We start from the raw sequence: 115,343 nt of genomic DNA on the forward strand, positions 1-115,343 counted from the left end.
AACGCGGACTTCACCCAGCGGATCCAGACCCACTCCGGCCCGCCCACCCCGGACGACCTGGACGAGCTGCTGAGCCGCCGGCGGGACTCCGAGTTCTTCCTGGCCCACCCCCGCACCATCGCCGCCATCGGCCGCGAGCTCAACTCCCGTGGCCTCTACCCCGACCACGTCGACCTGGGCGGACAGAAGGTCCCGGCCTGGCGCGGGGTGCCGATCCTGCCCTGCAACAAGATCCCGATCACCAAGGAGCACACCAGCTCGATCCTGGTACTGCGCACCGGCGAGGACAACCAGGGCGTGATCGGCCTGCACCAGACCGGCATCCCGGACGAGTACCAGCCCAGCCTGTCGGTCCGCTTCATGGGCATCGACGAGAAGGCGATCATCTCCTACCTGGTCACCGCCTACTACTCCGCGGCGGTCCTGGTGCCGGACGCGCTCGGCGTCCTCGAGAACGTCGAGATCGCGCACGGCCGTAACTGATCGACATCACCACAGGTTGACACCGCGTCAGGCGGCTCGGGCCCGAGCCGCCTGACGCCGGTTGTGCTCTTCGATGTGCCCTGACGAACCGTTGCAGGAGAGGGGATGGCGTGCGAGCACCACTCGGCCCGACCGGCGCCGGGCACCGGTCCTACCCCGCGCGGGAGTTATCCCCGCGCCGTCCGTCCGCGTCCGGGCCCGCGGCCTTCGGGCCGGTGATGTCCGGGCCAGCGGAAGGCTCCCGGGCGGCCCGCCCAACTCCGGCCCCGACTCCGGCCCCGGCCTCCCCGGGCCACCGCGCCCGGCTGACCGGGGCCGCCGTCGGGGTGGCGGCCCTGTGCACGATCCTGGGCGGGGCCGGTACGGCGGTCGCCAAGGACCGGCCCGCACCGCACCCCGGCCGGCCGGGGCCGGCGGTCGAGGTGTGCGTCTCGGTCCAGGCCGGCGGCCACGGGGGCGGCCTCGAGGTCGACGTGGACGTGGACGTGGACATCGACCTCCGGTTCGGCCGGTCCGACGGCCACCACCCCGGCCACCACCCGGGCAGACCACCCCACCCGTGCCCCAGACCCACGCCCCAGCCCTGCCCGAAACCGACCCCGACCCCCACACCGACGCCGACCCCCACACCGACGCCGACGCCGACGCCGACGCCCAAGCCGACGCCCACCCCCACGCCGACGCCCGCACCACCGGCGGCCCCCACCCCGCCGGCCGCACCGCCACCGTCCCGTCGGCCCACGCCGCGCCCCCCGGCGCCCACGCCCAGCCGGCCGACGCCGGAGGCGGTCGCTCCCGTACCGGAGCCCAGCCCGCCCGCGCCCACGCCGCCACCGGCACCGGCGCCCGCGCCCAAGGCGGTCCGGCTGCCGCCGCCGGCCCCCGCGCCGGAGCCGAAGCGGCACCAGAGCACGCCGCCGACCACCACCATGCTGCTGGTCACCGTCCCGGCGGTGCTCGCCGCCGCGGCGCTCAAGCCCCGCTCACGGACCGCCCGCGGCGGCCGGAGCAGCCGGTCCTGAGACCGGCACGACCACCACGTTGACCGTCGATTTCCCGGACTGGAGTGTGCCATGTCGGAGTGGTTGGCCCTGGCGATCGCCATGCTGGCGGCGTGCGCCGTCGTCGTGGCGGTCGTCTTACTGAGACACCGTCGGGTCGCCGATGACGACGACCCGACGGAGACCCCCGACGTCATCGAGTACATGACGATGATGATCGGCGTGGTCTACGCGATCGTCCTGGGGCTCGCCATCGCGGGTGTGTGGGAGGCCCGCAGCGCGGCCCAGGACGACATCCTGCGGGAGGCCCAGTCGCTGCACGAGGTCAGCGAACGCGCCCAGGTCTACCCCGCGGACTTCCGCGACCAGCTGCGGTCCGACGTCGACGCGTACGTGTCCTTCGTCGTCGACACCGAGTGGACGCACATGAAGGAGCAGGGCGAGATCTCGCCGCGCGGCACCGAGCTGCTGGCCAAGCTGCGGGCGGACGCAGCCGGCCGGACCCCGCAGAACGACCTGGAGGCCCAGACCTACCAGCCGATCCTGGACCGGATCGCGATCGTCGACGAGACCCGCAACTCCCGCGGCCAGAGCACCGGCCCGACCATGCCGGGGGTGGTGTGGTTCGGCCTGATCGTCGGTGCGCTGGTCACCGTCGGCATGATCTTCACGCTGCAGATCCGCCGCTCCGGCCGGGAGCTGTTCCTGGCGGGCGTGTTCAGCGCGCTGATCGGGTTCCTGCTCTTCCTGATCTGGGACTTCGACGATCCGTTCGGCCGCGGCATCTCGGTGACCACCCAGCCGTTCCTGGACCTGTTCCCCCAGCTCGGCGGCTCCGGCTGACCATCCGGTGACGGCCGCCCCGGTGGGCGAAACGGATCTGCACCGACGCCCCTCGCCGCACCGCGGCGGGGGGCGCCGGTGGTCCGGGGGCCCGCGCGCCGGGGCTAGACTGGTGCCCAGTTGTGCAGGCACCTCGTTCGGTGAGGCGTCGCCACGGACACAGGCCACTGACCCCACGACGTCGAGAGACGCCCAGGTTCAGGACAGGTCTCCCCGGCCTAAGGGGTGACCCCAAGTGGCTGCACCCCAGGGGTGCTACGCCGTGGCGTGCCAAAGCTCTGACGAGTTCAGGGGTGCCACCCGGTCGGCGGGCGTACCCGTGCTGCCCGGGGGAATCTCCTGTGTGCGCGATCCGGTGCCCCTGCGGGCGCCCCGGCGGCGAGGAGGTGAGAGCGGTGGAGTGCAGTAGTCCGGGCCGAAGTCGGCCCCACCCCGGGATGACCCCGTTCACGTCCTGCGTCCCGTGCCCCGTCCGTCGCACGTCCCCCGCCCCCGGCTCCCCCCGGGGCTGACCGCCGCCGCGGTCCGCCCCCCGGGCTCCGCCGCCGGGCGGGCGTGCCCGGCCGACGGCCGGGCCGGCCCCTCTCCGCCTTCCTGCCCGTGGCCCGCCGCCCTTGCGCGGCAGCGCGCCGCCGGTCCGTGGCGGACCACGATCCGTGGAGGTTCCTGCCATGTCCGACTGGCGTGTGCGCGCGGTGCGCGCGAGCAAGCGTCCGTTCAGCCGTCCCGCCGGCCCGGCCCGCCCGGCGGCGGTGCTCGCTCCCGAACACTCGATGGACCCGAGGCCCGAGCAGCGGGGCGCCGCCACCACCCTGGAGCGGTCCGTGGTGGACGCCGCGGTCTACCGCGACGGCCGCCGGATCGAGGCGCCCAGCAGCCTGGCCGAGATCTACCAGCAGATCCCCGGCAAGCCCGGCACGATGGCCTGGATCGGCCTGCTGCGCCCGGCCGAGGCCCAGCTCACCGAGGCCGCCGAGCGGTTCGGACTGCACGAACTGGCCGTCGAGGACGCCATCGTCGCCCACCAGCGCCCCAAGCTGGAGCGGTACGGCGACACCCTCTTCGTGGTGCTGCGGGCCGCCCGCTACCTGGACGACGACGAGGCGGTCGACTTCGGCGAGATCCACCTGTTCGTCGGCCCGGACTTCGTGGTCACCGTCCGGCACTCGCAGTCCCCCGACCTGTCCGCGGTGCGCCGCCGGCTGGAGGGCGACCCCGAACTGCTCGCGCTCGGCCCCGAGGCCGTGCTGTACGCGGTCCTGGACGCGGTGGTCGACGGCTACGCACCGGTGATCGCCGGGCTGCAGCACGACATCGACGAGATCGAGACCGAGGTGTTCGGCGGCGACCCCGGCGTCTCCCGCCGGATCTACGAGCTCTCCCGCGAGGTGATCGAGTTCCAGCGGGCCACCCGTCCGCTGCTGGACATCATGGGCAGCCTGGAGGCCGGCTTCGAGAAGTACGGCACCGACGAGGAGCTGCGGCGCTACCTGCGGGACGTGGCCGACCACGCCACCACCGCGGCCGAGCGGGTCGACGGCTTCCGGCAGATGCTGCAGAACATCCTCACGGTCAACGCCACCCTGGTCTCGCAGGCCCAGAACGAGGAGATGAAGCAGCTCGCCGAAGCCGGGCACGCCCAGAACAACGAGATCAAGAAGATCTCCTCCTGGGCGGCCATCCTGTTCGCCCCGACCCTGATCGGCACCGTCTACGGGATGAACTTCACCGAGATGCCGGAGCTGAAGTGGGCGTTCGGCTACCCGTTCGCGATCGGCCTGATGGCGCTGGTCTGCGGCAGCCTCTACCTGGTCTTCAAGCGCCGCGACTGGCTGTAGCGGGCGGCGGCGCTGCCCGGTGGGTGGCGGCACGGCCCGGTGGGCGGCGGCGCAGCCGGGTCGGCGGCGGTCAGAGCCAGTCGTTGCGGCGGAACGCCCGGAAGGCGACCACGCAGACGGTCACGATCAGCGCCAGCACCGCCGGGTAGCCGTACGTCCACCGCAGCTCCGGCATCTGGTCGAAGTTCATGCCGTAGATGCCCACCACCATGGTCGGCACCGCGACCAGCGCGGCCCCGGCGCTGATCCTGCGCATGTCGGTGTTCTGCTGCAGGGAGAGCCGGGCCACGCTGGCGTCCAGGACGGAGGAGACCAGTTCGTCGAAGGCGGCGATCCGCTCCTTGGCCTGGGCGTGGTGGTCGGCGACGTCCCGCAGGTACGCGGTGAGGCCGGGCGGCAGGCCGGGCAGGGAGCCGTCGGTCAGCCGCTTCAGCGGCCCGCCGAGCGGCACCACGGCGCGTTTGAACTCCATCAGCTCGCGCTTGAGCTGGTAGATCCGGCCGGCGTCGTCGGTGCGTTCGGGCGAGAAGACGGCGGTCTCCAGCTCCTCGACGTCCCGTTCGAAGGCGTCGGCGACGTCCAGGTACCGGTCGACCACGTGGTCGGCGACCGCGTGCAGGACGGCCACCGGCCCGAGCGCCAGCAGCTCCGGCGTGGACTGCAGCTCCCGCCGCACCCCGGCCAGTCCCGGCGCGCTGCCGTGCCGCACCACGATGGCGAAGCCCGGCCCGGCGAACACCATGATCTCGCCGGTGTCGACGATCTCGGCGGTGGCGGTCACCCGGTCGTGGTCCACGTAGACGATCGTCTTGAGCACCAGGAACAGCGTGTCCCCGTAGCGTTCCAGCTTGGGCCGCTGGTGGGCGCGGACGGCGTCCTCGGCGGCCAGCGGGTGCAGCGCGAACGCGCCGGCCAGCTCGGCGAACTGCTCGGCGGTCGGCTCGTGGAGCCCGATCCAGACGAACCGGTCCGGCCGCCCGGCGAGCTGCCCGGCCACGGCCGCGAGGTCCACCTCGCCGGGCATCCTGTGCCCGTCCTCGTACAGCGCGCAGTCCACGACCGTCCGCGAGCCCATCACGCCACCACCCCATCGGCCCCGGCCCGGTGCCGCCCGCCCTCGGCCCGCCAACCTACCCGGCGCCGCCCTGCCGGCGAAGCGGGGACCAGCGGGAGCGCCGCTCAGCGGCCCCCGGCCAGCCCGACCGGCGGCCGCCGGTGCCAGCCGTCGGGGCCGAGGTGCCGGCGGCCGCGGCGGTGCAGCTCGGCCAGGTCCTGCTGGAGGGCGGGCCTCGGCACGGTCAGCACCGGGCACGTCGCCCTGCGGACGCAGTACGCCGTCACCGACGGGCGCAGGCCCCGGTGGAGCAGACCGCCGCCCGCGCCGACCACCAGCAGGTCGCCGGCCCGGTCCGCGGTCCGCACCAGCACCTCGCCGGTGTCGCCGCGGACCGCCTCGGCGGTCAGCCGGACCCCGGTCGGCAGCCCGCCGAACGCGTCGTCGAGCGCCCCCGCCAGCCGGTCGGCCGCGGCGTCGCGCCACAGCGACAGCAGCGGCGGGCAGGGCGCCAGCCGGTAGCCGTGCTCACCGCCCTGCGGTGCCCAGGCCAGCACCGCCAGCACCTCGGCGTCCGCGCGGGCCGCCTCGGCGACGGCCCGGTGCAGCGCCGCCAGGCTGCCCAGTGATCCGCTGACACCCACCACGATGCGACGCCCGTGCGCCACCGCTGCGCCGTCGATGCCCGGCTCCGCCATGTCCCGTTCCTTCCGTCCGTTCGAACGGGTCCAGCCAAGGCCCTCGGGCGGCCGCCCGGCCGGTCCCTGACACTTCCCTGACGGTGCGCGCCCCACTCCGAACGCCTCCCTGACGGCGCCCCCGGTCCGCCGACGCGCGACCGTCGGTGCCGGGTGCCAGGCTGGCTCCGACAGCGATCCGCGAACGGAGACACCATGATCACCACTGACTTTGCGGCGGGCTCCCCGGTCTGGCTCGACCTCGGGGCGCCCGACGTCGACGCGGCGGGTGCCTTCTACTCCGCCGTGTTCGGCTGGCAGACGCAGTCCTTCGGCGAGGACGCCGGCGGGTTCCTGGCCCTGCACCACGGCGGGAAGCTGGTCGGCGGCATCGGCCGGCTCACCGAGCAGGGGGCCCGCTCCGCCTGGATGATCTACTTCAAGACCGCCGACGTGGACGCCGCGGCCAAGACCGTCGAGCGCCTCGGCGGCACGGTCCGGGTCGCCCCGATGGACGCCGGCGAGGACGGGCGGATGGGCCAGTTCACCGACCCGCAGGGCGGCCAGTTCGCGCTGTGGCAGCAGGTCGGCGGCCGGTCCGGCCTGGAGGCCGTGAACGCCCCGGGCACGCTGAACTGGACCGAGCTGTACACCACCGACGCCGAGGCGGCGAAGAGCTTCTACGGCGAACTGCTCGGCTGGCGGACCTCGGCCATGCCGATGCCGGGCGACGAGGGCACGTACTGGATCATCACCCCGCAGGGGCTCGGCCAGGACCGGATGCAGGGCGGCCTGATGCAGCTGCCCGCCGAGTACCTGGCGCTCAACGGCGGCAAGCCGTACTGGCACCCGGTGTTCGCCGTCGAGGACTGCGACGCGGCCGTCGCCACGGTGACCGGCAACGGCGGCAGCGTGCAGATGGGACCCGAGGACGTCCCGGGCGTCGGCCGGCTGGCCGTCTGCCTCGACCCGGCGGGCGCGGACTTCGTCGTCCTGCGGCCCGCACCGCCCCAGGGCTGAGCCGCCGGACCGACCGGGCGGGGCCGCGGCCCCGCCCGCCGCAGGACGGGAGTGCCGTGCGCCGTCGTCACAGCTTCCACCTGGACCGGGCGGGCCACTCGGTCACGGTGAACATCCGCTCGGGCTGGATCACCGAGACCGAACTGCTGGTCGACGGGCGGGAGATCGCCTTCCACCGCGCCCACGGGCCGGGCGTGCTGCCGCGCACCCTCTGCGGGGTGCTGCCCGGCCGCCCCGGCGCCTTCCTGGTCCGGATCGACCGCCCGGCCCCGGGCGCGCCGGAGCTGAGCTGCGAACTGGAGCTGGACGGCGCCGTCCTGCCGATGACGGCGGGCACCGGCGGGCCGTGAGGCCGCCCGGGGGCGAGAATGGGCAGATGGACGCCGGGCAGCCCGGCCGGTACCCCGCCGAGGTGAGCAGCCCGGCCCGGGTCGCCGGGCCGGACGAGGCGATCGGCGCGGACGAGCTGGCGCTCGCCGCCCGCAACCACGCGCTGCCGCTGGAGGCCCTGCGCGCCGAGGTGACCCCGGCGGGCCTGCACTACGTCCTCACCCACTACGACATTCCCGCCGTCGCCGGCGCCGACGAGGCCGGGTGGCGGCTGACCGTCGCGGGCCGCTGCCGCACCCCGCTGCGGCTGGACCTCGCGGCCCTGCGGGCGCTGCCCGCCGTCACCGCCCGGGTGACGCTGGAGTGCGCCGGCAACGGCCGGGCGCTGCTGTCGCCGCGGCCGGTGAGCCAGCCCTGGCTGGACGGCGCGGTCGGCACGGCGGACTGGACGGGCGTGCCGCTGCGGGTGCTGCTGGCCGGGGCCGGGCCGGCGCCGGAGGCCGTCGAGGCGGTGTTCACCGGCGCCGACCACGGGATCGAGCGCGGGGTCGAGCAGGACTACCGGCGCAGCCTGCCGCTGCCGGTGGCGCTGGCCGAGGACCGGCCGGTGCTGGTCGCGTACGCGATGAACGGGCAGCCGCTGCCGCCGCAGCACGGCCACCCGCTGCGGCTGGTGGTCCCGGGCTGGTACGGGATGGCGAGCGTGAAGTGGCTGCGCGGGATCGAGCTGACCGACACCCCGTTCACCGGCTTCCAGCAGGCGGTCGCGTACCGCTACCGGCGCTCTGCCGACGATCCCGGCGAGCCGGTGACCCGGATCGCGCCGCGGGCCCTGCTGGTCCCGCCGGGCATGCCGGACTTCATGTCGCGTACCCGGGTGGTGCGGCCCGGCCGGGTCCTGCTGGAGGGCCGGGCCTGGTCCGGGCACGCCCCGGTGACCCGGGTGGAGGTCAGTACCGACTCCGGGCGCAGCTGGCACGAGGCCGACCTCGCCCCGGCCGACCCGCGCCACCCGTGGGCCTGGCGGCACTGGCACTACCTGTGGACCGCGACGCCCGGCCACCACCGGCTCGGCGCCCGCGCCCACGACGCCGCGCAGCACGGCCAGCCGGTCGAGGCGGAATGGAACCGCGGCGGCTTCGGCAACAACGCGGTCCAGCGGGTGCCCGTGGTCTGCCTGTGAGCCGGCCGGGCCCGGCGGGGCGGGGCGGGGCGAGGCGGTGGATTCGGGGCGGCCGGCCGCACCCGCCGAAACGGAACACAGGAATTCGGCGGGGTCCGGCACGATCCGGTGCCGCCGAGCGTTCCCGCCCCCATTCGGGGCCGGCCGAACGCATTCCCATTCCGCACCCGGCCGGGCCCCGGCGATTTTTTCCGGAAACCGGGCGCGCCGGGCCGCTCCGGCCCTCCGAGGCAGGGGAGACCGGCAAATGGGACCATGCGGGCCGGACCTTACCGGACAAAGAATTCCAAAGGGCCGGAGCTCCACCAAAACCCGGTGAACCGGTCAAATCATCCGATCTCATTTGACGGGTACACACCTAATTGCCTTGCACCCCCACCAGGGGCGGGTTACGATGGCGTACGATAAGTCGAACAATTATCGCCATTCTTAAATAAGCGCAATATCCAGCTAAAGAGACCGGAAAGCCAGCGGGGGCGGCCGTCCGTTGCACACCCATCGCACCCCGCCGCGTCGGCGCGGCGGTGCGGACGGGTGTCGGCGTCCCTGCGCGCACCCGCGCAGCACCTGCCACAGCAAAGGAACCAGCCGCATGACGCAAGCCAGGGTCCACCGGCCGCACGATCCCCGTCGGCGAGCACGCCAGGCCGTACGCCGGGGCGGCGCGGCCGAGCCGCGCACCGGCGGTGCACCGGCCGTCCGCCAGATCTGATGACGGGGCCACGGGGGATGCAGGATCCGGTCAGGCCGGCGGGGGCCCGGTCGTTCGGTGAGGAGCTGGAAGCACTCCTGATCGAGCGTCAGCTCTCCTGGCGCAAACTCTCCCAGCGGGTCGGATACACGGCCGGCTGGCTCAGCAAGATCAAGAACGGCCGTCAGCCGTCGGCCGACCTGGCCCGCCGGTGCGACGAGGTCCTCCAGGCCGGCGGCCGGCTGGTGGCCCTGGCCGCGGCGCACCCGGCCGCCCACCGGGCCCCGGCGCCGGTCGCCGCCCATCTCGTCCGGCCCGCCCAACTGCCTGGCGCCACAGCCGGGTTCGTCGGCCGGGAGACCGCCCTCGGACAGCTCGACGCGGCCCTCACCGGCGCGGTGCGCACCGGCGTCCCCCGGGTCGTCGCGATCGACGGGCCGCCCGGCGTCGGCAAGACCGCACTGGCACTGCGCTGGGCCCACGACGTGGCTCCGCAGTTCCCGGACGGACAGCTCTACATCGACCTGCACGGCTACTCCAGCAAGGCCGCGCACGTGCTGCCCGAGGACGTGCTGGAGAAGTTCCTGGTCGCGCTCGGCGTGCCGGTGGGCGAGATACCCGACGGGACCGACCAGCGGGCCGGGCTGTACCGCTCGATCCTGGCCGGCCGGCGGATCCTGGTGGTGCTCGACAACGCCGCGGACTTCGCGCAGGTCGAACCGCTGCTGCCCGGGTCGAGCGAGTGCGTGGTGGTGGTCACCAGCCGAAGCCGCCTGTTCGCGATGGCCGTGCGCACCCACGCCGGCCGGGTCACCCTCGAACCGCTGTCCGGTGAGGAGTCCTGCCAGCTGCTGCGCACCGTGATCAGCCCGCAGCGGGCGGACCGGGAGGCCAAGGCGCTGGGCGAGCTGGCCCGGCTGTGCGGCCACCTCCCGCTGGCGCTGAGGATCGTCGCCGAGCAGATCCTGATGAGTCCCACGCTCAGTCTCGGCCGCCTGCTGGAGGACCTGGTCGCCGAGGGGCAACTGCTCGAACTGCTCTCCCCGGACGACGCGATCGCCGTCCGGGCGGTCTTCTCCTGGTCGTACCGGCAGCTGGACGAGGAGTGCCGGCGCACCTTCCGCCTGCTGAGCCTGCACCCCGGGGTCCGGCTGAACCGCGAGTGCGCGGCCGCCCTGGTCGGCCGCCCGGTGCCGCAGACCGCGTCGCTGCTGGAGAAGCTGCACGGGATGCACCTGCTGGAACGCGACGACGACGGCTGGTACCGGCTGAACGAACTGCTGCGGCTGTACGCCGCCGAGCGCTCCCGGGCCGACGACACCGCACAGGACTGCCGCCGGGCGGTCCGGCGGATGACCGACTGGTACGTGGGCATGGTGACCGCCACCCACGTGCAGCTGGCGCCGTTCCGCTCCAGCCTGAACTGGCTCCGGCCGCGGACCGCGGACCCGCGGATCGACCCCGCGCCGTTCGCCGACGAGGTGGCCGCACTGCGCTGGTGCGACGCCGAGCTGCCGAACCTGGTGCCGGTGACCGAACTGGCGGCGGAACACGGGTTCCACGAGACCGTGGTGGTGCTCGCGCTGCGGCTGTTCGACTACCTGATCCTGCGCAAGCCCTGGTCGACCTGGGTCGCCACGCACGAGCTCGCCCAGCGGGCCGCGCAGGAGACCGGCTGGGCGCAGGCCCTCGGCTGGGTCAAGACCCACCTCGCCTACGCCTACTGGTGGCTGCGCGACAGCGCCAGGTGCGGGCGGCTCTGCGAGGAGGCGCTGGAGATCCTGCGGGAACTCGGCGACCGGTGCGGGGAGGGCTGGGCACTGGAGGGCTACGCGATCAACGTCCGGGACACCGGCGACCTGGCGGGCGCGTACGCCTGCGCCGCCGAGGCGCTGGAGATCTTCCGCGAGGTCGAGAACCACGAGGGCCAGGCCGCCGCGCTCGGCACCCTGTGCGACATCGACAACCGGACCGGCAGGTCCGACACCGCCCTCGCCGCCGCCCGGGACTCGCTGCAGATCAGCGAGGAGATCCGGGACTACCAGCGGCAGGGGCGCAGCCTGATCCGGATGGCCGCGATCTACCTGACCCGGGGGGACAGCGAACAGGCGCTGCGCTACGCCGAGCTGGCGGTCGACCTGCACCGCCGGATCAACGACGAGTGGGGCGCGGCGGAGGCGTTCGCCCGGCAGGGCGACATCCTGTTCGAACTCGGCCAGAAGGAGCGGGCGGTGGTGTCCTGGTCGGCCGCGCTGGAGACCTACGGCGAGCTGGACGACCCCCGGGTGGACGGGCTGCGCCAGGCACTGGAGCGGTCGGGCTGCTGCTGAGTGCGGAGGGCGGGCGTCCGCCGCGGGGGCCGCGGACGCCCGCCCGGCTCAGGTGACGACCTCCGTCCGGGGCGGGCGGGGCAGCGGCGCCGCCGCCGCCGGGAGCGCCAGCACGGACCGGGCGACGGCGTCGGAGTCGCACAGCGTCACCGAGTTGACGCCGGGCCGGATCCCGGCGGCGGTGGCCCAGCGGACCGATTCGGTGGGAACGCCGTAGGCGACCCGTCGCGGATGCGCCGACCCGGATGCGTCGAGCAGGCGGAAAGTGCCCTCCTCGATCGCCAGGCCGCCGGTCTCGTGGCCGCCGCCGCCGGCCGACGGGACCCGGTGGGTCACCGCCTGGCCGGTGCGCAGCAGGTGCAGCAGCAGCGGGTCGGCGGTGCGCCGCAGGTCCGGTTCGGGCAGCCGGGCCTCGACCAGCGCGGTGGCCGACACCGCGGGCCCCGGCACCACGGCGGAGGCCGCGGTGAACCGGCCGAGGCCGGTGTCGACCTCGATCCCCTCGACCGGGCCGAGCGGTTCCAGCACGCCCGCCGTGATCAGCGCGATCATCATCTCGATCCGGGCGGCGGGCGGTCCGATCGACAGGAACGCGTTGACCGGGTTGTACCAGCGTTCCAGGTCGTCCCGGTGCGAGTCGCCGTCCAGGCCGGCGTGGTCGACCGCGAGCCGGACCTCGTTGCGCAGGTCGCGCAGCACGTCCAGGGCGGCCTTCAGCGGGCTGTCGACGTTGCCCGCGCGGGCCTGCCGCAGGTCCTCGGCCAGGTGGTCCAGCAGCCAGGCGCGGTAGTCGTCGCGTCCGGCGAACTCGCGGCCGCGGTGCGGAGCGGTGACCCGGTCCCAGTCCCAGCGCTCGGCGGGGTCGATCCGGTAGCGGTCCAGCACCCCGGTGTGCGCGCCGTCCGGGCGCAGCGCCAGGAACTCGGCGGTGAACGCCTCGCGTTCGGCCGCCCGGCCGCGGGACGCCAGCAGCGTGCCGTAGTAGACCGCCTCCACCTCGGCGGCGATCAGCGGCCACAGGTCCTCGCGGAAGCGCAGCCCGCCGCCCCGGCGCAGTCCGGCCACCCGCTCGGGGGTCAGCAGGCGCGGCAGGTGGCGGCCGTACGGGCCCTTCTGGTTCTCGCCGCGGCCGTGGTACGGGATGCCGCGGCGCGAGCAGGCGTACAGCACCGGCTCCTGCCCGGACGGGCGGTAGACCAGCCGTCCGGGCCCGTCGCCCGGCGCCCCGGCCGGCTGCTCCCGCACGAAGGTGCCGCCGCGGCCCACCGTGAACAGCGCGAGGTAGTCGAAGAAGTTCAGTCCGAGGCCGCGGAGCAGGACGTGCTCGCCCGGGGCGATCACGGTCAGGTCCACGTCGGCCGGGTTGGCCGGGGTGAGGTAGGTCAGTGCGTGGGCGCGGGCCAGCCGGGCGGTCCGCTCCTCCTGCCGGGTCGGCCGGGCGGGCAGGTGGCCCTGCGCCATCACCACGGCGTCCAGCCCGTCGATCCAACTGCCGTCCTGCAGCCGCACCCGCTGGGGGCCGCCCGGTACGCCGAGCGCGTCCGCGACGGCCACCGCGCGGGCGGCGTGCGCGAGCACCCGGACGTGGCCGGGCGCGCCGGCGGTCACCCGCTCGAAGGCGGCCCGCAGGTAGCAGCCGTAGAACGCCCGGCTCGGGTAGGAGTCCGGGGTCAGGTCCCGGGCCTCGGCCAGGGTCTGGTCGTCCTGGCCCTGTCCGTCGCCGCGCACCAGGGCGGCCGCCCACTCGTACAGGCTCGGGCCCGGTTCGACCGGGCCGTCGATCAGTACGCTGTCGTCCGCGAAGACGGTGATCTGCGAGGCGACGGTGTTGGTCAGCAGGTGGCGGGACTGGTCGGTGCGCCAGACCGCCCCGGCGCCCGGCGGGTACGGGTCGATCAGATGGACGGTGACCTCGGGGTGCCGCCGGGCGGTCCGCTCCCGGGCGCACAGGCGCTCCAGGACGGACAGGCCGCGGGGCCCGGCGCCGATGACGGCGATCGAGAACGGCCGGCCGCCCATCACCGCTCCGGGCGGCGGCCCACGGCGACCAGGGCCCGGCGCGGCACCTCGAGGTGCCAGCCGCCGGTCCCCGGGTCGCGCCGAGGCTCGATCACGGGCCGGACGCCGTCCGGACCGGGGACGCCGAAGACCTCACGCGCCCGCTGCACGGTCCACTCCTCGGCGCGCTCGGCGCCGAGCGAGTCCTCGAGGCCGACCAGCCCGTACATGTCGAGCAGGTAGCGGCCCATCCCCAGCTCCGCGGCGCGCGGCGAGTCGGCCACCACCCGGTAGGGGTCGGCCAGTTCGACCACCCGGACGTCCTCGAACCCCGCCTTGTCCAGGCAGGCCGTCAGCTCGTCCCGGGTGAAGTGCGCGAAGCGGTGCCCGGTGGCGGAGTACCGGTCCACCACCTGGTCGAACCAGACGTCCATCGGCCCGCCGACCTCGAAGTCGTGCATCACGAACACCCCGCCCGGGCGCAGCACCCGCAGCGACTCCTCGGCCGCGAGCAGGCGGTCGGACTCCGGCAGGTGGTGCGTCCCGTACGCGAGCAGCACACCGTCGACCGACCCGGAGCGGAACAGCAGGCGCGAGGCGCTCTGCAGCACCGCGGGCAGGCCGGCCTCCCAGGCGGCCTCGACCATCAGCGGGGACAGGTCGCAGGTCATGATGGACAGACCGTGGTGGCCGGTCCGCCCGGCCACCCGGCGGACCAGGCCGTCACCGCCGAGCAGGTCCAGCACCACCTGTCCGCGCTGCTCGGCCGGGTCGCAGATGAGCCGCAGCAGCTGGTCGATGCCGTGGGCCCGGGTCATCAACCGGTCCTGCTGGGCCCGGACGTAGCGCTCGCCGCGGCCGCCCGCGGCGGCGGGCCCGAAGTCGTCGCGCCCGCCCGCCGCCCGCCGCAGGTCCTCGGCCCAGGCCGCGACCAGGTCCCGGTCGAGCCGGTCGAGGAGGCGGGGGTGTTCCCGGCCCAGCCGTTCGAGCTGGGCGGGCAGGTCGTCTCCCCTGGTGGGGGTGGTCGCCGTGGTGTCCATGGCGCGCCTCGCTTTCTCCGTCGTTACGCCAAAGAGCAAGGAGGTCCGGCCGTCGGGGGCGGCCTGCGGGCGGGTGCCTCGTTCCGCCGCCGGACGGTGGCGGTGGAAGGTCCTCGGAGGGTTCGTCGTCCCGGACGCTAACCGCGGCCGTCCGGCGCGGCCAGGGCCGGCCGGGGCCGTACCCGGGCCCGCCCGACGCCCTGACCACACCTCAGCGACCGCCTCCCACCTGGGCGTTCGCGAGCGTCGGGACCGGTGCGGGCCGGCCGGCGGCCACGGTGACCGTAACCGGGCCGGGCGGACCGTACGGTGTCGCCGCCGCCGGACCGTACGGTGATCCACCGATGCCCGCCGGCCCGTCCGCCTGTTTGGCTGCGGAGGACGAGTGCGGCACCCCTGGCCGGCCGAGACCCGGACCGTGGGCCGGGGCGCCGCCGGACCAAGGCCCGGCCGCCCGGACGGCCCTGACACGGATGGTGGCGATGACCGAGCAGACAACTGCGTCCCCGCGGGAGGCCGGCCCGGCCGGCCGGCGGGAGCCCGCCGTCGCCGAGCCCGCCTTCCGGCCGCTGACGGCCGCCCAGCGGTACTGGTGGTGGCTGGACCGGAACCATCCGGAACTGCCGATCCACACCAGTCCGGTGTTCCTGCGGCTGCGCGGCGCTCCGGAGCTCCCCGTACTGCGCTCGGCGCTCGCCGCGCTGTTCGCCGAACACCCTTCGCTGGGCGCGGTGTTCACCACCCGCGAAGGGGTGGCCGGCCAGGCGCCCGGGCCGGGCTGGTCGCCGCCGCTGTCACTGGTCGACGCGGCCGGCGAACCCGCGGTGGTACTGGCCGAACTCGCCGCCCGGGAGCGGCGGCGGCGCTTCGACCCGGCCGCGGCGCCGGCCGCGCGGGCGGTGCTGGTGCGGTTCGCCCCGGACCACCACGTGCTGATGATCAGCACCCACCGGCTGCGCAGCGACGACCGCTCGCGCGCCGCCCTGCACGCCTCGCTGGTGCGGCACTACGCCGCCGGCGCCGGCTCCGCCGCGCCCTCCGCCCCCGCACCGCACCTCGCCGCACCGCCGGTCACCGCACCGCCGGTCACCGCACAGCCCGTCACCACGCAGCCGTCCCGGGGCCGGCTCGACGAGGACTACTGGCACGGGCTGCTGGCCGGCGCCCCGGCCCTGCTGGACCTGCCGGTCGACCGCCCGCAGCGCGACAACCACGACTTCCGCGGCGAACGCGAGACGGTGGAGCTCACCGCCGACCTGAGCGCCGCCCTGCGGACGCTGGCGGCGGACGCCGGCTGCACCCCGTTCGACGTCGTCCTGGCCGCCCTGCAGGTGGTCCTCGCCCGCCACACCCGCCAGCAGGCGTTCCTGGTCGGCACGGTCCACAGCCCGGCCGGCCGCCCGGCGGTCGGCCGGCACGACACCCTGCTGCCGCTGCGGGCCGACCTGCGCGGCCGCCCGACGGTGACCGAACTGCTCGGCCGGGTGAGGGAGTCCCGCGCCGAGGCCGCCGCACACCCCGGCTTCCCGTACGACCGGCTGGCGGACGCCCTGGACTTCGCCCGCAGCCCCGGCCGGATGCCGCTGCTGCAGGTGGTGTGCACACCGCAGCCGGCCGGCCCGCAGCCGGCGGACGCCGCCGGACTGCGGATCGAACTGCTGGACGGCGGCGACGACCTGGCCCCGTTCGAGCTGGCCTGCCAGGTGGCCGAGAGCGCGGCCGGGTTCCGGCTGTCACTGACCTACCAGAGCAAGGTCTTCGACCGGGCCACCGTGGTCCGGCTCGCCGGGCACTGGCTGACCGTCCTGGCCGCGATGGCGGCCGGGCCCGGCACCCCGGTGGACGAACTGCCGCTGCTGGCCGGCGCGGAACGGCAGCAGGCGCTGGCCGGGTTCAACCGCACCCGGGTCGACCTGCCCGACACCGAGGACCTGAGCCGCGCGGTCGCCCGGCACGCCGCCGAGCGGGGCGGGGAACCCGCGGTCGACTGCGCCGGCCGCACCCTGACCTACCGCGAGCTGGACCGCCGGGTGAACGCACTCGCCGGGCAGCTGCTGGCACGCGGCCTGCGGCCGGACACCCGGGTCGGCATCCTGCTGGAGCCGTCACCCGACTTCGTGGTGAGCGTGCTGGCGGTGCTGCGGGCCGGCTGCGCGGCCGTCCCGCTGGACGCCGACAGCCCGGCACAGCGGCTGGCCCTGATGATCGGCGACTCGGCGGCCGCGCTGGTGCTCACCCAGCAGTCGCTGCTCCCCCGGCTGGCCGGCCTCGACTGCGCGGCGCTCCGCCTGGAGGACTGCGGCCTCGACGAGGCCGCCGGGCGCGAGGTGCCGGCCGTCGAGGTCCCGGTGCACCCGGACGGCCTGGCCTACGTCATCTTCACCTCCGGCTCCACCGGCCGCCCGAACGGGGTCGCCGTCAGCCACGGCAGCCTGCGCAACTACCTGGCCTGGGTGCGCGGTGTCCTGATCCCCGACCCGGACCCCGCCACCCCGGTGATCAGCCGGCTGACCTTCGACGGCGCCCTCAAGCAGCTGTTCACCCCGCTGCTCAACGGCCGGACCGCGTGGCTGCTGCCGACCGAGGTGGTCCGCGACCCGGCCGAACTCACCCGGCAGCTGGCCGGCCGCGGCACCGACGTGGTGGTCGGCTGCACCCCGTCGCTGTGCGAGGCGATCCTGGAGTTCGGCGACCCGGCCGCCCACCGGGCGCTGACCGGGCGGCTGAAGCGGTTCCTGCTCGGCGGCGAGCGGGTGGACCGCGAACTGGTCAACCGGATCCGGCGGGTGTTCCCGGACACCGAGGTGTGGAACGTCTACGGCCCCACCGAGACCACCGCCAACGCCTCCACCGCCAGGGTGGACCGCACCACGGGCGCCACCCCGATCGGCGGACCGGTCTGGAACTGCACCTACTACGTGCTCGACGAGCGGATGGAACCGGTCCCGGTCGGGGTGACCGGCGAACTCCACATCGGCGGCACCCCGGTCGCCCGCGGCTACACCGGGCGCGGCGACCTGACGGCGGAGCGCTTCGTCCCCGACCCGTTCGGCGAACGGCCGGGCGGCCGGCTGTACCGCACCGGCGACCTGGTGCGCCGCCTGCCCGGCGGCGCCGTGGAGTTCGTCGGCCGCCGGGACCACCAGGTCAAGATCCGCGGCATGCGGATCGAGCCCGGCGAGGTGGAGGCGGCGCTGCGGGAGCACCCGGGCGTCACCGAGGCGGTGGTGGTGGTCCGCACCGACGGACTCGGCACCCGCCTGGTGGCCTACCTGCGGGCCCGCACCGACGGCCTGTCCGAACGGGCGGTGCGCGGCTACCTGCGCGAGCGGCTGCCCGACTACCTGGTGCCCGCCGCGATCGAGGTCCTGGACTCGCTGCCGCACCTGTCCAACGGCAAGATCGACCGCAAGAGCCTGCCGGCGCCGCGTTCCGCGGTCACCGCCGACCAGCTGCCGCGGACCGCCACCGAGCGCACCCTGGCCTCGGTCTGGGCCGAGGTGCTCGGGATCACCGAGCAGATCGGCGTGCACGCCGACTTCTTCGAGCTGGGCGGCCACTCGCTGCTCGCCGCCCGGGCCGCGGCCCGGCTCACCGCCGTCCTCGGTGTCCGGGTGACCGTCGGCACGCTGTTCGCCGCCCCGACCATCGCCCGGCTCGCCCCCCTGCTGGCCGGCCCCGGGGACGGCCGGACCGCCACCACACCCGTCGACAACTGACAAGGAGCCCCCAGATGAACGACCCCGGCCAGCGCGAGCACCGGCCGACGGCCACCGGCCTGATCGAACCCCGCCGCACCAGCGGCCCGCTGCCGCTGTCGTTCGCGCAGGAGCGCCTGTGGTTCCTGGCCCAGCTGGAGCCCGAGTCCATCGCCTACCACGTGCCGATGGTCTCCGAACTCACCGGCGACCTCGACGTGGCCGCCCTGGAGTGGTCACTGGGCCGGATCGTGCTGCGCCACGAGGCCCTGCGCACGGTCTTCGCGGAGACCCCGGACGGCCCCCGGCAGCTGGTCCGGCCGTGGACCGGCTTCGACCTCCCGGTGGAGGACCTGCGCCACGCCGAGGACCAGGAGCAGGAGCTGGCCCGGGCCCAGGCCGAACACGCCCGGACACCCTTCGACCTGGCCGCCGGACCGCTGCTGCGCGGCCGGCTGCTGCGGCTCGGCGAACGCCGGCACCAGCTGCTGCTGTGCGTGCACCACATCGTCTTCGACGCCTGGTCGCACGGCATCCTCAACCGCGAACTCAGCGCGCTGTACACCGCCCGGGTCCGCGGCACCGAGCCGGACCTGCCCGAACCACCGGTCCAGTACGGCGACTTCGCGCTCTGGCAGGCCGCCGGCCAGCCCGGCGAGGAGACCGCCGCACTGCTGGACTACTGGAAGGTCCAGCTGGCCGGCGTCTCCCCCGTCCTGCAACTGCCCACCGACCGGCCACGCCCGGCACTGCAGAGCTACCACGGCGACCTGTACGAGTTCGACCTCCCGCAGGACCTGGTCGACCGGCTGCGGGCGCTGAGCCGGACCCACCGGGTCACGATGTTCATGACCGTGCTGGCCGCCTTCCAACTGGTGCTCTCCCGGCACACCGGCCGCCGCGACTTCCTGCTGGGCGCCCCCTCGGCCAACCGCGGGCAGCCCGAACTCGACCAGCTGATCGGGTTCTTCGTCAACACCCTGGTCCTGCGGGCCGACCTGCGCGACGACCCGACCTTCACCGAACTGCTGGAACGGGTCAGCGAGACCTGCCTCGGCGCCTTCGAGCACCAGGGCACCCCGTTCGAGCAGCTGGTGGAGGAACTCGCCCCGGCCCGCGACCTCAGCTACAACCCGCTGGTGCAGGTGCTGTTCGCGTTCCAGGGCGACGACGGCGAGCAGCTCTCGCTGCCCGGGGTCGACCTGCGGACGGTCCGGCGCCAGGACGCGTCCGCCAAGTTCGACCTGACCCTCCGGGTCAAGATCGGCAGCGACCGCAGCCGGGCCGCCATCGCCTTCAACGCCGACCTCTTCGACCGCGGCACCATCGCCCGGCTGGCCCACCACCTGCGCACCGCGCTGTCGGCCGCGGCGGCCGCGCCCGACACCAGGATCAGCGAGATCGAGATCCTGGACGAGGACGAGCGGCACCGCACCCTGGTCGAGTGGAACAGCTACGGCGGCGAGCTGGACAGCGCCACCGCCCTGCACCTGCTGGTCGAACAGCAGGTACGGCGCACCCCGGACGCCGTCGCGGTCCAGGACGGACAGCGGGCCCTGACCTACCGGGCCCTCGACGAACGCGCCAACCGGGCCGCCTGGCTGCTGCGCGGGGCCGGGGTGACCACCGGCTCGGTGGTCGGGGTGTGCGCACAGCGCTCGGTCGAGATGATCGTCGCGGTGCTGGGGGTGCTCAAGGCCGGCGCCGCCTACCTCCCGCTCGACCCGGACCACCCCGAGGCGCGGCTGCGCCACCTGCTCACCGACGCCGGGGTACCGGCCGTGCTCGCCCAGGCCCGGTTCGCCGAGCGGCTGGCCGCGGCCGCCGGGGACGGGGTGCCCGTCCTGGCCCTCACCCTGGACGGCGACAGCCCGGCCGAGAAGTCCGCCCGCAGCGACGCCCCGGGCCTGCCGGTGCACCCCGACGGCCTCGCCTACGTGATCTACACCTCCGGTTCCACCGGCCGGCCCAAGGGCGTCGGCGTCGGCCACCACGCGATCGTCAACAACCTGCTGTGGATGCAGCGGGACTGGCCGCTCGGCCCCGAGGACCGGCTGCTGCACAAGACCCAGTTCACCTTCGACGTCTCGGTCAAGGAGCTGTTCTGGCCGCTGCTGGCCGGTGCCAGGCTGGTGATGGCGGACCCCGACGGCCACCGCGACCCGGCGTACCTGCGCGAGCTGATCGTCCGGGAGCAGATCACCGTCACCCACTTCGTGCCCTCGATGCTGCAGGCCTTCCTGGCCGAGCCCGGCGTCGAGGACTGCCGCAGCCTGCGGCTGGTGATGTGCGGGGCCGAGACCCTGACGGTCCGCCAGCGGGACGAGTTCTTCCGGCTGCTGTCCGCCGAACTGCTGCACCTGTACGGGCCGACCGAGGCCGCCATCGCGGTGACCGCGTGGACCTGTGAGCGCGACCCCGGAACCGTCCGGATCCCGCTCGGCCGCCCGATGCCGGGCTGCCGGATCTACGTCCTGGACGAGCGGATGCAGCCGGCCCCGGTCGGCGTACCGGGCGAACTCCACATCGCGGGAACCCCGTTGGCGCTCGGCTACCTCGGCCAGGCCACCCGGACCGCCGAGTCCTTCGTCCCCGACCCGTTCGCCGAGGTCCCGGGCGGCCGGCTCTACCGGACCGGTGACGTGGCCCGCTGGCGCCCGGACGGCCTGCTGGAGTTCATCGGCCGGGCCGACGCCCAGGTCAAGATCCGCGGCCTGCGGATCGAACCCGGCGAGGTGGAGACCGTGCTGCGCGGCGACCCGGCGGTGGAGGAGGCCGTCGTCCTGGTCCGCACCGACGGTCCCGCCGCCGTCGGCCCGCAGCTGGTCGCCTACGTCCGCGGCCGCGAGCCCGGCCGGGTGACCGCCGAGTCGGTCCGGACCTACCTGCGCGACCGGGTGCCCGACTACCTGGTGCCGGCCGCGGTCCTGGTCCTCGCCGACCTGCCCCGGCTGAGCAGCGGCAAGGTGGACCGCAACGCGCTGCCGCAGCCCGACTGGGACCGCAGCGGCCGGGACCGCACCGCACCGCGCACCGCCACCGAACGCGAACTGCTCGCCATCTGGTGCGAGGTGCTGGGGATCACCGAGGCCGGGGTCCACGACAACTTCTTCGACCTCGGCGGCGACTCGCTGCTGAGCATCCAGGTGGTCGCCCGCGCCCGTCGCGCCCAGCTCTCCTTCACGGTCCGGCACATGTTCCGCCACCAGACGGTCGCCGCGCTCGCCGCCACCCTGCAGCCCGACACCCCGGCCACCGGCACCCCGGCCACCGGGCAGCCCGCCGCCGGCAGCGAGGTCCCGCTGACGCCCGGCCAGCACCGGCTGCTCCAGCAGCCGGCGGCCGCCCGGACCGCCCGGGTCCGGGCGCTGGAGCTGGCCGCGGAGGTCTCCGCCGGACAGCTCGCCGAGGCCCTGACCGCCCTGACCGCCCGGCACGACGCGCTGCGGGTGAAGGTGGAACGCTCCGGTACGGCGTGGCGCCAGACCCTGACCGACGGGACGCTGCCGGTACCCCTGCGGGTGGCCGATCCGTCGACGGGCGGAGCCGCCGATCCGGCCGCCTCCGCGGCCGCCCTGCGCGCGGCCGTCGACCCCGCCGCCGGGCAGCCGCTGCACGCGGCGCTGCACCCGCGCGACGGCCGGCCCTCCCTCCTGCTGCTGGCCGCCGACCCGCTCGCGGTCGACGACGCCTCCTGGCCGGTCCTGCTCGCCGACCTGGCCGGGCTGCTCGCCGCGGCCGCCGACGGCCGGCCGGTGCCGCCGCCCGTCGGCGGCCCCTCGTTCGCGGCCGGCGCGCACGCGCTCGCCGACCACGCCCGCTCGCCGCAGGTCCGCGCCGAGGCGCTGCACTGGACGGCCGCGGCGGCCGCTCCGGTGGCGGCACTGCCCCTGGAACCGTCCGGGGACCGGAACGGCCCCCGGGTCGCACAGCACTCCGTCCGGTTGGACCGCGCCGCCACCGCGGCGCTGACCGGCACGGCCGCAACCCCCGGCGCCGACCCGGCCGACCTGCTGCTGACCGCGTTCCTGGACGCCGTCGCCGACTGGACCGGCGCCACCACGCACCGGGTCGACCTGGAGGGCCGGGTCCGCGGGCCGGTCGCCGGGCTGCCGGACCTCGCGCGGACCGTCGGACCGCTCGACGCCACCCACCCGCTCGACCTCGACCTCGGCGCTTCCCCACGGATCGCCGACCGGTTGGCGGAGATCCGGCGGCAGCGGGCGGCGGTGCCCGGGCACGGCCTCGGCCACGGCGTCCTGCGCCACCTGCGCAGCGACACCACCTCCCGCACCCTGCGCGCCGCCCGGTCCGCCCAACTCGCCTTCAGCTGCCCGCCGCTGGACCCGGCGGCCGGCCCGCTGGGGCCGCAGCTGCGGCCGGACCCGGCCGCCGGGACCGATCCGGCGGAGGCGGACACCGGCCGGCCGCTGCGGCTGTCCCTGCGGCTCGCCGGCGGTGAGCTGGTGGCCGACTGGACCTACCGTGCGGACCTGATCCCGGCGGCCACCGTGCACCGGCTGGCGGCCCACTGGCAGGACGCGGTCCACCGCGCCACCGCGGCGGCCGGCGAGGGCGGCGCGGACGGCGGGACCGGCGGAGCCGTCGGCCCCGCGCGGACGGCGGCCGCTGCCGGGCCCGACGAGGACGATCCGCTGCTGGTGCTGGCCGAACCCTCGCCCACCGCGCCCAAGGTGGTCCTGATCCACCCGGTCGCCGGGCACCTGCGCGGATACACCGCCCTGGTGCGGCGGCTCGGCGGCACGGTGTCGCTGTACGGCATGCTGGCCCCCGGGCTGGCCGGCGAGTGCGAGCCGCTGGAGAGCGTCCCGGAGATGGCCGCGCGGTACGTCGCCGCGCTGCACCGCGGCGGCATCACCGGCCCGTACCGGCTGGTCGGCTGGTCCTTCGGCGGCCTGGTGGCCTTCGAGATGGCCTCGCAGCTGACCGCGGCAGGCCACCGGGTCGCACTGACGGCGACCATCGACTCGGCCGCCCCGGCCACCGCGACGATCACCGACGAACGGACGATCGGCCTGCTGTTCGCCGAGGAGGCGGCCCGGGCGGTGCCCGGCGGCGGGGTGCGGCCGGTCTCGGAGCAGGACCTGGACGGCCTGGACGGCGAGGGGATCGCGCTGCTGGTCGCCCGGATGCTGGCGCACTCGCGCGGGGAGCGGGGCGAGGACTGGCTGCCCGAGGTCCGCAGCCTCTACCGGGTCCACCGGGCCAACATGCTGGCCGCGGCGGCCTACCGGCCCGCGGTCTACCCGGGCGACCTGCTGTCGGTGGTGTGCCCGCCGGGCGAGGACGAGCCCGACCGGACGGCCGACTGGCCGCGGTTCGCCGCCGGGACGGTCTCCCGGCTCGAGATCCCCGGCGACCACCACAGCGTCGTCGAGGAGCCGGATGTCGCGCGGCTCGCGGACATCCTTGTGACCCGTATCGGTGAGTGAACGAGAGAACCCGAGGTGAGATAGCAGTGTGGGCCGACAGCAGTGACGAGGACGACCGGCAGTACAAGGTCGTCGTCAACCAGGAGGAGCAGTACTCGATCTGGCCGAGCGGGAAGGACAACGCCCCCGGCTGGCGGGACGCCGGCAAGGACGGCAGCAAGCAGGAGTGCCTCGCGCACATCCAGGCGGTCTGGACCGACCTCCGGCCGGCCGGCCTGCGGCGGCACCTGGACGCCCTCGCGGAGGAGTGATCCCGGGTCAGGCCCGGGTCAGGCTCCGCGGGACCGGACCCGGGCCGGACCGGCCGGGTGCCGTCACCGGCCGGGAGCCCCGTATCGGTTCCCGGACGGGCGCGCGCCGCGGCCGGCGGCCGCCGGCGGCGGGCCGGGCACGGCCCGGCGCCCGGGGCGGACACCGCGCAGGCAGGCGCCACACGCGGACGGCAGCACGGAGGCCGGGTGGTGGGGGCGCCTCCCGGCGGGATCCGGGGGGGCGGGATCGGCGGGACGGGAGGCGGCGGGGCGGGATCGGCGGGACGGGATCGGCGGGACAGCTGCCGCGGTGCGGTGGTCCCCGGCCGGACGGGAGGCGGCGGATCCGGTCCCGGGTGCCCGGTGTGTCCCCTGCCGGGAAGGTCCGCGGTGTGTCCCCTGCCCGGGACAGTCGGCCGAGTGCCGGGCTAGCCGATGCCGGTGCTGCTGGCCCAGGCGGCCACCTCGGCCCGCGAGTGCAGTCCGAGCTTGGTACGGACGTGGTCCACATGGGTGTCGACGGTCCGCGGCGAGATCACGAAGGCGCGGGCGATCTTCACGCTGGTCATCCCCTTGGCCACCATCCGGACCACCTCCAGCTCCCGCGGGCTGAGCACCGCGGCGCCGGGCGCCGGACGCCGGCGGACCTCGTCCGAGGCGACGTCGAGCGCCTCCCGCAGCGGCATGGCCGTCCCGTGCTCCCAGTGCTCGAGGGCCTGGCGCTCGCCGAGCAGCCGCCAGGCGGCGGCCAGTCCCGGGTCCGGCCGCCATCCGGCGGCCCCGGTGTCCGCCCGGCCCGGCGCCCGCGCGGCGGCCTGGGCGCCGGCCAGTTCCAGGGCGCGGGCGTGCCGTCCTTCGGCGGCCCGCAGCCGGGCCCTGGCCCCGATCAGCGCGGCGGCCATCGCGTCGTCGCCGCACCCGGCGACCGACGCGGTGGCCTCGGTGAGCAGTTGACGGCCGGACGGGTCACCGGTGCGTCCCTCGGCGGCCAGTGCCCGCCACGCCAGCGCGAAGGCCGCGCCGGCCTCGTCGCCGGCCGCGCGGTACAGCGCCGAGGCGGCACACAGCTCGGGCTCCGCCGCCTCGTACCCGCCGTCGCCGCCCGCCAGCAGGTGGCTGACCGCCAGCGCGCAGCGGGCGAGCGCCTCCTCGACGGTGCGGGCTGCGGCGGCGAGTTCCGGGACCAGGCGGCCCAGGTCGGCGCGGGCCCGGTCGTGGTCGCCCTCCAGGACGGCGAGGACGGCCGCGGGGAGCGGGCCGGTCCGGGCGTCCGGGTGCTCCAGCCAGTGGCGGGCCGCCCGCAGGTCCGCGGCGTGCCGGTCGGCGGGTGCGGGCGGGCGCGTTCCGAAGGGGCGGGTGGCGGTGTAGCGGGCGGCGCTCTCGTGCCGCAGCCAGTACCGGACCATCACCTCGGCGATCCGGGCGGCCCGGGCCGGGTCGGCGTGGGTCCCGCGGCGCAGGGCGGCGGTGAGGTTCTCGCTCTCCTGGCCGAGCAGGGCGAGCGCGGCGAGGTCGTCGCCGCCGTCGAACGCGGCGGCGATCCGCTCCGCGAGCCAGCCGCACCATTCGGTGTGGGTGGCGGCGGCCTCCTCGTGGCGGCCGGTGCGGTGCAGGTTCTCGACCGCGAGGTGGCGTACCGGCGTGGGCAGCCGGAACCAGTCCTGGGTGCGCGTGACCAGGTGCTTGTCGACCAGTTCGGTCAGCAGGTCGACCGGGGAGCGGGTGGTGCCGGGGCGCCGGGCGCACACCACCTCGACCGCCGCCAGGGTGAAGTCACCTGCGAACACCCCCAGTTGGTCGAGGAGTTCGCGGGCGGGTCCGGACAGCAGCGCGAGGCTGTGGTCGAGGCTGGCGCGCAGGCTGTGCTGGTGCGGGCGGGCGGTGCGGTAGCCGCGGGTGAGCAGGTCCAGGCACTGGTCGAGCCGGTCGGCGATGTCCGCGACCGGGAGCACGGCGGTGAGCGAGGCGGCCAGTTCGATGGCGAGCGGGTTGCCGTCCAGGCCGCGGCAGATCCGTACCAGGGCGGCGGCGTTGGCGGCGGTCAGCGGCACGCTCCGGCCCGCGCTGCGGGCGCGGTCCAGGAACAGCCGGACGGCGTCCGAGGCGCGCAGCACCTCGAGGTCGGGCAGCCCTTCGGGGACGGGTGGCAGCGGCAGTCCGGCCACCGGGTGGACCAGTTCCCCGCCGGTGCGCAGGGCTTCGCGGCCGGTGGTCAGCAGGTGCAGGCCGGGGTGTTCGGCGAGCAGGGCGGCCGCCAGCCGGGCGCAGGACTGCACGGCGTGCTCGCAGCCGTCGACCACCAGCAGGACCGGCCCGCCCGCGGCGCTGCGGGCACCGGCGATCCGGCGGGCGACCTCCTCGGTGTCCGCCAGTTCCTCGGGGGTGAGCAGGCCGGCGAAGGTGAAGCGGCCCTCGGCGAGGCGCCGGGCCACCCGCAGGGCGATCCGGGACTTCCCGGTGCCGCCGTCGCCGACGATGGTCACCAGGGAGCGTGCGGTCACCGCCTGGCAGATCCGCTCGACGTCCTCGTGGCGGCCGAAGAACTCGTCGAGTTCGCCGGCCGTCCCGGCGGGCGGGCTGGGTGCTGTGGGCATCGTCGGCCTCATCTCTTGCTTGCCGTCTCTTGCTTGCCGCCCGTACGGAGCGCGGCGGCCCGACCGGTTCGGGTGCGGGGTGTGCGGTGGGCGGGGGATCCGGTGCGCCGCGGCGGACGGCCCCGGGCAGGGCGCGGACCGGCCGGTCGACGGCGGTCGACCGGCCGGTGGTGGGGGCGCGGGCACCGGTGGACGGGCGCCCGGCGGGGGGTCAGGCGGTGGCCACCTTCTGCTGGGCCGCCTCGACGTGCGGGAGTTCGGCGTGCCGCAGGGCGGGCATCCGCCAGGCGATCAGCAGGGCGCCGACGATGCACAGCAGGCCGCCGGAGACGATCGAGACCGCCTCGCCCGCGGCGGCGGCGACCGCTCCGGCCTCCGCGTTGCCGAGGGCGGGGGCGCCGTTGGTCTGGGCCAGCCACAGTCCGCTGAGCCGGCCCCGCATGCCGTCCGGGGTGAGCAGTTGGAGCAGCGTGCCGCGGAGGATCTCCGACACCACGTCGGCGATCCCGGCCACCACCAGCAGGGCGAGGGCCAGCGGCAGCGACCGCGCCAGGCCGAACAGGGCGATGGCCGCCCCCCAGACGCAGACCGCCCACAGCACGATCGGTCCGGGCCGGCGGACCTTCCCGGTCCAGCCGCTGGCGGCGGCCCCGATCAGGGCGCCGGCGCCGGGGGCCGCGTAGAGCAGGCCGACCGCGACCGAGCCGCCGTGGAACAGTCCGGTGCCGAGCGAGGGGAAGAGCGCCTTGGGCATGCCGAAGACCATCGCGCTCATGTCGATCATGAGCACCGAGCCGACCGCCTTGTTGTCGCGGACGTAGCGCAGGCCCTCGGCGAGCGCCCGCCAGCCGGGCCGGGACGAGCCCTCGCCCGGCCGCTGGGCGGGGAGGGCGAACAGGGTCAGCACGTAGATCCCGAAGGTGGCGGCGTCGATCCAGAACGCCGCGGCGAGGTCGACCTTGGCGATCAGCAGGCCGGCCAGGGCCGGGCCGACCAGGCCGGCGGTGGTGTTCAGGGTGGAGGTGAGGGCCACCGCGGAGGAGTACTGCGCGGGACCCACCAGCTCCGGGATCATCGCGGTCCGGGCCGGTGCGCCGAGGCCGGTGAGGCCGCCCTGCACCATGGTGAGCAGGTAGATCAGCCACAGCTGGGGGTGGGCGGCGCCGGCGTTCAGGGCCAGTCCGACCGAGAACAGCGCCAGCGGCACCTGGGTCCACAGCAGGACCTTCCGGCGGTCGGCGCCGTCGGCCAGGGTGCCGCCGTACAGCATGCCGGCGACCATCGGGAAGCCGCCGGCGATGCTGATCAGGCCGACCGCGAGGGCCGAGCCGGTGATCGCGTAGACCTGGACCGCGGTGCCGACGGTGGTGATGCTGCTGCCCACCACCGACACCAGGCGGCCGACGAACAGATGGCGGAAGCCCTTGTTCCGCCGCAGCGGCGAGCTGTCCAGGACCAACGATCCAAGCTTCATGCGTACTCCCGACCCGACGGTCTCTCAGTGGTGGCTGCGGCTCAGCTGAACTGCCGGAACATCGCGTCCGGGATGATCGGCTGGTGGTAGGTGCACTCCCCCGACAGGACGGTCGAGCCGTGCAGCCGGGAGAGCGGGATGAGCAGCTTGTCGCCGGCGTTCAGCTCTATCTTGTGGGTGACGTTGTTCCAGAAGTGCATCTGGCCGGACTCGATGACCACCAGCCGGTGCTCGTCGTGCACGTGGGTGGTCGAGGTGACCTCCCAGGACTCCACGAAGGTGTCCAGGTCGATCTCCAGGCCCCGGTCGTCGATGTGCTGCTGGATCCGCTCGGCGGTGCGCTGGTGCTGCTCGATGCTGTCGGCCCAGGTCAGCTGTGCGGCGAGGTCCTCGTCCCACTGCGCGGCGAGCCGGGCGGCGTCGGCGAGACCGGTCTCGGCCTGCTCGACCACGGTGGGCCCGTAGCGCGCGCAGAGCGGCGCGAGCAGGGTGTCCACCAGCTCGCCGAGCTCCTGGCGGGAGACCGTGCGCAGTTCCTCGAAGTACCCGGGGCGGGTGCCGAGGGTGTCCTGGAGGGTCTGCGCGTACTGCTCGCGGGTGGCCGCGGTGTCGAGCAGGTGGAACAGCAGCGCGCCGAGGAAGGCGGCCGGCCGGCGCCGGTCGAGCGCCAGGTGGTGCAGGTGGTTCCCGCGGGCGAACGAGGAGTTGAGGGACAGCTGCCAGTACGCGGCCGGGGCCGGCCGGAGCTCGGCGGCGGCCAGCAGCGCGGTGTACCGGTCGGCGTCCTGGACCCATCGCCGGTGGTGGGAGAGCAGGGCCGTCCGCAGTCCGGGGTGGGCGAGCGGGAACTCGCCGAGGGCGGCGGTGGCCAGCGCGGCGTGGGCGGCCGGTTCGAAGGCGCCGTACTGCAGCAGCAGGAAGGTGCCGGCCTCCCGCCGTCCCCGGGCGGCGCGGGCCGCGGCGAAGGCCGCACCCGGCTCGGCCGAGCGGCGGTCGTGGTGCTCCAGGACGCGGGCGCGCAGGGCGTCCAGGGTGGGGCGGCCCGGCTCCGGGCGCTGCTCTGCCAGGTGGGTGAACAGGTGGCGCTCGAGGACCGGCCGCGCCAGCTGGGCCAGCACCCGGCTGCGGGTGGAGTAGTACGCGTCCCGGTCGCGGGCGACCGCGGGGTCCTCCTGCGGGGGCAGCAGCAACTGGTCGAGGTCGTAGACGTTGCGCAGCATGCGGTGGCCGAGCAGCCCGCTGAGCTTGAGGGCGTTCTCGGCCCGCATCGGCACGCCGTAGTCGAGCCAGCCCAGGTCGTCCGGGCGGACCGGGCGGCGGAAGGGGTTGTCCTCGCAGGTCAGCTCGCTCCACTCGGCGGCCCGGAAGGCCGGATTGGCGGCGAAGGCCTTGACGACCGCGTTGGGGTCGTTCGGGTCCGGAAGTTCGACGAGGTCGTGCCAGGAGTCGTTCATGCCGAATCTCTTCACTTTCTCGGTAAATGGCCGCCGAATGGCGCCCCGGTGGCGGAACGTCAGTGCTGGAACGGGCAGGTCTCGAAGGCCTCGCCGTCGTCCTCGGCGATGAAGTACTGCCGCCATTCGAAGTTCGAGGGATCGCCGTAGTCGCCCATTGCCGGGTGCGGCGCCGCGGTGTCCCATTTCCGGAGCCGGTCGCGGATCCGGCGGCGGGCGACGATTCCGCTGGGGGTGCCGCCCTCGATTCCGTGGAAGACGTTCCGCGGCTGGAACAGCAGGACCAGGTTCGCGCCGAGGCTGCGCGACTGGCGGAGTTCGTGGGTCGGCGCCGCGGCGAAGACGAACATCGGGGTGCCGTGGAAGCTGAACTCCCACGCCGGGTCGTCGGTCTTCTCCGGGAGGTCGGCCGGCCAGGGCTCGGTGTCGGCGTCGTGCAACTGCTGCAGCACCGACCAGAACAGCTCGCCGTAGCCCTGGTGGTCGAGCGGGGTGTCCCCGGCGGCGACGAACGCGGCCAGCACCTTGCGGCGCTGGGGGGTGGGCGCGACGTGGTCGAGGAACGCGGCCAGCGGCGCGGCGAGGTCCTTCGGCCGGGCGGGGTCCACCCGGGTGACGAACAGTTCGCGCTGTTCCAGGGCGCGGCGCCCGAAATGGCACGGGTACTCCCGGGACCCGACATTCTCCTTGAATACGGCGAGCGCCTTCGTGAACCACTCGGGTTCATCGGGGAAACCGTCGTCGGAGATCGGGTCGAGTATCCGGACGCCCATTTCCGCGAGGGTGGCAAGCTCATCGGTGCGGGCAGTAGCGGTGGTCGAATTCATCACGCCCCCAGAGTCTCTACGTGACACCGCGAAACGCACGGAACGGTGCGTTGCAGGCGGTCGGGAAGAGCAATCGCTCTCCGCACGGATTTCGAACGATACTGCAGGCCCGGTCCGGTGAGAAGCAATCACCATTCGGTCCCGGGCCGGCGGGCGGCCATTGTCCCGCCGGCGGGACGGAAAGGCGGTACGCATCGTTCCGGAAAGGTCAGCGGGCGGCCTTGATCCGGTCCGAGGCGCGTTTGTTGTACGCCATCAGCACGGTCACCACGGCGACCAGGGCGATGTCGATGAGGGCCGCGGACTGCATCGCGCGGGCGTAGCTCGAACCGGAGGTCCCGCCGGTCATCACGGCCGGTCCCGCGATGGCGTAGAAGACCGCCCCCACGATCGAGACACCTGCCGAACTGCCGAACTGCTGGGCGGTGTTGAGCACGCCCGCCCCCACCCCGGCCTGCTGCGGCTTGACCGCGACGAGCGAGGCGCCGATCAACTGCGGCAGCACGGCGCCGTTGCCCGCGCCGGCCAGCATCAGGGCGATGACGATGCCGGCGACCGGCAGGTCCGCGCCGGAGACGGCGAGTTGGACCACCAGGGCGAGCAGGCCGAGCGCCGTGAGCAGGCCGCCGGCGACCACCACCTTCAGGCCGTAGCGCGGCACGATCCGGAACGACACCAGCGCGCTGGCGGAGAACATCACGGCGCTGGAGGTGACCACCAGGCCGGCGTGCAGCGGCGAGTAGCCGCGGCCGACCTGGAGGAACTGGGACAGCGCGAACATGAAGCTGGCGAAGTACGCGAGGAAGGCCGCGCCGGCCACCACGCCGGAGGTGTACGAGCGCACCCGCAGCAGCGACAGGTCCAGCACCGGGCTGCCGCCGCGCTCGCGCAGCACCCACTGCCAGCGCAGGGTCAGCGCGCCGACCGGCAGCGAGAGCACCATGCAGATCCAGGTCCAGGCCGGCCAGCCGGAGTTGCCGCCCATGGACAGCGGCACCAGCAGCAGGGCGAGGGCGGCGGCGACGCCGAGGGCGCCGAGCGGGTCGAGCCGCTGGCGGCGCGGCGGGGTCACCACCGGCAGGTGGCGCAGTGCGAGCGGCACGGTGACGGCCGCGACCAGGACGTTGACCAGGAAGATCACCCGCCAGCCGAGCCCCCACAGGTCGGCGTCGAGCATCAGCGCGCCCAGGATGTTGGCGGACAGCGAGCCGAGGCCGCCGGCCACGCCGAACCAGGCCAGCGCCTTCGGGCGGCGCTCGGGCGGGAAGGTGGCGGTGATGGTGGCGAGCACCTGCGGGACCATCAGCGCGGCGGTGAAGCCCTGCAGCAGGCGGGCGGCGACCAGCTGCCAGGGCTCCTGGGCGATCCCGCACAGCAGCGAGGCGGCGGCGAAGGCCACCATGCCCGCCAGGTAGAGCCGCCGGTAGCCGTAGAGGTCACCGAGCCGGCCGCCGGTGATCAGGCCGCTCGCGTAGGCGAAGGCGTAACCGCCGACGATCAGTTCCAGCATGACGGGCCCGGCGTGCAGGTCCCGGGAGACGGCCGGCGCCGCCACGTTCACCACGAAGAAGTCGAACTGGGCCATGAACAGGGCCACCAGTAAGACGGCCAGCATCGGCCCCGAGCCGGCCACCGCGGCCGGCGCCCGGTCCCCTGCGGCCGGCGCCGCGGCCGGACGGGCCGCGTTCGTGCTGCTCATCAGTCACACCCTCTGTTCCTAATCGTGGACACGAGATGTATTGAATATATTGCGGACACTAGTCATCCACAACAGGGCTGTCTAGACTCGGCCCCGTGAAGATGTCGCAAGGAGTCGAGTGGGGCCTGCACTGCGCCACACTGCTGGCCCAGGTCCCGGACGGCGCACTGGTGCGGCGGGAGAAGCTCGCCCAGCACTACGGACTGCCCGAGCCGTACCTCGCCAAGCACCTGCAGGCCCTGGTCCGCGCCGACGTGCTGCGCGCGGTGTCCGGCCCGCGCGGCGGCTACGGACTGGCCCGCGCCCCCGAGCTGATCAACGCACTCGACGTGGTCGAGGCCATCGAGGGCTCGGCACCCGCGTTCACCTGCAAGGAGATCCGGCAGGCCGGGACCGGCGCGCTCAGCCCCGAGCAGTGCCTGCGGCCCTGCGTGATCAACTCGGTGATGACCCAGGCCGACAACGCCTGGCGCTCCTCCCTGCGCTCCGTCACCATCGCCGACCTCACCCACCGGCTGCCGAAGTGGGTCAGGAAGCACAACGTCGACGTGCTGACCGAGGGCGCGTAGCCGGGGACCCGGCCCACCTGCCGCGTCGGACGCCGCCCGGACACCGTCCGCCGCCGACGCGCGCCCCACCCATGCCCGAAAGGACCCCCGACGACCATGCCGATCCCCCCGTGCTAGCCCGCCGCGGCCACGCCGTCGTCATCGGCGCCGGCCCCGCCGGGCTGCTCGCGGCCGGGGTGCTGGCCGACTCCTTCGGCTGGGTCACCGTGCTGGAACAGGACCGCGTGCCGGCCGGCCCGACCGGTGTCCGCACCCTGCCCGGACCACCGCACACCCTGGACCCCGGCTGCCGGGAAGCCCTCGACCACCTCCTGCCCGGCCTCGTCGAGACCCTGCAGCAGGGCGGCGCCCCGGTCGGCGACATCCTCGGGAACTGCCGCTGGTACCTCGGCGGACGGCAACTGGAGCCGCGACCGGGCGGACGGCTCGCCCTGACGGTCGGCCCGCAGGCCCTCGACCGCGCGCTGCGCCGCCGGCTGCGCGACCTGCCCGGCGTGGGCATCGTCGACAGCTCCACCGTCACCGGCCTGCTCACCACCGCCGACCGCCGGCAGGTCACCGGGGTCCGGGTGCTCCCCCACGAGGAACGCGAACAGACCGTGGAGGCCGACCTCGTGGTCGACGCCTCCGGCACCGCCGCCCGCAGCCCCGCCTGGCTGTCCGGCCTCGGACTGCCGCCGCCCCGGCCCGTCCGCCCGCCGTGGGGCATCAGCTCGGTGAGCCGGCGCTACGGCCTGGCGGCCGCTCCGCCCGGCGCGGAACTCGCCCTGGTGGTCGCACCGACCGGACAGGTCCCCCGCACCGGCGCCCTGGCCCGCGAGGAGAACGGCCGCTGGACCCTCACGCTCGGCAGCCTGGCCGGGGACCTGCCGCACGGCCCCGACCACGACGCGCTGCTGCGCTTCGCCCGCACCCTCGCCGCCCCCGACATCTACGAGGCGCTGCGCGGCGCCCGGCCGCTCGCGGACGCCGCGCCGGTCGCCGTCGCGGCGGGCCTGCGCTGGCACCACCGCGGCCTGCACCGCCTCCCGCCGGGACTGCTGGTCCTGCCCCGGGCCGCCGCCCCGCACGGTCCCGGGTACGACCCGGTCAACTCCCGGACGGTGGGCCAGGCCGTCCTGACCGCCCTGGCGCTGCGCCGCTGCCTGGCGGAGCAGGGCAGCACCCGCGCCCTGGCGCAGCGGTTCCGGCGCGAGCTCCGCCGGGCCCCCGGTGGCGCACCGGGCGGACCGGCCGGCTACCTCCCGCAGGTCAGCGCGGCGCTGCGGCAGCTGTCGCCGGCCACCCGCCTGCGCCACCGCGCGTTGGACCTGGCCCAGCCCGCGGCCGGCTCGGGCACCGAGGCGGCGCTGCGGTTCCTGTCCCGGTCGGGGCTGTTCGACCCGGGCGCGGCACCCGCCGCCCCCGCCCCCGGGGAACGCCGAAGGACCGGGCCCCGCGACGCATCGGGTGCGGTCGCGGGGCCCGGTCCCGGGCGGTCGGGTCGGGTCAGGACGCCAGCGGGGCGGGGATCCTCCCGGCGGCCGGCACCGGCTCCTCGGTGACCCGGCCCGCCAGCCGCGACCAGTCCCGGGCCGCCGCGCCGAGCAGGCCCAGTTCCGCGTGGCCGAGCGCCTGGGCCGCGTCGCAGCGCGCCGACTCCGGCGAGGAGTGCACGTCCACGATCACCCCGTCGGCACCGACCGCGGCCGCGGCCCGCACCAGCGGCACCACCAGCTCCCGGCGGCCGCCGGCGTGCGACGGGTCGACGATCACCGGCAGGTGCGAGCGCTGCTGGGCGACCACCACGGCCGAGATGTCCAGGGTGTTGCGGGTGGAGTTCTCGAAGGTGCGGATGCCGCGCTCGCACAGCACCACCGAGAGGTTGCCGCGGTGGGCGATGTACTCGGCGGCGAGCAGCCACTCCTCCACCGTCGCCCCCATCCCCCGCTTGAGCAGGATCGGCCGGCCCGTCTCGGCCGCGGCCTCCAGCAGCGCGAAGTTCTGCATGTTCCGGGTGCCGATCTGCAGCATGTCCGCGTACGAGGCGACCAGTTCGACGTCGCGCTGGTCCAGCAGTTCGGTGACCACCGGCAGCCCGGTCTCGGCCCGGACGTCGGCGAGGATCCGCAGCCCCTCCTCCCCCAGGCCCCGGAAGTCGTACGGTGAGCTGCGCGGCTTGAAGGCGCCGCCGCGCAGCAGCACCGCGCCGGCCGACCGGGCCATCAGGGCCGACTTGAGCGTCTGGTCGTGGGTCTCGACCGCGCACGGGCCGCCGATCAGGGTGAAGGTCCGCGGGCCGATCGTGACCGGTCCGACCTTCACGTGCGAACGCTCGGCGTAACTGGGGCGGGCCACCAGCGGGTACGGCGCCTGGACGTCGGCGACGTCCTGCACGCCGGGCAGCCCCGACAGGTCCGGCAGCGCGCCGCCGAACAGGGCGATCAGGGTCCGGTCGTCCCCCCGGCTGACGATGGTGCCGGCGCCGGTGCGCGCTGCCGCGACGACGGCCTGGTCGGTGTCCGCGGCCGAAGCGCCCGCGGCCATCGTGATGACGAACATGTGGGTGTCCCCTCTGAGGTGTCAGCGATCGATCAGGACCGGCCCGCCGCCGCCGTGGCGGACGGGCACGAGCAGCCGGTGCACGGCGTCGCCCAGGATCCGTACGCCGTCGCGGGTGAGCACCGATTCGGCGTGGAACTGCAGTGACTGGAAGCCCGGCCCGCGCAGCGCGTACACCTCGCCGGTGCGGGGGTCGCGGGCGGCCTCGACCTCGCCCGGCCGGTACGGGCACGGCAGCCGGTCGGCGTCGCTGAGCGCGACGAAGGTGTTGTAGAAGCCGACCCGTTCGGGCCGGCCGAACAGGTCGATCCGTCGGCGCATGCCCTGGCTGGGCCGGTCGCGGCGGACCACCCGCAGCCCGAGCAGGCCGCTCAGCAGCTGGTGGCTGAGGCAGACCGCGAGCAGCGGGGTGCCGTCCGCGAGCAGCCTCGCGAGGGCGGCGCGCACGGTGGCGACCTTGGGGTCCGCCAGGTCGCGCGGGTCGCCCGGTCCGGGGCCGGAGACCACCAGGTCGAAGCCGTCGGCGGCGAGGTCGCCGGTGTACGGGCGGACGGTGACGGCCAGTCCGAGCGAGGCCAGCTGGTGGCGCAGCATCGCGGTGAAGGTGTCGTCCGCGTCGACCACCAGCACCCGGCGGCCCGCCAGTTCCGGTGCGGCGGGCGGCGGGCGGTGGTCGTGGAACCAGAACCGCGCCAGGTCGGCGTTGCGGCTCGCCAGCGCGGCCGCCACCTCGGGGTGGTCGGCGGCGGAGGGGACGCCGGAGCTGCCCGCCGGTCCGGGCGCGGCGGGGCGGCGGTCGGCGGCGGATCCGGGGTCCGCGGCGGATCCGCCGAAGGCGGCGAGCAGTCCGGCGGCCTTGGCCCTGGTCTCGGCGGCCTCGGCGGCCGGGTCGGAGTCCCGGACCAAGGTGGCGCCCACATCGATGCGCAGGCTTCCGGCCGGGCCGAGTTCGGCGGTCCGGATCATGATCGCCGAGTCCAGCAGGTGCCGGCCCCGCGGGTCGCGGCCGATCAGCGCCGCGACGCCCGCGTAGTGGCCGCGGCCGGTGGGCTCGTACCGGCGGATCACCCGGAAGGCGTTGGCCAGCGGGCTGCCCACCACCGTGGGCGCGAAGAGGGTCCGGCGCAGGATCTCCACCGGGTCCAACGAGCTGCGGCCGCTGATGAAGTACTCGGTGTGTGCGAGCCGGGACATCTGGCGCAGCGCCGGCCCGTGCACCCGGCCGCCGTCCTCGCAGACCTGCGCCATCATCTTGAGTTCCTCGTCGAGCACCATGTAGAGCTCCTCGGTCTCCTTGGTGTCGGCGAGGAAGCCGACCAGACCGGGGATCTCCAGCCCGGACGGCGGGTACCGGTAGGTGCCGCTGATCGGGTTCATGGTGGCGACGCCGTCGGCGAGGGTGACGTGCCGCTCGGGGGTGGCACCGACGAAGGTGCGGGTGCCGGTGTGCACCAGGAAGGTCCAGTACGCGCCCTGTTCCCTCGCCAGCAGGTGGCGGAAGGCACTCAGGGCGGCGGCCGGGGTGCGGTCGGCCAGGGTGCCGGTGACCGAGCGCCGGATGACGAAGTTGCAGCCCTCGCCGGTGCCGATCTCGTCGGTGAGCACCCGGCCGACGATGTCGGCGTACGCCGCGTCGTCCGGTTCGAAGCGCAGCCCGTGCAGGTGCGGCGGCCGCTCGGGCAGCGCGGCGAGCGCCTCGGCGAGCGGGACCGCGCGGCGCCCGTCGACCGCCATCGCCAGCAGCGGCGCGCCGTCGTCGGCGCAGTCGAAACCCTGCTCGGCGGCGGCCCGGAACGGGACCAGCAGCAGCGTCTCGCCGCTCTCCGCGGGCCCGGCCGTGAGCTCGGCCAGCGCCTGCAGTTCGCGCACCGGGCCGGTGAGCAGTTCGACCACGCCCGGCGCGGTCTCGGGCCGGTGCAGCAGCGCGAACGGGGCCCCGGCCGGCCCGTTCAGCACGGAGCGGAGCGCATCGGCCGGGTTCACCGGGCCACCGCCGGGGCGCCGAGGTGCTCCAGCACGCTGCGGGTGGAGACCACCCGGGCGCAGCGTTCGGCCGCGTAGTCCAGGGCCAGCCGGTGGTAGCGGGCGTCGAAGTCGGCGGTCGCGTCCGCGACCAGGAAGGGCTCGATGTCGTGGCCGAACGCGTCGCAGGCGGTCATCAGGCAGCCGACGTGGGCGTAGACACCGCAGATGACCAGCTGGTCGCGGCCGGCCCGCCGCATGTCCGCCAGCAGGGAGGTGCGGTGGAAGGCGCTGTAGCGCCACTTGGTCAGCACCAGGTCCGGCCCGGCCGGTTCGAGCGGGGGCACGATGGCCCGCTGCTCGGGGGTGGCGTCCATCCCGGGGCCCCAGACGTCCTTCAGCAGGCCGCGGTCCCGGTCGCTCATGTCACCGGGCTGCGCGGTGTACGCGACCGGGACGCCCAGGCGCCGGCAGGCGGCGAGCAGGGCGGCGGCGTTGGACACCAGCTCCGCGGCGGGCGAGGCGTCGGCGGTGAACGGCCGCAGGAAGTACTTCTGCATGTCGTGGACCAGGAGCATCGCCCTGGCCGGGTCGGGCTGCCAGCCGGCCGGGCCGGCCGGCAGCTCGTCCTCGCGGGGCATCGGGTAGGGGTCGATGTGGGGAATGCCCATCTGCATCACTTTCCGCTGGGGTCCTGCCCGGGTCACGGGGTCCGTGCTCAGGCGCCGAGGGATGCGCCGCCGTCGACGCAGAGCTCGTGCATGGTGATGTGGCCGGCCCGGTCGGACAGCAGGAAGGCCACCGCCTCGGCCACGTCGGAGGGCTGTGCCAGCTTGCCGAGCGGGATGCCGACCTTGAACCGGTCCGGGTCGCCCGCGACGGTGCTCCGGGCGTCCCCGCCGCCGGACCACATCCCGCGCAGCATCGGCGTGTCGGTGGAGCCGGGGTTGACCACGTTGCAGCGGATCCCGTACGGCGCCAGCTCGACCGCGAGCGACTTGGTGAAGGCGGCCGACGCCGCCTTGGACGCGGCGTAGCCGGTCATCAGGGCGCGCGGCACCCGGGCGGCGTTGGAGGCCACCGTGACGATCGCGCCGCGCCGGCGCGGCACCATCCGGCGGGCCACCGCCCGGCTGCAGTGGAAGACGCCGTCGGAGTTGACGGCGAACATCGCGCGCCAGTCCTCGTCGGTAAGGTCCAGCGCGGGGCCGGTGCGCAGCACCCCGGCGACGTTCACCAGCAGGTCGAGGGGTCCGGCCTCCCGCTCGGCGGCTTCGACGGTCCGCTCGACCTCGGCGGCGTCGGCCACGTCGACGGGCAGGGCCAGGGCGCCCGCCCCGGCCGCGGACAGCTCGTCGGCGAGCCGGTGGACGGCGTCGGCGTCGCGGTCGACGGCGACCACGGTGGCGCCCGCCTCGGCCAGCAGACGGGCGACGGCCCGCCCGATGCCCCGGCCGGCGCCGGTGACCAGCGCGGTCCTGCCGTCGAATTCCTTCTCGTTCACTGGTTCTCCCCCATGGAGGTGTCGGCCGGCCCCGGCCCCCGCGGGGCGGGGCCGGCCGGGGCGGGTTCAGCAGGTGAGGACCGCGGCGTCCCAGTCCTCGTCGGCGGCGAACAGCCGGCGCGGCTTCATCGCGTCGAGCCGGTTGGAGAGCAGCTCCAGCGGCACCAGGGTCCCGACCGGGACGGTCTCGACCCGGACCGGCACCCCGAGCGCCTCGGGTGCGTGGGCGGCCAGCGCGGCCCGGGCGTCGGCGGCGAACGGCGGCGCGGCCTCGATCTGCACGGTGAGGGCGTCCGCCCCGGCGCGGGCCCGCCAGAACATCACCCCGTACTCGGCGGGGAGCCCGAACACCGCGTCCTCCACCTGGCGGGACGTCACCGAGCCGCCCGCCACCGGGAGGTCGCTCCCGGCCCGGCCGAGCACCCGGACCGTCGGCAGGTACCAGCCGCAGGCGCAGTCCTGCGAGCGCAGCTCGACCAGGTCCTCCAGGTCGTAGCGCAGCAGTGGCATCGCCTCCCGGAACAGCGGGGTGAGCACCAGCTGTCCGACGCCCTCGGCGGAGATCTCGCCGGTGGCCGGGTCGCGGACCTCGGCCAGCACCCGGTCCGCCCACAGGTGCATCCGCCCCTGCGGGCAGGTGCCGGCCAGCGAGCCGATCTCGGTGCAGCCGTACTCCTCGACCACCGGCACGCCCCAGATCGCGGCGATCCGCTCCCGCCGGACCGGCCCGAGCGGTTCGCCGCCGACGTACAGCGCGCGCAGCGCCGGGAAGTCCTCGGCGGGCCGGTAGCCGGCGAGCTGCGCGCCGGCCGCCCAGACCAGGGTGTCGCTCGGTGTCGACCAGGTGAGGCTGACGTCCAGGTCGTGCAGGGCGCGGACGATCCGCGAGTACGGGGCGGCCAGCGAGCGGCAGTCCCCGGCGACCACGCTCGCGCCGGTGGCCAGGGCGGCCTGGTGGGCCAGGTGGCCGGCCAGCACCAGGGCGTACGGGATCCGCACCAGCAGGGTGTCGTCGGCCGTCATGGGGACCGACTTGCGGGTGAAGCGGTCGGTGAGGTCGGTCCACTCGGCCGCGGTGTAGTACGAGGGGGTGGGGACGCCGCTGCTGCCACTGGACTCGTGGTAGGTGGCGAGCTCCCGCCGCTCCACGGCGAGCATCCCGAACGGGTAGCTGCCGCGCAGGTCGTCCTTGCGGGTGACCCCGAGGTCGGCCAGGGCGGAGGGCTGACGGCCCGCCAGGCGCTCCCGGTAGAACGGGGAGCGCATGGCCCGCTCCAGGACGGTGTCGAGTTGCTTGGACTGGATCCGGCCGAGCTCCTCGAAGCTGGTCCAGTCGCCGATCTGCGGCAGTGCGGCGGGCATCGCCGGTCTCCTCCTTCGTTCGGGTCGGGCGCGCGGGTTCGGCGCGCCGCTCAGCTCGCCGGGTGCGGCGCGCTCGTGGTGGCCGCCGCCGCGAAGGCGCGGCCGGGCCGGGCCGGCAGGCCGGCCAGGTCGGCGTACCGCTCGCGCAGCACGCGCTTGAGCACCTTGCCGGTGGCGCCGACCGGCAGGTCCGGTCCGGTGGCGCAGTCCAGCAGTGCGAGCTCCGGCTGGCCGGCCGCACGCAGGGCCCGGTCGGCCCGGGTCAGCAGCTCGGCCGGGTCGGCGCCGGGTTCGCGCAGCCGGACCACCGCGACCGGGACGGTCCGGCCGGTGTGCCGGCCCGCGACCACCGCGCAGTCGGCGACCTCCGGCAGGGCCAGCAGCAGGGTCTCCTCCATCAGCACCGAGTAGCCCGGGCCGTCCTCGGTGTGGATCGCGTCGACCACCCGGTCGACGTGGAAGAAGTCGCCCTCGGCGTCCCGGCGGACCAGGTCCCCGGACAGGAACCAGGTGCCGATCCGGCTGCGGTAGGTGGTGTCGGAGTCGTTCCAGTAGCCGGGCGTCACCGCGGGGCTGTCCACGCCGAGCATGCCGACCTCGTCCGGTCCGGCCTCGCTGCCGTCCGGGCGCAGCACCGCGACCCGGGCGGGCGGTACCACCCGGCCGAGGTGGCGCGGGCGCGGCGGCGAGTCGGGGGTGAAGACCCGGCCGAGCGCGTTCCAGCCGAGCTCGGAGGAGCCCAGGCCGTCGCCGAAGAACGAGCCGGGGCGCCGTTCGCCGTCCGCCAGGTGGTACCCGAGGCTCATCAGGGTGCGCACGTGCCGGTCGTGCGCGGCGTCGCCCATGTTGATCCAGTAGCGCACCGAGGCGAAGTCCTCCGTGCGCAGCTCCGTGGTGGCCAGCGCCGCGTGGGTCTGGTTGAACGCCAGGACCAGCGTGGGCCGGTAGCGGGCGACCGCCGCCGCCACCTCGGGGCCGCCGGGGCGGGAGAGCGCGATCAGCGGGACCCCGGCCAGCAGGCAGTAGAGCGTGAACGCGGTCGCCCCGGCGTGCGACTGCGGCGCGGCGGACAGGATCCGCACGTCCGGGGCCTCGGCCCGCTCGGCGAGCCTGGCCCGCAGGCCGGCCACGCTCTGGGCGTGGGTGTGGACGACCGGCTTGGGGTCGCCGGTGGTGCCCGAGGAGTGGCAGATGAGCACCGGGTCGTCGGGGGCGTGCCGGTAGCAGGCCGCGTCCGGGAGCGGTCGGTGCGTCAGTCCGGCGGCGTCCTCGGCGGTGCGGGTCCAGGCGACGCCGGCCCCGGCCTGCCGCCCGGCCAGCTCCGCCAGGTGGGCGCGGTCGGTGTACAGGCCGACCGGGGCGGTGCGGCGGATCAGGCCGAGCGCCGTGTCGACCGGCATCCGGCCGTTGACCAGGACGGCGATGGCGCCGATCCGGGACAGCGCGGCCAGGTGCAGCTGGTCCTCGAACGAGTCGTCCAGGTACACCGCGACCCGATCGCGCGGCCGGACCCCGAGGTCGAGGTACCAGCCGGACCACGCCTGGGCGAGGTCGTCCAGTTCGGCGATGCTGAACTCGGCCTGCGGGCGGCCGTCCAGGCCGGTCAGCGGCCGGTCGGCGAGCAGCACCTTGGCGTCCGGGGCGGGACTGTGGCGGCGGGCGGCGGCCCAGGCGTTGCCGCCGCCGATCCCCTGGTCCGCGGCGAGCCGCCGGCGGTGCTCCAGGTCGAGCAGGGCGTCCGTGCTCAGTGCCATGACCGCCCCTCAGGCCGCGACGCGCGCGGCGTCGGTGAGTGCGCCGGTCCGGATCAGCTCGACCACGGCGGCGATGTCCTGGTCCATCCGGCGGTCGTGCCCGACGAACGGCGCGTGCTTGCGGACCAGGTCGTACACCGCCCGGGTGCGCGGGCCGGCCAGCTCCGGACCGCGCAGGTCGAGGGCCTGGCAGGCGGCCAGCAGGTGGATCGCGGCGGCCTCGCGGACCAGCTCGACGACGGTGTTGGCCTCGCGGGCGGCGATCGCGGACATGGAGACCTTGTCCTGGTTGTGCGCCTCGGTGGACCGGGAGAACACGCTCATCGGCCCGGAGGTCTTCAGCGCCTCCGCGGTCAGCGCGGAGCAGGCGATCTGCATGCCCTTGAAGCCGTGGTGCAGCCCGGCGTTCCAGTCGTCGTCGGCGAACCGGGGGATCAGGTTCGGGGTCAGGCCGTTGTTGAACTTCTCGTCGACCATCAGCTCCAGCTGGCGGTCCAGCAGGTCGGCGATGTTGGCGACGGCGACCTTGAGCGAGTCCATCGCCTGCACCACGTGGCCGCCGTAGAAGTTGCCGCCGCTGTGCACGGTGCGGGCCTCGACGTCGAACAGCGGGTTGTCGTTGGAGGAGTTGATCTCGGTCTCGACCCACTGCCGGGACCAGTCGAGGGTGTCCCGCAGCACGCCGGTGACGTGCGGGGCGCAGCGGATCGAGTAGCGGTCCTGGATGCTGCGGCGCAGCTGCTGGAAGCCCCGGTCGGCGAGGTCGTCGTTGAGGTCGACCACCTGGCTGTGGGAGCGGGCCAGCTCCGAGCCCTCCAGCAGGTCGCCGATGGTGCGGGCGCTGGTCAGCTGGCCGGGGTGCGGCTTCTGCTCGTGGATGAAGGCCGCGAAGTGGCCGCGGTTGCCCAGCAGCGCCTCGCTGGCCAGGGCGGTGCAGATGTCGGCGACCTCGGCGAGTTCGGCGGCGTCGGCCCAGGCCCGCACGGACCAGGCGGAGCTGAAGGAGGTGCCGTTGATCAGCGCGAGGCCGTCCTTGGCCTCCGGCCGCACCGGCTCCAGGCCGAGTTCGGCGAAGACCTCGGCGGCGTCGCGCAGGGCGCCGTCGTGGCGCACCAGGCCCTCGCCGATCAGGGTCGAGGCGACGTAGCACAGCGGGACGAGGTCGCCGCTGGCGCCGACCGAGCCGCGGGAGGGGATCTGCGGCAGCACGTCGTGGCGGATCAGGTCGAGCAGCCGGGCGACGATCTCCGGGGTCACCCCGGAACGGCCGCGGGCCAGGCAGTTGCCGCGGATCAGCAGGGTGGCCCGGACCACGTCGTCGGGGGCCGGCGCACCGGTGCCGTTGAGGTGGTAGCGGATCATGTTGTACTGCAGCTCGACGGCCTTCTCCGGGGAGATCTGGCGGGTGACGCTGTCGCCGAAGCCGGTGGTGACGCCGTAGATGGGCTTGCGGTCCGCGATCAGCTCGTGCTTGAGCTCGCGGGAGGCGGCCATCGCCCGGGCGGCCTCCTCCTCCACCCGGAAGTCGGTGCCGGGGTTGCGCATGGCGTGGACGACGTCCTCGATGGTCAGCGTCCGGCCGTCGATGGCGCGCCGGGTGTCCGGGCCGGCAGGGGCCGGCTCGCTGCGGGTGATTTCAGAAATGGTCATGACAGGAAGCACTCCTCGACGGTGGAACGGGACAGGCAGGTGGGACGGGAGCCGGCGTGACGGGGTGGGCGCGGCCGGGCGGGGCCGGCGTACGGACGGGCGGGGCCGGCGTACGGACAGCTGGGCTGCGGCCGCGGGTCAGGCGTCGAACCGTCCGCGGTGGAAGACCAGGGGCCGGGCCGGCTGCCGGGTGAGGCCGACCACCCGGCCCACCACCAGCACGTGGTCGCCGACCGTGATGCAGCGGTCCAGCTCGCACTCGATCACCCCGGGCGCGTCCGGCAGGGTCAGACAGCCGGTGGCCGGCCCCTGGACCCAGCCGGTGACCAGCTCCGGGCCGGGCCGCCGGTCCGCGGGCAGCGCCAGCGTGCGGGCCACCGGGCCGCTGCCCTCCGGCAGGATCGACGCGGCCCACACCCCGGCCGCGGACAGCGAGCACAGGAAGGACGAGTCCTCCCGCAGGTACATCGAGACCAGCTGCGGGCGGAGCGAGACCGAGGTCAGCGAGTTGACCACGATCGCGTCGTGGCCCGCGTCGGGGCCGCGGCCGGCCCGGGTGGTCACCGCGCAGACTCCGGTCACCAGTTCGCCCATCACCTCGCGGAAGGCCTGCTCGCCACCGGCAGTGCGTGGGTCGGGGCCGGCAGTGCGCGGGGCGGGACCGTCGGTACGCGGGTCGGGACCGTCGGTGCGCCGGTCGGGGCTGCGCCGCTCGACCCGGGTGCCGCTCACGGCTTGCCGGCCGCTCGGCCGGCGGCGGGCCCGGCCGCCACGACGGCCTCCGGGTCGGTGAGGTCGTCCGCCCGCCAGCCGGTGACGTCGTACTCGGCCAGGCACGCGTCCACCAGCGCCTTGCACTCGTCCAGGCCACCGGTGGCCCGGTAGCGCTGGAACGCCTCGATCCGGATGTTCTCGTGGTTGCCCGCGTAGTTCATCTCGTACAGCTCCCACCGGCCGCCGAAGTCGCTGCCGACCGAGTCCCAGATGAGCTTCATCAGCTTCACCCGGTCGATCGCCTCGACGCCGTGCCGGCCCCGGATGTAGCGGTCGAGGTACGGCCGCAGTTCGGGGGTGGCCCAGTCGCTGGCGTGCGAGTTGTTGTAGATCAGGGCGCTGCCGAGGTCACGGAAGAAGATCTCCCGGATCTTCGGGTAGACCGTGGAGGCGAACATCCGGTACGCCAGCGCGCTCTCGCTGTTGGGCATCACCGAGCCGTCCGGACGGACCACCGGGTTGTGCACCATCGAGTCGACCAGCCCCCACAGGATGTGCCGGTAGCCGAGCAGTTCGCCGAGCCTGGTCTGCACGCCGCGGAACTCGATCGCGCCGGTGGTGTCCAGGCCCTTGGTCAGCAGCCCGGTGAGGAAATCGAGTTTGACGGCCAGCCGGACGCAGCCGTGCAGCATCGAACGGAAATAGAATCCGGAGCCGGTGAAGAATCGATTCGCCTTCTCCACGTCGTAGCAGAACACGTTCTCCCAGGGCACCAGCACCTCGTCGAACACCAGGATTCCGTCGTTCTCGTCCATCCGGCTGCTCAGCGGCTGGTCGAACGGACTGCCGGCCACCGTGGCCTGGTACTCGTACGAGGCCCGAGAGATGATCTTCACGCCCGGCGCGTTGGTCGGCACCATGAAGTAGCAGGAGAGGTCCTTGGCCCCCTCGGGGACCTGACCGTAGTTGGCGACGAAGATGTACTGGGTCAGCGCCGCACTGGTGCCGACCACCTTCGCCCCCGAGACCACCAGGCCCGCGTCGGTCTCCCGGCACACCGACAGGTGGACGTCCCTGAGTTCGGTGACGTCCCGGTCCCGGTCGACCGGCGGGTTGACGATCCCGTGGCCGATGAAGATCACCTTCTCCTGGGCCTCGCGGTACCAGCGCGCGGCGTTCGCCTCGAACGGCGCGTAGTGCTGCGGGTCCGCGCCCAAGGTCGCCAGGAAGGCCGCCTTGAAATCCGGTGTGCGCCCCAGCCAGCCGTACGACATCCGCGCCCACTCGGCCATCGCGCCGACACCGGTGCGCAGGTCCTCGGCCGAGCGCGGCACCTTGTAGTACGGGTGCGTGAAGCCGCCGTTCCCGGTGTCGGTGGGGACCGTCAGCCGCCCGCGGCGCTCCGGGTCGTGCAGGGCGTCGTACAGCCGGGCCACCATGCGCGCGTTGTTCCGGAACGCCGGATGGGTGGTCACATCCTTGACCCGCTCGCCGTACGCCCACACCTCGCGCCCGTCGCGGAGGCTCTCCAGATACTCGTCCCCCGTGTACGGCCGGACCGAATTCTGTGCCTCGTCCGCCATTTTCACGCCTTCCCGATCATTCTGCCGGAATTTCCTCGCGCCCGAGGACCGCGGATCAGCGGTCCACGGGAAATCGGGTCCGCCACGGCCGCACCGGATCCGGCGGCCCATTCGCCTTTCCTCGGCGGCTCCCTCGCCGACGGAAACTAATATTCGGCGTCGAAGGGTGTCAAGGAATCCGCGGACCGGGTCACTTCACCAACCCGGCCACCTTGTATGGCTCCTGACGACCTCTCCGGACCGGCGCCCCGGCTGTCCCTCCGCCTGTCCCACCGCCTGTCCCTCCGCCTGTCCCACCGCCTGTCCCTCCGCCTGTCCCGCCGGCAGGACAGGCGGGGTGCGGGGAACGGCCGCGCCGACCCGCGGCCGATACCTGCTCCGACCAGCACCGCGGCACCCGGGACCGGGCCGGCGGGCGGACCGTTTCCCTGTTTCCCGGTGGAGTCAACCGGTCAACACTGGTCACGCCCTCCGGCCGGGGCCATTCTGGCTGCGGGGGCCGGCGCTTCGCACCAACACGAAGGAGCGTCCGGGAGCGGGGGAAACAACGAGTCCCACCGCCGTCCCTGCTCAGGTGGAAGACGACGGACGGATGAGAAACGTGAGCACCACCAGGACCGACCCCACAACGGGACAACGCCATCCCCTCGACCGCACCACGCGCCGGACGGCCCCCCACGGCCCCACCCGGCACCTGCCCGCCGCCGAACCCCGGCCGGCCGGCGGCCCGGGCACCGCCCACCGCGCCGGCGAATCCAGGACCCACCGCGGACAGCAGATCCTCACCACCCGGGTCGGCCTGCGGTTCCCGGCCGCACTCGCCTTCGAGACCTGGGAGCAGGCCGGCGCGAAGCTGTTCGAGACCGCCGACTCGTTCGCCTGGTGCCTCGGCGACTGGCTGGTCTACGGGCAGGACAAGTACGGCGACCGCTACCGCCGGGCGATCGACACCGCCGGCCTCGACTACCAGACGCTGCGCAACTACGCCTGGGTGGCCCGGAAGTTCACCATGGACCGACGGCACCCGGAGCTCAGCTTCCAGCACCACGCCGAGGTCGCCCCGCTCGACCACGCCGGGCAGGACCTCTGGCTCGCCCGCGCCCACGAGAACCGCTGGTCCAAGAGCGAGCTGCGCCGCAGGCTGCGCGCCGCCCGCAACCCCGTCCCGGTGAGCACCCCGGCGAAGCTCCCCGACCTGACCCTCCCCGAGCAGGCCATGGACCGCTGGCAGGCCGCGGCCGGCCGGGCCGGCGTACCGCTCGACGACTGGATCATCACGACGCTGGAGCAGGCGGCGGCCGCGGCGGCTTGAGGCGACCCGGCCGGCTTGCGGCGACCCGGGCGCAGCCGGTACCGGGCCCTGACCCGACGGCCGCCGACCCGGCCGCAGCTGACTGCCACTGACCCGGCCGGCCCGGCGCCGCCCGCTCCGTCCGCTCCGTCCGCTCCACCCGCGGAACACCCGAGACCCGCCCCGGAAGGTGGCTGTGATGCGAACCGCTCTGGTCGTCGGCACCGGCCTGATCGGCACCTCGGTGGGCCTCGCGCTGCGCGCCCAGGGAGTCGACGTCCACCTCTGCGACACCGACCCGGCCGCGCTGCGGGCCGCGACCGCACTCGGCGCCGGAAGGCCCGGGCCGCCGCCGGGCCGTGGCCGACCGGCCACGGCGGACGGCGTGGACATCGCCGTGGTGGCCGTCCCGCCGGACCGCGTCGCCGAAGTCCTGGCGCGCCTGCAGAAGGACGGCGCGGCCCGCGCCTACACCGACGTGGGAGCGGTGAAACTGCTGCCCCGGCAGCAGGCGCTGGCCCTCGGCTGCGACCTGTCCAGCTACATCGGCGGGCACCCGATGGCGGGCGAGGGCCGCGCCGGGCCGCTCGCCGCCCGCGCCGACCTGTTCCGCCGGCACCCGTGGGTGATCACCCCGACCGGCGCCACCGAGGACGCCGTCCTCAACCGCACTCTGGAACTGGTCGCGCTGTGCGGCGCCACCCCGGTGATCGCGGACGCCGCCGAACACGACCGGGCCGTCGCCCTGGTCTCGCACGCCCCGCTGCTGCTCGCCGCGCTGGCGGCGGGCCAGCTGACCCCGGACGAGGAATTCGCGCTGCGGCTGTCCACGCAGCCCGCGTACCCGGCCACCGGCGGCGCCGAGGGGGACCCGGCCCGGTCGGCCGAACTGCTCACCGCCAACGCCGAGGCAGTCGCCGACGTCCTGGAGCGGATCGGCGACCGGCTCCGGGTCGGCATCACCGCACTGCGCACCCTTGCAGCCGGTGCCGATGCCGGAGTCGGGGCCGGGGCCGGTGCCAGGACCGGCCCGGCGTCCGACTGCGCCCGCGACAAGGTCCGGCGGGCGGCCGCCACCGCGGACCTGCGGCAGCTGCTCGCCACCGGCGCCGCCGGCCGCGCCCGGATCCCGCCGCCCGCCGCGACCGGCCGGGCGGCCACCCTGAGCGTGGTGGTGAGCGACCGGCCGGGCGAACTGGGCCGGCTGTTCTCCGACGTCGCCGCGGCCGGCGTCAACGTCGACGACGTCCGGTTCGACCACCTGTCCGCCGGCCCCGGCGCCGCCGTGCGGCTGACCGTGCCCGCCGCGACCGCCCCGCTCCTCACCGACCGGCTGCGCGAAGGCGGCTGGACCACCCTCACCGGCCCCCGCCCCCCGCAGCCTCCCGAGCGCTCCCGGCCACCCTTGCCAGTCCAGCCGTCCGGCGACGGCACGGGCCGGTCGTGACCACACCGCGCAGCCCGCTGCGCAGAGCCGCCGCACACCCGACGGTCGCGCGACACCCGACACCCGGCACCCGGCGTCCGAAGCCCCGCACCCCGCACCCCGCACCCCGCAGGCGGATCCCGGCGGCGCGGGCCGGCCGTCAAGGCGGGTCAAGGGACGGGCGGCGCGGGTGAACAACACGTCAAGGCCCACCGCGCCGGGGCGGCCCGGGGCTTCCACTGGGGTGGTGAACCGGATCCGCCGGGGTCCGCACCGCTTCCGGGAGGCAGCTGATGACCATGACCGACACCTCCGCACCCGCCGGGGCCGAGCCGCCCGCACCGTGGTTCCCGCCTCGGGAGCGGCGGCCCCGGCCCGGCGCCGCGGCGGTCCGGGGGACGGACCGCCGGGGCCCCGAGGTCCCGGCCGCGCCGCCCGCAGAACCGCACGACCGGACACCGGCCCGCTGCCGGCTCGCCATGGGCTACCTGGACTGACCGACGGCAGCCCCCGCACTCGAACCTGCACTCCCCACCCACGCCCCAACCCGCACCGCGCGCCGTCGCCACCCCACCGCCGTCCGGGTGTTCCTCGCCGGGGCCGCGCAGCCGTCGGCGCTGTTGGGTGATCGGATAGTTACTCTGCGAGCACGGCCCACGTCAGGGCGGCCGGCGCGGCACAGAGGGAGCGCGGATGCGGATTGCGGTGTGTCAGAACAAGGGCGGTTCGGGGAAGTCGGCGATGGTGGTGAACCTCGCCGCCGCGCTCGCCGAGGGCGGTGACGAGGTCGACGTGGCCGACGTCGACCCCCAGGGGAACTCCTCCCGCCGGCTGGGCGCCCGGCCGGACGCCGATCAGATGACGATCAGTGAGGCGATCAAGTGCGACGCCCTGGGCGCCGCCCGCGACGCCTACGTCCCCTGCGGCTGGGGCGGGATCTACGGCAGCCGGATCCGCGTCCTGCCGGCCCGGTTCGAGCTGGAGAACCGGATCTCCGAGGCCGGTACGGTCGGTGCCGTCAAGCGGCTCCGCCGGGCGTTGGCCGGCTGCGACGACCGCCGGATCACCCTGCTCGACTGCCCGCCCTCGCTCGGGCACCTGACCCAGCTCGCGATGGTCGCCGCCGACGTGGTGCTGATCGTGGCGGAGCCGGAGTTCGACGGGATCGAGGGCGCCGTACGGGTGCTGAACTTCGTCCGCGACCACGCCGACGACCTCAGCAACCCCCGGCTCAGGGTGGCGGGCGTCGTCCCCTCCCGGGTCCGGACCGGCCTCGGTGTCCACGACTTCCAGATCGACGGCCTGGACAGCTGCTTCCCCGGCCTGGTCTGGGCCCCGCACATCAGGGAACGGGCCGTGGTCAAGGCCGCCGCCGACTCGGTGGCACCGCTCCGTTCGCTGCGCAGCCAGCCCGCCCGCGAGGTCGCGGACGACTTCGCCAAGCTCGCCACCCGGGTCAAGGACCTCCGGGCGGCCGCCGCATGAGCGAGCGCCCGCGCCTTCAGCGTCCCGACGGCAGCGCGGCCCTGACCGGCCCGGAGACCCTGCTGATCGGCAACCGCCCGGGCAGCCGCCGGGCCACCGTCCCCACCGCCGCCACCGGCTCCCCCGGCCCGGCTGGTCCGACCGGCCCGGCCGGGTCGGCGGGGGCCGCCGGGTCCGCCGCCCGGCCGGACGGCCTCGCCACGTGCACCCTCGCCGAGCTGGAGGCCCGGGTGGCCGCCGCCCAGGCCGAAGGCGTGGAGGCCGTCCGGCAGGCCGAGGCGCAGTTCGAGGCGGACAAGCAGACGGCACACGCCCGGTTCGCCCAGCAGGCCGGACCCGCCCTGTGGGAGATCCACGACCGGAAGCTCTACCGCTCCACCCACAGCACCTGGGAGGAGTACCTCGGCGAGCGCTGGGGCCTGTCGCGGTCCTATGCGCACCGCCTGCTCGAGATGATCCCGGTGCAGGCCGCGCTGTTGCCAAATCCGGCTTTTGGCAACCTCGTGCTCCGCGAGTCGCAGGCCCGGGTGCTGGTCCCGGTCCTGCGCGAGTACGGCCCCGCGCAGGTGCGGGAGGTGGTCGAGAAGGCGCTGGCCGACGGTGCCCGGCCGACCGCCAAGGCGCTGACCGCCGCCCGTACCGAACTGGGCTACTCCCCCGTGACCGTCGGGGAGTGGGCGCCCGGCGAGCCGTCGGACCGGCCCGAACCGGCACCGGACCTGGAGGACAGCCGGCTCGCGCTCGGCGACCTCGAACGGCTGGCCGGCGTCCTGCGGGCGGCCCTGCGCGATCTGCCCGGCTCCCTGCCCGCGACCGCCGCCCGCGGCTTCCCTGACGAGACCCGGGCGGCCGTCACGGACCTGCGCCGGCAGCTGCGCCGGGCGGCGGCCCTGGTCGGGACGGACCTGGTCGGGACGGACCGGGTCGGGACGGACCGGGTCGGGACGGACCGGGTCGGGACGGACCGGGTCGGGTCGGACCGGGTCGGGTCGGACCGGGTGGAACGCCCGCCGGTCCACCCGTAGCGGCCCCGCGGCCGGGTCCGTCCGGGACCCGGCCGCTCGGTCATCGCCCCCGGCCGCTCGGTCATCGCCCCGGCGCCCGGCAGCGTCTCCCCCGGCGCGTCCCCGGCCCCCGCACCTCCGCGGCACCGACCCGCCCCCGACCGAGCGCCCCCGACCGACACCCACCGGCGGGCGGCACCCGGGAGGACGGGCCGGAGCCGGGGCGGGCCCCGGCGGCCGTGGTGCCTCCGAACGGGTGGACTCGCCGGATCCCGCACCGGACCGGGATCACGGCCCGGGGACCGGGTGGTGACGTTGGCACCCGAGTCCCCGACCCGAAGGAAGCGCCGACGTGAGCCGTTCCCCCTCCCGCCGTCTGTTCACCAGAGCGCTGTTCGCGGCGTCCGTCCTGTCCCCCGTGGCAGCGGCCCCCGCCACAGCCGCGGAGCCCGCCGCGGCCGCGGAGCCCGGTGCGGCCGCGGAGCCCGGTGCGGCCGCAGGGCTCGGCCGGGCCGGACGGCCCGAGGCGGCCGACCGGTCCTCGGACGGCGGCCCCGCGGACGGATTCGGTCCCGACCTGACCGCGCGGCTGGACCGGGCCGTCGAGGACACCCGCCGGCAGGCCGGCATCCCCGGCGCCGTGGTCGGGCTCTGGTTCCCGGAGCGGGGCAGCTACGTCCGCGCGTCCGGGGTGGCCGACACCGCGACCGGCGCCCCGATGACCACCGGTGTCTTCAGCCGGATCGGCAGCGAGACCAAGACCTTCACGGTCACCGCGCTGCTCCGGCTCGTCGACGACCGCAGGATCGGCCTGGACGACCCGATCTGCGCCTACGTCGACGGTGTGCCGGACGGTGGACGGATCACACTGCGTCAACTCGCCGGGATGCGCAGCGGCCTGTTCCCGTTCACCTCCGACCCGGACTTCATCCAGGCGCTGGAGAGCGACCCGGCCCGCTCGTTCACCCCGCAGGAGACGCTCGCGTACGGCTTCAAGCACGCGAACACCTTCGCGCCGGGCGAGACCTTCCAGTACTGCAACAGCAACCTCGTGCTGCTCGGCCTGGTGATCGAGAAGGTCAGCGGCCAGCGGCTGGCCGACTTCATCGACCGGCGGGTGCTCCGCCCCGCCCGCCTGCGCCACACGCTGCTCCCGAACGGGACCGAGTTCCCGCAACCGCACGCCCACGGCTACACCGACCAGACACCGAGCGGCGCGGTCGCCGACTCCACCGACTGGAACCCCAGCTGGGCCTGGGCGGCCGGAGCGATGATCTCGAACCTGCACGACCTGCGCCGCTGGGCCGAGATCGTCGCCACCGGCACCCTGCTCAGCCCGCGGACCCAGGCGGAGCGGCTCACCATGCTGCCGACCGGATTCCCCGGGACCTGCTACGGCCTCGGCATCTTCGAGACCGGCGGCTGGATCGGGCACAACGGCTCCATCCCGGGCTACGAGAGCGTCACCGTGTACCTGCCCGCCCAGCGGGCCACCATGGTGCTCCTGCTGAACACCGACATCGGCTCCGCAGGCCAGGAGCCCAGCTCGCTGCTGGCCCGGGCGCTCACCGAGGTCCTGACCCCCGACCACGTCTACGACCGCCCGGTCCCGCCCCGCTAGGCCGTCCCGATTCCCGTGCGGGGGCGGGGCCCGGCGCCCGCCCCCGCGCGGAAGGTGCGGCGGTAGGTGTCCGGCGGGACGCCGACCGTCCGGTTGAAGTGCCGGCGCAGCGTCGTGGCGGTGCCCGTACCGGTGGCGGCCGCGATGACGTCGACGGTGTCGTCGGAGTTCTCCAGCAGCTCCTGGGCGCGGCGGATCCGCTGGGTCAGCAGCCACTGCAGGGGCGTGGTGCCGGTCACCGCCCTGAACTGCCGGCCCAGGTTGCGCGGGCTCATCCCCGCCCGGCGGGCCAGGTCGGTGACGGTCAGCGGCTCGTCGAGGCGTTCCATCACCCAGGGGAGCAGCGCGGAGAGCGGGTGGCCGGTCCGGGCAGGTACCGGTGTCGTGACGAACTGGGCCTGCCCGCCGGCCCGGTGCGGTGGCACGACCAGGCGGCGGGCGACCACGTTGGCCGTCGACGAACCGTGGTCCAGGCGGACGAGGTGCAGGCACAGGTCCATCGCGGCGGCCTTGCCCGCTGATGTGAGCACGCTGCCGTTGTCGACGTAGAGCACGTCCGGGTCGACCTCGACCTCGGGGTAGCGGTCGGCCAGTGCCTCGGTGTGCGCCCAGTGGGTGGTCGCGCGCTTCCCGTCCAGCAGGCCGGCCGCGGCCAGCACGAACGCGCCCGTGCACAGCGAGGCCACCCGCGCGCCCGCCTCGTGCGCCGCGCGTACCGCGTCGACCAGGTCGGCGGGCGGCTCCTCGTCGACGTCGGCCAGGGCGGGGACGATCACGGTGTCGGCGTGCCGGAGCCGGTCGAGCCCGCCGTCGGGCTCGACCCGGAACCGGCCGACCCGCACGGCGTCGGACCCGCAGACGGCGACGTCGTACCAGGGGCCGGCCACCGCCGCCGGGGCGGAGCCGAAGACCTCGTAGGCCACGGACAGTTCGAAGTGCAGCATCCCGTCGGTGACGGCCAGCGCGACAGTATCCATGTCCGGAACTGTACGGGCCATGGCGTTCCGGACACTCACGGCGAGGTGTCCGCCCCACCAGAATTGGCCACATCGGATCGATCGAGCACGAGGGGGAGAGTCTCATGGGACAGGCCAGGACGGTGGCGGTGGCGGTGTTCGGCGCGTACGGACACACGGGACGGTTCGTGGTGGCGCGGCTGCTGGAGCGCGGGTTCCTCCCGGTGCTCGCCGGGCGCGACCCCGGCCGGCTGGAGGCGCTGGCGACGTCCCACCCGGGCCTGGAGGCCCGGCCCGCCTCGGTCGACGACCCGGCCTCGCTGGACCGCGCCTTGGCCGGGACGGCGGCGGTCGTCAACTGCGCCGGGCCGTTCGCCACGACGGCCGCACCCGTGATCGAGGCGGCGCTGCGGGCGGGCATCCCGTACGTGGACGTGGCGGCCGAGATCGAGGCCAACGTCGACACCTTCGCGCGCTTCTCGGACCGCGCCCGGGCCGCCGGGGCGGTCGTCGTGCCCGCGATGGCCTTCTACGGGGGGCTCGGTGACCTGCTGGCCACCGCCGCGATGGGCGACTGGACGGCGGCCGACGAAGTGCACATCGCGTACGGGCTGGACGGCTGGCACCCCACGGAGGGGACCCGCGCCGCCGGCCGGGTGTCCCGGGAGCGGCGGGGCGGCCGCCGGGTCCGCTTCGCGAACGGGCGGCTGGAGTACCGCGACGACGCGCCGCCCACCCTGGAGTGGGACTTCCCCCGCCCGCTGGGCACCCGGGCCGTCGTCGGGGAGTTCACGATGGCCGACGCCGTCACCATCCCGGGGCACCTGTCCGTTCCCGAGGTGCACAGCTACATGACGGTGGAGGCGGTCCGGGAGCTGTCGGCGCCGGACACCCCGGCGCCGACCCCGGTGGACCGGGACGGACGGTCGGCCCAGACCTTCCTGGTCGACGTCGTGGTGCGCTCCGGCGGCGCCGAACGCCGCGCCGTGGCGACGGGCCGGGACATCTACGCCGTCACTGCGCCGCTCGCGGTGGAGGCGGTCGAGCGCATCCTCTCGGGACGGACCAGGACGGTCGGCGTCGCCTCCGCGGGCGAGATCTTCGACGCACCCGACTTCCTCCGGGCGCTCTCCACGCACCTCTCCGTCGACCTGGACGGGTGACGGACCGCCACCCGCCGCCGGAACAACCGATCAGACACCACGTCATGAACGATGGCGGGAGGCCCCGGTCCCCCTTCGCCGGAATTGGTCCAGACCTATTGACGGGCACTGCCGCCGCTCCTACGATCCGGATCGGCACAGCCCCACATGTCCCCACCTCACCCAGAGCCGGGCGCCACGCCCCCACGCGTTGGTCATGCCCATGACGTGCGCTCGGCGGGAAGGGAGCTCACCATGTTCCGTCGAAGGTCCCGCACCCCCCGTCCGGCGGACGGAGTCCGCCCCGGCAGCGAGCGCCCCGGCACCGAACGGGCCGTCGGCACCCGGCCACCAGCCGCCCACCCCCAGCACGGGCCGACCGTCCTGCGGCGCTCCCTCGCCGGGGTGAGCGCCGCGGCCGTCATCGGCGCCGGCCTCGCCGTGACCGGCTCCGTCACGGCGGGCGCCGCCACCCCCAACCTGGTGGCCAACGCGGGCTTCGAGAGCGGTCTCTCCGCCTGGACCTGCTCCGGCGGCTCCGGGGCGGCAGTCGGCAGCCCGGTCCACTCCGGCACCTCCGCCCTCAGGGCGACGCCGAGCGGCCAGGACAACGCCCAGTGCAGCCAGACCATCAGCGTCCAGCCCAACTCCCAGTACACGCTGAGCGCCTACGTCCAGGGCAGCTACGTCTACCTGGGCGCCACCGGCACCGGCCTCACCACCGCCCCGTCCACCTGGACACCGAACAATGCGGCGTACGGCCAGCTCAGCGTCGCCTTCACCACCGGGGCAACCACCACCTCGGTGACCGTCTACCTGCACGGCTGGTACGGGCAGCCGGCCTACTACGCGGACGACGTGTCGCTCACCGGCCCCGGCGGCAGCAGCCCCAGCCCGTCGACCAGCCCGACCTCGTCCACCAGCCCCTCGCCGTCCGCCAGCCCCTCCACCAGCCCCACGCCTTCCGGCAGCCCGTCCACCAGCCCCTCGAGCAGCCCCACGTCGTCCACCAGCCCGACCTCGCCGGGCGACACCTGCGCGACCAAGCCCAAGCCGGCGGGCAAGGTGCTGCAGGGCTACTGGGAGAACTGGGACGGCGCCGCCAACGGCGTCCACCCCGGCATGGGCTGGGTCCCCATCACCGACAGCCGGATCGCCGCCCACGGCTACAACGTCATCAACGCCGCCTTCCCGGTGATCCTCTCCGACGGCACCGTGCTGTGGCAGGACGGGATGGACGCCGGCGTCAAGGTCTCCACCCCCGCCGAGATGTGCCAGGCCAAGGCGGCCGGGGCGACGCTCCTGATGTCGATCGGCGGCGCCGCCGCCGGCATCGACCTCAGCTCCAGCACCGTCGCCGACAAGTTCGTGGCGACCGTCGTGCCGATCCTCAAGAAGTACAACTTCGACGGGATCGACATCGACATCGAGACCGGCCTGTCGGGCAGCGGCAACATCAACACGCTGTCCGCCTCCCAGTCCAACCTGATCCGCATCATCGACGGCGTCCTCGCCCAGATGCCGGCCGGCTTCGGCCTCACCATGGCCCCCGAGACCGCCTACGTCACCGGGGGAAGCGTCACCTACGGGTCGATCTGGGGCTCCTACCTGCCGATCATCAAGAAGTACGCCGACAACGGGCGCCTGTGGTGGCTCAACATGCAGTACTACAACGGCAGCATGTACGGCTGCTCCGGCGACTCCTACCAGGCCGGCACCGTCCAGGGCTTCACCGCCCAGACCACCTGCCTGAACACCGGCCTGGTCGTCCAGGGCACCACCATCAAGGTCCCGTACGACAAGCAGGTGCCCGGCCTGCCGGCCCAGCCCGGCGCGGGCGGCGGCTACCTGACGCCCAGCCTGGTCGGCCAGTCCTGGAACGCCTTCGGCGGTTCGCTCAAGGGACTGATGACCTGGTCCGTCAACTGGGACGGCTCCAAGGGCTGGACCTTCGGCGACAACGTCAAGGCCCTCCAAGGACGCTGACACCCGGCCGAGCACGGCCCCGGGCGGGCTCGGGGACGCCGGCCGGGCGGGGCCCGGGAGAGCCACCTGCTCCCGGGCCCCGCCCGGCTTCCGCGGGCCCGGCCCGCCCACGGGCCGCGGATCCGTCCCCGGTGCCGCTGATCGGATGACGTCACGCCGGGGCGACGGAGTGTCCGACGGCCTGCCGCACGGGCCTGGATAGCTTGTCGGGGCGGCCCGCGGCCCGCCCGGAGGGTGGCCGGTCCGCACGGTCCAGGCAGCAGTGGGTGACCGCCGGGCGCCCCGGTGACTCCCACCCGGAGCAGTGAAATGAGGGAACGCCGGTGGGGCTCGACGCCGCGACCGCTGTCTCATCGACCGCCTCGACGCGCAGGACGCTGCTCAAAGGGCTGGCAGCAGCCGGATTGGGCGCCGGTCTGGGCGCCGCGCCGTCCCCGGCCCGGGCGGCGGACGCGTCCGGCGGGACAGCAGCGGCCGACGGCTGGGACGCCTTCGCCGACCAGGTGCGCGCGGAGTTCGCCGCCATGGGACTGGTCGGCGGCGCGGTGGCCGTGGTCAGCGCGGACCGGGTCCTGCTCACCCTCCCGCTCGGCGTACGCGACGCGGAGAGCCGTGCCCCGGTCACACCGTCGACCCGGTTCCTGGTTGCCTCCACCACCAAGTCGATGACCTCGCTGCTCGCCGCGGTCCACGTCGACCGCAGGCAACTGGCCTGGGACCGGCGGGCGGTCGAGGCCTGGCCCGGCTTCCGGGCTCCCACCGATGAACTGACCCGTTCCCTGCGGGTCCGCGACCTGCTCGGGATGGCCACCGGCATCGACGAGCCACCCGCCCTGTCCGGCCTCCACGAAGGCGACCCGACCGCCCCCCAGCTGCTCCGCTCCGTGGCCACACTCCCGGTGGTGGCTCCGCCGAACACCGAGTTCCACTACAACAACACCGTGTACTCGGCCGGCGGCTACCTCCCGCTGCTCGCCGACGGAGCCTCCGCCGACACCTTGACCGGAGCCTTCGCCGACGAGATGCGCAGCCTGGTGTACGGTCCGACCGGCATGGCCGGCGCGCGAATCGCGGACGACCCGCGCGGACTGGTCACCGACTTCATGCGCGGCTACGGCCCCGACCTCACCGGCGCCACCCGGCCGCTCGCCTACGCGCCGGTCGGCAGCTACGCCCCGGCGGGCGGCACCCTCGCCTCGCTCGACGACATGGCCGCCTACGTCCGCCTGCAACTGCGGCGCGGTGTCTCCGCCGACGGGCGCCGGGTGGTGTCGGCGGAGAACCTCGCCGAGTGCTGGAAGCCGCACATCCCGGTCCCCGTCTCGCCCGACCTCGATCCGGACGTCACGGCGTCCGGCTACGGGATGGGGTGGATCAGCAACCGGTTCTGCGACGGCACCTCGCTGATCTGGCACAACGGCGGAATCGACGGCTTCACCTCGTACCTCGGATTCCTGCCCGACCACGACCTCGGGCTGGTCGTCCTGAACGGGATGAACCCGTCCCCGACCGGGCTGTTCTTCTACCTCTACGTGCTCAACCTGCTGCTCGACCAACGGTTCGGCCTCAACAAGGGCGTCACCGCCAAGGTCCGCACCGCGTACCTGGACGCCCTGGAGGCGCTGCGCGCGCTCGGGAGCCGCACCTTCCCGACCGACCCCGGCGCCACCGCGCCCTACCTGGGCCACTACGAGGGCGGCTACCGGCTCACCCGCAGCGGCCTCGACCTGTCCCTGCACCTCGGCCCGCGCACCATGCCGCTCGGCGTCCTGGACGACGGCGGATACGTGATGACCGGCGGTCCGCTGGTCGGCAACCCGGTCCGGCTGACCCGGGACGTCGACGACACCCCCCGCATCGAGGTGGTCGGCCTCGAGACCGTCCGCCGCACCGTCGGCCTGGCGACCCCCGCCGGGTAGCCGCCCGGCGCCGGGCCCCGGGCCCGCCACGTCGTGCCCGCGCAGCAGCACGCCGTGGCGCGGACGCGCATCACCCGGAGTGCGCCCCGTACGGTGCGTCCGGGACGGCCAGCGACCCGGGGTGCACCAGGGCTCCCGGAAGCCGGGGGTGGGGGGCGAGGATGCCCGCCGCGCGCAGGCGTTCGAGCGGCGCGTCCGGGTCGTGGGGGATGCGGCCGCGCAGCCAGGCGGCGGAGACCGCCGGGCCGGAGCGCAGGCAGTTCAGGACCGCCGTGGTGGCGGCGCCGCCCCCGGCGCGTTCGATCGCCCGGTCGATCAGGGCGGCGTGGGCCGTGATGGTCGCGGTCCGGTGGCGGGCGGTGTCGGTGACCGTCCGGGCGAACAGCTCGCCCCAGACCGCCCAGTGCCCGTCCGCCGCGGCGACCACCGCCCGGTCGTGTTCGGCACGGTGGCACTCGACCCACCCCTCGAGGTCCAGCAGCAGCCCCGGCAGGAGCCCGGCGCCCACCAGGTCGCACTCGGCGAGCAGCCGCGCGGTCCGGCCGTTGGCGTCGGCGAACGGATGGACGGTCAGCAGCCGCACCATGCTCAGCGCCGCGGCGTCCAGCGCCGGCGAGGTGGTCCGGGTACCCCACTCGTACCAGCGCCGGACGTGGTCGCGCAATTCCTCGCCGGGGCGGACGGCCATCACGAACCGCTGCCCGTCCGGCCACCTGACCTTGGCGGTGGCCTGCCGGTAGCCGCCGTCACCGGGGATGTTGGGGTCCGCGGCGACGAGCAGCCCGTGCAGTTCGGCGAGCGCCTCCGGGGTGAAGCAGGGCCGGCGGCCGGGGCGTTCGGCGCGTTCCGCGCGGACCGAGTGCACGGCCAGCAGGCCGGCCGCGGCGCGCTGCTCGGCGGCCTCGGAGATCCGGGCGGCCACCTCCCCGTCCGCCACCCCGGCGAGGTGGCGGTGGTGCATCTTCATCCGGTAGCGGGGCCGGTGGAACAGGTCGGGGTCGCCGAGGTGCCGTCGGGTGGCCTCGGCGAGCTCGGCCAGGGCGGCCAGCGCCGCGGCGCCGGCCGCCGCGGGGACCACCTCGGCGTCGAGCGGTGGCACGACGGGCTCGACCCGCCGTGCCACCGGTCCGGAACGGTGGAGGGGCATCAGGACGGGACCGGCCTCAGCAGGCGCGGCCGGTCGCGACACCCGTCGGGGCCGTGACGTTCACGAACTCGGTCTTGTACGAGAGGCTGAGCCAGTCGTACGTGGTGATGGCCCAGACGGTGGTCTGGTACTCGACGTAGAGCGCCCAGCTGTCACCCGGGTTGAGGGTGACGTCGACGGTCTGGCTGCGGCCGACGGTGGTGTTGAGCTGGGTCCCGAGCGCGGCGGTGAGCACGTCGCCGGCCTTCGCCGAGATGTTCGCGCTGGTCTGGTACGAGACGTTGTAGCTGACGGTCTCGGTGTGCTTCTCCGGGAACGTGTTGGCGTTGCGGTAGCAGTTCTGGCGCTGCTCCCAGGTCTTGCCCTGCCGGTGGATGACCGCGTTCTCGCCGCCACCGCCGCCGCCACCGCCCGATCCCCAGCTCACGTTGGGGATGCCGGGCTCCGCGGGGGACGGCGGCCTGGTGGCGGAGCCGGAGACCACGACGGTGGGCAGCGTGGCGTCCGGCACGACCGCGGTCGGCGGCTCGCTGACGTTCGATCCGTTGATGATGACGGTCTCCAGGGTGCCGGTCACCGGCCCCCAGTCACCGCCGCCGGGGTCACCGGGGCTCCCGGGGTCACCGGGGAAGCCGGGGTCGCCGGGGAGGTCCGGGTCGGGGAGGTCGGGGCCGGGCGGCGGGTCGTCGTCGCCGCACGAGGAGTGGTCGTCGACGCAGGAGGCGTAGGCGGTGAACGGTGCGGTGACCGCCGGCACCGTGGTGAGGACGGTGGCGCCGAGGGCGGCGGCCATCGCCATGTTCCTGAGCTTCACATCTGCTCCGGGTCAGGAGGATCGGGGAAGCGGACGACCGCGTTCGGTCCGGGGCACGCCCAACGGCGCCCCTTCCCGCCGACGGTCGGCGCGGGACCAAGCTTCATCGAACGCGGGTACGAATACGTCCGGGGAACCACGTAACCGGGTACGTACGCCCGGCGCCGATCCCCGTACGGGTGCCCCGCCACCCGCGGGCCACCGCGGCGGACCGCGCCTCGAAGCGCTTCCGGACACCGCCCCTCGGTGGCCACGCTCCGTCAGAAACGCAGGCAGGGACTGTCGTTGCCCGTCGCTATGGTTCTCCTGACAGTGCCCTGACAGGGAGGACGGCGCTCATGACGGCAGTGCCCATACCGGCTGCCGGCGAGCGTCTCGCCGGACGGGAGGCCGAGGCCGCCCTGCTCACCCGCGCCCTGGACGCGCTGGGGCAGGGGCGGGCCCCGGTCGTCGAGATTGCCGGAGAGCCCGGCACCGGCAAGACCCACCTGGCCGGCGCGCTCATGGGCCTGGCCGCGCAGCGCGGGATCCCGGTGGCCCGCGCCCACGCCCTGCGCGGCGGCACCGACCCGCTGCAGGTCTTCCGCGACGCCCGGGAGAGCCAGCGGGCGGCCGGCGGGGGCCGGAAGGGGTCCGACGAGGACGGCGGCCGGCCCGCCGGCTGGGCGGCCGGCTGCGTCGTGGTGCTGGACGATGTCCACCTGTGCGACCCGGCCTCGACGGCACTGCTCGTGCGGCTGGTGCGCTCGGTGGCGCCGGCTCCCTTCCTGCTCGCCCTCGCCCACCGCCCCAGGCAGACCGCACCCGAGCTGCGCGAAGCACTGGACGACGGGGTACGGGCGGGGACGGTCACCCGGGTCGAACCGGGGCCGCTCACCCCCGACATCGTGGCCGCGCTGCTGGCCGACCGGCCGGCCGCCGACCGCCCCGGACCGCGGACCTCCGCCGAACTCCACTCCCTCGCCACCCGGTTGTGCGCCGCCGCCGAGGGCAATCCGCGGTACGTCCACCTGCTGGTCGCCGCGGACTGGCAGCCCGACCACTGGCCCGACCGCGCGGGTACCGACACCGCCGGGCTGCTGCGCGAAGCCAAGCCGCTGGCGGCGGAGTTGGACGCGCTCTCACCGCGGGCGGTGCTCACCGCGTCGGCGGCAGCCGTGGCGGGCAGCCCGTTCCGGCCGGAGGACGTCGCCCTGATCTCCGGTCTCGGGACGGACACCTCACTCGACGCACTCGCCGAGCTCGAACGGGCCGACCTGGTACGCCCGGCCGACTGGCGGGGCCGGCTGGCCTTCCGCCACCCCGTCCTCGGCCACGTCGCCCATGAACGCGCCGGGCTCTCCTTCCGCCTGCGCGCCCACCGCCGGGCCCTCGACCTCATCACCGGCCGGGGCGGCCGGGCCCGCGACCGGGCCCGGCACGCCGAACACCTGCTGGGCAGCGACGCCGCACTCGCCGCACGCACACTGGCGGACGGAGCGGCGGAGATCGCCGCCCAGGAACCGGCGACCGCCGCGCACTGGCTCCGGCTGGCACTCGAGTCGCTGCCCGACGCCGGTGCGGACCCCACCGTCCGCCACGACCTCGAACTCGCCTGCTGCCGCGCACTGATCGCCTCCGGCCAACTGGCCGAGGCCCGCACCCGCGCCCACGAACTGCTCGGGCACCGGGCCTCGGCGCTCGGCCGGCGGCACCTGCTCCAGGCCCACGCCGTCTGCGTCGGCGCCGAACGGCAACTCGGCCGGTACGCCGAGGCGGCCGCCATCGCCGACGCCGCCCTCGGCCTGCTGCCCCGGCCGCTGCCCGACCCGCTGCCGGCCGAAGCCGCCGAACTGATCATCGAGCACGGGCTGGTCCACGTCCTGCGCGGCACCCACGACCAGGCCCGCGACCTCCTCCGCGAAGCCGTCCGGACACCGGGCGCGGCGGACGGCACCAGCGAGGCGGACCGCACCGTGCTCCGGGTGCTCGACACCCTCTGCGTCACCCACAGCGGCGACCTGGACGACGCCCTCGACGACGTCACGCACTGCGCCCGGCTGGTGGACGCCCTGCCGGACCCGCTGGCCGGCCGCACACCGGAGACCCTGGCCCTGCTCGGCAGCGCCGAGCTCTACCTGGAACGGTTCACCGACGCGGCCCGCCACCTGAGCCGGGGACTGACCGTCGACCGCAGCGGCCCGCAGCGGCCGATCCTGCTGCACCGGTACCTCGGACTCGCCATGGCCGAACAGTGGACCGGGCACCTGGACGCCTCCCGGCAGCACGCCCTGGCGGCCGAACAACTCGCCCGCGCCCTGGGGGTGCAACCCGCCGTCGCCCTGGCCCAGGCGATCCGCGCGACGGCACTCCTGTGGGCCCGCGGCCGGGCGTACGCCGAGGACGCCGTCGCCCTCGTCGAGGCGGCGGCCGGCGCCACCCCGCCCGGCCACAGCTGGTGGACCGCGTCGGCCACCGGGCTGCTCGCCCACGCCCGGCTCCTCGCCGGCGACGCCGCCGGATGCCGGCGGACCCTGCTGACCGGCGGGCGCGGCGGGCAGCTGCCGCAGGTGCGGCCGTTCTCCCGGCCCTTCCTGCTCACCCTGCTGGCGACCGCCACACTGGAGTGCGGGGACCACGCGGAGGCGGAGCGCCTGGTCAGGACCGCCGAGGCGGCGGCCGAGCGGCTCGGCCTGCCGGTCCAGGAAGCCCACGTACGGTCCGCCCGCGCCCGGCTCCGGGCGGCCGACGGTGACCACGAGGCGGCGGCCGGCCTCTTCGCGCGCGCCGCGGAGACGTTCCGGTCCGCCGGCATGCCGGTCCAGTACGCCTGGACCCTCGCCACCGGCGCCCCCTCCTTCCACGCGGCACACGGCCGGGCCGAGGCCCTCGACAGCCTCGACACCGCCGAGGCGATCGCCCGCACCCACGCGGCCCTGCTCGTCGCCGAGCACGCCACCCGCATCCGCGCCGAACTCCCGGACGACCGCCGCACCGCCCACCCGCTGGCCCAACTCAGCGAGCGCGAACGGGAGATCGCCGAACTGGCCGCGACCGCGCTGCGCACCCGCGAGATCGCCGAACGGCTCTTTCTCAGCCCCCGCACGGTGGAGACGCACCTGTCCCGCATCTACCGCAAACTCGACGTCCCCTCCCGCCTCGCCCTCACCGCCCTCCTCCGCCGCACCGGGCCACCCGGCTCCGGGTAGCCCGGGTAGCCCCCCGGGCACCGCGCCCGCCGGCACCACGCAGGATCGCCACCGCCTGGCGGCGGACCCCCGGGCGTCGGTGGAGGTCAGCGGCGCCAGTGGGGGTCGACGGGCGTCAGTGGAGGTCGGCGGGGGCCTCGAAACGGAAGCCGACACCGCGGACGGTGTGCAGGTAGCGGGGCGCGGTGGGCGTCTCGCCGAGTTTGCGGCGCAGCCAGGAGAGGTGGACGTCGATGGTCTGGACGCTGCCGTAGCTGTCCTGCCACACCTCGGCGAGGATCTGCTTGCGGGTGATGACCGCGCCGGGGCGGGCGGCGAGGTAGGCCAGCAGGTCGAACTCACGGCGGGTCAGGTCGACCGGTCGACCGTCCAGGGCGGCTTCCCGGCGGCGGGTGTCGACGGTGATCCGGCCGACCTGGAGGAGGTGGGTGGTCGGCGGCGCCGCGGCGGCGGAACGGCGGAGCACGGCGGCGATCCGGGCGCTCAGGTGACTGCCGGAGAACGGTTTGACCAGGTAGTCGTCGGCGCCGTCGTTGAGCAGGCGGATGATCTCGTTCTCGTCGTCGCGGGCGGTGGAGATGATCACCGGCACGTCGGTGACGCTGCGGATCATCTTGAGCGCGTCGCTGCCGTCCAGGTCGGGCAGGCCGAGGTCGAGCACCACCAGGTCGCAGCCCGCCCCGGCGACCTCGCGCAGCGCGCCGAGCGCGGTCCCGACGCTGCGGACGGGGTGGCCGACGGAGGTCAGATGGCGGATCAGGACGGTACGGACGAACGGGTCGTCCTCGACGACCAGGACGGTCGGCGCGCTGGGGTGCGGCACCGCGGGGACGGGAGCGGGGGCCGGCGCCTGGGTCTGGGCCTGGGCCGGCAGGTACCGCGCGGAGGGGTCTGGCATGCTCGGGCTCTCTCGTGGGCAGGTGGGGCCCCGGCCTCGGCGGGGTCGCGCACGGGGGGGGGCCGCAGGGCGGGGCAGGGGGACGGAGGCGGCGATATGCCGGGGGATCGTCCGGTCCACCGCCTGGTGGAACCGAACGGCGGCTCCTGATCACCCCTCCCCCGGCATCCGGTCCGGAGTGCCGCTCACACCTGCTCTTTCGGCCACGTCCTGCCACCGGGGCACCCGGCCGCCGGGCCTGTGGAGCACCTGCAGCACGAGGTGACCCTCAGTGAAACATGAGGGCAGCTCAGGAGAAGCAGCATACAGTTGAGCATTTGATCATTTGCTACGGATGGTCACGTTACCGCCGGTACGTCCGGCCGGACCGGCAGAGGACACGCCCGCGTTCGCGAGCCACCCGCCACCCCGCCGTCGACTACGCTCCGCGACCGCTCCGACTCTCGGCGGCCGCCCGGAGCGGACCGTCCCGGAGCTCGCCCACCCCGCCCGCCCCGCCCGATTGGCTCCCCGGCTTCTCGGCTCCCCGGCCCACCAGAGCCCGTCAGTCCGTCAACCCACCGGCCCGTCAACCCACCGTCCACTGCCAGGGCGCCGGTCCGCGCTCCCCGCGCAGGCAGGAGAGGCGGTACAGGGCCTCGCGGTGGTGCCGGCTGCCGAGCGCGGCCCGGCGCACCTCGCGGAGGGTGTCGGCGAGCGCCAGGATCTCCCGCAGTACGGGGTAGCCGCCCCACTGCGTCAGGTCGCCGCCGTACGGCAGCCCGGGGCTGAACCGGGTGTAGGCGGCGGCGAACTCCCGGTACGCGTCCTGGTGTCCGTGCACCAGGTCGGCACGCCAGCGGGCGGCCGCGAGGTCCCATTCGCGCTGCCCGCGCAGCAGCGGCCGGGTGAGCACCAACTGCCGGGTTCCCCGGCGTTCGTAGCAGATCGCCGGGTGCCGGCCCGCCAGGATCGTGGTCGGCGGGGTCGGCCAGTCCAGCCGCCGCCAGTGCTCGGAGAGCCCGGCCGCCCGTTGGCGGATCCACTCGGCGTCGCCGGCCCGCAGCCGTACGCGCTCCAGCCCGTCCAGCAGGCCGTCGAACGGGTCGTGGTCGCCCGCCGCGGACGGCGGGGGCGGGGGCAGCAGGTGCACGGCGGCGGCCGCGTAGGCGGCGGCGGTCGGGTCGCCGCCGTCCCGGTGGCCCCGGGGGCGCTCCCAGAAGGTCACGAAGCGGGAGCCGCCGGCGACGGCTCGGTCGTACCGCGGCAGCAGCACGTTGAGACCGCAGTCCCGGACCCGGTGCGCGGCGGCCATCAGCGGGTGGGCCTGCCAGGCCCGCTCGGGCGGGTGCACATAGGCGAGCGCGTCGGCCCGGGGCAGCGACCACACCGCGAAGGCGTCCTCCTCCCCGGTGAACTCGGCCTGCTCGGCGGGGATCCCGAGGGCGGCGGCGGCCCGGGCCACGGCCTCGTGGTCGGCCTCGATCCGCTGCGCGCGGGCGGTGTTGCCCAGGCGGATCAGGGTACGGGTTCGCGGTCCTGGCGACATGGGGTCCTTCCTGGTGTGGCTTCCGCGGGGCCTCCGGTCGAACCGGACGTGCGACAGCGACACGGAACGTGCAACAGCCGAACGGAACGGAACGTGCGGCGGCGGCACGGCAGTTACGGCGACGGCGCGGGAGACGCGGCGGCGGAAGCGACGCTAGGGGACCCGACGACCGGCGGGCAGCCCTGTTGGGGTTTCCTGAGGGACAGTTGGGGAGTTCTTCGAAGTCCGGTCCGGTCCGACCCGGCCGCCGGTCACTGCTCGTAGGTCTCCACCAGCGGCGCGTGCCCGTTCCAGGTGGCGAAGACCGAGGAGGTGTGGCCGTCCTTGGTGAAGTCGACCCGCAGCCAGGTGTCGGTGCGCCACACCTGGACGGCCCACCCCGGACCGGGCGAGGCGGAGATGAGGGTCGCCGCGTCGCGGCCGAGGGCCAGTGCCACCTGGCCGCCCCGGACGGTGTAGCCCCGGTTGTCGCCCGGCCCGGCGGCCGTCGCGGGGGCGGTGGCGGTGGCCGTCGCGGGGGCGGTGGCCGTCCGGGTGCCGGCGGCCGGGCTGCTCGCGGCCGGGACGGACGGGCCGGTACTCCTGGGCGCCGCGGTCGACGGCGCCGCCGGACGGCCCGAGGACGGCGCGGCCGCGGCGGCGGGGACCGGCGGCAGGGCGCCGGGGTGGGCGCTCGTCCGGTCCGGCACGAACACCGCGTCCGGCGACCCGAAGACCGCCTCCCGCAGCACCAGATTGACGCCCGCCCAGGAAATCGCAGCCGCCGCCGCGGTGGCGGCGAGCCACGCCGTCGCCATGGTCCGGATTCGCATGGCCGCCATCCTGCACCACGGTAGCGGGAATACGGACACCGAGGTCGGACTTCCGGGGAGAAGTGGCCCCGAGGGTATCCGGTGGTGTATTCATCCTGCGATACCCGGAGCTCTCGGATCGCAGGTGGGAATATGTCTCGGACGTGGCGGGGAATACCCCGGGTGCGGCTCCGGTGAGGGGCGGAATGGCCCGGTTCGCGGTCGCCGTGGCGGCGATGGTCGCCCTGGCGTTCCTGATCCCGCTGGCCCTGACGGTCCGCGAGTTCGCCCGGGAGCGGGCGTTCACCCAGGCCGAGCAGCAGGCCGCCGCGATCGAGCCGGTGCTGGTCGTGACGGTCGAGCAGGAGCAGCTGCGGCGGGCGCTGGCGAGCATCCCGGCGGGCCGGGCGGACCGGATCGCGGTCCATCTGCCGTCCCGGGCCGCGGTCGGCGCGCCGCACGCGGACCCGGCGCAGGTGGGGGCCGCCGCCCGGCAGGGCCGCTCGTACACCGCGCGGGTGCCGGGCGGGTACGCGGTGCTGCGGCCGGTGGTGGTGGAGTCCGGGGAGGTCGCCGTGGTGGAGGTGTACCTGCTGGACGCCGACCTGACCCGGGGCCTGTGGAGCACCTGGCTGGTGCTCGGCGGGGTGGCCGCCTGCCTGGTGCTGATCTCCAGCCTGGTCGCGGACCGGCTGGCGGCCCGGCTGGTGGGCGCCACCCGCGACCTCGCGGCGGTCGCCCGGACGCTCGGCTCGGGCGACCTGAACGCGGTCGCCGACACCCGCGGGCCGTACGAACTGCGCGAGGTGGGGCTGGCGTTCAACGCGATGGCCCGGCGGATGCGGCAGATGATCACCGCGGAGCGGGAGTTCGCCGCCGACCTGTCGCACCGGCTGCGCACCCCGCTGACGGCGCTGCGGTTCACCGCGACCGCGCTCGACGACAGCCCGATGGCCGACCAGACCCGCGAGGTGGCCGATTGGCTGGAGCGCGAGGTCGACTCCGTGATCACCAGCGCACGGGCCGGCAGCGAGCGGCGCGAACCGGCGCAGTGCGACGCCGCGGAGGTGCTCGGCGAACGGATGGCGTTCTGGTCGGCACTGGCCGAGGACCAGGGCCGCCGCTGGGACTGGACGGCCGACCCCGGACCGGCCGCGGTGCCGGTGGGACGGGCGGACCTGGCCGCCGCACTGGACGCGGCGCTCGGCAACGTCTTCCGGCACACCCCGCCGGCCACCGGCTTCGCGGTGGCGCTGCGGACCGGCGAGCGGGTGGTGATCACGGTCGGCGACGCGGGTCCGGGCCTCGCCGACCCGCAGGCCGCGCTGCGCCGCGGCCACGGCGCGGAGCGGGACGGTTCCACCGGGCTCGGCCTGGACATCGTCCGGCGGGTGGCCGAGGACGCGGGCGGCGGGCTGCGCCTGGGCCGGGCCGCGCTCGGCGGCGCGGAGGTCGAACTGACGCTGCCGGCCGGCCCCGCCCCGGAGCTGTTCATCGCCCCGGCCGGGCCGCGGCGGCGGCCGGGCGCCCGGCGGCGCGGGCGCCGTCCGGGCCGCGCGGGCAGTACGGGCAGTACGGGCAGTACGGGCCGTCAGGCCGAGCCCGGCGCGGCCTTCGGACTGCCCCGGCGCGGCGAGTTGTAGTTTCTTTAAAGACGGCGGGAAACGAGTTAAGACATCCGTTGCAGGAACGTTATCGAGTCGCTTTCCGGCAGCCGAAGCGCTGTTAGAGTCCGGTGCCGTGAAGACCGGAACCATAAACCTCGTCCGCATTTCCGTGCCGCTTTCCGCGGCGCTCGCCACGACGGCCTGTGCGGGAATTCTTTTCGCCGGTCCGGCGCAGGCGGCCGACCCCGTTCCGGGCGGCGGCCGGTCGGCCGCCTGCCCAGGCGCCGGCCAGTTCCCGCCGATCGGCCACGACCCGAAATTCACCGACGGCAATGTGGCACTCTTCGCCGGCGGCGGCTACACCGTCGACGGCGGGGCCGCCGAGGCGGAGGGCCTGCTGGTGGTGGCCGGGGACGCCACTTTCGCCAAGAGCCCGGGCGGAGTGTTCAACGTCGGCCGGGTCGGCGCGGGTTCGGGCATCCTGCCCGCCTCCGGCCAGGTGATGCTGGCCGTCGGCGGGAACCTGCGGATCGCCAAGGGCACCACCGTCGACGTCGGCTCCGGGCTGATCACCGGTCCCGGCTACGGCGGCGGCGTCCGGGCCGGCGGCCGCATCGACGAACAGGGCAGCCTGCAGACCAACGGCGGGGAGCGCCGCTCGGGCGACGGCCCGGCGGCCGCGCTCGACCCGTACGCCGGCTTCGGCGCGACCCTGCAGGCCCAGTCCGCCGCACTCGGCGCGCTGAAGCCCACCGGCACCACCACGGTGTCCGGCGGGTCGGTGACCTTCCGCAGCACCGGCCCGTCCAACGGCACCCTCCAGGTGTTCGAGATCGCCTCCGCGGACCTGGACGGCGCCTCCACCTTCCTCTTCGAGTCGATCCCGGCGGACGCCTCGGTGGTGGTCAACGTCACCGGCACGCACCCGGTGTCGATCTCGCCGATGGCGGTCGGCTACAACGGCGACCGGGTCGACCTGTACAGTTCCGCGCACTTCGGGGAGGCCTCCGCCAAGGTGCTCTACAACCTGCGGGAGACGCCGAAGCTGACGCTCGGCGGCGGCGGCAACTTCATCGGCTCGCTGCTGGCCCCGAAGGCGTCCGCCGACCTGACCGCCAGCACCAACGGCCGGGTGTACGTCGGCGGCGACATCCACACCCACGGCTCCGGCAACGAGAGCCACAACTACCCCTGGACCGGCGCCCCGGCATTCTCCTGCACCCCCACGCCCGCGCCGCAGCCCAGCACCCCGGCGAGCCCCGCCCCGTCCCCCAGCACGCCCGGTACCGCTCCCTCCCCCACGCCCAGCACCCCCACCGGGCACAAGCCGTCCCCGACACCCACCACCCCGCACCCGGCCACGCCCGGCGCCCCCGCCCCGTCCGCCTCGCCCGGCGCCCCCGGGGGCCACACCCCGGGCACCTCGCTCGCCTTCACCGGCTCCACGGGCACCTTCGCCCTCGCCGGCGCGGGGGCGGCCGCGGTCGCCGCGGGCGGCACCCTCCTGGTGGTCACCCGCCGCCGTCGCCGTCGCGGCAACTGACGGCCCATCGACCGCGGGCGCGGCAACACCCCCCGGACGCCGCGCCCGCACCTCCTTCCCCCGACGCCCCGACCGCCCGTCCCGGAGGGACCGCACCATGTCGTACCCGCGCTGCACCGACTGCGGCTCACCACGGACCGGCGACGCGTGCCACTGCGCCCCCGCACCCACACCTGCACCCGTGGAACCGGTCCCGCTGGTGCGCCCGTACGCCCCACCCGCCCGCCACTCCGAACTCCCCTCCTCTCCTGCACAGTTCGCCGCCCCCCAGGTTCCCGATCCGGGCCGCGCGGCGAGCCTGGGCGAGTACGCGATCAGCCCGGCGCGGGCGCTCACGGCCGGTGTCGACCGGCGGGGCGACGTCGAGCGGCAGGGCGGCGTCGGACGGCAGAGCGGCACACACCGGCTCCGGGCCTGGACCGCGCGCCGCGCCGGTGTGCTGCTCATCTCCTCGTGCGTCCTGGCGGTGTGCGGCGGCGGCCTGGGCACCACCCTGCTGGCCCCGCCGCACGCCGACCGCGCCGACCCTGCACCACCCGCCCTGGAACTCCTTCCCCAACCGACCGGCCCCGCCCCCGCGACCACCGCCGCACCGCCCGTACCGTCCGCCCCGCCGGACACCACCGGAAGCCCCACCGCCACAGCGAGCGGCCCCACCCGCCCCCGGACGGCCACCCCCCGCACCCCGACCACCCCGACCGGACGCCCAACCACCCCCGCGACGCCGTCCGCCGGGCCGAGCACACCCACGGCCGCCCCGCCCAGCAGCCGCCCGCCGACGCCCACCACCGACACCGGCCCGGTCCTCCGGTACGGCGACAGCGGCCCCCAGGTACGCCACCTGCAGACCCTGCTGCTGGACCTGGCCTGCGCACCGTCCCGCTACCGCACCATCACCGGGACCTTCGACGACTGGACCAGGTCCATCCTGACCTCCTTCCAGCGCGGCGCCGGCATCCGCGGCGAGGACGGCACGTACGGCCCGGCCACCCGGGCGGCGCTGGAGGCCGCCGTGCCGCGCTGCTGAACGACCGCCCTCCCCTCCTGACCTCCCGACCTCCCGATTGACCGACCCACCGACCCACCGACCTCCGACGGGACGGACACCGTGAACGCACCCCTGCCCGGCGACCTGCTCTCCGCCGTTCTCGACGCCCTGCCCGACCCGGTCCTGCTGATCAACAGCAACGGCACCGTGCTCGCCGCCAACTCCCCCGCCCACCAGGCGTTCCAGGCCCCGGGAACGGTCCTGGTCGGCCTGGGCGTCCTCGATCTGCTGCCCGGTCTGGACCCGCGCCGCATCCCCGGTTCGATGCGGCCTGCGGACGGACCGGGCCCCGCCGAGACCGTCCGGACCACCGCCCGCCGCACCGACGGCACCGCCTTCCCCGCCGAGGTCCGTACCAGCGAACTCGACAGCGGCCCGGCCGCCCTGCTGCTGCCGTCCGCCGACCACGCCCCCACCGGCCTGCTCCTGCTGAGCACCCGGGACCTGACGGACAGCCGGCGCACCCACCGCGAACTGCTCCGGCTGCGGGCCGAGACCGAGACGGTGCTGCGCACCTGTTCCGAAGGCCTCCTCGGGGTCGACACCGACGGGCGCCTGGTTCTGGCCAACCCGGCCGCGCTGCGCCTGCTGCGCTACCGGGCCGACGAGATCTCCGACCGGCCCCTGCAGTTTCTGCTGTACCCCGCAACGCCCACCACCCCGCCCGTCCTCCCGCCGACCGCCCCGCCCGCGCTCCTCACCGCGCTCGCCACCGGCCGCCGCTGCGGCGGAACCGCACTGCTCCGCCGCAGCGACGGACTCCCGGTCGCCGTCGACCTGCACGCCGTGCCGGTGCACGTCGACGGACGGGTGGTCGGCGCGATGATGGCGTTCACCGACCGGAGCCGGGAACTGGCCGCCGCCGCCGAACGCGCCCACCTGACCGCCCTGCTGCGCGAGCGCCTCGGCCCCTCCACGGCCCTCCTCGCCGACCGGCTGACCCGGCTCGCGCACGACCCGGCGTCCCGGCTGTGGCCCGAGGCGATCGGCGAACTGCGACAGCTGGCAAGCGAGTTCGCCAGCTCGCGGGAGCTGCTCGAACAGGCCCTCGCCGACTGCCCGCCGCCCGCCGGGACAGCCGAACCGCTGCGCGCCGAACCGGTGCGCACCGAACCGCTGCGCGCCGAGCCGGTGGAACTGCGCCACGTGCTGCGCCGCGCCGTCGACCGGGCCAGCTCCCTCGCCGGGTCGGGCCGGGTGCGCTTCACGGTGCACGCCGCCGCGGTCGAGGTCAGCGCCGACCCGTACCTGCTGGCCGAGGCGCTGGCCCACTTGGCGGCCGACGCCGGACGTACGACCGACCGAGCGGCCGGGGACCGGACCGCCGGCCAGGACCCGCCGACCGTCCTGCTGGCCGGCGCACGGGACGGCAGCGGCGTCCGGATCGAGATCACCGGCCCGGGCGGTGACGGCGACTCCGGGCACCTGCCGCTGGCCCGCGAAATGGTCGCGGTCCACGGCGGCGTCCTGCAACCACGTCGCCCGGCCGACCGCTCGGGCATCACCTACATCGTCGACCTGCCCCTCTCCCCCGCCGACGGGCCGACGGGCGGCGGCTCCGCGCTGCCCGCCCCGGGCCCGCGGCGCCGGCACGCCCGGCCCGCGGCCGTCCCCGAACTGCCCGCCGGCTCGACGACCGCAGCTCTGCCCGCCCGACCCGCGCAGCCGGCCCTCGGCCCGGCGCCTGCCATCGCGTCCGGTGCCGCGCCCGACTCGGCCGCCGGGCGGCACCGCGCCGCCGCTGCGCCGCCGCCCGAGGCCGCCGCGCTCCGCCCCGTCTGACGCACCACCACCCTCACCCTTCTCGCCACCGTCCTCGCCGCCGCCCACCGGCCCGTGCCCCGAAAGGGAACCCCATGCCCCCGTACCGCCGGCTGCTCGCCCCGGGACTGCTCATCGCCGCGCTCGCCGTGGCCGCCACCGCCGGGCCCGCCCAGGCGCACGGCTCGCTCCAGAAGCCGCTCAGCCGGCTGGAGGGCTGCTACCTGGAGGGCGCCGAACACCCCAAATCGGCCGCCTGCCAGGCGGCCGTCGCCGCCGGCGGCACCGCCGCGCTGTACGACTGGATGAGTCTGCGGATCGGCGACGCGGCCGGACGGCACCGCCAGCTGATCCCGGACGGCCGGCTTTGCAGCGCCGGGAACGACATGTACAAGGGACTCGACCTGCCACGCGCCGACTGGCCCGCCACCAACCTGAGGTCCGGGGCGCCCTACACCTTCGAGTTCCGCGCCACGGCACCCCACAAGGGCACCTTCCAACTCTTCCTGACCAACTCCCACTACTCCCCCACCAAGCCGCTGACCTGGGCCGACCTCGACCCGCAGCCCTTCCTCACGGCCACCGACCCGCAACTGTCGAACGGCTCCTACCTGCTCCCCGGCACGGTCCCCGCCGGGCGGACCGGACGGCAGCTGATCTACGTCATCTGGCAGCGTTCGGACAGCCCCGAAGCCTTCTACTCCTGCTCCGACGTCGTCTTCGACGGCACCGGCACGGCCGCCACCGCACCAACCGCCGCACCGTCCACCACCACGGCCGGCCACGACCACGGCACCACGCCGTCCGCCAGCCACACATCCACGTCCACACCCACAGCCACAGCCACGCCCAGCCCGAGCGTGGCCCCGCCGTCCGCTTCCACCCCACCGGTCCCCGCCGCGCCACCCACCTTGCCGCCCACCACCCTCGACACACCCCAGCAGGTCGCCCGGACCGGCTCGGACCGCTCGACCGCCCTGATCATCGCGATCTACGCCGCCTTCCTACTCGCCGGAGTGACCATCCTGTTCCACCGCCGCCTAACCCCCGGCCGGGGCAACCACCGCTGACGGCCTCGGGCACGATCGGCGCGTGGCCTGCGGGCGGCCTGCGGGCGGCCGCACCCTGGAACCCTCCGTGGGGTCGCGGGCCGCGGGCGGAAGGTCAGCGGTGCTCGGGGTTCTCGAAGTCGAAGCGGCAGCCGGCGTCCCACTCGGATCGCTGGTTGCCGTGGGCGGGGATGCCACCGGCGTCCTTGAGCATCCGGGCCAGGTGAAGGAGGTTCCAGGTCATGAAGGTGGTGTTGCGGTTGGTGAACTCGTTCTCCGGCCCGCCGGAACCGGGATCGAGGTAGGACGGGCCCGGACCGGCCGCGCCGATCCATCCCGCGTCGGCCTGCGGCGGGATCGTGTAACCCAGGTGCGGCGCGGACCCGACGCGGAGTCCGCGCGTCCCGGGCCGACTGCCGCGCACGCCCCCCCCGGGGCCGGCCACGTCCGCCCCGCCTCCGTTCGCCGAGGCGTCAGCGCCCGGCCGCCCTGGTCCGCTCGTAGTGGTGGGCCGCGCGGGCCCTGGTCCCACAACCGGCGGAGCACCACTCACGGCGTGGATGGTTCCTGACGAAGTACAGGACGCAGCCGGGGGCCTGGCAGGCCCGCAGTTCGGCAGCCTGGTCACCGGTGAACAGGTCGACCGCCTGTTTGGCGATCTCGGCGAGGCCCGTGGTGACGGGCGGCGTCGCACTCCGCGCGAGGGCCGACGGGCGCTCCCCCCACGACAGCTCCCGCCAACGGGCCGCGGCATGGACCTGCCGGTTGACCTCCTCGACCGCGCCCGACGGCACGTCGCCACCCCGGACCACGACACCCGCGAGGTCGCGAATCGCGTCCCGCAGGGCCCGCGCGGTGCGCAGTTCCTCGACGCCGACGCCCAGCAGATCGGCGTCCGTGCACGGCTCGACGAACCGGTCCCGGTTGTCGCGGAATCACGCGGCCACGTGCCCGACGGTCTGCAGCCCGTCGGTCTGCAGCCCGTCGACAAGGCGCCCGCGCACCGCGTAGGTGGCGTTGGCCAGCTCTATCGGCAGCAGCTCTCCCAGCCCGGGAGCTCCACCGTCCTCCAGCTCCTCGACCTTCATAACCTCACGGTAACCCCGCCTTGCATCCGTGAGCTTGTCGCCGCGGTCGTACCAGACGACCCGGTTGGTGCTCGGCAGCGACGCGGCCGCGGGCGTGCAGAGCACACCAGCGATGGCACTCTCCCCGTAAGCGAACCCGGCCGCGTAGTGACCCTTGGGGCACTCCGGCTTCTCGTGGTGGCGGACCAACTCCGTGGTGACCTGCTTCTGGTCCTTGACGACCACCCGTCACCGGTGCCAGTGGCGGGCTGGTTGACGTCGGTGTTCTGGTTGTCGTGGCGGAGGTTGAGCATGTTCCAGCGAGCGGCCTTGACGACCTTCCCGGACTTTGCCGGTGGCGTTCACGAGCTTGTTCCAAGCGGGGGTGCGCCAGTCACCGGGGTCCACCAGATGTCGCCGGTGGACGGGTCCACGGCCACGTCGGTCGGTTCGCAGTGTCCACCGTCCGCGTACACGGCCACCGGAGAACGCTCGATCCGCAGGAATTCCCTGCCGCCCAGCGAGTACTTCACCACGCCGCACATGTCCAGAGCCGAGAGCTGATGTTCAAACGCGCCGCCGTCGCCCGTTGGATACCGCGCCCCTGCGGTGCTACCTGACGTTCGGTTCGAGTGCCGGGTTCTCGCTCCCTTCTGCGCCCCCGGAGTCTCAGTCCTCACCCGCCGCCAGGCTCCAGGTTTCCGCTGCCCAGGCCCTCGCGGGCGATGTCGGCGAGTCTCTGCGCGGCCTCGGCCACACGTCCGGCCTCGCGCTCCATCTCGAGCAGAGCTCGGAACGCGGTTCCATAGCGGCGCTGGACGGGGAGTTCGCGTTGGGGAATGCGGGCGCCCTTGACGTCGATGCGGTAGGAGCCGCTCTGTGAAGTGGAGCGGCGGACGTTGGAGCCGGCGCGGAGGAACCCGTCGAGGTAGTCGGGGTCGACCTGGCCGCCGATGACCCGGGGTTCGCCGGCCTGCAGTTCGACGAGTCCGGCCCGGATGAGGTCGGAGACGGTAACGGTGGCGCCGTCCCACAGGTCGGCACCGTCGCCACGGTGCAACTCGGGTAGCTGGTTGCGCAGCCCGGCGAGGGCGTCGGCAAGGGCGGAACGTGCCTGTTCGTACTCGTGGGCAAGGTCGCGTCGGACGGTGGGCAGGTGGACGGCGGGGGTGAGGTCGACGACATCGTCGAGCAGATCGACCAGCGGAACGTCGACGAACTGTGCGTCTGTCGGCTGCAGCGGGCCACCGGGGTTGTTCTCGGTCAGGTCGATCAGGTGGACACTGTCGGGACGCGGCTCGCCCTCTTCCGGCCGCCGCAGGGTCCAGAGGTGGATCGGCAGGACGTGACCGGAGGCGACCCCGCCGGGCAGGGCGACGATCTGGCGGACGATTCCGCGGCGGACCAGCTCGGCACGGATCCGACGACCGGCTTTCCGGTAGGCAACGGAGGCGGGCATCACCATGAGCACGTGGCCGCCGGGCGCAGTGTGCGCATACGCGTGTTGGAGCCAGGCCAGTTCGCCCTCTGCGCGGGACGGGGTACCGAACTCCCATCGATGGTCGAGCAGCAGCTCGTCCCGGCCCCAGTCCCCAGCGGCGACGGGTGGGTCGCAGAGCACCAGGTCGGCGGCGAGCCCCGGGTGGCGGTCGGCCCGCAGGGAGTCGCCATGGGAGACCCGGACATCACCGTAGTCGGCGAGCGAGGAGCGGGCGAGGACGATGTCCACGGCGTCGGCGTCACTGTCCTGGCCGATTCGGATGAGATCGGGTCCGGATCCTGGCGCGAGGAGCAGGGCTCCGATGCCACATGCCGGATCGAACACGGTCCAGCCCGGCTGGGGTTCCGGCGCGAAGTGGCCGACCGCCCGGACGATGAGTGGGGATGTGACCTGGTCGGACCCGGCGCGACGAGCGGAGTCGGCCATCCGGTCGGTGAGCGCGCGCAATGCGGCGTTCGGATCCGACTCCTCGGCGAACCGGTCGAGCAGGGCCCGCACCGCAGCGGGCAATTGGTGGTCCGCGTCCGCAGGGGCGCTTCCGAAGGAACTCAGACGTGTGAAGTGCCTCGCTGCGGCAGCCACGCCGGCGACCGTGGCGTCGCCGTAAGCGGCGCGCAGCGCCTGCCAGGTCTGGACCTCCAGGGAGACGTCCTGGTGCCGGTCACGTCGACGCAACCATTCCTGCACGGCGGGCCAGTCGAAGAGCGGGCTCGAGACGCTCCCGGCCGCGGCCGGCGGGAAGTCCTCGTAGCGCCGCCGCCAGTTGGAGACCGCAGCTCGGGTGACGCCGGCAAGGCGGGCGATCTCGGCACTGGTGACCAGCGTGGCTGGTTGTACGTCGCCGGGGACCGGTCGGGGCACAGCTGGGTCTTCCATGGCCGCCACCGTACACGCAGATGCCCGCATTCACAGGGGCGCATGGGTGTGTTGACATCACTCACGCATGGATCCGCCCCCCAAGGGCGCCGGCAGTGTGCAGATGAAATGAGATCCCATCACTAAAGTAAGTTGACACGGTCAACGCATTCTTGATTTTGTGCACAGGTTGTCCAGTAGGCTGGCAGACAGCAGGACGTCCGCCTGCCGCGCACGACGCACAACGAGACTGAAACACGTGAGGCAGGGGAGCGCGAGTGGGTCTGGGGAAGGTCGCGAACAGGTTCAGCGTCGTGGGGCCCGTCGGCCGCGGCAACATGGGAGAGGTCCACCGGGCGGTCGACCTCGAGGCCCCGGAGAGCTCACCGGAGCGGGAAGTCGCTCTGAAGACCATCCTGCGCAGCCGGACCGGGCTCGCGATCGACGCGTCCCAGGACAGCAAGGACGTCGAGCGGTTCCGCCGCGAGGTGGACATCATGCGCCGTCTCTCGCCCCGCCACCCCAATCTGACCCGGCTCATCGCCGGAGGTGTGGACACTCCAGCCACCGGCGGCAGCCTGCCGTACCTGGTGATGGAGCTGCTCGACGGAAGCCCGCTCGACGACCTGATCGAGGAGGAGCCGCAGCTCCCGGTCTCCTGGGCCGCCGCCATCGCCGCGCAGATCGCGGCGGGCCTGGCCTCGGCGCACGCAGCCGGTATCGTCCACCGTGATCTCAAGCCGGCCAACGTGATGCTCACCCACGACGGCACGGTCAAGATCCTCGACTTCGGCATGGGCCGGATCGTCGACGACCCCGACCGGACGCGGCTCACCAGCACCGGGGTGGGCGTCGGCACCGCCCGCTACATGGCTCCGGAGCAGTTCCGGGCCGAGCAGGTGACGGCACCGGCCGACCTGTACGCGCTGGGCTGCATCCTGTACGAGCTGCTGATCGGCAAGCCACCCTTCGCCGCCACGACGCCCTTCGGCCTCGCCGAGCAGCACCAGCACGACGCCCCGCCGTCGCTCACGGTCGTCCGCCCGGACCTGCCTCCCCAGCTGGTGCGACTCGTCTCCCGACTCCTGGAGAAGGACCAGGCCAACCGGCCCGAGAACGCCACCCTGGTCCGCGAGGCGCTGGTCCCGCTCGCCCTGGCCCCGGACGAGACCTCTGCCCTGCTCGCCCCGCACTGGACGGCGATGGACCCGGTCGAGCGGCTGCGCGCCGACTTCCCCGAACCGGTACCGGCAGCCCCCGTCCCGGTTCCGCGTCCGCCGCGCCGGAGGTCGGACGCGATGGACGTGTTCGGCATCCACGCGACCCTGATCGACGAGTACGAGCGCTTCACCAAGGGGGCCGCCGACGTCCGGGACAGCCGGATCGCCGGCTTCATCGAGGACGATCTGGCGGGCAAGTCGCAGTGGCCCGCCCCGTGGCTCTCCCTCAACCCCTTCTTCGCGGACGGGGGCCAGGTCACCGACCTCGTACGGGACGACGTCCTCGACCCGAAGTGCGCCGAGATCTTCCAGGCGGACAAGAAGAAGACCTCGCCGCGCCCCGACGGCCGGCCGCTCACACTCCACCGCCACCAGCGCGAGGCGATCGAGGCTGCACAGGCCGGCGACTCCTACGTGCTCACCACGGGCACCGGCTCCGGCAAGTCGCTCTCCTACATCGTCCCGATCGTCGACCGGGTGCTCAAGGAGCGCGCGATCGAGCGGCCGGGTGCACCCAGGCGGGTGCGCGCGATCGTCGTCTACCCGATGAACGCGCTCGCCAACTCCCAGCGCCGGGAACTGAAGAAGTACCTGCGGTACGGATTCGGCAAGGGCAACGAGCCGGTCACCTTCGGCCGTTACACCGGCCAGGAGAGCGAGGAGCAGCGCGAGGAGCTGCGCAGGAACCCCCCGGACATCCTGCTCACCAACTACGTGATGCTGGAGCTGATGCTCACCCGGCCCGACGACCGGAAGAGCCTGATCCGCATGGCCGAGGGCCTGCAGTTCCTGGTCTTCGACGAACTGCACACCTACCGCGGCCGGCAGGGAGCCGACGTCACCCTGCTGATCCGCCGGGTCCGCGAGGCATGCCGGGTGGCGGACACGCTCCAGTGCATCGGCACGTCCGCGACCATGTCGACGGAGGGCAGCTGGGAGGAGCAGCGGCAGGAGGTCGCCAAGGTGGCCGGCCGACTCTTCGGCACGACCGTGCTGGCGAGGCGGGTGATCGGCGAGACGCTCGTCCGCGCCACCGGGGAGCCGCCCGCGACCGTCCCGGCCGAACGGCTGCGGGCCGTCGCCGCGCCCCGCGGGTACGAGGCACTGACGAAGGACCCGCTGGCCCGCTGGATCGAGTCGCGGTTCGGGCTGGAGTACGAGGAGGGGACCGGCCGTCTGCGCCGCCGCTCCCCCGACAAGATCGAGGAAGCCGCGTCCGAGCTCGCCGCGGTGTCCGGGATCCGCGAGGAGACCATCCGGGAGGCGATCAGGGCGACGCTGGAGGCCGGCTCGCAGGCCAAGCACCCGGTGACCGAGCGGCCGCTGTTCGCGTTCCGCCTGCACCAGTTCCTGTCCAAGGGCGACACCGTCTACACCACCCTGGAAGACCCGCTCAACCGGCCGCTGACCCGCACCTACCAGCTGGAGCTGGCCGCCCGCGACGGCGGCGCCGGCCGGCCGCTCTTCCCGCTGGCGTTCTGCCGCGAGTGCGGCCAGGAGTACGTCACGGTGTGGCGCACCACCGAGGACGGCACGGTTCGCTACGAGCCGCGGCGTGACACCTCCGCCTCCGGCGGGCGCGCGGGCGAGGGCTACCTCTACATCGGCGTGCCGGGCGAGGACTACGAGTGGCCGGCCGACCCTCAGCGCGCGGTCGACGACCGCCGGCTCCCCGAGTCGTGGCTGGAGCCGGACGCCAACGGCGCCACCGTGGTGAAGAGGTCCTACCGGCCGCGGGTACCGCAGCGCGTAGTGGTCGACCCGCACGGCGGCGAATCGAGCGAGGGACTGGTCGCCGCGTTCGTGCCCGCCCCGTTCCTCTTCTGCCTGCACTGCCAGATCTCCTACGAGCAGACCCGCGGCCGGGACTTCGCCAAACTGGCGACCCTCGACCAGGAGGGCCGCTCCTCGGCGACGTCCGTGATCTCCGCGTCGATCGTGAAGTCGCTGCGCACCGTGCCGGAGGAGGTGCTGTCCGCGGAGGCCCGCAAGCTGCTCACCTTCGTCGACAACCGGCAGGACGCCTCCCTCCAGGCCGGTCACTTCAACGACTTCGCCCAGGTCACGCAGTTGCGCGGAGCCCTGTACCGGGCAGCGCTGCAGGCCGGGGAGGAGGGGCTGCGCCACGACGACCTGGCGCAGGCGGTCACCGACGTCATGGGGCTCGCCCCGCGCGAGTACACCGGCAATCCGGCCATGGCGCCCGGGCTGGAACGGCGGGCCGGTAAGACGTTCCGCGATGTCGTCGGCTACCGCCTCTACCGGGACCTGGAACGCGGCTGGCGCATCACCATGCCCAACCTGGAACAGACCGGCCTGCTCCGCATCGACTACGAGGACCTGGACTGGATCGCCGCTCACCAGGACGACTGGAACACCGCGCACGAGGCCCTGCGCGAGGCCGAGCCAGCCCTGCGCAGCGAGGTGGCCCGCGCCCTGCTCGACTACCTGCGCCGGGCCCTCGCCATCGACGTCCAGTACTTCCGCGACGACTTCGACAGCCTGCAGCGCGCCAGCGAGGAAAGGCTGACCGGCCCCTGGGTGCTGGCAGAGAGCGACAAGCCCGGCATCGGCACCGCCTACCCGACCGCATCCAAGCCCGGCATGGAGCGCACCGCGCTGTTCCTGTCCGCACGCGGCAAGTTCGGCAAGTACCTCAGGCGCACGGCACCGGCCTTCCGCGCCCTCGACGTGGCCGGGCTCCAGAAGGTCATCGAGGACCTGCTGAAGGTGCTGTGCGCCAGGGAGCTGGTACGCGAGGTGGAGGTCGTGCCCGAGACCTCCGGCCCCGCCTTCCGTCGCCGCCCCGCCGAGAAGCGAACCGGCTACCGGGTGTCCGCGGCCGTACTGGTCTGGCGTGCGGGAACCGGCGAGACCGGAGCCATCGATCCGCTTACCCGTACCTACAACCGCGGCGAGGGCCCGCGCGTCAACCCCTTCTTCCGGCGCCTCTACCAGGACGCCGCGGCCGGCCTCGCCGGGCTCTTCGCCCGCGAGCACACCGCACAGGTCACCCCGGAGGAGCGCGAGCAGCGCGAGAAGGATTTCCGCACCGCCGCCCTGCCGCTGCTGTACTGCTCCCCCACGATGGAGCTGGGCGTAGACATCTCCTCGCTCAACGCCGTCATGATGCGCAACGTGCCGCCCACGCCGGCCAACTACGCCCAGCGCTCCGGCCGGGCCGGCCGGTCCGGGCAGCCCGCCTTGGTCACCACCTACTGCGCAACGGGCAACAGCCACGACCAGTACTACTTCCGCCACTCGCAGGCGATGGTCGCCGGGCAGGTCGTCCCGCCGCGCCTGGACCTGGCCAACGAGGACCTGGTCCGCTCCCACCTGCAGGGCATCTGGCTGGCCGAAACGGCCATGCGGCTGGGCCGCGCCGTCCCGGACGTCATCGACGTCACCTACGACCCCGACGGGGAGGAACGCCCCGACCCCGAGATGCCGCTGCCGCTGCGCCCCGACATCCGCGACCTGTCCCTCGACGAGGACGCCCGGCTCCGGACCGTCGCGGCCGCCCGTACCGTCCTTACGCCGCTGATCACCGCCTTCGCGGACACCACCTGGTGGTACGACACCTGGATCGAGGACCATGTCGCCAAGGCCCCCGCCGCCTTCGACGAGGCATTCGAACGGTGGCGGGACCTGTTCCGTGCCGCCGTGCTCGACCAGTACGAGCAGAACCGGCGAGTCGTCGACACCAGCCTGAGCAACGGTGAACAGTCGCGCGCCCGTTCGCGCCGCCGCGAGGCCGAGACGCAACGCGACCTGCTGCTGAACCGCTCCACGGACGCCAAGTCGGTCATGAGCGACTTCAACCCGTACCGCTACCTTGCCTCCGAGGGCTTCCTGCCCGGCTACAGCTTCCCCCGCCTGCCGCTGGCCGCCTACATCCCGCGTTCCGGTAACCGCCGCAACAGCGACGGCGACTACCTCCAGCGTCCCCGCTTCCTCGCGATCCGTGAGTTCGGCCCAGGCGCGCTGATCTACCACGAGGGCTCCCGGTACCAGGTGACCCGGATCCAGCTCCCGCCGGACGCCTCCGGTGATCTGGCGACGGCCGAGTCCAGGCGCTGCGGCGGCTGCGGCTACCACCACGAGGTCCAGGTCGGCAGCAACCTCTGCGAGATGTGCAAGGAACCCCTGCCCGTCAAGCGCAGCAACCTGCTGCAGTTGCACACCGTCTACACCACCCCCCGTGAGCGGATCTCCTCCGACGAGGAGGAGCGGCGCCGGGCCGGCTTCCGCCTGGAGACCTCCTACGCGTTCCAGGACCACGGCATCCGCAAGGGCCGCCTCACTTCGCACGTCAGCGACGCCGATGACACCCCGGTGCTCGCCCTGGACTACGGCGACTCCGCCACCGTCCGCATCACCAACCTGGGACGGGTCCGCGACAAGGAGAACGAGCCGGACGGCTACTGGCTCGACCTCGGCGACGGCCGCTGGCTCAACGACAAGGCCGCGGCGGACGCCATCGAGGGCACCGGCATGCCGGTCGCCGACGAGGACGGGAACGAGAAGCGCCGCAAGAAGCGGGTCCTGCCGTATGTCCAGGATCGGCGCAACATCCTCGTCGTCACCCTCGACGAGGCGCAGCCGGAGCCGATCGCACTGTCGTTCATGTACGCCCTGGAGCGGGGCATCGAGGCCGCCTTCGAGCTGGAGGACGCCGAGCTGACCGCCGAACTCCTGCCCCCGGACGACGGCCCGCGCCGCCGGATCCTCTTCACCGAGGCAGCGGAGGGCGGCGCCGGTGTGCTGCGCCGGCTCCAGCACGACCGGCACGCGCTCGCCAAGGCCGCCCGCACCGCCCTGAAGATCTGCCACTTCGACCAGCGGGGAGTCGACCAGGGCGGTCCGGACGAGGACCGGGAGTGCGCGCGGGGCTGCTACGAGTGCCTCCTGACGTACGGGAACCAGACCCACCACCAGAAGCTCAGCCGCCACGCGGCCGGCCCGCTGCTGCTGCGGCTCGCGACCGCCGAGACCGAGCGGGCGGCCCGCGGGGAGTCGCGGACCGAACAGTTCCACCGTCTGGCGGCCGATCAGGCCGCTGCCGCGGTGGAGGGTGGGACCGAGCCTTCGGTGACCGGCGCCACACCGGAGACTGTCACCTCGCTGGAGGCCGACCTCGCCGAGCTGGTCGCGGCCGGCGATCTCCTCGGCTGGCTGAAGGCCAAGGGGCACCGGCTGCCGGACGAGGTGTCCGCCTTCGTCCCGGAGGCCGCGGCCCGCCCCGACCTGATCTTCCGCGTCGACGGCGGCAGCGTGGCGGTGTTCGTCGACGGACCCTTCCACAGCGACGACGCCACCCGCGACGCCGACGCGGTGGGCCGGTTGGAGGACAACGGCTGGGACGTTTTGCGGTTCCCTGCCGGGGCGGACTGGGACACTCTCGTCGAGAAGAACGCCGGCTACTTCCGCACCCGCTGACCCACCCCTGCCGGCAGCCCCGGCGTCGAAGCCACTGGTCGAAGACACCTAAGGAACCGAGACACTTCATGAGCCCCACGTACACGGCCGGCTCGCTGGTGACCGCCCGCGGCCGGGAATGGGTGGTGCTGCCCGAAAGCGCCGCCGATCTGCTCGTACTGCGCCCGCTGGGCGGCGGCGACGACGACATCGCCGCCGTCTTCCCGGCCTTCGAGGCTGTCGAGCAGGCAGTGTTCGCCGACCCTGGCCCGGACGACCTGGGCGACCAGTACGCCGCCGGGCTGCTGCGCACCGCGCTGCGCATCGGCTTCCGCGCGGGCGCCGGGCCGTTCCGCTCGCTCGCCTCCATCGCGGTCGAGCCCCGCGCCTACCAGCTGGTGCCGCTGCTCATGGCGCTGCGCCAGCGCACCGTACGGCTGCTGGTCTCGGACGACGTCGGCATCGGCAAGACCATCGAGGCCGGCCTCATCGCCAAGGAGCTGCTGGTACAGGGTGAGGCGAGCCGGCTGGCCGTGCTCTGCTCCCCCGCGCTGGCCGAGCAGTGGCAGGGCGAGCTGCGGGAGAAGTTCGGCATCGACGCCGAACTGGTGCTCTCCTCCACGGTCTCCCGGCTCGAGCGCGACCTGGAGCTCGGCCAGTCGCTCTTCAAGAAACACCCCTACACGATCATCTCGACGGACTTCATCAAGTCCACCCGCCACCGCGAGGACTTCGTCCGCCACTGCCCCGACCTGGTCATCGTCGACGAGGCACACACCTGCGTCGCCGCCGAGGACGCCCACGCAGGCACCAAGTCCGGGGCCAACCAGCTCCGTTACGAGCTGCTCCAGCGCGTGGCCGCCGACCCCGAGCGGCACCTCCTGCTGCTCACCGCGACCCCGCACTCCGGCAAGGAGTCCGCGTTCCGCAACCTGCTCGGCCTGGTAAGGCCCGAGCTGGCCGAGCTGGACCTGGACAACCCGGCCGGCCGGGCCCGGCTCGCCGAGCACTTCATCGCCCGCAAGCGCGCGGACGTCCGCAGCTACCTCACCAAGGAGGACGGCCTCGCCGACGACTCGCTCGCCGAGCGCACCGCCTTCCCCTCCGATCGCTGGACCAAGGACGAGCCGTACAAGCTCGCCCCCGGCTACCGGGCCCTGCTCGACGACGCCATCGCCTACGCGGGCGACCGGGTCCGGGCCGCCGGCGACGAGGGCAAGCGCGAGGCGCGGATCGCCTGGTGGTCGGTGATCGCACTGCTGCGCTCAATGGTCTCCTCCCCCCGGGCCGCCGCCCAGACGCTGCGGACCCGCTCGGCCTCAGCCGTCGCCCGCACCGCTCAGGAGGCGGACGCACTGGGCGCGCCGCTGAACAGCGACGCCGCGGACAGCGACACCCTCGAAGGCCTGGACGTCGCCCCCGGCGCCGGCGAAACCGAGAACGCCGGCGCCCGCCTGAAGGAACTGGCCGAACGGGCGAAGGCCCTGGAGGGCACGCAGCACGACGCGAAGCTGAAGGCGCTGGTCAAGCACCTCAAGTCGCTCCTCGCGGACGGCTACCACCCGATCGTCTTCTGCCGCTACATCCCGACCGCCGAGTACCTCGCCGAGGAGCTGAGCGGAGCACTCGGCCGCAAGGCCAAGGTCGCCGCCGTCACCGGCACCATCTCCCCGCAGCAGCGGCTGGAGCGCATCGAGGAACTCGCCGCCGAGGACGCCGACGACCCGGCCACCCGCCGCGTGCTGATCGCCACCGACTGCCTCTCCGAGGGCGTCAACCTCCAGCACCACTTCGACGCCGTCGTCCACTACGACCTGGCCTGGAACCCGACCCGCCACGACCAGCGCGAAGGCCGCGTCGACCGCTACGGGCAGAAGCGCGACCAGGTCCGTGTCATCACCATGTTCGGCGAGGACAACGGCATCGACGGCAAGGTGCTGGAGGTGCTGTTCGCCAAGCACCGACAGATCCAGAAGGACCTCGGCATCTCCGTGTCCGTGCCCGACGAGACCGCGTCCGGCGTCACCGACGCCATCGTCGAATGGCTGCTGCTCCACGGCCGGCAGGGCGTCCAGGACAGCCTGTTCGACATGCCCAGCGCCCAGCAGTCCTTCGACCAGGCGGAACGGGAGTGGAACTCCGCCGCCGATCGCGAGAAGACTTCGCGCTCCAAGTACGCCCAGCGGTCCATCCACCCCGAGGAGGTCGCCCGCGAGGTGGCCGCCGTCCGGGCCGCACTGGGTGGGGCGGAGGAAGTCCGTGACTTCACCCTCGCCGCGCTGCACGGGCTGGACGCGCTGGTCCGCGACCCCAAGAACGGCACCGGCGACTTCACCGCGCAGGTCGGCGGCACCCCTGCGGGGCTGCGCGACGCGCTCGCCGCCACCCTCGGCGGGCGCATCGTCGAGGAGGACCGCCAGATCCCCTTCCGCACCGACCCTGCGATCGCCCGCGGCGAGGCGGCCCTCGTCCGCACCGACCCAGCCGTCGGAGCCGTCGCCTCCTACGTCCTCGACTCCGCCCTCGACGCCAACACCCCCGGCCCCCGGCCGGCCCGCCGCTGCGGCGTGCTCACCACGGATGCGGTGACCGTCCGCACCACGCTGCTGCTCGTCCGGTACCGCTTCCACCTCACCCTGCCGTCGCGCACCGGGGAGAAGCAGGTGGTCGCCGAGGACGCGCGACTGCTGGCGTTCGAAGGCATGCCGGCCCGGGCCCGCTGGCTCGACGACGCCGCCGCGGCCGCGCTGCTGGCCGCGCGGGCCTCGGACAACACCGATCCGCAGCTGGCCCGCAACCAGATCGTCCGGACCCTGGACGGCAAGGACGAGCTGACGGACCACCTGAAGGAGTACGGCAAGCGCCTCGCCGCCGAACTCGACGCCTCGCACCGGCGGGTCCGCAAGGCCGGCGACGACATCGTCCGCGGGCTGAAGGTCGTCCCCCAGGAGGACGCCGACATCCTCGGCACGTACGTCTACCTGCCCGCCACCCCCGCGCCCGCCGCCGTCCCGTCCGCTGGAGCCGTCGCCTGATGTCCGCAGCCACCCGCACCGCCCAAATCTTCACCGCCGTCACCACCGTCGGCGGCCTGCTGCCCACCGACATGCTGCTGCGCATCGCCGAGGCCAGGAACCTGCCGGGCACCAAACCCGCCGACTACGGGCTGCCCGCCTCCGTACCGGTGCGGGACGAGGCCGAGCGGGCCTGGGAGTACCTCAAGCCGCTCTGGCGCGAGCTGCGCACGGCCCTGCCGTCCGACCCGGTCACGGGTGCGCCGGCCGCCGACCCGACCGGGCGGGCGGGGACGGACTGGCTGGCGCAGCTGTTCCGCAAGCTCGACTTCGGCACCCTGACGGCGGTAGGCCCGGAGGGCATCGCCGCCGATGCCGACCCTGCCCACCGCTTCCCCGTCAGCCACCGGCACGGCCCAGCGCTGATCCACCAGATCCCGTGGAACCAGGAACTGGACAAGCGGGCGGCAGCCGGGCAGATGCCGGCACACTCCATGCTTCAGGACTGCCTCAACCGGACCGAGGCGCACCAGTGGGCCCTGCTCACCAACGGCCGCCAGCTGCGATTGCTGCGCGACTCGTCGTCCTTTGCGACTGCCGCGTACGTCGAGTTCGACCTGGAGGCGCTGTTCGACGGCGAGCTGTTCAGCGAGTTCGTGCTGCTGTACTGCCTCCTCCACGATTCCCGGTTCACTGTGGCGGAGGGGACGGCGGCTTCGGGGTGTTGGCTCGAGAAGTGGCGGACGGTCGCCATCGAGTCCGGCAGCCGGGCGCTCGACCACTTCCGTGACGGCGTCCAGGCTGCCCTCACCGCTCTCGGCACCGGGTTCCTGAGCCACCCGCAGAACCACGAGCTCCGGGAGCGTCTGGATGTCCAGGCCTTCCAGACGGCGCTGCTCCGGCTCGTCTACCGCATGATCTTCCTCTTCGTCGCCGAGGACCGGGACGCTCTGATCGACCCCAAGGTGGACGAGCAGACCCGCGAGCGGTTCACCCGCTACTTCTCCTCGGGTCGCCTCCGCCGCCAAGCACTGCGTCGCCTGGGCACCGCCCACGACGACCAGTACCGCGTCCTGGAGCTGTTGATCAAAGCACTGGGTTCCGAGGAAGGCCGCCCCGAGCTGGGCCTGAACGGGCTCGGCGGTCTGTTCAACGTCACGCCCGCCGACGCCCCCCTGCGCGACGCGCGACTGGCCAACCGCCATCTGTTCGAGGCGGTCAAGCACCTGGCCCGTGTGCGCGACGCGGGCTCCGCCCGATGGCGCCCAGTCGACTATCTGCACATGGGCGCCGAGGAACTGGGCTCGGTGTACGAGGCTCTGTTGGAACTCGTCCCGAAGCACAGCGCCGCCGACCGCACCTTCGAACTGGTCGACCGCATCGGCAACGACCGTAAGAAGACGGGAAGCTACTACACGCCGACCGCGCTCACCGAAACCCTGCTCGACTCGACGCTGAACCCGGTGATAGACGATGCCGTCAAGCGCGGGGAGCAGCGCGCGAACGCCGAGGGCCGTGCAGACCCGGCCGACACGATCGTCGGGGAACTCCTCTCCCTGACGGTCTGCGACCCCGCATGCGGTTCGGGTCACTTCCTCGTCGCGGCTGCCCGCCGTATCGCGAAGCGTGTCGCTGCAGTCCGCGAGCGCAACCCCGAGCCCACGACCGAGGCCGTACGTCATGCCCTGCACGAGGTGGTCGAGCGCTGCGTGTACGGCGTGGACCTCAATCCCATGGCGGTCGAACTCGCCAAGGTGTCGCTGTGGCTGGAGGCCCTGGAGCCGGGTCGGCCTTTGGGCTTCCTCGACTCGCACATCAGGCACGGCAACGGCCTGATCGGGGCGACCCCGGCGCTGATGCGGGACGGCATCCCGGACAAGGCGTTCAAGAAGACCGAAGGCGACGACGAGGCTTGGGTCAAGTCTCTGCTCAACCGGAACACGCTCGAACGCGGGCTTCAGGGGGAGCTGTTCGAGGTCGAGACGGAGACGAAGGTCGCCAACTCCTCCTTCGCCCGCGGGCTGAGTCGGATCACCGCGGCCCCCGCCGCCGACCTCTCCGACATTCGCCGCAAGGAAGCCGCCTACCAGGAATGGTCGACCTCAACCGAGTACTTGCGTGCCTTGCACCTGGCAGATGCCTGGTGCGCCGCGTTCGTCTGGGTCAAGCACGAGGATGCACCGCCTGCCATCACTCACAAGATCTTCCGTGGTCTTGAGAACCCTGAGGGCGGCGCGGCACCACAGTCGACTCACGACGAGATCATTCATTTGCGGAACCAGTACACCTTCTTCCACTGGCATCTGGAATTCCCAGAGATCTTCACCGTCCCGGAGAGCGGCGACACATCGACAGATACGGGTGCCGTCGACCCGGTGACGGGCTGGGCCGGCGGGTTCTCGTGCGTGGTGGGCAACCCGCCGTGGGACAAGGTCGACTTCGAGGATAAGAAGTACTTCAGCGTAGTCAATCCCGAGATCGCGGAGATCGCGGGAACGGCCCGTCGCACCCGCATCATCGAGTGGGAGCGGGAGAATCCTGCAGCAGGGAAGCGGTATCAGGAAGCGCGGCGGGCGATCAAGGGGACGTTCCACTTCGCGGGTGACTCGGGGGTATTCCCGCTGTGCGCGAAGGGGCTAACAGTCAAGGGTGTCAACTCGCTCCAGACCGACTCGCTGTTCGCCGAGCGAGCGGCGAAAATCGTCGCACCCGAAGGCCAGTTCGGCCTGATCCTGCCGACGGCGATCGCGACAGGTGCGGGATCTCAGTACCTCTTTGGCGACTTCACCCGGCGAGGGGTTCTGGCATCGCTGTACGACTTCGAGAACCGCCGCCCGAAGTCGTCCGCGCTACCCAAGGGCGGCAAGTGGTTTGAGAGTGTACATTCCAGCTACAAGTTCTGCCTGTTCTCCCTCACTGGACGCGACACACGCGCGGACGCCAGCCGCGTCGGCTTCTTTCTGTCTGACATCACAGACCTGGAAGACCCGAACCGGGCTTTCGCGCTGGACCCAGCAGACCTGGCCCGAATCAACCCGAACACGGGCACTCTTCCGGTTTTCCGGACGCAGCGCGATGCGGACATCACGGCCGACATCTACCGGCGATTGCCGGTGCTGTGGAATGAGGGGCGTCGCGACGGCAACCCGTGGCACATGACCTTCAAGAACCTTTTCAATATGACCGACGACTCGGACCTCTTCCATGCGCGCGAAGACCTAGAGGCCAGCGGCTGGCAACTTACGGGAAACGTTTTCATCCGCCAGGGGCGGAGAATGCTTCCCGTTTATGAAGGCAAGATGGCCCACCACTTCGACCATCGATGGAATAGCTACCAAGGTTTCGGTAGCGACGAATGGGAGCGCCTGCCGCTCACCGTTAAGCAAGAAGCTCACGGTGCAGCCCAACCCCGCTATTGGGTCCAAGAGGAAGGGCTCATCTCAACCGTACGCAACGGCAAAGACCACAAGGTTCCAGGTGTATCCGCCCGCCTGGATGAGCTGAATTGGCACCACGACTGGGTAGCCGGCTGGCGCGACATTTGCCGGACCACTGACGAACGCACCGCCATCCCGGCATTCCTCCCGCGCGCTGCCGTCGGCCACACCTACCCCCTGATGCTGCCCCGCGTCGCACCCTCACTTGTCGCCGCCCTGATCTCCACCCAGTCTTCTTTGGTCTTCGACTTCGTGAGCCGACAGAAGATCAGCGATGCCCACATGAAGCTGTTCGTCTGGAAGCAGCTCCCCGTTCCCGCACCCGCCACACTCGAACCACACCTCTCTTCCCTCCTCTCCCGCGTACTCGAACTCGCCTACACCGCTTACAATATGACTCCGCTCGCCAGGGACCTCGGCGACGAGGGCGAGCCGTTCCAGTGGGACGAGAGCCGCCGCGCCCAGCTACGCGCCGAGCTGGATGCGTATTTCTTCCACCTTTACGGGATCTCTCGCAAAGACACCTGCTACATCCTGGAGTCGTTCCAGTCGGAGTCGGGCGGCCTCAAAAACAACGAGATCGCCAAGTACGGCGAGTACCGCACCAAGCGCCTGGTCCTCGCCGAGTACGACCGGATGGCCGCCGCCGGGCTGACCCTGGAGAACCCGCTCACCGAAGGCGAGTCCGGCACCTACCGGTCCACGCTCAACCCGCCGCCGGGGCAGGGGCCCCGCCACCCCGCCTCTGACGCATAGTCGCGATCGACCCTGCCCGCCTGGCTTCCAACGCCAGGCGGGCAGGTCCGTTCCGCGCCTACGCCGCCGGGACGCCCCGCAGGAGCATGGGCAGGTGGGCGCCCCGACCGAGGGCGCCCAGCGCCTGTTCGACCCGGCGGTGCTGGTCGGCCTCCATCACATCGGCGAACTCGGCGCGGTGGACCCAGCGGAGTTCGACGATCTCCGCCGGCGGCCGGTGGCGCCTGACGATCTCCTCCTGGGTCGGCACGAGTCGGCCGCCCCAGGAGACGAGGTTCATGCCCTCGGGCAGGAGCTGCATGTTCACGTAGTCCACGGCCAGGACGCGGGCGAGCGGCAGGACGAGACCGGTCTCGGTCTCGATGTGCCGCCGGGCGGCGTGGTGCGGGAGTTCGTTGGGCTCGGCGCTGCCGCCGGGAAGCAGCAGGCCAGTCTTGTAGGTGGTGCCGATCAGGACCACGGCTCCGTCCCGGTTGAGGATGAGGGCCTGGTGGCCGAGTCGCTGGCCCGGCGGGTCGGTCAGGATTCTGGGCAACGAGAACATCGTGGTACCTCCATGAGGGATGAGCCGCGCGCGGCCTTCGACCCGCTGACGGCAGGCAGGCGGAAGGTGCTTGCGGAGAGAAATGCAGGGTCAGGCTCCGCCACCGCCCCGGCGACGGAGCCAGGCCGCCGAGACCGGTAGGGCGCCGATCGCTCCGGCCGCGAAGACGAGGCCGACGACCAGGAGCCACGGACCGGCGGGCCCGCTCCGGAGCGGCCAGCCCACCGCGAGGGCCACGAAGGCACTGAGCACCACGACGATGCCGTACAACAGTGGTGCCATGAAAGCGAGTCGGGGCTTCACGCGACCTCTACGGCCGATCTCGCCGAACGCGGCCGACTCAGGTGCTGCACGGTGATGAAGCGGGGGACGTCCAGCCGCTGGACGTTCTCGGGTCTGGTGGTCCACTCGCAGCCACCACCCTCGGAGCGGAGGTAGTAGAGCCCGGCCAGGCAGTCCATGCAGACGCCCTCCGCCGGCCCGCCGTCGGATTCTCGCTTGGCCAAGTCGCGCACGACCGCGCCGACTTGGGGCCGATAGGCAAGGTTCGACTTGTTTCGCGACATGACGGCCGCTCCCTTCTGTAGTCGGTTCGCTACCCGGGGCGACTCACTGTGGCGTACAGTCGGAGCAGTCTTCAACGTGTCAGACCTGCTCGAAGAGCAAGGACGCTGGTCCGTGAACAAGGTTGAGCTGGACCCCGATTCATCGCCCGCAGCAGCATTCGGCGCCTCCCTCCGCAGCTCACGCGAGGCCCGGAGGTGGACTCAGGACGATCTCGCAAGCGCAACGGGCTACTCGGCCACGCACGTGTCGGCCGTGGAAACCGGTCGACGCCCCCCAACCGTGCGCCTGGCAGTAAAACTTGACACGGCATTCGGTACCGACGGCGTGTTCAAGCGTCACGCCAGCAACGTGAAGTACACGGCGTTGCTGGAGGGATTTCCGGAGTACGTTGCCCATGAGCGCCGCGCCGTCGAGCTCAGGCTCTTCGATCTCGGCATCATTCCCGGCCTGCTCCAGACCAAGGAGTACGCAACAGCCGTCGCCGCGGGGGCAGTACGCCGAGGGAGCATCACGCCGGAGCAGGCCGACGAACGCGTGAGGGTTCTCGCCAGTCGGCAGGCACAGCTGCGCCGTGAACCGCCGCCACTGGCGCACGTAGTCATGGATGAGAGCTGCATCCGCAGGCCGGTCGGAGGCCCGTCGGTCATGGCCGGACAGCTGGACCACCTGGTCGCGCTCGCCGAACTGCCGCACACCGTCGTGCAGGTGGCGCCCTACGCCATAGGCGAGGATCGGGCGTTCGACCTGCCGGTGAACGTGTTGACGCTCCCCAACCGCTCCCTGATGTCCTATGCGGAGTCCGCCCAGCAGGGGCACCTGGAGCGGGACAACGAATCGGTGCTCCCGGTATTAACGGCCTACTATCAGCTGCAGGCCCTCGCCCTCTCCCAGGCCGAGTCTGTGGCTGTGATCCGCCAGCTAAGGAAGGAACTACCGTGACCGCCGAACCCCAGCGGTTCAAGTCCTCGTACAGCGGCAATGGCGGCAACTGCATCGAGGTCGCACGGAACCTCGTCGCCGACGGCATCGCCCCTGTCCGCGACTCCAAGGACCCTCAGGGTCCCGCCCTCGCCTTCCCGGCCGGCACGTTCGCGGCCTTCGTCGCCGCAGTCCAGGCCGGCGAGTTCGGCGAGGTCTGACAGTCCGAGTACATCCCGAGTACAGCCCCTGCTCGATCGAGCAGGGGCTTCTTGCTGCCGGAAGGACGGACACGGCGGGCCTGAGTAATTCACAGCAGAGCCACCGTCAGCTTGTTAACATTGCCAACAGGGTTCACTGCTACTCTGGTTAACACCTCGCCTCCCGACCAGCGATTGGCGGTTCCCGTGCACGCTCAGCTCGCCCTCCCCCTCGACCTCGACGCTCTCCCCGAGACCAGGCCGACGACCGTCTACCTGCTCCAGGGCATCGGCTCTTCGCCCACCGAACTGCGTACCGCCCTCCGTGCCGACTACGAGAAGCAGCAGGGGTTCCAGGTCACGGGCGTCACCGTCGCCGGTATCCCCGGCGTCGCGTCGTACGGAGTCATCGGCGTGGGGAGGAAGCCCCCTGGCAGGGAGACCTGGTCCGGCTCATCAGCGAGCCCGTCGACCTCACGAACCACCTCGCGGCGGCAGCCGTCCTCCTGCCCGTGGACGGCCGGGTCTTCGCGGTCTGCTTCGGGTCCGGGCACCTCGTGCTGGAGTCCGCGTACATCACGCCGTCCTTCGGACTGGACTTCGCCCTGCGCACGGTCGACCCGAGCACCGTCAGCGAGCTGACGCACACCCGGATGGACTTCCGCGCATACACCGACCGCAGCTCCACCGCCCGCGGGCAGCACATCCGCACCTTCGACCTGGACGAGTACGGCGAGATCTGCACCCGTGTCGTCGGCCGGGCCATGGAGTTCGGTCTCAGCGCCGAGCTGAATCCCCGGATCAGGAGGGCCCGCCCGCGCGTCCTCGGCTCCGACTCCCTGAACGTGCGCCTCGCGCTCGACGCTCCGCACCTGGTCAAGGACCTGCGGGCGATCGGCGCGCGGCTCGACCGGGAGCCCGACTCCGGCTTCGAGCGGATCTCCTACGTCCGCCATCTCGCCCGGACCGACCCCCGCATCAAGGTCCTCGACGTGCGCCTCGCCGAGGCGCTGCACAGCTCTGCGGACACGGGGCGCGTCACGCTCGCACCCCCGTCCACGCTGCTCGACGTCCTGGCGGAGTGCCAGTCGGCACGCGTCTCCCCCCGTTTCGGCAGGAAGCCGTTCTTCGCCGAGGAGGTGACGCTCGACAGCCTCCAGGGCCTTCTGGACAGCCTCCCTGCCGAGGACCGCCTGGAGGCTCTGAAGAGGGTCCGCATCCAGCTGATGTCCGACGTGGACGGCGGCCTGCCCGTCGGTCCGGCAACGGACGCGCTGAAGTGGATCTCGGCGGAGTTCCCCCTGGGCGACAGCACCTTCGTCCGCCACCAGAACAGGTGGTACGAGATCGGCGCGAACCACCTGGAGTACGTCGACGCAGAGGTGCGCAAGCTGTTCACGGCGTCACCGGGCTACGGTCTCCCCGCGTGGCCGACGGAGGCCGAGGCCCGGGCGTGGGGACTCAAGGACGCCCACGAACAGGGGTACAACGAGCTCGTCGCCCAGAAGCTCGGGTGGGCATGTCTCGACCGGAAGCTGATCACCTGCAAGCTGCATCCGCGCGGCTTCGAGGCGGCCGACCTGGTCTCTCCCGACGGCACCCTGGTTCATGTGAAGCAGGTGAGGAGCTCGGGCCCGCTCAGCCACCTGTTCGTCCAGGGCCACGTGTCGGCCGACGCGCTGCACGCCGAGAGCGACGCCAACCGGGCGACCGTCGCAGCCGTCAGGACGCGGTTCCCCGAGTTCCCCAAGGGGCGTTTCGAGCCGCGCAGGGTGGTCTTCGCCATCGCCCTGAAGACCGGCGCCGAACTCACCCCCGACTCGCTGTTCACCGTCTCCAAGATCTCCCTTCTGCACACCGCACGCGCACTGCAGAATCTGGGCATCGAGGTGCACGTCCAGGGGATCGACTACCGCGCCCGTGCGGGACTTTCATCGATTGACATCGTCAACACGTAGGCTGTGCCGTGCCCTCGGACCGACGTAGAAAGGCTCGCCATGCCCCACCCGGACCACCCCGAGTTCCGCATCAAGCTGCCCGGCGTGGACCTGGTCGCACGAGGGCGGCTGCTCGACGAGATCGGCAACAACGGATCGCCCAAGTTCCTTCTGCTGGAAGGGTCTTCGGTGGCCGCGGCCGACTGGCCCAAGCTGGGCGACTACGGCCGCCGACTGCGCGCGGACCTTCGGTCCGACTGGTCACTCGTGGACGACCACACCGGTTACTGGGTGGCGAACCGCGACATCGAGTGCAATTCGCCGTCGGCCGCCGCCACCGTCGTGCTCGGCTACAGCGCCGGCGGGCCCGAGACCTGGCGAACCGCCGAGGGCCACCCGCTCTCCGACTACCTGCCCGGCAGCTGGCGCGTGCCGCACAAGGCGTGGCTGGTGCGCGGCTCCAACGTCTCCGGCCACAACCTGGTGCGGCGGCTCTGGCTCGCCGACGGGATCGTCTCGCTCTCCGGCGCCCACCTGCCGCCGCTCGACGAGTCGGACCCGACCAAGAGCGCCCTGCGCAACTATGTCGAGGACGGGTACGAGGGCTCCGCCACGTACAGCCAGAAGAACGGCCTGGTCGACGACATCCACGCGTTCCTGACCCAGATGCGGCCGGGCGACACCGTCGTCACCCTCGCCGACGGCCTGCTCCACGTCGGGGAGATCGACGGTCAGGCCGAGCAGATTGACTCCCCCGGCGGCCTGTCCAACCTGCGGCGGAAGGCCGTCTGGCAGCCGGAGGGCCTTCCCTACGAGAACCTGCCGGAGGAGGTGCAGCAGAAGCTCTCGGTCCAGCACGACGTCGTCGACCTGACCCCGGTCGCGGACGTGCTCGCCCGGCTCGGCACCCCGGCGGCGGTGTCGGCGCCCACCGTGGATCTTCCGCCGGAGGAGGCGAAGGAGCTCACGCTGCCTCCGATCGACGAGGCCCTCGCCGTCGAGCTCCTCGTCGATGGCACCGACTGGCTGGAGGAGGCCCGCGAACTCCTCTGGGAGGAGCGGCAACTGGTGTTCTACGGGCCGCCCGGCACCGGCAAGACCTACCTGGCCATGAAGCTCGCCGAGCACTTCGGCGGCGGGCCCGAGCAGGTGAAGCTCGTGCAGTTCCACCCGTCCTACGCCTACGAGGACTTCTTCGAGGGATTCCGGCCGGTCGAGGACCCGGAGACCCACGACGTCGCCTTCCGGCTCACCGCCGGCCCCTTGCGTGAGCTCGCCGACCTCGCATCCCGCGAGGGCAACCGGCACGTCCCCCACTTCCTGATCATCGACGAGATCAACCGGGCCAACCTCGCCAAGGTCTTCGGCGAGCTCTACTTCCTGCTCGAGTACCGCAGGAAGTCCGTCCGCCTCACCTACTCCGGCGACGACTTCGCCCTCCCGCCGAACCTCTTCGTCATCGGGACCATGAACACCGCCGACCGCTCCATCGCCCTCGTCGACGCCGCCATGCGCCGCCGCTTCGCCTTCGTCGAACTCTCCCCGCGGACGGAGCCGACCGCCGGGCTGCTCGCCCGCTGGCTGGAGCGCGAGCAGCTTGGCCCGGAGCCGGCCCGACTGCTCGACGCTCTCAACGAGCGGATCGGTGACCCGGACTTCGCCATAGGGCCCTCCTACCTGATGAAGCCGGGGATCGACGCCGACGACCGGCTGCGCCGCGTCTGGCGGACGAAGATCCTGCCGCTGCTGGAGGAGCACCACTACGGCGAGGGCGAGAACATCGAGGCCCGCTACGGACTCGACGCGCTGCGGACGTCCCTGCTGTGAAAGCGGAGGACGCTCCCGGCACCGACATCGCCCTGGGCGAGTACTCCCGCGCGCGTTCCGTGCCTCTGGACTCCGCCACCGGACGGGCGCTGGCCGCCTCGGGTCTCCTGGAGAGCGCCGTACCGGACCCCCGCCGCGACGGCCACTGGCTGCTGCGGGCCGGGAGTCTGGTCGGCGCGGTCCGGCTGCGTGTGCCGGAGACCCAGTCCTCGCTCACGGTCCGGATAGCCCCCAAGACACCGGTGCGCCGGCTGTTCTTCCTCCTCGGCTTCAGCCTCGACCCGGCGAAGGCCTGGCGGAGCGGCCGGGACGGCACGGTGGACGCAGGCGCGTACGAGGACATCGTGCCCGCCCTCGCGCACGCCGTGGAGCGGCAGATCGACACGGCGCTGCGGCAGGGCGTACTGCAGGGCTACCGGCGGGTGGAGGAGACCGCACTGGTCGTGCGCGGCAGGATCCGCGAGGCGGAGCAGATCCGTCGGCACTTCGGCCGTACTCCGCCGGTGGAGATCGCCTACGACGCGTACACGGCGGACATTCCGGAGAACCGGATCCTCCGTGCCGCCGCAGAGGCGCTGTTGCGGCTGCCGGGCGTGCCGGGCCCGGTACGGCGGCGCTTGGCGCACCACCGGGTGCGCCTCGTCGACGCGGGGCGGCTGGTGCGTGGGCACGCGCTTCCGGTATGGCAGTCGTCGCGCCTCAACGCCCGCTACCAGCCGGCTCTCCGGCTGGCCGAGGCCCTCCTGGCCGGCACCTCGCCGGAGCACCGGCCCGGTGAACTCCGCTTGGACGGCTTCCTGTTCGACATGAACACCCTGTTCGAGGACTTCGTCACCGTCGCGCTGCGCGAGGCCGTCCGCGAACACGGACTCACCGCCCGCCTGCAGGACCGGCACCATCTGGACACCGTCGGGCGCGTCCGGATCCGCCCCGACCTGGTCGTGTACGCGGCCGACGGACGCACACCGGTCGGCGTCGTCGACGCCAAGTACAAGACGGAGAAGACCGAAGGCTATCCGAGCGCCGACCTGTACCAGATGCTCGCCTACTGCACCGTCCTCGGACTGGACGAAGGGCACCTCGTGTACGCAGCGGGCCGGACGGACGGACACGTCCACGAGGTGCGCGGGTCCGTCGGCCCGCACGGCCGGGGCGTCCGGCTCCATCAGCACGCCCTCGATCTGAACCGCGGTCCGGATGAGCTTCTCGCGGACTTCCGCGACCTCGCCGCCCGGCTGGCAGAAGTCCCCATCCGCCTACGGTCATGACCGCCGCACACCGGGCCACCGGCACACGGCACATCCGTCACTCCACCGCGACCTCTACTCGGACCCGAGAGGGATCATGCCCCGACTCGCTTTCGCCAACAGCTTCTGGGACGGCTACGACACCCTGGACAAGCCGATCCGCGCCGGTGTCCGAAAGGCCATGGCGAAGTTCCAGGCCCTGAGCGCCGCCGACCTGAACGCCGACAAGGGCCTGCACCTGGAGTCGGTGGCGAAGTCGCGCGACCCGCGGATGCGGACCATCCGCATCACCGACTTCTGGCGCGGCGTCGTGCTCGCCCCGGACGACGGCAGCGACGTCTTCCTGCTGGTCAACGTCCTGCCGCACGACGATGCGTACTCCTGGGCGGCCAAGCGGCTCTACAGCGCGAACACCGCCACCCGGGCCCTGGAGGTCCGCAACGCCGTCGCCATCGACCAGCTGACTCCCATGTACGAGGAAGCGGCCCGCCGAGCACCCGAGCTGCTCTTCGCAAAGGTGTCCGACGGGAAGCTGCGCGAACTCGGCATCGACGACCAGGTCCTGCGCGCCGTGCGCTCCATCTCGGACAAGGCGCAGCTGGAGGCGTTCGCCACGCTGCTCCCGGAAGACCAGCTGGAAGTCCTCCAGTACCTCGCGGAGGGCTTCACCCCGGAAGACGTCTACCGGGACGTCGTCACCGTGCGCCGTCCGGCCGACGCCCCGTCCGAGCCGGTCGAGGACCTCGCCACCGTGATTGCGAACACCGCGGCACGCATCCGGATCGTCACCGGGGCGGAGGAACTGGAGGAGGTTCTGGAGAAGCCGTTCGCCGCCTGGCGCGTCTTCCTGCACCCGTCCCAGCGGCGCGTCGCCTACCGCACCTCCTACGGCGGCCCGGTTCAGGTCACCGGCGGCCCGGGCACGGGCAAGACGGTCGCCGCCCTGCACCGCGTCAAGCACCTGCTGGGCCGCTCCGACGACAGTCGGATCCTGCTCGCGACGTTCACCAACGCGCTCGCCACCGGCCTGCGGGAGAATCTCGACCTCCTCCTCGACGGCGACGATGCGCTGCTCGAACGGGTCGACGTCACCACAGTCGACGCCTACGCCAACGGGATCGTGCGCGGCCGGGACTCGCGCGTACCGCAGCCACTCGGCGACCGGGAGCAGCACCAGTTGTGGAGCAGGGTCGCCGAGCGGCTCGACCTGCCGTTCACCGAACGGTTCCTCGCGCAGGAGTACCGTCACGTCGTGCTGGGCCAGAACCTGCGCGACCTCGACTCCTACCTCGCGGCCCCCCGCAACGGACGGGGGACCGGGTTGGGCCCGGGCCGACGCAAACTGCTGTGGGAGGGCGTCGAGCTCTTCGAACAGACCCTGCGCGACCGCGGCGAGACGACCCACCTGCGCATCTGCGCCCGGGCTGCCGACCTGCTCTCCGAACGGGGGCCGACGTATCGGCACGTCGTCGTCGACGAGGCCCAGGACCTGCACCCGGCCCAGTGGCGGGTGCTGCGCGCGGTCGTTGCCACCGGCCCCGACGACCTCTTCCTCACCGGCGACCCACACCAGCGCATCTACGATTCGCGGGTCACACTCGGCTCCCTCGGCATCCGGACCTCGGGGCGTAGCTTCCGGCTGCGCGTCAACTACCGCTCCACGGAGGAGATCCTGGCCTGGTCGGCGAGACTGCTCGCCCCGGTGACGGTCGACGCCCTGGATGGCGACGGCACCGACTCCCTGGCCGGCTACCGCTCGCTGTTGCACGGCCGTCGACCGGAGATGCTCGGTTACGCGAACCGGCAGCAGGAGGTGACGGCACTCGTCGAACAGATCCAGGAGTGGATCGCCGACGGCATCGAACCTGGTGAGATCGGCGTCTGCGCCCGCTTCAACCTGACCCTGGACAAGGCCGAGGAGAAGCTGAAGGCGGCTGGGGTGCCGATCGCCCGCGTCAAGGGACAGGCCATGGCCGGCAGTCCCGGGGTGCGGCTGGCGACGATGCACTCCATGAAGGGGCTGGAGTTCCGGGCGGTCGCCGTGCACGGCGCCTCTGCCGATGTCGTGCCTTTCCCCCGGGAGATCACACCTGCCGACGTCGACCCGCTGCAGCACCATGCCGACCTGCTGCGCGAACGCTGTCTGCTGTTCGTCGCCTGCACCCGCGCACGGGAAGCACTACGGGTGACATGGAGCGGGGAGCCCAGCGCGTTCCTCCCGCCCTCGGAACGGACGTGATGGCCCCTGAAGTCCGGAGGATCAGGTAGGGGGCCGAGACCTGCGGCTGGTCAGTGCGCTCCGGTGCGGAGCAGCCGGAACCCACGTCTCTCCCCTGCCCCGACGCTCGGGCCGTGAGTGCCCCCGATCATTCCTTGCCCCTCCGAAGCTTGGAGGCGGGAATACGCTTTCTGCCCATATCCATGATCAGGCCGGCCGCCTTCAACACGAGATTGAGGGCGACCGTCCCGGGAACCTGCTGGGTGGGGCCGAGATGTCCGGCGATGTAGTCACCCATCCGAACATCAGGGTCAAGCCGCTGGAGAACCATGTAGGCGATCGACTCGGCCTCGACCTCGTTGCGCGCGTGGATCTCCACGGCCTCCAAGTCCGAGGAGGGCTTCACGTGCCGGTCGGGCCAGATGCCCCCGGGACCTGCGCCGAGGTGCCCGCAGAACAGGTGGCCGAGCTCGTGGGCAAGCGTGGCGTACCGGTCCAGCAGTGGCAGGTTCCGGTTGACCTCGATCTCGAACAGCGTCGGGTATGCCTCCGGCCTGTCTCCAGGCCTACTGCCAGGACGCTCGACCAGTCCCTGCTGCCGGCTGCGGTACGTGCGCCCGCAGGAGGTGGCACCGTGGTTGACCAGGGTGAGCCGAATCCCCAGAGGCGCGAGGTTCGTCTCGGTGTGACGCCAGACCTCGGCCACCTCCTTCTCCTCGGCTCGGCAGGACACCGACACCGGGGCCGTGATCGCCTTGGGCAGCGGCAGGGCCCCGGGCAGGGCTTCGGTGTCCCCGACGTCGTACACCAGCATGTAGGGCCCACGGGGTTGGAAGATCAGCAGCGGCTGGGCGCCGGGCTTGAGGACTCGCCAGTACTTCGACTTCCACTCCGAGGAGGAGAGAACATACCGTGCTCCCGGCTTCTGAATGTGGACCACCATCGCGTTGAACGGCGCATACCGCTTGAACCGGCCGACGAAGTCGAGCATCTCCAGGTAGTCCGATGACGAACGATAGCGCTGGGCGCCACGAACGAGGTCGTCGATCGAGGCCTTGGCCAGGTTTTCCTGGGAGGCTTCGACCTCCTCCTCCCACGGCAGATCGAGCCCGAGCTGGCCGATCACCGGCTCCTCGACCTTGAGGGGAATCCCGCGCAACCGCTTCCAGTCCGCGAGTTGCCTCTCCGCCCAGCCAGGTTCGACCATGTGCGCAAACGACAGCAGCCCGGTCACGTGGGCGTCCAGCGCCGCCAGATCCTCGAACTTCTGGTGCCGGCGATGCTGCTCCACACCGAACGAGGCCGCCCCTCGCACATGCTTGGTGATGCGGCGCTTGTACTCACGCGTCAGGCGGGGAACGGGGCCGTCGACGAGTATGCCCAGCACACTCCGACGTGCGCCCGGACGGGCCACATAGGTCTTCTTCGCGTTGAGTCTCATGCCCAGCGGTTCCAGGGCCTTCTTCACTCCCGCCACAAGACGGTCGACGACCTCGTGGTGGACGAGCCCACGGCTGGAGAAGTACAGGTCGTCGCTGTAGCGGGTGTAGCGCAGCCCCAAGGACTCCGCCTGGTAGGTGACGACAGCATCGACGTCCCGCATGACGATGTTCGACAGGTACCCGCTCGTCGGCGCACCCTGCGGCAGGAACCCCTCACGGGTGTGCTGGTGAACCAAGCTCGGCCGACGAACGGAGAAGGTCTGCCCGGTGGCCTCCAGATGCACGTTTCGGTACCCGGTGGCACGGTTCGTCCAGGTCGCGCTCGGCGCAGGTGGTGACACCGTGACCAGCCGGGCCATGGTGTACGTGCTGAGGGTGCGGCCCGTACGCCGCAAACCGATCTCCAGACGGCCGCTGTCCCTCACGAGATCGATTCGGTACTCACGCTCCGCCGGGCGCGCCCAGGAATCCTTCAGGGCGGCATGGATGTGCCGTTCCCGGATGCTCCCGAAGAAGTCGGCAATGTCCAGGCGAATCACGGTGTGGGCGCGCAGGTGAACGGCAGCGCAGTCCACGACCGAGCGACCACCTCGGTAGGCGAACGCCGCCGGGTGCGGCTGGGATTCAGCCGGAAGCGTTTCCAGCCGGGCAAGGATCTCCTGCTGTATTCCGGACAACCTCGGAACCGGGGCGTGCAGGGCTCTCAAGCCACCACTGCGCTTGGGGATCCGATGCTCGATGTACGGGTAGATCGACCCGCTCACCACCGCCTTGAGAAAATGCGCCGGGGTAAAGTCCGCGAAGTCGTCTGCCGTCGTCACCGAGCCGCCTCGTTCCCGCCTGTGAGACGCAGCCGGCAAGCCTCACCTTGAGCGTTCCACCGCCCCTTCCCGGGCGGTCCGCTGTATCCCTCCGCCGCCCCGTGCAAGCACGGGGCCCCGACCCCGGCCGCCTGATGTGATCAGCACCAAAGCGCCCCAGGCCGGAGGGCCCATCGCCAGGGATGGGTTCCTGAGACCCGCCGACTGCGTTGAGTCCGATGGTAGCCCCCCAAGTGTCGAACTCCGCACAGGGGACAGCCTGCTGACACATCGGACACGCCACCTCGGTGGACGCCGAACTCTGCCTGACCGGCATGGATGTTCTGTCTCATCGATTCGCCACGCCGGCCGCCCCTCTCCGCCGACCTGACCTCCCGGCGTACAGCGTCGACAGCCAACATTGGGGCAACCACCGCACGAGCTGTCGCAGCCGTGCCGAGCCGGCAAACCTCGTCGACCCGCGGAGCCTGCGGATGTGACAAACCGCCACCTATGAGCAGGACGGCGACGAGGGCATCGACGGAGGTGATGGCGAGGCAGGCGTGCGCGAGCATGGCCGGGGCCGTCCAGCGGCACCAGGAGGTCCGGCGCCGGACAGCAACCCGAGCAGATTGGCGCGGGCGGTGGCGCGAGGTTTCCACCTTTCTCCAATGAGGCCCACAACCCCGGGCCATGGGCTGGTCGAACAACGCCCTTCATTTGGGCAGGTCTGCGCTATGGCTCGCGGTCATCGCACGATCTTCAAGGGTCGACACGACCCTTGATCATCTCGCGGCGGCCGCATGCGTCAAGCGTCCTAGCACCTGAGTATCGACGCCCTGATCGATCTGCCCAAGGTCCCTCCGGGCTGGCAGGCCAGCGACCCCGTCTAGACACAGGCGTGAGGCCGCTGCAGCAGCTTGCGCGGCCCCGCGGCCAGCGGCTGCGGTCCCCGGCTGGCCCCTGGCAAGATCGCAAAGCAGCGGCGCCACGGCCGTCGACTACCTGTTGGACCATCAGCAAAAAAGGCCGCTGACGTGGGATTTCTCCCAGCCAACGGCCTTCCGACATCACTGTCGGGACGACAGGATTTGAACCTGCGACCCCTTGACCCCCAGTCAAGTGCGCTACCAAGCTGCGCCACGTCCCGTGGTCTCGGCGCCTCCGGTCACCTTGCGGCGATCTTTGGCTTCTCGACCTTGTCCCCGGTCTCCCGGCGACGTGGAAAACAATACAGCACGTGGAGGGGTGCTCGCTGCCAGGTTTCCGTGGGCGCGGGTGCGGCGTGGTGGGGGTGTCGCCGGGGCCGGGGTCTGGGGGAAGGGGCAGGTCAGGGGGTGGGGTGGCGGGCGTCGTAGCGGAGGAAGGCTGGGCGGCGGGCGGCGAGGAGGAGGACGGCGGCGACGCAGGCGAGGCCGCCGGTGACGACGGAGACGGTGGGTGACCAGAGGGAGGCGACGGTGCCGGACTCGAAGTCGCCGAGGCGGGGGCCTCCCGCTACGACGACGATGAAGATGCCCTGGAGCCGGCCTCGCATCTCGTCGGGGGCCGCGACCTGCATCATCGTGTTGCGGAAGATCATGCTGACGGTGTCCGCGCAGCCCGCCGCCGCGAGCAGGAGCAGCCCGAGCCACAGCTCGCGGACCAGCCCGAACGCCGCGATCGACAGCCCCCAGGCGCAGACCGCCGCGAGGACGGCCAGCCCGTGCCGGTGCACCCTCCCGATCCACCCGGAGAACAGGGCGCCCGCCAGTGCGCCCACCGCCGGTGCGGCGACCAGCAGGCCGACGGTCCCCGGCCCGCCGCCGTAGAAGCCGACGGCGATGGCGGGGAACAGGGCGCGGGGCAGGCCGAAGATCATGGCGGCGAGGTCGGCGAGGAAGCTGGTCCGCAGGTTGGGCTGGTCGCGCAGGAAGCGCAGCCCGTCCAGGACGGAGGCCCGCCTGCGCTCGCCGCCCGAGGCGTCCGCCGCAGCGCCTTCCGCCCCTGCGCCGCCATCCGCCGCCGCACCGCCGTCCGGCACCGCGCCGCCGTCCGCACCCGCACCCGCACCGCCATCCGCGGCCAGCGGCCGCATCGCCGGCAGCCGCCACATCGCGTAGATCGTCGCGCCGAACGCGACCGTGTCGACCAGGTAGGCCGCGCGGACGCCGTACGCACCGATCAGGATGCCGCCGAGCATGGGGCCGACGGTCATGCCGAGGTTCATGCTGATGGTGTTGAGGGCGTTGGCGGCCGGCAGTTGGTGACGCGGGACCAGGCGCGGGATCATCGACGACCGGGCCGGGGAGCTGAGCGCGAAGAAGGCCGCCTGCACCGCCACGGCCGCGTACAGCAGCGCGACCACGCCGAGTCCGAGCAGCGCCTGGGCGGCCAGGAACGCCGAGACGGCGGCCAGGCCGGCCGAGCCGGTCAGGCCGAGTCTGCGGCGGTCGACGCGGTCGGCGACGGCCCCGCCGTAGAGCCCGAACGCGATCAGCGGGCCGAGCGAGAACAGGCCGACCAGGCCCGTGGCGAAGGTGGACCCGGTGAGGTCCCACACCTGGACCGCCACCGCGACCGCGGTCATCTGCTGGCCGATGGCGGAGACCGACTGGCCGAGCCAGACCCGCCGGTAGTCGGGGTTGTCGCGGATCGGGCCGATGTCCGCGAGGGCGCCGCGGGCGGCCGCGGACAACCGGCCGGTGCTTGGGCGCCGGGCGGCCGTCAGGTCGGGATGGGCCCCTGGTTCCCCGGGGCCGGCAGGGGCCGCGGGCTCGGGGGAACCGGCGGGGGTCTCAGCGGCGGTTGGTTGCTCTGTCGACACAGAGACTTATGTTCGTCCACCCGCCCATCGGCACCCACGCCGGGGTCACCCCGGGACCACAACCCAAACAGCCCGGACGCCCGGCCGCACCGCCCGCGGTCACTTCGAGAGCACCTGCTTCTCCCCCGCCTCCACCGCGACCGTCAGCCGGTTCCCCGGCGGCGGGAAGGGGCAGACGAAGTGGTCGGCGAACGCGCACGGCGGCAGATAGGCGTGGTTCAGGTCCAGCACCGTACGGCCGTCGGCGTCCGGCGCCGGAAGGGTGATGAAGCGGAAGCGGTAGGTCTCCCGGCCGCTGGTGCCGTCCGCGATCACCCCGGAGAGCCGGTCGCCGGAGCGGCTGACCGTGAGGGTGTGGTCCTCCCCCACCAGGCGGAACGCGATCCGGCCGGCCACGTCCAGCGGGCGCTCCCGGCCGTCCGCGTTGGGGACCACCACCGCCTGCCGGTCCTCGAACGGCGTGAAGACCGCCTGCACCGCCCACTCCGGCGCGTACGGGTACACGGTGATCCCGGCGAACGCCGTACGGGCCGGGGAGGCGGGGTCGAAGACCCGCAGCGCCAGCTCGCCCTCCCGCTCGATCGGGACGAGCCGGATGTCGCCGTAGGTCAGCGGCTGGGACGCCGGGTCGGTGTCCGGGAGCAGCGTCACCTCGCCGTCGAGGGCCGGCCCGTCCTCGGCGGTGCCCTCCGGCCGGACCCCGTCGGCGGCGGCGAGGCTCGCCCGGACCGCTCCGTCGGCGGCCCACCAGCGGCCGGGCAGACCGGGGATCCCGGCCGGTTCGGGCGCAAGCCAGTGCGTCCCGGTCAGCGCGAGCGGCCCGTGCGGTGCGCTGACGGCGGCCGTACGGGCCTCGGTCCAGTGCTTCCAGTCCTCGGCGGCGGTCATCGGACCATCCCCTCCCAGCTGTGGCTCGATCGGTTGGACGGATTGCGCGGTGCTCGATCTGCTCGATCTGTGCGTCCGCCCCGGGGTCGGGCGCCGGCCGCCGGCCCCGGGGGCCTGGGCTCAGCGGCCGGCGAGCGGCCGGAACAGCCCTTCCTGCATGACGGAGACCACCAGCTGCCCGCTGCGGTCGTAGATCTCCCCGCGGGCCAGGCCACGGGCGCCGTGCGCGATCGGCGACTCCTGCTGGTACAGCAGCCAGTCGTCGGCGCGGAACGGGCGGTGGAACCACATCGCGTGGTCGAGCGAGGCCATGTCGAAGTTCCGCTGGCCCCACAGCGGCTCGACGGGCGCGCGGACCGCGTCGAGCAGCGTCATGTCGCTGGCGTAGGTGAGCGCGCAGACGTGGATCAGCGGGTCGTCGGGCAGCGCGCCGTTGGTGCGCAGCCAGACACCGCTGCGCGGCTGGACGCCGACCAGCTCCTCCTTGGTCCATCTCAGCCGGTCGACGTACCGGATGTCGAAGGGCTGGCGGCGGCTGATGAACGGCGGCAGCTCGCCGAGCTTGGAGCCGACCTCGTCCAGCGCGCTCGGCAGGTCCTCGGGCGCGGGGACGTCGGGCATGGCGTCCTGGTGCTCGATACCGCCCTGCTCGGGCAGGTGGAAGTCGGCGGTGAGCGCGAAGATCGAGCGGCCCTGCTGGATGCCGAGGACCCGGCGGGTGGTGAAGGAGCGGCCGTCCCGGATCCGGTCGACCTGGTACACGATCGGCACCCCCGGCACGCCGGGGCGCAGGAAGTAGGCGTGCAGCGAGTGAACGGGTCGCCCGTCCTCGACCGTGCGCCCCGCGGCCACCAGCGCCTGGCCGGCCACCTGGCCGCCGAACGTCCGCTGCAGGGCCTCCTCGGGGCTGCGGCCCCGGAAGATGTTGAGCTCGATCTGCTCCAGGTCCAGCAGATCGACGAGTTGGTCGACGGGCGTTCCCATGATCTCTCCCTCTCCGGGCCGGGGTTCCCGGCCCGCGGCCGGCCCCGGATGGCATGCTCCACCCGGTCCCGCCGCCTTCGTCTACCCAGAAGTCTGCGCGCCGCCGGGGAATTCCCGCCGTCCGGGTGAGCGGCCCGGGGCTGGCGGGGCAGCCCAGGCGAGGCGGACTGGGCGGAGCAGCGCAGGCGGGGCGGACCGGGCGGGGGCAGTCCGGGCGGAGCAGCGCACGAGGCGGCAGCACGGGTGGCGGCAGCTGCGGGGCCCGGGGATCAGCTCAGCCCGGACTGCCGGACGGTGATGTTCAGCCGGCCGCTCAGCCCGAGCTCCGGATCCGCGGTGCCAGGGAGCGTACGGACCACGCCGTGGTACGCGAACCGGGACGGGCCGCCGAAGACCAGCAGGTCACCGCTGCGCAGCTCGAGGTCGGTCCAGGGGCGAGTACGGGTCTCGGTGTTGCCGAGCCGGAACAGGCAGCTGTCGCCGAGTGACAGCGAGACGACCGGGGCGTCCACGCGCTCCTCGCGGTCGCGGTGCAGGCCCATCCGGGCACCCTCGGCGTAGTGGTTGACCAGCGCGACGTCCGGGGCGTATCCGGCCGCACCGGCGATCTCGGGCGGCACCCCCGTCGGGCCGCCTCCGGCTGCGCCCGGGTCGGCCGCCTCGGGGTCCGGGGCGTGGGCACCGGTGCCCGGACCGTAGGCGTCCGCGACCGCGCGCAGGGCGAGGGCGCCGAGCAGCGGCGGGAAGGGCTTCACCGGTGAGCCGTCGCCGTCCACCACGGTGCGGGCGTAGCCGTACGGGTACCAGTGCCAGCCCAGGCAGACCGTACGGACGGACATCTCGCCGCCGGTCGGGAGGCGTACCGTCCGCAGGCCGGCCGGCGGGCGCGCCCACTCGCGGCAGGCCTCGACCAGTTCGCGCTGCTCGGCGAAGGTGAGCCAGTCGGGCAGCAGGACGGCCCCGGGGGCCGGGTCGGAGCGTTCGCGGGGGAACAGTTCGCCTGGCACGTCCCCATCCTCGCACCGCCGCCGGGCGGCGAACCGGCCTCCCGGGCCGCGCTGCCCGACGGCAGCGCTCGAGGGCAGAACTCGACCGCAAAGCACGACCGTAGAGCACGAAGGCAGCGCGAGACGGAGGGCTCCAGGGGCGCTCAGTCCGGCAGCAGCCCGAGGTCGGCGGCGCAGCCGGGCCAGGCCTCCCAGCCCTGCTGCCGCAGGATCTCCTCGCCGACGGTGATCTGTTCGCGGCGGGTGGCCAGGTCGGGGCGGGCCGCGAAGCGCAGGCCGTCGGCCTCGCGCCAGGTGGGTGGCCAGATCTGCAGTCCGCCGTAGTAGCCGTTGCCGGTGTCGGCCTGCCAGTCGCCGTCGCTCTCGCACTCGGCGATCTGGTCCCAGATCTCGTCGGGGGTGCGGCGCGCGGCCCGCATGGTGCCGCCGGCCCGCACGACGGCGGAAGCGATGCGGACGGCGGTCGAGGCCGGGCTCGCGGCCACGGCCACAGCCCCCGAAGAAGCAGCCGCCTGAAGGGGAACACCGGCAAGCACGGCGACGGCGACGGTGACGGCGGCGGCGGCGACAGCGGTGGCCGTGACGACCGCCGGCACCCGGTTCAGCGCGGGTAGGCCCATCCACCGACGGTAGGGGTGACCGGTCCCGGACGCCTGCGGCGACGGCCGCGAACGCGGCCGTCCGGGCACTCACCCCCGCACCGACCGGCTCCTCACCAGCCATCAGCCACCAGCCATCAACCGCCCACCACCCGAAACGCCCGCAGGCCGCCGGTCACACCCCGGTGGGGTGCGGCCGGCGGCCTGCGGTGGGTGCCGCTCGGACGGCGCTGTCAGGCGACGCCGATGCGGGAGACATGCGCGGATCCCTCAGATCCGTATATCCGTAGATCCGTAGACCCGTCGGAGATCCTCAGGTCCGGTCCGTCAGACGGACAGGACCTGGCCCGGGAGAATGAGGTCCGGGTTGCCGCCGATGACGCCGGCGTTGTTCTTGTACAGGGTCTTCCAGTCGAGGCCCTTGGCGGCGGCGATGTCGCTCAGGGTGTCACCGCTCTTGACGGTGTAGTCGGCGCCGTTGGTCTTCTCGGCCGGGGCGGCCGGAGCGGCCGGGGCCGGCTTCTCGGCGGCCTTCGGGGCCTCGGCGACCAGCGGCTGACGCTCGGTGCTGCGGTTGGCGCGGTCGTCCTGCTTGGGCGCGGCCGGCTTGGCGGCGTCCTGCTTGGGGGCGGCCGGCTTCGGCGCGGCGGGCGTCGGGGCCGCCGGCTTCGGGGTCTCGGTCTTGGCGGCGGCCGCGCCGGTGTCGACCTGGGCCGGGGCGCCGCCCGCGGTCAGGCCGGCCTTGACGGAGCAGACCGGCCAGGCGCCGGGGCCCTGGGAGGCGAGCACCTTCTCGGCGACGGCGATCTGCTGGGCCTTGGTGGCCAGGTTGGCCTGCGGGGCGTACGCGGTACCGCCGTAGGCGGCCCAGGTGCTGGAGGTGAACTGGAGGCCGCCGTAGAAGCCGTTGCCGCTGTTGATGCTCCAGTTACCCGTGGACTCGCACTGCGCGACCTTGTCCCAGGTGGACACGGAGGCGGCGGAGGCCGAGGTGGCCGTGACGAGGCCGGCCACCGGGAGGGCAACGACGACGCTGCCCAGAACGGCCATCCGCACGCGGTTGCGCTTGGTGGCGGTGGTGGTGGCAGCGGCGGTCTCGTTACGGAAGGTCATGAGTGTCCTCTCAAAGGCCCCGGGCGGGCATGCGGAACCAGGCCCTGGGGGCGTGGTTCCGTTCGCCGCGTCCGCTGGACGGCTGTGCACGTGTCCGACGTGCCGTGCCGTCCCGGCCACCCTTCCGGCTGCCGTGCGCCGCGCCCGCTGCTCGCGGGGTCTGCGCTCCGGCCGGTGCCCTTCGCGTCGCCGGTGGTCAGCCGGCCGCTCTGGCACCTGGGGGTGAGCCCGGGTAGTGCTCGTTGCACTGGGAACGAAGCTACGAGCCGGATAAGGGAGCGCCAAACGTTTTCGGGTCATCCCAGGTCAATCGAGGGTTACCGACGGTATTGATCAAGCAAATCAAAGCCAAATGACCGTTTTGACCACATTTGCGAAGTTCAAATCACGCTCCGGTGTGGCCCGGGCCACTTCTGAAGCCCTGTGAGGTCGGGCACATCATCGACACGATGCGACCACTCGCTCACCCACAGCAGTCAGATCTGCGGCAAATCCCGTCGGAGCCGGGCTCACCCGTGACCCCTGCCACAGGGGCCCGTTGGTAATGGCGGCCGGGCGCGCGTCCGTGCCGGGTCCCAACCGACCGCCGCGATTCCCCGACACCCATGTCCCGGACCAGACCACAACAGAGGAGCCTTCGTGCCGCGCATGCTCGATGTGAGCGAGGACGTACGAGCCGAGATCGGCGACGACGAGGCCGACCGCCTGCTGGGCGGCGCCCACGCGCCGGATGCCTATGACTGCACCTCGTGCCGGCAGCCCGGCGATTCCCTCCGGGAGCCCACCAGCACCGTGCTGTTCGTCGGCGACGAGACCGCGGTCCTCGCCTTCGCGCACTCCCGCTGCATCCCCTCCCAGGTGGTGACGGTCTCCGAGGAGCAGCTGCTTGGGGCGGTCCGCAGCATCAGCCAGACCCAGGGCAGCGCCACCGGCCCGGCCGCGCCACCGGTACCGGGGGGACCCGCCGCGTCGGCCGGGATCCCCACGTCGGCCGGGATCCCCGCATCGGCCGGGTTCCCGGCGCCCGCCTCGGTCCAGGCGGCCGGCCCCGCCACCTCGGACCCCACGGCCCCGACGGCCCCGACGGCCCCGACGGCGCCGGTGGCGCCGGTGGCCCCGAGCGCTCCTGCGGGCGCCGCACCCGTCGCCGGGAACCAGCCGGCCGTCCTCGGCGTGACCTGCGGACTGGTGCTCTGCGGCGACACGGGGCACGCCGCCCTGGTGGTCGAGCCCACGGGTCCGGTCGGCCGGCCGGGCAGCAACTCCGGCGAGGACGAGTTCCTCTCCCTGCTCGTCGAACACGGCTTCCAGCAGGTCACGGAGGTCAACCAGGCCCCGGCACGCCCGCTGGCCGGATGGTCGGTGCTGATGGCAATCGGTCAGCTGCACGCGATCCTGCAGCCCTCGGCGACCGGTGGCAGCGCCGCCTGGTGGCAGGCGCACCAGCCGCTGCAGGTCACCGACGCCTGGCGGGCCGCGGCGGCCAAGCAGTCCGAGGTGATCATGTACGCGGTGCCCGCCGAGACCATCGGCCGCCAGCCCCGGGAGGACCTGCTGCGGTTCGCCCTGGACCGGGCGGCGAGCCAGGGGCGCCTGGTGGCCGGCATGCTCCCGCTGGCCGGTACCTGAGCAACTGGCCACTGGGGCACCTGGGCGGCCCAGCGGCCGACGTCGGTGGCCCACGCCGCGCGTGTGACAGCTGGGGGGCGTGTGGCGCGCGGTGACCGCCCCTCAGTAGCTCAGGGCGCCGTGCATCACCCCCGCATCCCCTGACCGGCTCACTCGTTGGCCCCCATGTGTACAGCTATGACGTCGCCTCCCCCAGCCGTCCTTCCGCCGCCGGCCGCTCCATCCCGAGCATGCGCCCGTCGTACGACGCGGAGCACCCGTCCTCGGCCACCCCGATCTACGACACGCTGTACTCCGAGTACCGCCGGCTCTTCCGTGCGCTACCGGGCGACCGGTCGGACGAGGAGAACATGCGGTTCACCGGCTTCGCCGTACGGGAGCCGGTGCGGCACGAACTGATGCCGTACCAGCAGCACCAGAGCTTCCAGACCTTCGCCGGGCAGACCCACGGGGCGCCGCAGTTCATGCCCGCGCAGCAGTCGGCGCCCGGCCAGTTCGGGGGCGGCGCATTCGGGGGCGGTGCGTTCGCGGGCGGTGGCACGTTCGGGAACGGCGGCAGCGGTGGCGGGGCCGCCGGGAACACCGGGCCCGGCCAGTACGGCGGCGCACCCGCACCCGGCTCCGCCAACGGCCAGGGCTGGGTGGCCGCCGGCTACCTCGCGCCGTCCCAGTCCGCGGCGGCCGCCCCCGGTACCGCGGCAGGATCGGTGGCGTCCGCTCCCCCGAACTCCGAGAGCGGAACGGGGAACGGGAACGGCGTCGGCCCGGGCGGCCGACACCGTTCGATGCTCTCGCTCCCGCCGGGCCGGGCCACCGGCCCGAGCTGACGACTGCCCAACGTCGGCCGACGTCAGGCACACGGCACGCGCAGACGGCAGACGACGCACAGACGGCGGAGGCCGGACAGTACGTGACTGCCCGGCCTCCGCCGTCGTTCCACTCGTCCCGCCAGTCGTCCCGCCAGTCGTCCCGCCACCCGGCTCATCACCGCGCGGCGCACCCGGTCAGGGACCGACCGGGCCGGGGCGCCCGAAGCAGCCGCCCGGCCGCGCCGGGCGCCCCACCCGCCGGACTACTTGCGGCGGCGCTTCTCCCGCACCCGGACGGAGATCGAGATCGGCGTCCCGACGAAGCCGAACTCCTCGCGCAGCCGGCGCTCGACGAAGCGCCGGTAGCCGGCCTCCAGGAAGCCGGAGGAGAACAGCACGAACCGCGGCGGCCGGGTACCGGCCTGGGTGCCGAACAGGATGCGCGGCTGCTTGCCGCCCCGGACGGGGTGCGGGTGGGAGGCCACCAGCTCGCCGAGGAAGGCGTTCAGCCGGGAGGTCGGGACCCGGGTCTCCCAGCCCGCCAGCGCGGTCTCGATCGCCGGGACCAGCTTCTCCATGTGCCGGCCGGTGAGCGCCGACACGTTGACCCGGGGGGCCCACTGGACCTGGACGAGGTCGCGCTCGATCTCGCGCTCGAGGTAGTAGCGGCGCTCCTCGTCGAGCTGGTCCCACTTGTTGTAGGCGACCACGACGGCGCGGCCCGCCTCGACGGCCATCGAGATGATCCGGGTGTCCTGCTCGGCCAGCGTCTCGCTGGCGTCGATCAGGACCACCGCGACCTCGGCCTTCTCCAGTGCGGAGGAGGTGCGCAGCGAAGCGTAGTAGTCGGCGCCGGCGGTCAGGTGGACCCGGCGGCGGATGCCCGCGGTGTCGACGAACTTCCAGGTCTTGCCGCCGAGTTCGATGAGCTCGTCGACCGGGTCGCGGGTGGTGCCGGCCAGCGGGTTGACGACCACCCGCTCCTCGCCGGCGACCTTGTTGAGCAGGCTCGACTTGCCGACGTTCGGGCGGCCGATGAGCGCGACGCGGCGCGGGCCGCCGAGGCTGCCGGCCCCGAAGGTCTGCGGCGGGGCCTCCGGCAGGGCGGCCAGGACGGCGTCCAGCAGGTCGCCGGAGCCGCGGCCGTGCAGGGCGGAGACGGGGTACGGCTCGCCGAGGCCCAGCGACCAGAGGTAGGCGGCCTCGGCCTCGGTGGACTGGCCGTCGACCTTGTTGGCGCACAGGACGGTGGGCTTGCCGGCCTTGCGGATGATCTTGATCAGGGCTTCGTCGGTGTCGGTCGCGCCGACCGTGGCGTCGACCACGAACAGGACCGCGTCGGCGGTCTCGATGCCGAGCTCGGCCTGCGCGGCGACCATCGCGTCGAGGCCGAGGACGTCGAGCTCCCAGCCGCCGGTGTCGACCAGCTTGAAGCGGCGGCCGTTCCAGGTGGCCTCGTAGGTGACGCGGTCGCGGGTGACGCCCGGGCGGTCCTCGACGACCGCCTCACGGCGGCCGATGATGCGGTTCACCAGGGTCGACTTGCCGACGTTCGGGCGGCCGACGACGGCCAGCACCGGAAGCGGACCGGCGGAGGCGCTGTCGAGGTCGGCGTCGATCTCCTCGGAGTCGAAGCCCTCCTCGGCGGCGAGGGCCATGAACTCGGCGTACTCCGCCGAGTCCAGCTCGCCGTGCACGGCCGGGGTCTCGTTGCTCATCTTCGTTTTTCCATTTCCCGGCGCGGCCCTTCCCAGGGGCGCGCCGTGCGTACCTGCCCTGGCGGGCAGCGCGAGTACTGCGTGGTGCGGTCGGTTACCGCGGGTCTACGGGTACCGCCGGCGAGGCCGGCGGGCACGGCGGAGGGGTCAGACGGCCGACAGGCCGGCCCGCTCCTCCACCAGGGTGGCGATCCGGTCGATCACCTGGTCCAGGGTGAGCGCGCTGGTGTCCACCAGGACCGCGTCGGCGGCCTGGGTCAGCGGGGCGGTCGCCCGGGAGGAGTCGGCGGCGTCGCGGCGGGCCAGGTCGGCGGCCATCGCGGTGATGGTCGCCTCGTCGACGCCCTTGGCGCGCAGTTCGGCGGCCCGGCGCTCGGCGCGGGCCGTCTCGGAGGCGGTCAGGAAGATCTTGACGGTGGCGCCGGGGAACACCACCGAGCCCATGTCACGGCCCTCGGCGACGATGCCGCGCTCGGCGACCTCGGCGCAGCCCCGCTGCAGCTCGACCAGCCGGGCGCGGACGGCCGGCACGGCGGAGACGGCGGAGACCTGGGCGGTGACCTCGGGGCCGCGGATCGGGCCGGAGACGTCCTGGCAGTCGACCGTTATGGTCGGGCCGGCCGCGTCCGTGCCGGAGACGATCACCGGCTTGCCGCAGGCGATGGCGACCGCCTCGGGGTCGTCCACGTCGACGTCGTTGGCCAGCATCCACCAGGTCATCGCCCGGTACATGGCACCGGTGTCCAGGAAGCTCAGCCCGAGCCGGGCGGCGACCGCCCGGGAGACGGTCGACTTGCCGGAGCCGGAGGGTCCGTCGATGGCGACGACGACCGGGGCGTGCGCTCGGTCGGCAGTGTCCACGGGGCGAACCTCTCTCCATACAACCAGGGTGACTACGTCAAGGTTAGACGACCGCGGGACGGCTCCCGCCCCACCCGGTCGGGCGACGGGGGTTCCGGGCGCCCGCCCCGGTCCCCCACCGCCCCCGCCGCGCCCCGGTGGCCCGCGCCCCCACAGCCCCGGATCCCCCGGTGTCAGTCC

General features: G+C 73.6%; 78 protein-coding genes, 1 tRNA gene, 1 pseudogene and 1 riboswitch (2 of these 81 running past the window's edge). Of the genes and pseudogenes, 38 read left to right on the forward strand and 42 right to left on the reverse strand.

The genetic code is table 11. The features are described 5' to 3' along the window. The 3 genes from AC2TEW_RS07855 to AC2TEW_RS07865 all read left to right on the forward strand — a co-directional run. Positions 1-483: the final stretch of a family 2B encapsulin nanocompartment shell protein gene (locus AC2TEW_RS07855; protein WP_484622614.1), read on the forward strand. It extends 930 nt beyond the left edge of the window; 483 of the gene's 1,413 nt are visible here — the last part of the coding sequence; its start codon lies off the left edge, out of view; the stop codon is at positions 481-483. A gap of 1,073 nt (positions 484-1,556) precedes the next feature. Further along, entirely contained in the window at positions 1,557-2,327 is a 771-nt protein-coding gene (locus tag AC2TEW_RS07860; protein ID WP_484622615.1) for a bestrophin-like domain, read from the forward strand. 125 nt (positions 2,328-2,452) lie between these two features. Further along, a riboswitch (M-box (ykoK) riboswitch) is annotated at positions 2,453-2,627 on the forward strand. 371 nt (positions 2,628-2,998) lie between these two features. After that, on the forward strand, positions 2,999-4,165 hold the full coding sequence (locus tag AC2TEW_RS07865) for a magnesium and cobalt transport protein CorA (protein ID WP_484622616.1): 1,167 nt from the start codon (positions 2,999-3,001) through the stop codon (positions 4,163-4,165). 70 nt (positions 4,166-4,235) lie between these two features. Here AC2TEW_RS07865 and AC2TEW_RS07870 read toward each other — a convergent pair whose 3' ends face one another. Together AC2TEW_RS07870 and AC2TEW_RS07875 are read right to left on the reverse strand one after the other, a co-directional pair. Further along, positions 4,236-5,240, reverse strand: a complete 1,005-nt coding sequence (locus AC2TEW_RS07870; RefSeq protein ID WP_484622617.1) for a magnesium and cobalt transport protein CorA — start codon at positions 5,238-5,240, stop codon at positions 4,236-4,238. A gap of 104 nt (positions 5,241-5,344) precedes the next feature. Next, a complete protein-coding gene (locus AC2TEW_RS07875) occupies positions 5,345-5,917 on the reverse strand; it encodes a universal stress protein (RefSeq protein WP_484622618.1) in 573 nt (190 codons plus the stop codon). A gap of 195 nt (positions 5,918-6,112) precedes the next feature. Between AC2TEW_RS07875 and AC2TEW_RS07880 the strand changes: the two genes are divergently transcribed. From AC2TEW_RS07880 to AC2TEW_RS07895, 4 genes are all read left to right on the forward strand, one after another. After that, positions 6,113-6,916, forward strand: a complete 804-nt coding sequence (locus AC2TEW_RS07880) for a VOC family protein (RefSeq protein ID WP_484622619.1) — start codon at positions 6,113-6,115, stop codon at positions 6,914-6,916. A 56-nt stretch (positions 6,917-6,972) separates the two neighbouring features. After that, positions 6,973-7,266, forward strand: a complete 294-nt coding sequence (locus tag AC2TEW_RS07885; protein WP_484622620.1) for a hypothetical protein — start codon at positions 6,973-6,975, stop codon at positions 7,264-7,266. A gap of 26 nt (positions 7,267-7,292) precedes the next feature. Beyond that, a complete protein-coding gene (locus AC2TEW_RS07890) occupies positions 7,293-8,429 on the forward strand; it encodes a sulfite oxidase (protein WP_484622621.1) in 1,137 nt (378 codons plus the stop codon). A 729-nt stretch (positions 8,430-9,158) separates the two neighbouring features. Further along, complete coding sequence (locus tag AC2TEW_RS07895) at positions 9,159-11,450, forward strand: ATP-binding protein (RefSeq protein ID WP_484622622.1); 2,292 nt, start codon at positions 9,159-9,161, stop codon at positions 11,448-11,450. A gap of 48 nt (positions 11,451-11,498) precedes the next feature. Here AC2TEW_RS07895 and AC2TEW_RS07900 read toward each other — a convergent pair whose 3' ends face one another. Together AC2TEW_RS07900 and AC2TEW_RS07905 are read right to left on the reverse strand one after the other, a co-directional pair. Beyond that, positions 11,499-13,469: an FAD/NAD(P)-binding protein gene (locus AC2TEW_RS07900; protein WP_484622623.1), complete on the reverse strand. Its 1,971-nt coding sequence runs from the start codon at positions 13,467-13,469 to the stop codon at positions 11,499-11,501. After that, positions 13,469-14,488 carry a class I SAM-dependent methyltransferase gene (locus AC2TEW_RS07905; RefSeq protein WP_484622624.1) on the reverse strand — a complete coding sequence of 340 codons (1,020 nt, stop codon included), beginning with the start codon at positions 14,486-14,488 and terminating at the stop codon, positions 13,469-13,471. Before AC2TEW_RS07905 ends, AC2TEW_RS07900 begins: the two co-directional genes overlap by 1 nt. A 482-nt stretch (positions 14,489-14,970) precedes the next feature. Here AC2TEW_RS07905 and AC2TEW_RS07910 point away from each other — a divergent pair, with 482 nt between their 5' ends. Genes AC2TEW_RS07910 through AC2TEW_RS07920 form a run of 3 tightly spaced genes read left to right on the forward strand, consistent with a single transcriptional unit; the run spans position 14,971 to position 23,890 of the window. Beyond that, on the forward strand, positions 14,971-18,207 hold the full coding sequence (locus AC2TEW_RS07910; protein ID WP_484622625.1) for a non-ribosomal peptide synthetase: 3,237 nt from the start codon (positions 14,971-14,973) through the stop codon (positions 18,205-18,207). 14 nt (positions 18,208-18,221) lie between these two features. After that, on the forward strand, positions 18,222-23,639 hold the full coding sequence (locus tag AC2TEW_RS07915) for a non-ribosomal peptide synthetase (RefSeq protein WP_484622626.1): 5,418 nt from the start codon (positions 18,222-18,224) through the stop codon (positions 23,637-23,639). A 26-nt stretch (positions 23,640-23,665) separates the two neighbouring features. Beyond that, entirely contained in the window at positions 23,666-23,890 is a 225-nt protein-coding gene (locus AC2TEW_RS07920) for an MbtH family protein (RefSeq protein ID WP_199520312.1), read from the forward strand. A 428-nt stretch (positions 23,891-24,318) separates the two neighbouring features. Here the strand turns inward: AC2TEW_RS07920 and AC2TEW_RS07925 are convergent, their stop codons facing one another. The 5 genes from AC2TEW_RS07925 to AC2TEW_RS07945 all read right to left on the reverse strand — a co-directional run bounded on the left by AC2TEW_RS07925 (position 24,319) and on the right by AC2TEW_RS07945 (position 31,938). After that, positions 24,319-26,484, reverse strand: coding sequence for a LuxR C-terminal-related transcriptional regulator (locus AC2TEW_RS07925; RefSeq protein WP_484622627.1), 2,166 nt, complete (start codon positions 26,482-26,484; stop codon positions 24,319-24,321). Positions 26,485-26,695: 211 nt separating this feature from the next. Next, positions 26,696-27,958: an MFS transporter gene (locus tag AC2TEW_RS07930; RefSeq protein WP_484622628.1), complete on the reverse strand. Its 1,263-nt coding sequence runs from the start codon at positions 27,956-27,958 to the stop codon at positions 26,696-26,698. 41 nt (positions 27,959-27,999) lie between these two features. Further along, entirely contained in the window at positions 28,000-29,412 is a 1,413-nt protein-coding gene (locus AC2TEW_RS07935) for a cupin domain-containing protein (RefSeq protein ID WP_484622629.1), read from the reverse strand. Positions 29,413-29,471: 59 nt separating this feature from the next. After that, a complete protein-coding gene (locus AC2TEW_RS07940) occupies positions 29,472-30,185 on the reverse strand; it encodes a YqcI/YcgG family protein (protein WP_484622630.1) in 714 nt (237 codons plus the stop codon). Between the two features lie 262 nt (positions 30,186-30,447). Then, positions 30,448-31,938: an MFS transporter gene (locus AC2TEW_RS07945; RefSeq protein ID WP_484622631.1), complete on the reverse strand. Its 1,491-nt coding sequence runs from the start codon at positions 31,936-31,938 to the stop codon at positions 30,448-30,450. 101 nt (positions 31,939-32,039) lie between these two features. Here AC2TEW_RS07945 and AC2TEW_RS07950 point away from each other — a divergent pair, with 101 nt between their 5' ends. Beyond that, positions 32,040-32,507, forward strand: coding sequence for an RrF2 family transcriptional regulator (locus AC2TEW_RS07950; RefSeq protein WP_149038093.1), 468 nt, complete (start codon positions 32,040-32,042; stop codon positions 32,505-32,507). A 110-nt stretch (positions 32,508-32,617) separates the two neighbouring features. Next, positions 32,618-34,051 (forward strand): FAD-dependent monooxygenase, encoded by a 1,434-nt coding sequence (locus AC2TEW_RS07955; RefSeq protein ID WP_484622632.1) that lies wholly within the window; start codon positions 32,618-32,620, stop codon positions 34,049-34,051. On the opposite strand, the gene aroF is transcribed toward AC2TEW_RS07955, so the two are convergent. From aroF to AC2TEW_RS08000, 9 genes are all read right to left on the reverse strand, one after another. Then, entirely contained in the window at positions 33,996-35,048 is a 1,053-nt protein-coding gene (aroF, locus tag AC2TEW_RS07960) for a 3-deoxy-7-phosphoheptulonate synthase (RefSeq protein ID WP_484622633.1), read from the reverse strand. The genes AC2TEW_RS07955 and aroF overlap by 56 nt on opposite strands. A gap of 21 nt (positions 35,049-35,069) precedes the next feature. Then, entirely contained in the window at positions 35,070-37,031 is a 1,962-nt protein-coding gene (locus AC2TEW_RS07965; RefSeq protein WP_484622634.1) for an anthranilate synthase family protein, read from the reverse strand. After that, positions 37,028-37,681 carry an isochorismatase family protein gene (locus tag AC2TEW_RS07970; protein ID WP_484622635.1) on the reverse strand — a complete coding sequence of 218 codons (654 nt, stop codon included), beginning with the start codon at positions 37,679-37,681 and terminating at the stop codon, positions 37,028-37,030. The genes AC2TEW_RS07965 and AC2TEW_RS07970 overlap by 4 nt, the downstream gene beginning before the upstream one ends. Before the next feature lie 47 nt (positions 37,682-37,728). After that, positions 37,729-38,514, reverse strand: coding sequence for a 2,3-dihydro-2,3-dihydroxybenzoate dehydrogenase (locus tag AC2TEW_RS07975; RefSeq protein WP_484622636.1), 786 nt, complete (start codon positions 38,512-38,514; stop codon positions 37,729-37,731). A 66-nt stretch (positions 38,515-38,580) separates the two neighbouring features. Beyond that, positions 38,581-39,876 carry a phenylacetate--CoA ligase family protein gene (locus AC2TEW_RS07980; RefSeq protein ID WP_484622637.1) on the reverse strand — a complete coding sequence of 432 codons (1,296 nt, stop codon included), beginning with the start codon at positions 39,874-39,876 and terminating at the stop codon, positions 38,581-38,583. A 50-nt stretch (positions 39,877-39,926) separates the two neighbouring features. Continuing rightward, positions 39,927-41,630: a class I adenylate-forming enzyme family protein gene (locus tag AC2TEW_RS07985; RefSeq protein ID WP_484622638.1), complete on the reverse strand. Its 1,704-nt coding sequence runs from the start codon at positions 41,628-41,630 to the stop codon at positions 39,927-39,929. Between the two features lie 9 nt (positions 41,631-41,639). Beyond that, positions 41,640-43,280, reverse strand: a complete 1,641-nt coding sequence (locus AC2TEW_RS07990) for an aromatic amino acid lyase (RefSeq protein ID WP_484622639.1) — start codon at positions 43,278-43,280, stop codon at positions 41,640-41,642. Between the two features lie 138 nt (positions 43,281-43,418). Continuing rightward, positions 43,419-44,012: a flavin reductase family protein gene (locus tag AC2TEW_RS07995; RefSeq protein ID WP_484622640.1), complete on the reverse strand. Its 594-nt coding sequence runs from the start codon at positions 44,010-44,012 to the stop codon at positions 43,419-43,421. After that, a complete protein-coding gene (locus AC2TEW_RS08000; protein ID WP_484622641.1) occupies positions 44,009-45,577 on the reverse strand; it encodes a 4-hydroxyphenylacetate 3-hydroxylase family protein in 1,569 nt (522 codons plus the stop codon). The genes AC2TEW_RS07995 and AC2TEW_RS08000 overlap by 4 nt, the downstream gene beginning before the upstream one ends. A 601-nt stretch (positions 45,578-46,178) precedes the next feature. Here AC2TEW_RS08000 and AC2TEW_RS08005 point away from each other — a divergent pair. The 6 genes from AC2TEW_RS08005 (at position 46,179) to AC2TEW_RS08030 (ending at position 52,404) form a co-directional block, all read left to right on the forward strand. Continuing rightward, entirely contained in the window at positions 46,179-46,889 is a 711-nt protein-coding gene (locus AC2TEW_RS08005; RefSeq protein WP_484622642.1) for an LmbU family transcriptional regulator, read from the forward strand. Between the two features lie 178 nt (positions 46,890-47,067). Then, positions 47,068-48,315 carry a prephenate dehydrogenase gene (locus AC2TEW_RS08010; RefSeq protein ID WP_484622643.1) on the forward strand — a complete coding sequence of 416 codons (1,248 nt, stop codon included), beginning with the start codon at positions 47,068-47,070 and terminating at the stop codon, positions 48,313-48,315. A gap of 272 nt (positions 48,316-48,587) precedes the next feature. After that, positions 48,588-48,791, forward strand: a complete 204-nt coding sequence (locus tag AC2TEW_RS08015; protein ID WP_484622644.1) for a hypothetical protein — start codon at positions 48,588-48,590, stop codon at positions 48,789-48,791. A 196-nt stretch (positions 48,792-48,987) separates the two neighbouring features. After that, positions 48,988-49,779, forward strand: a complete 792-nt coding sequence (locus tag AC2TEW_RS08020; protein ID WP_484622645.1) for a ParA family protein — start codon at positions 48,988-48,990, stop codon at positions 49,777-49,779. After that, the gene (locus AC2TEW_RS08025) at positions 49,776-50,804 is read left to right on the forward strand and encodes a hypothetical protein (RefSeq protein ID WP_484622646.1); all 1,029 of its coding nucleotides are present in this window, start codon (positions 49,776-49,778) and stop codon (positions 50,802-50,804) included. The genes AC2TEW_RS08020 and AC2TEW_RS08025 overlap by 4 nt, the downstream gene beginning before the upstream one ends. 331 nt (positions 50,805-51,135) lie before the next feature. After that, positions 51,136-52,404 (forward strand): serine hydrolase domain-containing protein, encoded by a 1,269-nt coding sequence (locus AC2TEW_RS08030; protein WP_484622647.1) that lies wholly within the window; start codon positions 51,136-51,138, stop codon positions 52,402-52,404. Here the strand turns inward: AC2TEW_RS08030 and AC2TEW_RS08035 are convergent. Continuing rightward, a complete protein-coding gene (locus AC2TEW_RS08035) occupies positions 52,401-53,381 on the reverse strand; it encodes a helix-turn-helix domain-containing protein (protein WP_484622648.1) in 981 nt (326 codons plus the stop codon). The genes AC2TEW_RS08030 and AC2TEW_RS08035 overlap by 4 nt on opposite strands. 104 nt (positions 53,382-53,485) lie before the next feature. Between AC2TEW_RS08035 and AC2TEW_RS08040 the strand changes: the two genes are divergently transcribed. The 3 genes from AC2TEW_RS08040 to AC2TEW_RS08050 all read left to right on the forward strand — a co-directional run bounded on the left by AC2TEW_RS08040 (position 53,486) and on the right by AC2TEW_RS08050 (position 58,407). Further along, positions 53,486-54,523, forward strand: coding sequence for a saccharopine dehydrogenase family protein (locus tag AC2TEW_RS08040; RefSeq protein ID WP_484622649.1), 1,038 nt, complete (start codon positions 53,486-53,488; stop codon positions 54,521-54,523). A gap of 234 nt (positions 54,524-54,757) precedes the next feature. Next, positions 54,758-56,488, forward strand: a complete 1,731-nt coding sequence (locus AC2TEW_RS08045) for a carbohydrate binding domain-containing protein (RefSeq protein WP_484622650.1) — start codon at positions 54,758-54,760, stop codon at positions 56,486-56,488. 323 nt (positions 56,489-56,811) lie between these two features. Beyond that, positions 56,812-58,407: a serine hydrolase domain-containing protein gene (locus tag AC2TEW_RS08050; RefSeq protein ID WP_484622651.1), complete on the forward strand. Its 1,596-nt coding sequence runs from the start codon at positions 56,812-56,814 to the stop codon at positions 58,405-58,407. 70 nt (positions 58,408-58,477) lie between these two features. Here the strand turns inward: AC2TEW_RS08050 and AC2TEW_RS08055 are convergent, their stop codons facing one another. Together AC2TEW_RS08055 and AC2TEW_RS08060 are read right to left on the reverse strand one after the other, a co-directional pair. Further along, positions 58,478-59,506 carry a Fic family protein gene (locus tag AC2TEW_RS08055; RefSeq protein WP_484622652.1) on the reverse strand — a complete coding sequence of 343 codons (1,029 nt, stop codon included), beginning with the start codon at positions 59,504-59,506 and terminating at the stop codon, positions 58,478-58,480. A 64-nt stretch (positions 59,507-59,570) separates the two neighbouring features. Next, the gene (locus tag AC2TEW_RS08060; RefSeq protein WP_484622653.1) at positions 59,571-60,368 is read right to left on the reverse strand and encodes a DUF6426 family protein; all 798 of its coding nucleotides are present in this window, start codon (positions 60,366-60,368) and stop codon (positions 59,571-59,573) included. Between the two features lie 338 nt (positions 60,369-60,706). Here AC2TEW_RS08060 and AC2TEW_RS08065 point away from each other — a divergent pair, with 338 nt between their 5' ends. Next, complete coding sequence (locus tag AC2TEW_RS08065; RefSeq protein WP_484622654.1) at positions 60,707-63,556, forward strand: helix-turn-helix transcriptional regulator; 2,850 nt, start codon at positions 60,707-60,709, stop codon at positions 63,554-63,556. 115 nt (positions 63,557-63,671) lie between these two features. Here the strand turns inward: AC2TEW_RS08065 and AC2TEW_RS08070 are convergent, their stop codons facing one another. From AC2TEW_RS08070 to AC2TEW_RS08080, 3 genes are all read right to left on the reverse strand, one after another. After that, the gene (locus tag AC2TEW_RS08070) at positions 63,672-64,454 is read right to left on the reverse strand and encodes a response regulator transcription factor (protein WP_484622655.1); all 783 of its coding nucleotides are present in this window, start codon (positions 64,452-64,454) and stop codon (positions 63,672-63,674) included. Between the two features lie 568 nt (positions 64,455-65,022). Next, positions 65,023-65,982, reverse strand: coding sequence for a hypothetical protein (locus AC2TEW_RS08075; RefSeq protein WP_484622656.1), 960 nt, complete (start codon positions 65,980-65,982; stop codon positions 65,023-65,025). A gap of 251 nt (positions 65,983-66,233) precedes the next feature. Continuing rightward, the gene (locus tag AC2TEW_RS08080; RefSeq protein ID WP_484622657.1) at positions 66,234-66,794 is read right to left on the reverse strand and encodes a hypothetical protein; all 561 of its coding nucleotides are present in this window, start codon (positions 66,792-66,794) and stop codon (positions 66,234-66,236) included. A 185-nt stretch (positions 66,795-66,979) separates the two neighbouring features. Between AC2TEW_RS08080 and AC2TEW_RS08085 the strand changes: the two genes are divergently transcribed. From AC2TEW_RS08085 to AC2TEW_RS08105, 5 genes are all read left to right on the forward strand, one after another. Next, on the forward strand, positions 66,980-68,416 hold the full coding sequence (locus AC2TEW_RS08085) for a HAMP domain-containing sensor histidine kinase (RefSeq protein ID WP_484622658.1): 1,437 nt from the start codon (positions 66,980-66,982) through the stop codon (positions 68,414-68,416). A gap of 298 nt (positions 68,417-68,714) precedes the next feature. Then, positions 68,715-69,923, forward strand: coding sequence for a choice-of-anchor A family protein (locus AC2TEW_RS08090; RefSeq protein WP_484622659.1), 1,209 nt, complete (start codon positions 68,715-68,717; stop codon positions 69,921-69,923). Between the two features lie 181 nt (positions 69,924-70,104). After that, positions 70,105-70,950: a peptidoglycan-binding domain-containing protein gene (locus AC2TEW_RS08095; protein WP_484622660.1), complete on the forward strand. Its 846-nt coding sequence runs from the start codon at positions 70,105-70,107 to the stop codon at positions 70,948-70,950. Between the two features lie 81 nt (positions 70,951-71,031). Beyond that, on the forward strand, positions 71,032-72,753 hold the full coding sequence (locus tag AC2TEW_RS08100) for a PAS domain-containing protein (protein ID WP_484622661.1): 1,722 nt from the start codon (positions 71,032-71,034) through the stop codon (positions 72,751-72,753). A 74-nt stretch (positions 72,754-72,827) separates the two neighbouring features. After that, positions 72,828-73,802, forward strand: coding sequence for a lytic polysaccharide monooxygenase auxiliary activity family 9 protein (locus tag AC2TEW_RS08105; RefSeq protein ID WP_484622662.1), 975 nt, complete (start codon positions 72,828-72,830; stop codon positions 73,800-73,802). Between the two features lie 94 nt (positions 73,803-73,896). Here the strand turns inward: AC2TEW_RS08105 and AC2TEW_RS08110 are convergent. From AC2TEW_RS08110 to AC2TEW_RS08125, 4 genes and pseudogenes are all read right to left on the reverse strand, one after another. Continuing rightward, positions 73,897-74,163 (reverse strand): annotated as a pseudogene (locus AC2TEW_RS08110) (flavodoxin family protein); the annotation flags it as partial. A 91-nt stretch (positions 74,164-74,254) separates the two neighbouring features. After that, positions 74,255-74,668 (reverse strand): CGNR zinc finger domain-containing protein, encoded by a 414-nt coding sequence (locus tag AC2TEW_RS08115; RefSeq protein WP_484622714.1) that lies wholly within the window; start codon positions 74,666-74,668, stop codon positions 74,255-74,257. A 48-nt stretch (positions 74,669-74,716) separates the two neighbouring features. Continuing rightward, positions 74,717-75,094, reverse strand: coding sequence for a hypothetical protein (locus tag AC2TEW_RS08120; RefSeq protein WP_484622663.1), 378 nt, complete (start codon positions 75,092-75,094; stop codon positions 74,717-74,719). Between the two features lie 430 nt (positions 75,095-75,524). Then, the gene (locus tag AC2TEW_RS08125) at positions 75,525-77,225 is read right to left on the reverse strand and encodes an N-6 DNA methylase (protein ID WP_484622664.1); all 1,701 of its coding nucleotides are present in this window, start codon (positions 77,223-77,225) and stop codon (positions 75,525-75,527) included. 293 nt (positions 77,226-77,518) lie between these two features. Between AC2TEW_RS08125 and AC2TEW_RS08130 the strand changes: the two genes are divergently transcribed. The 3 genes from AC2TEW_RS08130 (at position 77,519) to AC2TEW_RS08140 (ending at position 91,049) form a co-directional block, all read left to right on the forward strand. Then, positions 77,519-83,863, forward strand: a complete 6,345-nt coding sequence (locus tag AC2TEW_RS08130; RefSeq protein ID WP_484622665.1) for a protein kinase domain-containing protein — start codon at positions 77,519-77,521, stop codon at positions 83,861-83,863. Positions 83,864-83,931: 68 nt separating this feature from the next. Beyond that, the gene (locus tag AC2TEW_RS08135) at positions 83,932-86,877 is read left to right on the forward strand and encodes a DEAD/DEAH box helicase (RefSeq protein ID WP_484622666.1); all 2,946 of its coding nucleotides are present in this window, start codon (positions 83,932-83,934) and stop codon (positions 86,875-86,877) included. Continuing rightward, positions 86,877-91,049 carry an Eco57I restriction-modification methylase domain-containing protein gene (locus AC2TEW_RS08140; RefSeq protein WP_484622667.1) on the forward strand — a complete coding sequence of 1,391 codons (4,173 nt, stop codon included), beginning with the start codon at positions 86,877-86,879 and terminating at the stop codon, positions 91,047-91,049. The genes AC2TEW_RS08135 and AC2TEW_RS08140 overlap by 1 nt, the downstream gene beginning before the upstream one ends. Before the next feature lie 58 nt (positions 91,050-91,107). Here the strand turns inward: AC2TEW_RS08140 and AC2TEW_RS08145 are convergent, their stop codons facing one another. From AC2TEW_RS08145 to AC2TEW_RS08155, 3 genes are all read right to left on the reverse strand, one after another. After that, positions 91,108-91,584, reverse strand: coding sequence for an NUDIX domain-containing protein (locus AC2TEW_RS08145; RefSeq protein WP_484622668.1), 477 nt, complete (start codon positions 91,582-91,584; stop codon positions 91,108-91,110). Positions 91,585-91,683: 99 nt separating this feature from the next. Then, on the reverse strand, positions 91,684-91,875 hold the full coding sequence (locus tag AC2TEW_RS08150; RefSeq protein WP_484622669.1) for a hypothetical protein: 192 nt from the start codon (positions 91,873-91,875) through the stop codon (positions 91,684-91,686). A 17-nt stretch (positions 91,876-91,892) separates the two neighbouring features. Further along, positions 91,893-92,099 carry a hypothetical protein gene (locus tag AC2TEW_RS08155; RefSeq protein ID WP_484622670.1) on the reverse strand — a complete coding sequence of 69 codons (207 nt, stop codon included), beginning with the start codon at positions 92,097-92,099 and terminating at the stop codon, positions 91,893-91,895. 172 nt (positions 92,100-92,271) lie between these two features. Between AC2TEW_RS08155 and AC2TEW_RS08160 the strand changes: the two genes are divergently transcribed. The 6 genes from AC2TEW_RS08160 to AC2TEW_RS08185 all read left to right on the forward strand — a co-directional run bounded on the left by AC2TEW_RS08160 (position 92,272) and on the right by AC2TEW_RS08185 (position 100,528). After that, positions 92,272-93,099, forward strand: a complete 828-nt coding sequence (locus AC2TEW_RS08160) for a helix-turn-helix domain-containing protein (protein WP_484622671.1) — start codon at positions 92,272-92,274, stop codon at positions 93,097-93,099. Next, on the forward strand, positions 93,096-93,299 hold the full coding sequence (locus AC2TEW_RS08165; protein WP_484622672.1) for a DUF397 domain-containing protein: 204 nt from the start codon (positions 93,096-93,098) through the stop codon (positions 93,297-93,299). Before AC2TEW_RS08160 ends, AC2TEW_RS08165 begins: the two co-directional genes overlap by 4 nt. Positions 93,300-93,472: 173 nt before the next feature. After that, complete coding sequence (locus AC2TEW_RS08170; protein WP_484622715.1) at positions 93,473-95,236, forward strand: DUF6119 family protein; 1,764 nt, start codon at positions 93,473-93,475, stop codon at positions 95,234-95,236. A gap of 39 nt (positions 95,237-95,275) precedes the next feature. Continuing rightward, the gene (locus AC2TEW_RS08175) at positions 95,276-97,042 is read left to right on the forward strand and encodes a DUF4357 domain-containing protein (RefSeq protein ID WP_484622673.1); all 1,767 of its coding nucleotides are present in this window, start codon (positions 95,276-95,278) and stop codon (positions 97,040-97,042) included. Next, positions 97,039-98,310 carry an McrC family protein gene (locus AC2TEW_RS08180; RefSeq protein WP_484622674.1) on the forward strand — a complete coding sequence of 424 codons (1,272 nt, stop codon included), beginning with the start codon at positions 97,039-97,041 and terminating at the stop codon, positions 98,308-98,310. Before AC2TEW_RS08175 ends, AC2TEW_RS08180 begins: the two co-directional genes overlap by 4 nt. Before the next feature lie 76 nt (positions 98,311-98,386). Then, on the forward strand, positions 98,387-100,528 hold the full coding sequence (locus AC2TEW_RS08185) for a UvrD-helicase domain-containing protein (RefSeq protein WP_484622675.1): 2,142 nt from the start codon (positions 98,387-98,389) through the stop codon (positions 100,526-100,528). A gap of 127 nt (positions 100,529-100,655) precedes the next feature. On the opposite strand, the gene AC2TEW_RS08190 is transcribed toward AC2TEW_RS08185, so the two are convergent. From AC2TEW_RS08190 to AC2TEW_RS08225, 8 genes are all read right to left on the reverse strand, one after another. Continuing rightward, a complete protein-coding gene (locus tag AC2TEW_RS08190; RefSeq protein ID WP_484622676.1) occupies positions 100,656-102,770 on the reverse strand; it encodes a reverse transcriptase domain-containing protein in 2,115 nt (704 codons plus the stop codon). Between the two features lie 1,055 nt (positions 102,771-103,825). Further along, positions 103,826-103,899: transfer RNA gene (locus tag AC2TEW_RS08195), tRNA-Pro, on the reverse strand. Between the two features lie 180 nt (positions 103,900-104,079). After that, positions 104,080-105,426, reverse strand: a complete 1,347-nt coding sequence (locus tag AC2TEW_RS08200; RefSeq protein WP_484622677.1) for an MFS transporter — start codon at positions 105,424-105,426, stop codon at positions 104,080-104,082. Between the two features lie 228 nt (positions 105,427-105,654). After that, positions 105,655-106,443 (reverse strand): DUF1684 domain-containing protein, encoded by a 789-nt coding sequence (locus AC2TEW_RS08205; RefSeq protein ID WP_484622678.1) that lies wholly within the window; start codon positions 106,441-106,443, stop codon positions 105,655-105,657. A gap of 120 nt (positions 106,444-106,563) precedes the next feature. Next, on the reverse strand, positions 106,564-107,427 hold the full coding sequence (locus tag AC2TEW_RS08210) for an acyl-CoA thioesterase (protein ID WP_033825766.1): 864 nt from the start codon (positions 107,425-107,427) through the stop codon (positions 106,564-106,566). 269 nt (positions 107,428-107,696) lie between these two features. Further along, positions 107,697-108,434: an alpha-ketoglutarate-dependent dioxygenase AlkB family protein gene (locus AC2TEW_RS08215; protein ID WP_484622679.1), complete on the reverse strand. Its 738-nt coding sequence runs from the start codon at positions 108,432-108,434 to the stop codon at positions 107,697-107,699. 143 nt (positions 108,435-108,577) lie between these two features. Then, positions 108,578-109,054: a transglycosylase family protein gene (locus AC2TEW_RS08220; protein WP_484622680.1), complete on the reverse strand. Its 477-nt coding sequence runs from the start codon at positions 109,052-109,054 to the stop codon at positions 108,578-108,580. 306 nt (positions 109,055-109,360) lie between these two features. Beyond that, positions 109,361-110,146 carry a transglycosylase family protein gene (locus AC2TEW_RS08225; RefSeq protein WP_484622681.1) on the reverse strand — a complete coding sequence of 262 codons (786 nt, stop codon included), beginning with the start codon at positions 110,144-110,146 and terminating at the stop codon, positions 109,361-109,363. A 648-nt stretch (positions 110,147-110,794) separates the two neighbouring features. On the opposite strand from AC2TEW_RS08225, the gene AC2TEW_RS08230 reads away from it, so the two are divergent. Continuing rightward, positions 110,795-111,775, forward strand: a complete 981-nt coding sequence (locus tag AC2TEW_RS08230; protein WP_484622716.1) for a DUF8842 C-terminal domain-containing protein — start codon at positions 110,795-110,797, stop codon at positions 111,773-111,775. Between the two features lie 230 nt (positions 111,776-112,005). Then, positions 112,006-112,602, forward strand: coding sequence for a hypothetical protein (locus AC2TEW_RS08235; protein ID WP_484622682.1), 597 nt, complete (start codon positions 112,006-112,008; stop codon positions 112,600-112,602). 245 nt (positions 112,603-112,847) lie between these two features. Here AC2TEW_RS08235 and der read toward each other — a convergent pair whose 3' ends face one another. From der to AC2TEW_RS08250, 3 genes are all read right to left on the reverse strand, one after another. Then, on the reverse strand, positions 112,848-114,302 hold the full coding sequence (der, locus tag AC2TEW_RS08240) for a ribosome biogenesis GTPase Der (protein ID WP_484622683.1): 1,455 nt from the start codon (positions 114,300-114,302) through the stop codon (positions 112,848-112,850). Between the two features lie 147 nt (positions 114,303-114,449). Beyond that, positions 114,450-115,163: a (d)CMP kinase gene (cmk, locus tag AC2TEW_RS08245; RefSeq protein ID WP_484622684.1), complete on the reverse strand. Its 714-nt coding sequence runs from the start codon at positions 115,161-115,163 to the stop codon at positions 114,450-114,452. Positions 115,164-115,336: 173 nt separating this feature from the next. Then, positions 115,337-115,343, reverse strand: partial view of a prephenate dehydrogenase gene (locus AC2TEW_RS08250; protein WP_484622685.1) — the end only. Its footprint extends 1,079 nt past the window's final position; the window shows 7 of its 1,086 coding nt (coding positions 1,080-1,086); its start codon lies off the right edge, out of view; the stop codon is at positions 115,337-115,339.

It is taken from the genome of Kitasatospora sp. NEAU-CNBT7, from assembly GCF_057220535.1.

Excerpts from the sequence above, each read along its gene's own strand:
- AC2TEW_RS08210 (WP_033825766.1), bottom strand. The coding sequence starts at position 107,427 with ATGGGAACGCCCGTCGACCAACTCGTCGATCTGCTGGACCTGGAGCAG.
- AC2TEW_RS07970 (WP_484622635.1), bottom strand. The coding sequence starts at position 37,681 with ATGGGCATTCCCCACATCGACCCCTACCCGATGCCCCGCGAGGACGAG.
- AC2TEW_RS08205 (WP_484622678.1), bottom strand. The coding sequence starts at position 106,443 with ATGACCGCCGCCGAGGACTGGAAGCACTGGACCGAGGCCCGTACGGCC.
- der (WP_484622683.1), bottom strand. The coding sequence starts at position 114,302 with ATGAGCAACGAGACCCCGGCCGTGCACGGCGAGCTGGACTCGGCGGAG.
- AC2TEW_RS07980 (WP_484622637.1), bottom strand. The coding sequence starts at position 39,876 with ATGCCCGCCGCACTGCCGCAGATCGGCGACTGGACCAGCTTCGAGGAG.
- AC2TEW_RS07940 (WP_484622630.1), bottom strand. The coding sequence starts at position 30,185 with ATGGGCGTCCGGATACTCGACCCGATCTCCGACGACGGTTTCCCCGAT.
- AC2TEW_RS08225 (WP_484622681.1), bottom strand. The coding sequence starts at position 110,146 with ATGACCTTCCGTAACGAGACCGCCGCTGCCACCACCACCGCCACCAAG.
- AC2TEW_RS07945 (WP_484622631.1), bottom strand. The coding sequence starts at position 31,938 with ATGAGCAGCACGAACGCGGCCCGTCCGGCCGCGGCGCCGGCCGCAGGG.
- AC2TEW_RS07930 (WP_484622628.1), bottom strand. The coding sequence starts at position 27,958 with ATGAAGCTTGGATCGTTGGTCCTGGACAGCTCGCCGCTGCGGCGGAAC.
- AC2TEW_RS07985 (WP_484622638.1), bottom strand. The coding sequence starts at position 41,630 with ATGGCACTGAGCACGGACGCCCTGCTCGACCTGGAGCACCGCCGGCGG.
- AC2TEW_RS07875 (WP_484622618.1), bottom strand. The coding sequence starts at position 5,917 with ATGGCGGAGCCGGGCATCGACGGCGCAGCGGTGGCGCACGGGCGTCGC.
- AC2TEW_RS07880 (WP_484622619.1), top strand. The coding sequence starts at position 6,113 with ATGATCACCACTGACTTTGCGGCGGGCTCCCCGGTCTGGCTCGACCTC.
- AC2TEW_RS08020 (WP_484622645.1), top strand. The coding sequence starts at position 48,988 with ATGCGGATTGCGGTGTGTCAGAACAAGGGCGGTTCGGGGAAGTCGGCG.
- AC2TEW_RS07900 (WP_484622623.1), bottom strand. The coding sequence starts at position 13,469 with ATGGGCGGCCGGCCGTTCTCGATCGCCGTCATCGGCGCCGGGCCCCGC.
- aroF (WP_484622633.1), bottom strand. The coding sequence starts at position 35,048 with ATGTTCGTCATCACGATGGCCGCGGGCGCTTCGGCCGCGGACACCGAC.
- AC2TEW_RS08150 (WP_484622669.1), bottom strand. The coding sequence starts at position 91,875 with ATGGCACCACTGTTGTACGGCATCGTCGTGGTGCTCAGTGCCTTCGTG.
- AC2TEW_RS07990 (WP_484622639.1), bottom strand. The coding sequence starts at position 43,280 with ATGACCATTTCTGAAATCACCCGCAGCGAGCCGGCCCCTGCCGGCCCG.
- AC2TEW_RS08015 (WP_484622644.1), top strand. The coding sequence starts at position 48,588 with ATGACCATGACCGACACCTCCGCACCCGCCGGGGCCGAGCCGCCCGCA.
- AC2TEW_RS08140 (WP_484622667.1), top strand. The coding sequence starts at position 86,877 with ATGTCCGCAGCCACCCGCACCGCCCAAATCTTCACCGCCGTCACCACC.
- AC2TEW_RS07860 (WP_484622615.1), top strand. The coding sequence starts at position 1,557 with ATGTCGGAGTGGTTGGCCCTGGCGATCGCCATGCTGGCGGCGTGCGCC.
- AC2TEW_RS07935 (WP_484622629.1), bottom strand. The coding sequence starts at position 29,412 with ATGAACGACTCCTGGCACGACCTCGTCGAACTTCCGGACCCGAACGAC.
- AC2TEW_RS07895 (WP_484622622.1), top strand. The coding sequence starts at position 9,159 with ATGCAGGATCCGGTCAGGCCGGCGGGGGCCCGGTCGTTCGGTGAGGAG.
- AC2TEW_RS08035 (WP_484622648.1), bottom strand. The coding sequence starts at position 53,381 with ATGGATACTGTCGCGCTGGCCGTCACCGACGGGATGCTGCACTTCGAA.
- AC2TEW_RS08065 (WP_484622654.1), top strand. The coding sequence starts at position 60,707 with ATGACGGCAGTGCCCATACCGGCTGCCGGCGAGCGTCTCGCCGGACGG.
- AC2TEW_RS08185 (WP_484622675.1), top strand. The coding sequence starts at position 98,387 with ATGCCCCGACTCGCTTTCGCCAACAGCTTCTGGGACGGCTACGACACC.
- AC2TEW_RS08175 (WP_484622673.1), top strand. The coding sequence starts at position 95,276 with ATGCCCCACCCGGACCACCCCGAGTTCCGCATCAAGCTGCCCGGCGTG.
- AC2TEW_RS07925 (WP_484622627.1), bottom strand. The coding sequence starts at position 26,484 with ATGCCCACAGCACCCAGCCCGCCCGCCGGGACGGCCGGCGAACTCGAC.
- AC2TEW_RS08010 (WP_484622643.1), top strand. The coding sequence starts at position 47,068 with ATGCGAACCGCTCTGGTCGTCGGCACCGGCCTGATCGGCACCTCGGTG.
- AC2TEW_RS08230 (WP_484622716.1), top strand. The coding sequence starts at position 110,795 with ATGCTCGATGTGAGCGAGGACGTACGAGCCGAGATCGGCGACGACGAG.
- AC2TEW_RS08040 (WP_484622649.1), top strand. The coding sequence starts at position 53,486 with ATGGGACAGGCCAGGACGGTGGCGGTGGCGGTGTTCGGCGCGTACGGA.
- AC2TEW_RS08025 (WP_484622646.1), top strand. The coding sequence starts at position 49,776 with ATGAGCGAGCGCCCGCGCCTTCAGCGTCCCGACGGCAGCGCGGCCCTG.
- AC2TEW_RS08135 (WP_484622666.1), top strand. The coding sequence starts at position 83,932 with ATGAGCCCCACGTACACGGCCGGCTCGCTGGTGACCGCCCGCGGCCGG.
- AC2TEW_RS07905 (WP_484622624.1), bottom strand. The coding sequence starts at position 14,488 with ATGGACACCACGGCGACCACCCCCACCAGGGGAGACGACCTGCCCGCC.
- AC2TEW_RS08220 (WP_484622680.1), bottom strand. The coding sequence starts at position 109,054 with ATGGGCCTACCCGCGCTGAACCGGGTGCCGGCGGTCGTCACGGCCACC.
- AC2TEW_RS08075 (WP_484622656.1), bottom strand. The coding sequence starts at position 65,982 with ATGTCGCCAGGACCGCGAACCCGTACCCTGATCCGCCTGGGCAACACC.
- AC2TEW_RS07950 (WP_149038093.1), top strand. The coding sequence starts at position 32,040 with ATGTCGCAAGGAGTCGAGTGGGGCCTGCACTGCGCCACACTGCTGGCC.
- AC2TEW_RS08085 (WP_484622658.1), top strand. The coding sequence starts at position 66,980 with ATGGCCCGGTTCGCGGTCGCCGTGGCGGCGATGGTCGCCCTGGCGTTC.
- AC2TEW_RS07870 (WP_484622617.1), bottom strand. The coding sequence starts at position 5,240 with ATGGGCTCGCGGACGGTCGTGGACTGCGCGCTGTACGAGGACGGGCAC.
- AC2TEW_RS08070 (WP_484622655.1), bottom strand. The coding sequence starts at position 64,454 with ATGCCAGACCCCTCCGCGCGGTACCTGCCGGCCCAGGCCCAGACCCAG.
- AC2TEW_RS07910 (WP_484622625.1), top strand. The coding sequence starts at position 14,971 with ATGACCGAGCAGACAACTGCGTCCCCGCGGGAGGCCGGCCCGGCCGGC.
- AC2TEW_RS08235 (WP_484622682.1), top strand. The coding sequence starts at position 112,006 with ATGCGCCCGTCGTACGACGCGGAGCACCCGTCCTCGGCCACCCCGATC.
- AC2TEW_RS08080 (WP_484622657.1), bottom strand. The coding sequence starts at position 66,794 with ATGCGAATCCGGACCATGGCGACGGCGTGGCTCGCCGCCACCGCGGCG.
- AC2TEW_RS07890 (WP_484622621.1), top strand. The coding sequence starts at position 7,293 with ATGGACGCCGGGCAGCCCGGCCGGTACCCCGCCGAGGTGAGCAGCCCG.
- AC2TEW_RS07915 (WP_484622626.1), top strand. The coding sequence starts at position 18,222 with ATGAACGACCCCGGCCAGCGCGAGCACCGGCCGACGGCCACCGGCCTG.
- AC2TEW_RS08045 (WP_484622650.1), top strand. The coding sequence starts at position 54,758 with ATGTTCCGTCGAAGGTCCCGCACCCCCCGTCCGGCGGACGGAGTCCGC.
- AC2TEW_RS07865 (WP_484622616.1), top strand. The coding sequence starts at position 2,999 with ATGTCCGACTGGCGTGTGCGCGCGGTGCGCGCGAGCAAGCGTCCGTTC.
- AC2TEW_RS08125 (WP_484622664.1), bottom strand. The coding sequence starts at position 77,225 with ATGGAAGACCCAGCTGTGCCCCGACCGGTCCCCGGCGACGTACAACCA.
- AC2TEW_RS08105 (WP_484622662.1), top strand. The coding sequence starts at position 72,828 with ATGCCCCCGTACCGCCGGCTGCTCGCCCCGGGACTGCTCATCGCCGCG.
- AC2TEW_RS08000 (WP_484622641.1), bottom strand. The coding sequence starts at position 45,577 with ATGGCGGACGAGGCACAGAATTCGGTCCGGCCGTACACGGGGGACGAG.